Source organism: Aquabacter cavernae (assembly GCF_003993795.1).
In the GTDB taxonomy this organism is placed as follows: Bacteria; Pseudomonadota; Alphaproteobacteria; order Rhizobiales; family Xanthobacteraceae; genus Aquabacter; species Aquabacter cavernae.
On sequence record NZ_RWKV01000008.1, the window covers coordinates 908645 to 1023183 of the forward strand.

Annotated in this window: 103 protein-coding genes and 4 tRNA genes (2 of these 107 running past the window's edge); 29 read left to right on the forward strand and 78 right to left on the reverse strand. The window is 67.1% G+C overall.

The window, feature by feature from the left end:
* The 10 genes from lpxD to EJJ38_RS08965 all read right to left on the reverse strand — a co-directional run.
* Positions 1-671 carry the 5' portion of a UDP-3-O-(3-hydroxymyristoyl)glucosamine N-acyltransferase gene (lpxD, locus tag EJJ38_RS08920; RefSeq protein ID WP_127089720.1) on the reverse strand. 394 nt of this gene lie to the left of the window's left edge, so 671 of the gene's 1065 nt are visible here — the first part of the coding sequence; it begins with the start codon at positions 669-671; its stop codon lies beyond the left edge, outside the window.
* A gap of 63 nt (positions 672-734) precedes the next feature.
* Positions 735-3146, reverse strand: a complete 2412-nt coding sequence (bamA, locus tag EJJ38_RS08925; RefSeq protein ID WP_127089721.1) for an outer membrane protein assembly factor BamA — start codon at positions 3144-3146, stop codon at positions 735-737.
* A gap of 182 nt (positions 3147-3328) precedes the next feature.
* The gene (gene rseP / locus EJJ38_RS08930; RefSeq protein WP_127089722.1) at positions 3329-4474 is read right to left on the reverse strand and encodes an RIP metalloprotease RseP; all 1146 of its coding nucleotides are present in this window, start codon (positions 4472-4474) and stop codon (positions 3329-3331) included.
* Between the two features lie 111 nt (positions 4475-4585).
* A complete protein-coding gene (gene dxr, locus EJJ38_RS08935) occupies positions 4586-5770 on the reverse strand; it encodes a 1-deoxy-D-xylulose-5-phosphate reductoisomerase (protein ID WP_127089723.1) in 1185 nt (394 codons plus the stop codon).
* A gap of 10 nt (positions 5771-5780) precedes the next feature.
* Complete coding sequence (locus tag EJJ38_RS08940; RefSeq protein WP_127089724.1) at positions 5781-6590, reverse strand: phosphatidate cytidylyltransferase; 810 nt, start codon at positions 6588-6590, stop codon at positions 5781-5783.
* On the reverse strand, positions 6587-7357 hold the full coding sequence (locus tag EJJ38_RS08945) for an isoprenyl transferase (RefSeq protein ID WP_127089725.1): 771 nt from the start codon (positions 7355-7357) through the stop codon (positions 6587-6589). The genes EJJ38_RS08940 and EJJ38_RS08945 overlap by 4 nt, the downstream gene beginning before the upstream one ends.
* 37 nt (positions 7358-7394) lie before the next feature.
* Positions 7395-7958 (reverse strand): ribosome recycling factor, encoded by a 564-nt coding sequence (frr, locus tag EJJ38_RS08950; RefSeq protein WP_127089726.1) that lies wholly within the window; start codon positions 7956-7958, stop codon positions 7395-7397.
* 75 nt (positions 7959-8033) lie between these two features.
* Positions 8034-8750, reverse strand: a complete 717-nt coding sequence (gene pyrH / locus EJJ38_RS08955) for a UMP kinase (protein WP_127089727.1) — start codon at positions 8748-8750, stop codon at positions 8034-8036.
* 17 nt (positions 8751-8767) lie between these two features.
* Positions 8768-9691: a translation elongation factor Ts gene (gene tsf / locus EJJ38_RS08960; protein WP_127089728.1), complete on the reverse strand. Its 924-nt coding sequence runs from the start codon at positions 9689-9691 to the stop codon at positions 8768-8770.
* A 104-nt stretch (positions 9692-9795) separates the two neighbouring features.
* Positions 9796-10800 carry a 30S ribosomal protein S2 gene (locus EJJ38_RS08965; RefSeq protein WP_127089729.1) on the reverse strand — a complete coding sequence of 335 codons (1005 nt, stop codon included), beginning with the start codon at positions 10798-10800 and terminating at the stop codon, positions 9796-9798.
* 283 nt (positions 10801-11083) lie between these two features.
* On the opposite strand from EJJ38_RS08965, the gene EJJ38_RS08970 reads away from it, so the two are divergent.
* Positions 11084-13912 carry a DUF4114 domain-containing protein gene (locus EJJ38_RS08970; protein ID WP_127089730.1) on the forward strand — a complete coding sequence of 943 codons (2829 nt, stop codon included), beginning with the start codon at positions 11084-11086 and terminating at the stop codon, positions 13910-13912.
* 149 nt (positions 13913-14061) lie between these two features.
* The gene (locus tag EJJ38_RS08975; protein WP_127089731.1) at positions 14062-14895 is read left to right on the forward strand and encodes a crotonase/enoyl-CoA hydratase family protein; all 834 of its coding nucleotides are present in this window, start codon (positions 14062-14064) and stop codon (positions 14893-14895) included.
* Between the two features lie 69 nt (positions 14896-14964).
* On the opposite strand, the gene gcvA is transcribed toward EJJ38_RS08975, so the two are convergent.
* Positions 14965-15840: a transcriptional regulator GcvA gene (gene gcvA / locus EJJ38_RS08980; protein WP_127089732.1), complete on the reverse strand. Its 876-nt coding sequence runs from the start codon at positions 15838-15840 to the stop codon at positions 14965-14967.
* A 4-nt stretch (positions 15841-15844) separates the two neighbouring features.
* Positions 15845-19285, reverse strand: coding sequence for a DNA polymerase III subunit alpha (gene dnaE, locus EJJ38_RS08985; RefSeq protein ID WP_127089733.1), 3441 nt, complete (start codon positions 19283-19285; stop codon positions 15845-15847).
* A gap of 300 nt (positions 19286-19585) precedes the next feature.
* Here dnaE and EJJ38_RS08990 point away from each other — a divergent pair, with 300 nt between their 5' ends.
* Entirely contained in the window at positions 19586-20020 is a 435-nt protein-coding gene (locus EJJ38_RS08990) for an EamA family transporter (RefSeq protein WP_127089734.1), read from the forward strand.
* 45 nt (positions 20021-20065) lie between these two features.
* Here EJJ38_RS08990 and EJJ38_RS08995 read toward each other — a convergent pair whose 3' ends face one another.
* The 25 genes from EJJ38_RS08995 to EJJ38_RS09115 form a co-directional block, all read right to left on the reverse strand.
* Entirely contained in the window at positions 20066-21391 is a 1326-nt protein-coding gene (locus tag EJJ38_RS08995) for a peptide MFS transporter (protein ID WP_127089735.1), read from the reverse strand.
* A gap of 126 nt (positions 21392-21517) precedes the next feature.
* Entirely contained in the window at positions 21518-22222 is a 705-nt protein-coding gene (locus tag EJJ38_RS09000) for an ABC transporter ATP-binding protein (RefSeq protein WP_127089736.1), read from the reverse strand.
* A complete protein-coding gene (locus EJJ38_RS09005; protein ID WP_127089737.1) occupies positions 22222-23511 on the reverse strand; it encodes a lipoprotein-releasing ABC transporter permease subunit in 1290 nt (429 codons plus the stop codon). The genes EJJ38_RS09000 and EJJ38_RS09005 overlap by 1 nt, the downstream gene beginning before the upstream one ends.
* Before the next feature lie 14 nt (positions 23512-23525).
* Entirely contained in the window at positions 23526-24848 is a 1323-nt protein-coding gene (proS, locus tag EJJ38_RS09010; RefSeq protein WP_127089738.1) for a proline--tRNA ligase, read from the reverse strand.
* 643 nt (positions 24849-25491) lie between these two features.
* Positions 25492-25770 carry a DUF1467 family protein gene (locus EJJ38_RS09015; protein WP_245454162.1) on the reverse strand — a complete coding sequence of 93 codons (279 nt, stop codon included), beginning with the start codon at positions 25768-25770 and terminating at the stop codon, positions 25492-25494.
* A gap of 4 nt (positions 25771-25774) precedes the next feature.
* Positions 25775-26179, reverse strand: a complete 405-nt coding sequence (gene mce / locus EJJ38_RS09020; protein ID WP_127089739.1) for a methylmalonyl-CoA epimerase — start codon at positions 26177-26179, stop codon at positions 25775-25777.
* A gap of 148 nt (positions 26180-26327) precedes the next feature.
* The gene (locus EJJ38_RS09025) at positions 26328-27995 is read right to left on the reverse strand and encodes a ribonuclease J (RefSeq protein WP_127089740.1); all 1668 of its coding nucleotides are present in this window, start codon (positions 27993-27995) and stop codon (positions 26328-26330) included.
* 7 nt (positions 27996-28002) lie between these two features.
* Positions 28003-28770: a biotin--[acetyl-CoA-carboxylase] ligase gene (locus EJJ38_RS09030; protein WP_127089741.1), complete on the reverse strand. Its 768-nt coding sequence runs from the start codon at positions 28768-28770 to the stop codon at positions 28003-28005.
* A gap of 3 nt (positions 28771-28773) precedes the next feature.
* A complete protein-coding gene (gene nuoN, locus EJJ38_RS09035; protein WP_127089742.1) occupies positions 28774-30204 on the reverse strand; it encodes an NADH-quinone oxidoreductase subunit NuoN in 1431 nt (476 codons plus the stop codon).
* Between the two features lie 14 nt (positions 30205-30218).
* Positions 30219-31733, reverse strand: coding sequence for an NADH-quinone oxidoreductase subunit M (locus EJJ38_RS09040; RefSeq protein ID WP_127089743.1), 1515 nt, complete (start codon positions 31731-31733; stop codon positions 30219-30221).
* A gap of 2 nt (positions 31734-31735) precedes the next feature.
* Positions 31736-33661, reverse strand: a complete 1926-nt coding sequence (gene nuoL / locus EJJ38_RS09045) for an NADH-quinone oxidoreductase subunit L (RefSeq protein WP_127089744.1) — start codon at positions 33659-33661, stop codon at positions 31736-31738.
* 4 nt (positions 33662-33665) lie between these two features.
* Positions 33666-33974, reverse strand: coding sequence for an NADH-quinone oxidoreductase subunit NuoK (gene nuoK, locus EJJ38_RS09050; RefSeq protein WP_127089745.1), 309 nt, complete (start codon positions 33972-33974; stop codon positions 33666-33668).
* Positions 33975-33984: 10 nt separating this feature from the next.
* Positions 33985-34596 carry an NADH-quinone oxidoreductase subunit J gene (locus EJJ38_RS09055; protein WP_127089746.1) on the reverse strand — a complete coding sequence of 204 codons (612 nt, stop codon included), beginning with the start codon at positions 34594-34596 and terminating at the stop codon, positions 33985-33987.
* 244 nt (positions 34597-34840) lie between these two features.
* On the reverse strand, positions 34841-35329 hold the full coding sequence (gene nuoI, locus EJJ38_RS09060; RefSeq protein WP_127089747.1) for an NADH-quinone oxidoreductase subunit NuoI: 489 nt from the start codon (positions 35327-35329) through the stop codon (positions 34841-34843).
* A gap of 38 nt (positions 35330-35367) precedes the next feature.
* Positions 35368-36387 (reverse strand): NADH-quinone oxidoreductase subunit NuoH, encoded by a 1020-nt coding sequence (gene nuoH, locus EJJ38_RS09065; protein ID WP_127089748.1) that lies wholly within the window; start codon positions 36385-36387, stop codon positions 35368-35370.
* A gap of 15 nt (positions 36388-36402) precedes the next feature.
* Positions 36403-38490 carry an NADH-quinone oxidoreductase subunit NuoG gene (gene nuoG, locus EJJ38_RS09070; RefSeq protein WP_127089749.1) on the reverse strand — a complete coding sequence of 696 codons (2088 nt, stop codon included), beginning with the start codon at positions 38488-38490 and terminating at the stop codon, positions 36403-36405.
* A 1-nt stretch (position 38491) separates the two neighbouring features.
* Positions 38492-38875 carry a bleomycin resistance protein gene (locus EJJ38_RS09075; protein WP_127089750.1) on the reverse strand — a complete coding sequence of 128 codons (384 nt, stop codon included), beginning with the start codon at positions 38873-38875 and terminating at the stop codon, positions 38492-38494.
* A gap of 2 nt (positions 38876-38877) precedes the next feature.
* Positions 38878-40179: an NADH-quinone oxidoreductase subunit NuoF gene (gene nuoF / locus EJJ38_RS09080; protein WP_127089751.1), complete on the reverse strand. Its 1302-nt coding sequence runs from the start codon at positions 40177-40179 to the stop codon at positions 38878-38880.
* 3 nt (positions 40180-40182) lie between these two features.
* Complete coding sequence (gene nuoE / locus EJJ38_RS09085; RefSeq protein WP_127089752.1) at positions 40183-40860, reverse strand: NADH-quinone oxidoreductase subunit NuoE; 678 nt, start codon at positions 40858-40860, stop codon at positions 40183-40185.
* A complete protein-coding gene (locus EJJ38_RS09090; RefSeq protein WP_127089753.1) occupies positions 40860-41252 on the reverse strand; it encodes a hypothetical protein in 393 nt (130 codons plus the stop codon). Before EJJ38_RS09090 ends, nuoE begins: the two co-directional genes overlap by 1 nt.
* The gene (locus EJJ38_RS09095) at positions 41249-42457 is read right to left on the reverse strand and encodes an NADH-quinone oxidoreductase subunit D (protein WP_127089754.1); all 1209 of its coding nucleotides are present in this window, start codon (positions 42455-42457) and stop codon (positions 41249-41251) included. The genes EJJ38_RS09090 and EJJ38_RS09095 overlap by 4 nt, the downstream gene beginning before the upstream one ends.
* Positions 42458-42468: 11 nt before the next feature.
* A complete protein-coding gene (locus tag EJJ38_RS09100; RefSeq protein ID WP_127089755.1) occupies positions 42469-43095 on the reverse strand; it encodes an NADH-quinone oxidoreductase subunit C in 627 nt (208 codons plus the stop codon).
* A gap of 70 nt (positions 43096-43165) precedes the next feature.
* A complete protein-coding gene (locus EJJ38_RS09105) occupies positions 43166-43750 on the reverse strand; it encodes a NuoB/complex I 20 kDa subunit family protein (RefSeq protein WP_127089756.1) in 585 nt (194 codons plus the stop codon).
* Positions 43741-44106, reverse strand: a complete 366-nt coding sequence (locus tag EJJ38_RS09110; RefSeq protein ID WP_127089757.1) for an NADH-quinone oxidoreductase subunit A — start codon at positions 44104-44106, stop codon at positions 43741-43743. Before EJJ38_RS09110 ends, EJJ38_RS09105 begins: the two co-directional genes overlap by 10 nt.
* A 343-nt stretch (positions 44107-44449) precedes the next feature.
* Positions 44450-46879, reverse strand: coding sequence for a response regulator (locus EJJ38_RS09115; protein ID WP_245454163.1), 2430 nt, complete (start codon positions 46877-46879; stop codon positions 44450-44452).
* 325 nt (positions 46880-47204) lie between these two features.
* Here EJJ38_RS09115 and EJJ38_RS09120 point away from each other — a divergent pair, with 325 nt between their 5' ends.
* Complete coding sequence (locus tag EJJ38_RS09120; RefSeq protein WP_127089759.1) at positions 47205-49424, forward strand: flagellar biosynthetic protein FliO; 2220 nt, start codon at positions 47205-47207, stop codon at positions 49422-49424.
* Between the two features lie 96 nt (positions 49425-49520).
* On the opposite strand, the gene EJJ38_RS09125 is transcribed toward EJJ38_RS09120, so the two are convergent.
* On the reverse strand, positions 49521-49796 hold the full coding sequence (locus EJJ38_RS09125; RefSeq protein WP_127089760.1) for a hypothetical protein: 276 nt from the start codon (positions 49794-49796) through the stop codon (positions 49521-49523).
* 163 nt (positions 49797-49959) lie between these two features.
* Positions 49960-50316, reverse strand: a complete 357-nt coding sequence (locus EJJ38_RS09130) for a hypothetical protein (RefSeq protein WP_127089761.1) — start codon at positions 50314-50316, stop codon at positions 49960-49962.
* Between the two features lie 297 nt (positions 50317-50613).
* On the opposite strand from EJJ38_RS09130, the gene EJJ38_RS09135 reads away from it, so the two are divergent.
* From EJJ38_RS09135 to EJJ38_RS09145, 3 genes are all read left to right on the forward strand, one after another.
* Positions 50614-51531 carry a hypothetical protein gene (locus EJJ38_RS09135; protein WP_127089762.1) on the forward strand — a complete coding sequence of 306 codons (918 nt, stop codon included), beginning with the start codon at positions 50614-50616 and terminating at the stop codon, positions 51529-51531.
* Between the two features lie 136 nt (positions 51532-51667).
* Complete coding sequence (locus EJJ38_RS09140; protein WP_205666130.1) at positions 51668-52534, forward strand: VOC family protein; 867 nt, start codon at positions 51668-51670, stop codon at positions 52532-52534.
* A 71-nt stretch (positions 52535-52605) separates the two neighbouring features.
* Positions 52606-53202: a nucleoside 2-deoxyribosyltransferase gene (locus tag EJJ38_RS09145; protein ID WP_127089763.1), complete on the forward strand. Its 597-nt coding sequence runs from the start codon at positions 52606-52608 to the stop codon at positions 53200-53202.
* A gap of 27 nt (positions 53203-53229) precedes the next feature.
* On the opposite strand, the gene EJJ38_RS09150 is transcribed toward EJJ38_RS09145, so the two are convergent.
* Positions 53230-54378, reverse strand: coding sequence for an AGE family epimerase/isomerase (locus EJJ38_RS09150; protein WP_127089764.1), 1149 nt, complete (start codon positions 54376-54378; stop codon positions 53230-53232).
* Positions 54375-54926, reverse strand: a complete 552-nt coding sequence (locus EJJ38_RS09155; RefSeq protein ID WP_127089765.1) for a D-glycero-alpha-D-manno-heptose-1,7-bisphosphate 7-phosphatase — start codon at positions 54924-54926, stop codon at positions 54375-54377. The genes EJJ38_RS09150 and EJJ38_RS09155 overlap by 4 nt, the downstream gene beginning before the upstream one ends.
* 117 nt (positions 54927-55043) lie before the next feature.
* Between EJJ38_RS09155 and EJJ38_RS09160 the strand changes: the two genes are divergently transcribed.
* Both EJJ38_RS09160 and EJJ38_RS09165 read left to right on the forward strand, forming a co-directional pair.
* Positions 55044-55319 (forward strand): DNA-binding protein, encoded by a 276-nt coding sequence (locus tag EJJ38_RS09160; RefSeq protein WP_127089766.1) that lies wholly within the window; start codon positions 55044-55046, stop codon positions 55317-55319.
* 141 nt (positions 55320-55460) lie between these two features.
* Entirely contained in the window at positions 55461-55676 is a 216-nt protein-coding gene (locus EJJ38_RS09165; RefSeq protein ID WP_127089767.1) for a hypothetical protein, read from the forward strand.
* 9 nt (positions 55677-55685) lie between these two features.
* Here EJJ38_RS09165 and EJJ38_RS09170 read toward each other — a convergent pair whose 3' ends face one another.
* The 3 genes from EJJ38_RS09170 to EJJ38_RS09180 form a co-directional block, all read right to left on the reverse strand.
* Entirely contained in the window at positions 55686-56354 is a 669-nt protein-coding gene (locus tag EJJ38_RS09170) for an O-methyltransferase (protein ID WP_127089768.1), read from the reverse strand.
* Between the two features lie 99 nt (positions 56355-56453).
* Complete coding sequence (locus EJJ38_RS09175; protein ID WP_127089769.1) at positions 56454-56885, reverse strand: DUF6163 family protein; 432 nt, start codon at positions 56883-56885, stop codon at positions 56454-56456.
* 5 nt (positions 56886-56890) lie between these two features.
* On the reverse strand, positions 56891-57961 hold the full coding sequence (locus tag EJJ38_RS09180; protein WP_127089770.1) for an enoyl-CoA hydratase/isomerase family protein: 1071 nt from the start codon (positions 57959-57961) through the stop codon (positions 56891-56893).
* 159 nt (positions 57962-58120) lie between these two features.
* Here EJJ38_RS09180 and hemB point away from each other — a divergent pair, with 159 nt between their 5' ends.
* The 5 genes from hemB to EJJ38_RS09205 all read left to right on the forward strand — a co-directional run bounded on the left by hemB (position 58121) and on the right by EJJ38_RS09205 (position 62565).
* Complete coding sequence (gene hemB / locus EJJ38_RS09185) at positions 58121-59170, forward strand: porphobilinogen synthase (protein ID WP_127089771.1); 1050 nt, start codon at positions 58121-58123, stop codon at positions 59168-59170.
* A 3-nt stretch (positions 59171-59173) separates the two neighbouring features.
* A complete protein-coding gene (locus EJJ38_RS09190) occupies positions 59174-60418 on the forward strand; it encodes a threonine ammonia-lyase (RefSeq protein ID WP_205666131.1) in 1245 nt (414 codons plus the stop codon).
* Positions 60419-60497: 79 nt separating this feature from the next.
* Positions 60498-61037, forward strand: a complete 540-nt coding sequence (locus EJJ38_RS09195) for an RDD family protein (RefSeq protein WP_127089772.1) — start codon at positions 60498-60500, stop codon at positions 61035-61037.
* 92 nt (positions 61038-61129) lie between these two features.
* Positions 61130-61903: an arginyltransferase gene (locus EJJ38_RS09200; protein ID WP_127089773.1), complete on the forward strand. Its 774-nt coding sequence runs from the start codon at positions 61130-61132 to the stop codon at positions 61901-61903.
* Positions 61900-62565: a MarC family protein gene (locus tag EJJ38_RS09205; protein ID WP_245454164.1), complete on the forward strand. Its 666-nt coding sequence runs from the start codon at positions 61900-61902 to the stop codon at positions 62563-62565. The genes EJJ38_RS09200 and EJJ38_RS09205 overlap by 4 nt, the downstream gene beginning before the upstream one ends.
* Before the next feature lie 21 nt (positions 62566-62586).
* On the opposite strand, the gene EJJ38_RS09210 is transcribed toward EJJ38_RS09205, so the two are convergent.
* Together EJJ38_RS09210 and parC are read right to left on the reverse strand one after the other, a co-directional pair.
* Positions 62587-64377, reverse strand: a complete 1791-nt coding sequence (locus EJJ38_RS09210; protein ID WP_127089775.1) for a chloride channel protein — start codon at positions 64375-64377, stop codon at positions 62587-62589.
* 8 nt (positions 64378-64385) lie between these two features.
* Entirely contained in the window at positions 64386-66623 is a 2238-nt protein-coding gene (gene parC / locus EJJ38_RS09215; RefSeq protein ID WP_127090339.1) for a DNA topoisomerase IV subunit A, read from the reverse strand.
* A gap of 303 nt (positions 66624-66926) precedes the next feature.
* On the opposite strand from parC, the gene EJJ38_RS09220 reads away from it, so the two are divergent.
* Complete coding sequence (locus tag EJJ38_RS09220; RefSeq protein WP_127089776.1) at positions 66927-67265, forward strand: hypothetical protein; 339 nt, start codon at positions 66927-66929, stop codon at positions 67263-67265.
* On the opposite strand, the gene recO is transcribed toward EJJ38_RS09220, so the two are convergent.
* The 9 genes from recO to EJJ38_RS09265 all read right to left on the reverse strand — a co-directional run bounded on the left by recO (position 67259) and on the right by EJJ38_RS09265 (position 76193).
* Complete coding sequence (gene recO, locus EJJ38_RS09225; RefSeq protein ID WP_127089777.1) at positions 67259-67984, reverse strand: DNA repair protein RecO; 726 nt, start codon at positions 67982-67984, stop codon at positions 67259-67261. The genes EJJ38_RS09220 and recO overlap by 7 nt on opposite strands.
* Positions 67985-67991: 7 nt before the next feature.
* Positions 67992-69113, reverse strand: a complete 1122-nt coding sequence (era, locus tag EJJ38_RS09230) for a GTPase Era (protein ID WP_420836882.1) — start codon at positions 69111-69113, stop codon at positions 67992-67994.
* Positions 69113-69820, reverse strand: a complete 708-nt coding sequence (gene rnc, locus EJJ38_RS09235; protein WP_127089778.1) for a ribonuclease III — start codon at positions 69818-69820, stop codon at positions 69113-69115. Before rnc ends, era begins: the two co-directional genes overlap by 1 nt.
* Positions 69817-70569: a signal peptidase I gene (lepB, locus tag EJJ38_RS09240; RefSeq protein ID WP_127089779.1), complete on the reverse strand. Its 753-nt coding sequence runs from the start codon at positions 70567-70569 to the stop codon at positions 69817-69819. The genes rnc and lepB overlap by 4 nt, the downstream gene beginning before the upstream one ends.
* Positions 70570-70803: 234 nt before the next feature.
* Positions 70804-71673, reverse strand: a complete 870-nt coding sequence (locus EJJ38_RS09245; RefSeq protein WP_127089780.1) for a hypothetical protein — start codon at positions 71671-71673, stop codon at positions 70804-70806.
* Between the two features lie 5 nt (positions 71674-71678).
* The gene (acpS, locus tag EJJ38_RS09250) at positions 71679-72113 is read right to left on the reverse strand and encodes a holo-ACP synthase (protein ID WP_127089781.1); all 435 of its coding nucleotides are present in this window, start codon (positions 72111-72113) and stop codon (positions 71679-71681) included.
* Entirely contained in the window at positions 72110-72880 is a 771-nt protein-coding gene (locus tag EJJ38_RS09255; RefSeq protein ID WP_127089782.1) for a pyridoxine 5'-phosphate synthase, read from the reverse strand. The genes acpS and EJJ38_RS09255 overlap by 4 nt, the downstream gene beginning before the upstream one ends.
* Before the next feature lie 11 nt (positions 72881-72891).
* On the reverse strand, positions 72892-75102 hold the full coding sequence (locus EJJ38_RS09260) for a RelA/SpoT family protein (RefSeq protein ID WP_127089783.1): 2211 nt from the start codon (positions 75100-75102) through the stop codon (positions 72892-72894).
* Positions 75103-75218: 116 nt separating this feature from the next.
* Complete coding sequence (locus tag EJJ38_RS09265; RefSeq protein ID WP_127089784.1) at positions 75219-76193, reverse strand: quinone oxidoreductase family protein; 975 nt, start codon at positions 76191-76193, stop codon at positions 75219-75221.
* A gap of 155 nt (positions 76194-76348) precedes the next feature.
* Here EJJ38_RS09265 and EJJ38_RS09270 point away from each other — a divergent pair, with 155 nt between their 5' ends.
* Both EJJ38_RS09270 and EJJ38_RS09275 read left to right on the forward strand, forming a co-directional pair.
* Positions 76349-77995, forward strand: a complete 1647-nt coding sequence (locus tag EJJ38_RS09270; RefSeq protein ID WP_127089785.1) for a Na/Pi symporter — start codon at positions 76349-76351, stop codon at positions 77993-77995.
* 151 nt (positions 77996-78146) lie between these two features.
* Complete coding sequence (locus EJJ38_RS09275) at positions 78147-79325, forward strand: UbiH/UbiF family hydroxylase (RefSeq protein WP_127089786.1); 1179 nt, start codon at positions 78147-78149, stop codon at positions 79323-79325.
* A 42-nt stretch (positions 79326-79367) separates the two neighbouring features.
* Here EJJ38_RS09275 and EJJ38_RS09280 read toward each other — a convergent pair whose 3' ends face one another.
* Positions 79368-80327, reverse strand: coding sequence for an AEC family transporter (locus EJJ38_RS09280; protein WP_127089787.1), 960 nt, complete (start codon positions 80325-80327; stop codon positions 79368-79370).
* Positions 80328-80537: 210 nt separating this feature from the next.
* On the opposite strand from EJJ38_RS09280, the gene EJJ38_RS09285 reads away from it, so the two are divergent.
* The 5 genes from EJJ38_RS09285 to EJJ38_RS09300 all read left to right on the forward strand — a co-directional run bounded on the left by EJJ38_RS09285 (position 80538) and on the right by EJJ38_RS09300 (position 84535).
* Positions 80538-80614: transfer RNA gene (locus EJJ38_RS09285), tRNA-His, on the forward strand.
* A gap of 44 nt (positions 80615-80658) precedes the next feature.
* Positions 80659-81084 (forward strand): hypothetical protein, encoded by a 426-nt coding sequence (locus EJJ38_RS09290; protein ID WP_127089788.1) that lies wholly within the window; start codon positions 80659-80661, stop codon positions 81082-81084.
* Between the two features lie 200 nt (positions 81085-81284).
* Positions 81285-82376 carry an alpha-hydroxy acid oxidase gene (locus tag EJJ38_RS09295; protein WP_245454166.1) on the forward strand — a complete coding sequence of 364 codons (1092 nt, stop codon included), beginning with the start codon at positions 81285-81287 and terminating at the stop codon, positions 82374-82376.
* A 56-nt stretch (positions 82377-82432) separates the two neighbouring features.
* Positions 82433-82579 carry a hypothetical protein gene (locus EJJ38_RS20290; RefSeq protein WP_164738464.1) on the forward strand — a complete coding sequence of 49 codons (147 nt, stop codon included), beginning with the start codon at positions 82433-82435 and terminating at the stop codon, positions 82577-82579.
* A 183-nt stretch (positions 82580-82762) separates the two neighbouring features.
* On the forward strand, positions 82763-84535 hold the full coding sequence (locus EJJ38_RS09300) for a methyl-accepting chemotaxis protein (protein WP_127089789.1): 1773 nt from the start codon (positions 82763-82765) through the stop codon (positions 84533-84535).
* 252 nt (positions 84536-84787) lie between these two features.
* Here EJJ38_RS09300 and EJJ38_RS09305 read toward each other — a convergent pair whose 3' ends face one another.
* The 10 genes from EJJ38_RS09305 to EJJ38_RS09350 all read right to left on the reverse strand — a co-directional run bounded on the left by EJJ38_RS09305 (position 84788) and on the right by EJJ38_RS09350 (position 94639).
* The gene (locus EJJ38_RS09305; protein ID WP_205666132.1) at positions 84788-85195 is read right to left on the reverse strand and encodes a mannan-binding lectin; all 408 of its coding nucleotides are present in this window, start codon (positions 85193-85195) and stop codon (positions 84788-84790) included.
* Between the two features lie 286 nt (positions 85196-85481).
* Positions 85482-85558: transfer RNA gene (locus EJJ38_RS09310), tRNA-Asp, on the reverse strand.
* Between the two features lie 156 nt (positions 85559-85714).
* Positions 85715-85790 (reverse strand) — tRNA-Val (locus EJJ38_RS09315).
* A gap of 117 nt (positions 85791-85907) precedes the next feature.
* Positions 85908-86930 carry a transaldolase gene (gene tal, locus EJJ38_RS09320; protein ID WP_127089791.1) on the reverse strand — a complete coding sequence of 341 codons (1023 nt, stop codon included), beginning with the start codon at positions 86928-86930 and terminating at the stop codon, positions 85908-85910.
* A 564-nt stretch (positions 86931-87494) separates the two neighbouring features.
* Complete coding sequence (locus EJJ38_RS09325; protein ID WP_127089792.1) at positions 87495-87773, reverse strand: HU family DNA-binding protein; 279 nt, start codon at positions 87771-87773, stop codon at positions 87495-87497.
* A gap of 208 nt (positions 87774-87981) precedes the next feature.
* The gene (lon, locus tag EJJ38_RS09330) at positions 87982-90399 is read right to left on the reverse strand and encodes an endopeptidase La (RefSeq protein WP_127089793.1); all 2418 of its coding nucleotides are present in this window, start codon (positions 90397-90399) and stop codon (positions 87982-87984) included.
* Between the two features lie 300 nt (positions 90400-90699).
* A complete protein-coding gene (gene clpX / locus EJJ38_RS09335) occupies positions 90700-91968 on the reverse strand; it encodes an ATP-dependent Clp protease ATP-binding subunit ClpX (protein ID WP_127089794.1) in 1269 nt (422 codons plus the stop codon).
* 423 nt (positions 91969-92391) lie between these two features.
* On the reverse strand, positions 92392-93024 hold the full coding sequence (clpP, locus tag EJJ38_RS09340) for an ATP-dependent Clp endopeptidase proteolytic subunit ClpP (protein ID WP_127089795.1): 633 nt from the start codon (positions 93022-93024) through the stop codon (positions 92392-92394).
* A 77-nt stretch (positions 93025-93101) separates the two neighbouring features.
* The gene (tig, locus tag EJJ38_RS09345) at positions 93102-94454 is read right to left on the reverse strand and encodes a trigger factor (RefSeq protein ID WP_127089796.1); all 1353 of its coding nucleotides are present in this window, start codon (positions 94452-94454) and stop codon (positions 93102-93104) included.
* A gap of 100 nt (positions 94455-94554) precedes the next feature.
* A tRNA-Leu gene (locus tag EJJ38_RS09350) sits at positions 94555-94639 on the reverse strand.
* A gap of 269 nt (positions 94640-94908) precedes the next feature.
* On the opposite strand from EJJ38_RS09350, the gene EJJ38_RS09355 reads away from it, so the two are divergent.
* On the forward strand, positions 94909-96183 hold the full coding sequence (locus tag EJJ38_RS09355; protein WP_127089797.1) for a multicopper oxidase family protein: 1275 nt from the start codon (positions 94909-94911) through the stop codon (positions 96181-96183).
* A gap of 30 nt (positions 96184-96213) precedes the next feature.
* Here EJJ38_RS09355 and EJJ38_RS09360 read toward each other — a convergent pair whose 3' ends face one another.
* Entirely contained in the window at positions 96214-97710 is a 1497-nt protein-coding gene (locus tag EJJ38_RS09360; RefSeq protein ID WP_127089798.1) for an NAD(P)H-hydrate dehydratase, read from the reverse strand.
* A 214-nt stretch (positions 97711-97924) separates the two neighbouring features.
* Here EJJ38_RS09360 and EJJ38_RS09365 point away from each other — a divergent pair, with 214 nt between their 5' ends.
* The 3 genes from EJJ38_RS09365 (at position 97925) to EJJ38_RS09375 (ending at position 101825) form a co-directional block, all read left to right on the forward strand.
* Positions 97925-98263: a P-II family nitrogen regulator gene (locus EJJ38_RS09365; RefSeq protein WP_127089799.1), complete on the forward strand. Its 339-nt coding sequence runs from the start codon at positions 97925-97927 to the stop codon at positions 98261-98263.
* Between the two features lie 47 nt (positions 98264-98310).
* Positions 98311-99720, forward strand: a complete 1410-nt coding sequence (glnA, locus tag EJJ38_RS09370) for a type I glutamate--ammonia ligase (protein WP_127089800.1) — start codon at positions 98311-98313, stop codon at positions 99718-99720.
* Positions 99721-99848: 128 nt separating this feature from the next.
* A complete protein-coding gene (locus EJJ38_RS09375) occupies positions 99849-101825 on the forward strand; it encodes a PhoX family protein (protein WP_127089801.1) in 1977 nt (658 codons plus the stop codon).
* 54 nt (positions 101826-101879) lie between these two features.
* Here EJJ38_RS09375 and EJJ38_RS09380 read toward each other — a convergent pair whose 3' ends face one another.
* A complete protein-coding gene (locus EJJ38_RS09380; protein WP_127089802.1) occupies positions 101880-102227 on the reverse strand; it encodes an AzlD domain-containing protein in 348 nt (115 codons plus the stop codon).
* Entirely contained in the window at positions 102224-102958 is a 735-nt protein-coding gene (locus EJJ38_RS09385; RefSeq protein WP_127089803.1) for an AzlC family ABC transporter permease, read from the reverse strand. The genes EJJ38_RS09380 and EJJ38_RS09385 overlap by 4 nt, the downstream gene beginning before the upstream one ends.
* 214 nt (positions 102959-103172) lie before the next feature.
* On the opposite strand from EJJ38_RS09385, the gene pabB reads away from it, so the two are divergent.
* Together pabB and EJJ38_RS09395 are read left to right on the forward strand one after the other, a co-directional pair.
* Positions 103173-104537, forward strand: coding sequence for an aminodeoxychorismate synthase component I (gene pabB / locus EJJ38_RS09390; RefSeq protein WP_245454167.1), 1365 nt, complete (start codon positions 103173-103175; stop codon positions 104535-104537).
* An 84-nt stretch (positions 104538-104621) separates the two neighbouring features.
* On the forward strand, positions 104622-105404 hold the full coding sequence (locus EJJ38_RS09395) for an aminotransferase class IV (RefSeq protein WP_127089805.1): 783 nt from the start codon (positions 104622-104624) through the stop codon (positions 105402-105404).
* Between the two features lie 49 nt (positions 105405-105453).
* On the opposite strand, the gene lpdA is transcribed toward EJJ38_RS09395, so the two are convergent.
* From lpdA to EJJ38_RS09430, 7 genes are all read right to left on the reverse strand, one after another.
* Complete coding sequence (gene lpdA / locus EJJ38_RS09400) at positions 105454-106872, reverse strand: dihydrolipoyl dehydrogenase (RefSeq protein ID WP_127089806.1); 1419 nt, start codon at positions 106870-106872, stop codon at positions 105454-105456.
* A 147-nt stretch (positions 106873-107019) separates the two neighbouring features.
* On the reverse strand, positions 107020-107256 hold the full coding sequence (locus EJJ38_RS09405) for an HP1242/YdcH family protein (protein ID WP_127089807.1): 237 nt from the start codon (positions 107254-107256) through the stop codon (positions 107020-107022).
* Positions 107257-107374: 118 nt separating this feature from the next.
* Complete coding sequence (locus EJJ38_RS09410) at positions 107375-108739, reverse strand: pyruvate dehydrogenase complex dihydrolipoamide acetyltransferase (protein ID WP_127089808.1); 1365 nt, start codon at positions 108737-108739, stop codon at positions 107375-107377.
* A gap of 12 nt (positions 108740-108751) precedes the next feature.
* Positions 108752-110137, reverse strand: a complete 1386-nt coding sequence (locus EJJ38_RS09415; RefSeq protein ID WP_127089809.1) for a pyruvate dehydrogenase complex E1 component subunit beta — start codon at positions 110135-110137, stop codon at positions 108752-108754.
* A gap of 5 nt (positions 110138-110142) precedes the next feature.
* On the reverse strand, positions 110143-110472 hold the full coding sequence (locus EJJ38_RS09420) for a hypothetical protein (protein WP_127089810.1): 330 nt from the start codon (positions 110470-110472) through the stop codon (positions 110143-110145).
* A gap of 39 nt (positions 110473-110511) precedes the next feature.
* Positions 110512-111537, reverse strand: coding sequence for a pyruvate dehydrogenase (acetyl-transferring) E1 component subunit alpha (gene pdhA, locus EJJ38_RS09425; RefSeq protein WP_127089811.1), 1026 nt, complete (start codon positions 111535-111537; stop codon positions 110512-110514).
* Positions 111538-111703: 166 nt separating this feature from the next.
* The gene (locus tag EJJ38_RS09430; protein WP_127089812.1) at positions 111704-112021 is read right to left on the reverse strand and encodes an FtsB family cell division protein; all 318 of its coding nucleotides are present in this window, start codon (positions 112019-112021) and stop codon (positions 111704-111706) included.
* A gap of 191 nt (positions 112022-112212) precedes the next feature.
* On the opposite strand from EJJ38_RS09430, the gene EJJ38_RS09435 reads away from it, so the two are divergent.
* Positions 112213-112794, forward strand: a complete 582-nt coding sequence (locus EJJ38_RS09435; RefSeq protein ID WP_127089813.1) for a flavodoxin family protein — start codon at positions 112213-112215, stop codon at positions 112792-112794.
* A gap of 110 nt (positions 112795-112904) precedes the next feature.
* Here the strand turns inward: EJJ38_RS09435 and hflX are convergent, their stop codons facing one another.
* A complete protein-coding gene (gene hflX, locus EJJ38_RS09440) occupies positions 112905-114296 on the reverse strand; it encodes a GTPase HflX (protein WP_127089814.1) in 1392 nt (463 codons plus the stop codon).
* A 6-nt stretch (positions 114297-114302) separates the two neighbouring features.
* A protein-coding gene (gene hfq, locus EJJ38_RS09445) for an RNA chaperone Hfq (protein WP_127089815.1) crosses the window boundary here: on the reverse strand, positions 114303-114539 show its 3' portion. Its footprint extends 15 nt past the window's final position; 237 of the gene's 252 nt are visible here — the last part of the coding sequence; its start codon lies off the right edge, out of view — the gene reads right to left on this strand; it ends in the stop codon at positions 114303-114305.

Consider the following 114539-nt stretch of genomic DNA (forward strand, 5'->3'; position numbering starts at 1 on the left):
TCGTCCTGCAGCACCACCCGGCCGATCTGCGGCACCTTGAGGTGTCCGCGCGGGCTCGGCTGGAAGCCGAAGCCGTCCTGGCCGAGGCGCGCGCCGGGATGAATGATGACCCGGTTGCCCACCAGCGTATGCAGCAGGCTGGCGCCGGGGCCGACCGCGCTGTCCCGGCCGATGCGCACATGGGCGCCGATGACCGCGCCCGCGCAGATGACCGAGCCGGAGCCGATCTCCACATGGGGACCTACCACCGCGCCGGGATCCACGGTGACACCGTCCTCAAGCCGCGCAGTGGGGTGGATGATGGCGCCGGGGGCGACGCCCTGGTGATCAAAGATGGGCTGGGGCCGCAGCGAGGCCGGGAACAAGGTGCGGGACACCGCGACGAAGGCGTGGCCCGGCCGCGGCGAGACGAGCGCCACGACGCCCTCGGGCACGGCCCCGGCAAACTTCTCGGTGGTGATGCACACACCCGCCCGGGTCGCCTTCAGGTCCGGCAGATAGCGCGCGGAATCGAAGAAGGTGAGGTCCGCGGGTCCCGCATCGGCCAGGGTGGAGACACCCTGGATGGTGGCGGATGCACTCCCCTCACCGGCGAGACGAGCACCGCTGAGGGCGATGACCTCATCCAGGGAGAGCGGTCGGGGCAGCGGAAAGAAACGAGGATCGCTCATGAGCCTGAACGCAAAGCGGGCGCCGCGCGCATGACGCCGGCGCCCGCGTGAGAGGAAGATCGATCAGAACCGGGTTCCGCCCGAGAAGCGGAAGGCCTGGGTCTTGTCGTACTGGGCCTGGGACAGAACCCACGCATAGTCGAAGCGCAGCGGGCCGAAGGGCGACTGCCAGATCAAGCTGGCACCCACCGCGGACCGCACGCCGTTGTCGTCGGCGACGCAGACCGCGCCAGTGGTGTTGGTGGCGCCGGGGGGGCAGGCCTGCGTGTTGGGGGCGTTCGGGAACACCACCGGGCCGGTATAGTCCCACAGCGAGCCGGCATCGAAGAAGAGCGCGCCCTTCAGGCCGATATCCTTCGGCAGGAAGCTGATGGGGAACTGCACTTCGGCCGAGGTGCCCCAGTAAGCCGTACCGCCCAGCGAATCCTGGTCGATGGACGCGATGTCGCGCGGGCCGATGCCGGAGGGCGCGAAGCCGCGGACCAGGTTCGGACCCATGAAGAAGTTATCCATGATCCGCAGGTCCTGGTTGCCCCAGGCCGACACGTAGCCCGCCTGACCGCGCAGCAGCAGCACCCAGTCGTTCATCAGCGGGTAGTAGTAGCGCAGGTCGCCGGTGGTGCGGACGAAGTTCACGTCGCCGCCGAGGCCGGCGAAGTCCTGCTTCAGTTCGGCGAACAGGCCGGACGTGGGGTTCAGGTTGCTGTCCAGGCCGTTGAAGGACAGCGTGTAGCCGGCCGCCGAGGTGATGGTGGCGCCCTGCGCCACGGCCTCGATGACGGCCCACGAGGCATAGCCGGCCGGGCAGGTGTAGTAGACGTACCAGCCGTCGCCGCAATCCAGGCTCAGGTCGCGCTGATAGATGTTGTAGCGCAGAGCCAGGGTCACCTCGTCCGTGATGGGCAGGCCGAGGCGGATGCCGCCGCCGACGGTCTGGCTGTCATAGGAGGTGTAGTTGGTGGCGCTGGTTTCCTTCCAGTAGAAGTCGAAACCGGCGGCCAGGCGATAGCCGAGGAAGTAAGGCTCGGTGAAGGAGAATTCCGCGCCCTGGGCGTTCTCGCCGAAGGAGCCGGACACGCGGACATACTGGCCGCGGCCGAGGAAGTTCTTCTCGCCCAGCGCCACTTCGCCGATGAAGCCGTCCGAGGTGGAGTAACCGCCGGACACCGAGAACTCACCGGTGGGCTGATCTTCCACATCCACCACCAGGATGATGCGGTCGGGCGCCGAGCCGGGCTCGTTGGTGATCTTCACGGCCTTGAAGTAGCCGAGGTTGCGCAGGCGGCGCTCGGCGCGGTCCACCATGACCCGGTTATAGGCATCGCCCTCGCCGAGGTCGAACTCGCGGCGGATGACCCAGTCACGGGTGCGGGTGTTCCCGCGGATCTCGATGCGCTCGATATAGACGCGCGGGCCTTCCTCAACCACGAAGACCACGTTGATCTTGCGGGTGTCGAAGTCGCGATCGCCGCGCGGACGCACCTGGGCGAAGGCATAGCCCTGCTTGGAGACTTCGATGGTGATGTTCTCCACCGACTTCTCGACCAGCTCCGCATTGTAGACCTGGCCGGGGCTCATGCGCAGGGCATTGCGCAGGTTGGCGGCGGGCACGTCGCGGATGTTGGAGATCACGTCCACGGTGCCGAAGGAATATTGCGGGCCTTCGTCGAGGGTGAAGGTGACGGTGTAGTTCTTGCCGTCCGGCTCCAGCTCGGCGGTGGCCGCCGTGATGCGGAAGTCGGCATAGCCGTTCTTCAGGTAGAAGCGGCGCAGCAGCTCCTGGTCCGCGTTCACGCGGTCCGGATCATAGACGTCGGTGGACTTCAGGAAGGACAGCCAGTTGGTCGTGGTCGTCGTGATCACGTCCTTCAGCTTGTAGTCCGAGAAGGCCTTGTTGCCGATGAACTTGATGTCCTTGATGCCGACCTTGTCGCCTTCGTTGATCTCGAAGACGAGGTCCACGCGGCCATTGCCGCGATCGATGGTCACCGGGTTCACGCGCACATCCGAGCGGCCGGAGCGGCGATACACTTCAAGGATGCGCTGGGTGTCGGCCTGGACGGTGGACTTGGAGAGGGTACCGCGCGGCTTGGACTGAACCTCGCCCGCCAGAACCTCGTCCTTGACCTTCTTGTTGCCCTCGAAGGCGACCTTGTTGATCACCTCGTTCTCGGACACGCGGACGACGATGCGGCCGCCCTGCTGGGAAATGTTCACGTCGGAGAACAGGCCGGTCGCATAGAGAGCGGCCAGGGCCTCATTGATCTTGGCGGGCGAGACCGGCCCAGTCCCGAAATAGGACCGGATGGTCTGCGCGTCCACGCGGCGGTTGCCCTCGACGACGATGTTGCTCGCAGACTGCGCGGCAGCGGGTGTTGTCACAAGGATCGAGCCGACGCACGCCGTCATCGCGACCGTGGTCGCGATTCCAAGAGCGGCGGCCAGCTTCACCATTACCCGGACCGGAGCAGTCATATGGCACGCAACCCTGTTTCGTTGTTCTCAAATCCACGCCCACGGAGTGGTGCAGATTCCGACCTTCGTGGGCTTGAATACCCGCTTTTGAGGCCACTGCAAACGTCTGACGCCACAGTGGCTTCCGCTTTTCGCCTCACCGTGGCCTCAACGCCACGACAAGACGGCAATCATTGAAACACTTACATGGTCGCCAGATGGAACACGTCGTTCCAGGTGGCGAACACCATCAGCATCAGGACAATGGCCAGCCCTATGCGGAAGCCGATGTCCTGCGTGCGCGGACTCAGAGGCCGTCCCCTCACCGCCTCCACAGCGTAAAACAGGAGATGGCCGCCATCCAAGAGCGGGATGGGAAAGAGGTTAAGCAATCCGATAGACACCGACAGGACCGCCGCCAGCGACAGAAGCGCACCGATTCCATGGGTCGCCACCTGGCCGGAAACCTGGGCGATGCGGATCGGGCCACCCAGTTGGTCGGGTGATTCCCGTCCCGTGACGAGGCCGCCCAGATAATCGAAGGTGCGGGCCACCACGAACCACGTCTCCTGCGCCCCCAGCGTCACCGCCTCAACCGGCCCGTAGCGGCGTGTCGCCACGTCCGAAGGGGCAAGCGAGCGGGAAATGCCCAGAAGGCCGAGGCGATGGACGTTGCCGAAGGCGTCCTTCATCTCGCGCAGCTCGGGCGTGGCGGAGAGCGTCGTCTCCACCCCGCCCCGCTCCACGCGGAAGGTGAGCGGCGTGCCGGCATTGGAGCCGACCACGCGCTGCATGTCGGAGAAGCTTTCCACAGGGGCGCCGTCGATGCTGAGCACGAGGTCGCCCGGCTGGAAGCCGGCCCGCTCCGCGGCGCTGGCGGGGTTCACCTGATCCACGCGCGGCGCCGTCACCTGCCGGCCGAACACCATGAACACCATGGCGAAGATGACGATGGCGAGGATGAAATTGGCGATGGGCCCGGCCGCGACGATGGCGGCGCGCCACGCCAGAGGCTGGAAGAAGAAGCTCTCGCGCCGTTCCTGCGGCGACATCTGCGCGAGGCGGGCTTTGTCGGGGGTGCTGGCGGCGTCCTCGTCCCCGTAGAATCGCACATAGCCGCCGAGCGGAACCGCCGAGAGGCGCCAGCGCGTGCCGTGCTTGTCGTTGAAGCCGCACAGTTCGGGGCCGAATCCCAGCGAGAAGGTCAGAACCCGCACACCGGCCCGGCGCGCCACCCAGAAATGTCCCAGCTCATGGAAGAACACCACCAGGGTCAGGACGAACAGGAACGGGATGATGTACCCCAGAAGAGACGATCCCCACGTTCCAAGACCCGACAAAACGTCCATCGATTCGTCCTCTTTGTCCGTCCGGGAGCGCATGTGCCCGCCCGGCGTGACCACGGCTGACGCTAAGGCAGGACGCGGTCGCCCGCCAGTCCCGCCACAACCCACCCGGAATTAAGATGCCTTTGCGGCAAACTTAGGCAGCAGCGACACGGCCACGCGGCGCGCTTCGCCATCGAGAGCCAGGGCCTGCTCCAGCGAATCGGGCGCCCCAGCCGCCGGCAGGCGGCCGAGCGTCTCCTCCACGATGGCGGCGATGCCCATGAGGCCGGTGCGCCCTTCCAGGAAGGCCGCGACCGCCACCTCATTGGCGCCGTTCAGGATGGTGGGCGCGCTGCCCCCCTGCTCCATGGCCGCGATGGCGAGCCGCAAGGCGGGGAATCGGTCGAGGTCGGGCGCCTCAAAGGTGAGCCGGCCCACCTTGGCGAGGTCGAGGCGCCGGCAATTGGTCTCGATGCGCGCGGGATAGCTGAGGCAATGGGCGATGGGCACGCACATGTCGGGCATGGCGAGCCCCGCCACCACCGATCCGTCGCGGAAGGCCACGAGGCCGTGCACCACCGATTCCGGATGCACCACCGCTTCCAGCCGGTCCGGCGGAAGGGCGAACAGGTGGTGGGCCTCGATGAGTTCCAGGCCCTTGTTCATGAGGGTGGCGGAATCGATGGTGATCTTCGCGCCCATGGACCAGTTGGGATGGCGCAGCGCGTCCTTCGCCGTGGCGCGGGAAATCTCGTCCCGGCTCGCGAGGCGGAAGGGGCCGCCGGACGCGGTGATGGTCACCTTCTCCACATCCGCGCGGGGCGCGGCGGAGAGCGCCTGGAAGATGGCGTTGTGCTCGCTGTCCATGGGCAGCAGCTCGGTGCCCGTGCGCTCCGCCTCGGCCATGAAGAAGGCACCGGCCGCGACGAGGCATTCCTTGTTGGCCAGCGCCACGCGGCGCCCTGCCCCGAAGGCGGCCACCGTGGGCACGAGGCCCGCAATGCCGGATATGGCGCCCACCACGATGTCGGCGGGGCGGCGGGCGGCGTCGAGCACCGCCTCGGGGCCCGCGCCGTTCTCGATGCCGCTGCCGGCCAGAAGCTCGGCGAGGCGCGCGCCCTGGCGCGCATCGGCGATGGCGGCGAATTCAGCGCCGGTCTCCCGGGCCTGGGCGGCCAGCGCCTCCGCATCGCGTCCGCCCACCAGCGCCACCACGCGGAAGCGCTCGGGGGCCTGCGCCACCAGCTTGAGCGCGCTGCGGCCGACGGAGCCGGTGGAGCCGAGAAGAGTGAGGCTGCGAGGGGTCAGGCTGCTCATGAGCGCCCTCCTACCACAGCAGGAGCCCCGACGCAGGCGCTTCCAGGCTGCGCGCGAGGCCGACCGCCAGCGCGATGAGCGCCGCCGCGGTAAAACCGTCCAGCCGGTCCAGCACGCCGCCATGGCCGGGAATGAGCTGGCCCGCATCCTTCACGCCGAAGGCGCGCTTGAAGGCCGATTCCGCCAGATCCCCGAGCTGACCCGCAATGCTCAGCACGAGGCCCAGTCCGATCACCGCCGGGCCGATGCGCAGCCCGAACGCCAGCAGCAGGGCGCAGCCGGCAAGCGTGCCGATCATGGCGCCGCCGATGGCGCCGGACCATGTCTTGTTGGGGGACAGGCGGGGCCACAGCTTGGCGCCGCCCAGCATGCGGCCGACGAAATAGGCGCCGATATCGGTGCACCAGACGATGGCATAGAGGAACAGAATCGCCACCAGCCCGATCTGGTCCTCGCCCCGCAGGATCACCACCGGGATACTGGCGGCGGCCGCCACCAGGATGCCCATGGCGGACGCGCGGCGCGTGCCGCACACCAGCGCCCCCACGAGCGCGCCCACCAGAAGCACCAGGACGGCAATGGTCCCCTGCCCCAGGGCAAGAGCCGCCAGGGCCGCGCAGATGGCGGCAAGGCCCAAGGCGAGATAGGCCCACGGCCGGGACAGCCGCGCCACATGGCTCCATTCGTGGAGAACAGCGGTGGAGGCGACCAGCCAGAGCAGGACGAAGGCCCATCCGCCCCACACCGTGATGCCCAGCACCACGGGAATCATGATGAGGGCGGAAACGGTACGCCGCGCGAGATCCGGGCCGATGGTCACGAGCGGGCGCTGCCCACCTGGGCGGTGACGCCGCCGAACCGGCGCTCGCGCCGGGCGAACTCGTCGATCGCCCCCTGCAGGGCGGCCTGGTCGAAATCCGGCCAATGGATGGGCAGGAAGACGAACTCGGAATAGGCCGCCTGCCACAGGAGGAAATTGGAGAGGCGCTGCTCGCCGCTGGTGCGCACGATCAACTCCGGGTCGGGAATGCCGGCGGTGTCGAGATGGGCGCTGATGCGCTCGATGGTGACATCCTCGGGCTTCAGCCGCCCGGCGGCCACCTCGGCGGCGAGCTTGGCGGCGGCGGAGGCGATCTCCTGCCGCGAGCCGTAATTGAACGCCACGTTGAGGGTGAGGCCGGTATTGTCGCGGGTGAGGTTCTCCGCCTCGTCCAGCAGCAGCACGATCTCCTTCGGCAGCGAGGTCCGCTCGCCGATGATGCGCACCCGCACATTGTGGCCGTGCAGTTCCGCCAGATCGTGGCGCACGAACCGCTTCAGCAGGCCCATCAGCTCCGAGACCTCCTGGGCGGGGCGCGACCAGTTCTCGGAGGAGAAGCTGTAGATGGTGAGATAGCGGATGCCCATCTCGCGGGCGGCGCGCACGCAGCGGCGCAGCGCCTCCACGCCCCGTCGATGGCCCTCGAAGCGCGGCAGGTTGCGCGCCGTGGCCCAGCGTCCGTTCCCGTCCATGATGACGCCGATATGGACGGGAACGCAGGCGGGAGCCACCGCCTTCGTTGCTGAGGCTCCCTCGCGCGTGGCCATGTCGTTATCCCCCCGAGCTTTCTCCCGACAGACCCTCTCAGACCGAGAGGATCTCCTTTTCCTTGTGGGCCAGGGCCTGATCCACCTCGGCGATGGTCTCATCGGTGGCCTTCTGGACCTGGGTGGACATGCGCTCCACATCGTCGGAGCCCATGTCGCCGTCCTTCTCCAGCTTCTTGAGGAGGTCCATGCCGTCGCGGCGGACATGGCGGACGGACACGCGGGCCGCCTCGGCATATTTATGGGCGACCTTCACCATCTCCTGGCGCCGCTCCTGGTTCAGCTCGGGAATGCGGATGCGCATCACCTGGCCTTCCGTGGCGGGGTTGAGGCCGAGATTGCTGTCGCGGATCGCCCGCTCCACGGCGTTCACCATGCCGCGGTCCCACACCTGCACGGAGAGCATGCGGGGCTCGGGCACGGAGACGGTGGCCACCTGGTTGAGCGGCATGTGGGTGCCATAGGCGTCCACCTGGATGGGCTCCAGCAGGCTCGCCGAGGCGCGCCCGGTGCGCAGGCCGCCCAGTTCCGTCTTGAGAACGCCGACGGCGCCCTGCATGCGGCGCTTGAGATCGGCAAGATCGAATCCGTCCACGGACATGTCAGACCTCTAATCTTGTTCGCGCCGCTCCGTGTCCGGCTCGGCGGGCGCCGTCCGGCGCATGGGCAGTGAAGTTCAGGGGGCGACCACGGTGACGCGGCCCTCTCCCTTGGCGGCCGCGACGATCGCTCCCGGCTCCCGGATCGAAAACACGATTATCGGCAACGCCGCTTCACGGGCAAGCGCGAACGCCGCCGCGTCCATGACCTTTAGGTCATAGGCGAGCGCCTGGTCGTGCGTGAGCCGCTCATAGCGGGTGGCCGTGGGATCGGTCTTCGGGTCGGCGGTGTAGACGCCGTCCACATTGGTGGCCTTGAGCACCGCGTCGCAATCCAGCTCCGCCGCGCGCAGCACCGCCCCGGTATCGGTGGTGAAGTAGGGATTTCCCGTGCCGCCCGCGAGCAGGACGATACGTCCGCGCCGCAGGTGGCGCGTGGCCGGCTGGCGGGCATAGGGCTCGCAGACCGTGGGCATGGGAATGGCCGACATGGTGCGGGCCGGCTCGCCCGCCGCCTCGACCGCCTGCTCCAGGGCAAGGCAGTTCATGACGGTGGCGAGCATGCCCATATGGTCGGCCGTGGCGCGGTTGAGATCCTCGCCCGCGACGCGGGCGCCGCGCAGGATGTTGCCGCCGCCCACCACCACCGCCACCTCGCAGCCGAGCGCACGCACGGCCACGAGATCACGGGCGATGCGGGCGACCGTCGGCGGGTGAAGGCCGAACGGCTCGGGTCCCATCAAGGCCTCGCCGGAGACCTTGATCAGGATCCTGGGATAGGGAAGGTCGCTCATGCTCCTCCCCTCCCCGTTCAGGACTGGCCCGCCGCGGCGGCCACTTCCGCCGCGAAGTCCGTCTCTTCCTTCTCGATGCCCTCGCCCAGGACGAAGCGCACGAAGGCCTTGATCTTGATGGGCGCGCCCACCGAGCCTTCATTCTCCTTCAGCACCTGCGAGACGGACTTGGAGCCGTCATGCACGAAGGGCTGCTCCAGCAGGGTCACTTCCTTGAAGAAGGTCTTGATGCCGCTCTCGGCGATCTTGTCCTGCACGTTGGCCGGCTTGCCCTGGTGCTTCTCCAGGAGAATGGCCTTCTCGCGGGCGATGGTCTCGGCCGGCACCTCGGAGGCGTCCAGCGCGACCGGGCTCAGCGCCGCAACATGCATGGCGATCTGGCGGCCGAGCACGGAGAGCTTCTCCACGTCGCCGGCCGATTCCAGCGCCACGAGCACGCCGATGCGGCCCATGCCGTCAGCAACCGCACCATGGACGTAGGACGCGATCACGCCCTTCTCCACGGAGAGCTTCACCGAGCGGCGCAGGTTCATGTTCTCGCCGATGGTGGCGATGAGCGAGGCGAGGCGCTCCTTCACGGTCACGCTCGCGCCCGGGAAATGGGCGTCGGCGATGGCCTCGACGGTGCCGTCCGTGTTGAGGCCGATCTTGGCGGTCTCGCGCACGAAAGCCTGGAAGTCCACGTTGCGGGCGACGAAGTCGGTCTCGGCATTCACCTCGACGGCCACGGCGTAGTGACCGGAGGATTCCACCGCCACGAGGCCCTCGGCGGCGGTGCGGCCGGCCTTCTTGGCGGCCTTGGCGAGGCCCTTCTTGCGCAGCCAGTCGATGGCAGCCTCGATGTCGCCGTTGGTCTCGGTGAGGGCGGTCTTGCAGTCCATCATGCCGGCGCCAGTCTTGTCGCGCAGCTCCTTCACCAGTCCTGCCGTGATCGCGGCCATTGTCCTAATCCTTCTTCTTCTCGCACCACGGCCGGCTGCGGGTGTCCCGAGCCGGCCGCCGGGGCGGATGCCCCTACTTCACAAAGTCCAGGTCCGCGGGAGGATCACTCCACCTCGGCGGACGCCTCCTTGGCCTGGGCGACCCAGCCGTCCACGCGGCCGGGAAGGCCCACTTCCTCGCCGATCAGGTGCGCATCGTGGGCATCGAGCCCGGCGACCTGGTCGAGGTGGAAGATGCCGAGCTCGTTGAGCTTCTGCTCGATCTCGGGGCTCACGCCAGCGAGCTTCTTGAGATCGTCGGCCACGCCGCGCGGGCCGGACAGGGGCTCCAGCGACGTCCAGATGCTGACTTCCTCGACCGGCACGTCGGCGAGCAGCGGGGCCTCGGCCTCGCCCAGATCACCGAAATCGCCGGCGCCGCGCGAGATGCCGTCGATGGCGGCGCGGGCGACGAGGTCGCAATAGAGCTGGATGGCGCGGCCGGCATCGTCATTGCCGGGAACCGGGAAGGCGATGCCGTCCGGATCGCAATTGGTGTCGAGGATGGCCGCCACCGGGATGCCGAGGCGCTGGGCCTCCTTCACGGCGATGTCTTCCTTGTTCGTGTCGATCACGAACAGCAAATCGGGCAGGCCGCCCATGTCGCGGATGCCGCCGAGAGCGCGCTCGAGCTTGTCCTTCTCACGGGACAGGGTCAGGCGCTCCTTCTTGGTGTAGCCGGAGCCCAGCTCGGGACCCGCCAGCATCTCTTCCAGCTTCTTCAGCCGGGCGATGGAGTTGGAGATGGTCTTCCAGTTGGTGAGCATGCCGCCGAGCCAGCGGGAGTTCACGAAATACTGGGCGGAGCGGCGGGCGGCGTCGGCCACCTGGTCCTGCGCCTGGCGCTTGGTGCCGACGAACAGCACGCGGCCGCCATTGGCGACCGTGTCGGACACGGCCTGCAGCGCGCGATGCAGCGCGGGCACGGTCTGCGACAGGTCGAGAATGTGGATGTTGTTGCGGACGCCGAAGATGTACGGAGCCATCTTGGGGTTCCAGCGGTGGGACTGGTGGCCGAAGTGAACGCCAGCTTCAAGCAGCTGACGCATCGAATAATCGGGAAGCGCCATTTCAGTTATCTCCGGTTGAGCCTCCGCGGACGTACCCGCGCCCCATGGGACGACAGGCACCGGATGGCCGATTTCGGCCGAATGTCCGCGTGCGGAATGGCGCGGCTTATAGGCGAAGGGCCTTCAAGAGGCAAGGCCACACGCGCCCTCCTCTCCCAACCGTGTGCAACACGGCGCGCGGCCTCGCCGGGCGGGGCGCTAATCGCCTGTCAACATGAACAAATTGAAATGTTCATTTGTGGCGAAACGGAGTCATAGTGCCGGCACTTCCGGGGGGACGATCATGGCCGAGCTTGCCAATTCCACATATCTCGACTTCACGAGCACGGGCACGCTGCCCGCATCCGTCACCAATGTGGCGGATGCCTATCAGCTCACCGGCGTCGGGCCGGCCACCACCGGGCTCGTGGTCGGGATCATCCTGGAACGCGCCAACGATCCCGCCACGCTGCTGAGCAGCGACTGGGGCACGCGCCAGGCGACGCTGGCGCAGATGGAAGCCGACGGCACCCTGTGGAGCACGTTCGGCGCCGACGCCGCCACCTTCGCCTCCGTGCAGTCCACGCTGCAGGGCATGGGCCTCACCATCGTGGGGGATGCGAGCGGCGCCAACGGCTATGTGACCTCGGCCGAGTCCCGCACCATCTGGGTGGAGCTGGACCCCACCGATTTCGCGACGCTGTTCGGCACCACGCTCATGGTGGGCCAGTCCGCCAATCTCGGGCAGGTGCTGTACTGGGACGGGAATCTCAACCTGCCCGATTCCATCTCCGGCTCCCTGGCCGGTCTCTGGCCGGACTTCCCCATCAACGCGGCGACGGCGAACCTCACCGACGCGACCGTCACCTTGCCGCAGGGCGCGCAGGGCCAGGGCAATTCGAGCGGCGACATCACCCAGCTGTTCCCGCAGGATATCGCCGCCGCCTACAATTTCCCCCTCAGCGGCACGAGCGTCGAGACCGGCACGCTCGGCATCATCGAGCCCTATGTGGGCGACGCGGTCACCGACATCGCCACCTACGGCACGTTCGAGGAACGGGTGAATGCCTATCTCCAGACGGCCGGGGTGAACGCCACGGCGGACTTCTACGTCAGCAATCGCGAGAACCAGTATTACGAAGGCGATGCGGCCGGGGAGCGCTCCCTCGACGTGGCCGTGGTGAGCACGGTGGTGCCCAACAGCCGGTTCGGCCTCTATGTGGGCTCGTCCGGCACGGTCTATACCGCCTACCAGACCGCCATCTGGGACACGGCGAACAATCCCGGCGTCCTCTCCTCCTCCTGGAGCGACGGCCACGCCTTCTCGGCCGATTCCCCGTTCGCCGTGGCCTATCGCGAGCTGTTCGTGGATGCGGCCCTGCGTGGCGTCTCGGTGTTCAACGATGCCTATGACGGCGGCTCGGGCAACGAGACCGAAACCGGGCTCACCAATCTGTTCGCGGCCAGCATGAGCGCCTACACCATGGTGGTGGGCGGGACCTCGCTCTCCACGGTCGCCAGCGCCGACGTGGACGTGACCCTCTCGGACGTGATCGCCTCCGCCCAGGCCGGCAATCTCGGCACCATCTGGCAATTGGTGCGGGGTGGGCTGACCCAGTGGTCGTCCAGCCTCTCCGACCAGAGCGTCTTCATCGAGACGGCGTGGAACCAGTACATTCTGGACGGCACCGCCCTCTCGCCCAGCTATGTGGAGAATGCCGCCACTTCGGGAGGTGTGGACACCACACAACCCACACCGGGATACCAGTCCGACTATGGCCTCACCCCCACCACCGTCAATCCCGGCGGCGGGACGGGGCGCGGGGCGCCGGACGTAGCAGCGAATGCCGGCGGCAACATGGAATACACGGTGCCGGACGAGAACATGCGGAACACGGTCGGGTCCGGCGGCACCAGCGCGGCCACCCCGCTCTGGGCCAGCCTCGCCACCCAGATCAACGCCGTGTTCCAGGACCAGGGCCTGCCCACCCTCGGCTACAGCAACGACCTCTATTACATCGCCTCCGCCATCGCCCCGGCGTCGTTCAACGACATCACCATGGGCAACAACATCTCCAGCTACATCAGCGGCACCGATTATCAGGTGGAGAAGGACGGCACCGTCTTCAGCATCTCCGCCACCGGCTACGGCTATGAGGCCACCGAGGGCTACGACCTCGTGTCCGGCCTCGGCACGCCCAACGGCGTGCTGCTGACCCGGGCGCTGTCCACCATCGCGCACTCCCAGCTTTATTACGATCTGGCGCCGGTGCTGGAGAATGACGCGGGCATCTGGGGCGCGGACGGAACCCAGAACCTCATCTTCCAATCCAGCTTCTCCAGCGCCGAAAGCTGGATGGTGGACTTCGGCGACGCCTCCATGACCCTGTCCGGTGGCGCGAGCGGCACCTTCGCCTGGACCGCCGCGCTCGCCCAGCAGAGCCTGCAGTCAGGCTTCTCCGCGGACCTCGTCACCATGTTCGACGGCTATGCCCAGGGGCAGGTCTACCAGACCACGGTGAATGCGGGCACGGACCTGTCCATCACGGTGGGCGGCGCGGCCACGGGCGCGTACCAGTCCGCGCTCACGGCCGATTACGGCTTCATGGACTTCGTCACCGCATCCGGCGCTTCCGTGGAAGTGGCGCGCTCGGTGGCCACCGCCACCACCGCCTCGGGCCTCGACGACATGGATGTGGTGGTGCGCCTGCGCCAGAACGGCGTCAATGACGTGTCCGTCCTGTTCTATCAGGTGGACGATTATGCCGGGACCATCAACGGCCTCAATCCCGGCGATGCGGGCTATGCGGCGGCGGCCGCCGCGCGCGGCTACGAGACCTCCGAGGGAAGTTCGCTCTCGGGCGACGGCTATGGCGCCTACAAGGAAGGGCGGATCCTGGATGTGGATGCGGGCGACCTCATCGCCATGCAGCTCACCAGCAACGGCAACACCTTCTGGGCCTTCTCCCAGGCGAACGAGCAGGTGAACGGCCAGGGCGTCGCCCATCTGTGGAGCTACGGCCTCAACACCTGGGGCTGGGAAGACCTCCATGGCGGCGGCGACCGGGACTATAACGACCTGATCGTTCAGCTCGACTTCACCAGCGCATCCGGCAGCGGCTGGCTGCTCTGAGCCTAAAGCCGCGCGGCGGCTGCGTGCCCCTCGGGGCGGGCTCCGGCCCGCCTCGCATGAGTACCGCTCACCTCAAGATGCGGATTTCCCGTTTGTCCGCACAGGCCCGGCGGGGCGAGCCTGACCTTCTCATATCCGAGGAGGTCGCAATGCCCCGTCCCGCCGCCCGCTTGTCCCGCCCGCTCCCCGCCGCCGCGCCCGAGGCGCCGCCCGTTCTGTGCGCGGTCAGCGAGGGCGTAGCCACGCTCACCCTCAACCGCCCGCACAAGCTGAACGCCATCAGCTACGGCCTCGCCGACGCGCTCATGACCTGGCTCGACGCGCTGGAGACGCAGGCCGAGGTGCGCGCCGTCATCCTTACGGGCGCGGGCGAGCGTGCCTTTTCGGCGGGGGCGGACATTCCCGAATTCTCGCGCAGCGTCGCGCGGGGCGTGGATGCGGCGCTCCAGGATTTCGTGCGGCGCGGACAGGCGCTGACCGCGCGCATCGAATCCTTCCCGAAGCCCGTCATCGCGGCGGTGAACGGGCTGGCCTTCGGCGGCGGCTGCGAGATCACGGAGGCCGCGCCCCTCGCCATCGCCAGCGACACCGCCCTGTTCGCCAAGCCCGAGATTTTGCTCGCCATGCCCCCCACCTTCGGCGGCACCCAGCGCCTGCCGCGCCTTGCGGGGCGCAAGCGGGCGCTGGAGCATCTTCTGACGGGCGACAGCTTCTCCGCCCAGCGCGCGCTGGAGCTGGGCCTGATCAATGCCGTGGTGCCCGCCGCCGACCTCCTGCCCGCCGCCCATGCGCTCGCCCACCGCATCACCCGGAATTCGCCTTTGGCGGTCACTGCCATCCTCAATGCGGTGACACGGGGCATCAACGTGCCCATCGCGGAGGGGCTGCTGATGGAGGCGGACCAGTTCGCCCGGCTGGTGCCCCTGAAGGAGCTAAAAGCGGGCCTCGACGCCTGGTGCAACCGGCAGGCCAGCGCCGCCTGAAACGTCCTATCTCTCTGTTTTTCCGCGTTTCCGTCACGCGAACCGCTTCACACGTCGCTCGGAAACGCTTTAGGCGGCGAGTTCCGCTCGCAGCCAGTCGCGGAAGGCCTGGGCTTCCGGGCGCAGCGTGTCGGGATCGGTCACCAGCCAATAGCCGGTCTCGGCAGCGACCGCCGGTTCCAGAACGGAGCAGAGGCGGCCCGCCGCGAGATCCCGCTCCACCAGGGGCAAGCGCCCCAGCGCCACGCCCTGCCCCCGCGCCGCCGCCTCCCAGGCCATCTGGAGGGTGTCGAAGCGGGGGCCGCGCGTGACGTCGAGGCCGGACGCCCCGCGCGCCCGCGCCCAGGCGCCCCAATCCTCCGCCACGCCCACCACATGCAGGAGCGGCACGTCCGCAAGGTCGCCGGGCGTTTGCAGAGAGGGCACCAAGGACGGCGCGCAGACGGGGACGAGGCGCTCGCGCACCAGCAGGTCGCAATCCACGCCCGTCCACCCGCCCGTGCCCATGCGGATGGCCACGTCCACGCCGTCCCGCTGCAAATCCATGAGGCGGCGGCTGGTGTCCAGCGTCACCTCGATATCGCCATGCCGGTCGCGGAAGCGATCGAGGGCCGGAACCAGCCAGCACAGCGCGAAGGTGGGCGCGGCGCTCACCACCAGATGCCCGGCGGGCCGCCGCCCCGGCAGGTCGCGCGTCGCCCGCGCCAGATGGGCGAGCGCCGTGCGCACCTCCGGCAGGTAGCTTTCGCCCGCGCCGGTCAAGGCGAGGCTGCGGTGCCCGCGCACGAACAGGGGCACGCCCAGCCAGTCCTCCAGCCCCTGCACCGCATGGCTCACGGCGCTGGGCGTCACGTTCAGTTCCTGCGCCGCTGCCTTGAAGGACAGATGCCGCCCCGCCGCCTCGAACAGGCGCAGCGCGTTGAGCGGCGGCAGGCGATAGACCATGGCGTCAGCCGGCTTCCACCGCCACCACGCCGGGAATGGCCTTGATGGCGCCCGCGATCTGCGGCGAGACCGGGAAGCGGCCCTCCAGGCGGATCTCTACCTCCGCCTTGCTCTCCTCCATGAGCAGGATGAGGCTGACCTCGCCGTCGCCCTTGCCGTCCAGGCGCCGGGAAATGCCCTCCAGCGGCTCGGTGGAGCGCACGAAGATGCGCAGCGCCTTGTGGTGGCGGGAGGTGGCCTCGTCCAGCTTCTCGCAGGACTGGATGCGCAGGCGCACGTCTTCGCCCTGAAGCTCCGCCGCCACCATCATGAGCAGCGGCGTGCCGGGCTCCAGCAGGTCGCGATAATGGGCGAGCCCTTCCGAGAAGATCACCCCCTCGAAATGGCCGGACGGGTCCGAGAGGCCCACAATGCCCATGCGGGTGCCGGACTTGGTGCGCCGCTCCTGCCGCGAGACCACCGTCGCGGCGATGCGCCCCGCCGCCGCGCCCGCCCGCACCGCCCGTGAGAAGTCCGAATAGGTCTGGACGCGCATGCGCTTGAGGGCCGGGGCGTAATCGTCCAGCGGATGGCCGGTGAGGAAGAAGCCGATGGCGTCATATTCCCGCTGGAGCCGTTCCGCCGGATCCCAGGGCTGCGCCTGCGGCAAGGGCAAGGTGGCCTTCACGGGGCCGGAGCCGAACATGTCGTCCTGCCCCACCGCCCTGCCCTGCTCCTCGCGCGCCGCATGGGCGACGATGGGCTCCAGGGAGGCGAAGACGCGGGCGCGGTTCTTCTCCAGCAGGTCGAAGCAGCCCGCCGCCGCAAGGCTTTCCAGGGTCCGCTTGTTGACCATCTTCACCGGCAGGCGCGCGGCGAAGTCGGCGAGGTCCGCGAACGGCTTGCCGCCCCGCGCCGCCACCAGCGCGTCCACCGCGCTGCCGCCCACGCCCTTGATGGCCGCCATGGCATAGATGATCTTGCCGTCCACCACCTGGAATTCGCGGGCGGACAGGTTCACCGAAGGCGGCACCACCTCGATGCCCAGCCGCTGCGCCTCCTGGCGGAATTCCGCCAGCTTGTCGGTATTGCCCATGTCCAGCGTCATGGAGGCGGCGAGGAATTCAGTGGCGTAGTTCGCCTTCAGCCAGGCCGTCTGGTAGGCGACGATGGCATAGGCGGCGGCGTGGGACTTGTTGAAGCCGTAGTCCGCGAACTTGGCCAGCAGGTCGAAGATGGTGTCCGCCTGCGCCTTCGGCACATCCCGCTCGGCGGCGCCGGTCACGAAGCGCTCGCGCTGCTTCTCCATCTCGGCGCGGATCTTCTTGCCCATGGCGCGGCGCAGCAGGTCCGCCTCGCCCAGCGAATAGCCGGAAAGCGCCTGGGCGATCTGCATCACCTGTTCCTGGTAGATGATGACGCCGAAGGTTTCCTTCAGATAGGGCTCAAGCTTCGGGTGAATATAGTCCGGCTGGGCGCGCCCGTGCTTGCAGTCGCAATAGACCGGAATGTTGGCCATGGGGCCGGGGCGATAGAGGGCCACCAGCGCGATGAGGTCTTCCACGCGGTCGGCCTTCATGTCCACCAGCGCGCGGCGCATGCCCGCGCTTTCCACCTGGAACACGCCCACCGTCTCGCCCCGCGCCAGCATGGCGTAGGTCTTGGGGTCGTCCAGGGGGATCTTGGACATGTCGATGTCGATGCCGCGCTGGCGGATCAGCTTGGCGGCGGTCTCGATGACGGTCAGGGTTTTCAGGCCGAGGAAGTCGAACTTCACAAGGCCCGCCTGCTCCACCCATTTCATATTGTACTGGGTGACCGGCATGTCGGACTTGGGGTCTCGATAGAGCGGCACCAATTGGTGCAGCGGCCGGTCGCCGATCACGATGCCCGCCGCATGGGTGGAGGCGTGGCGGTTCAGCCCCTCCAGGCGCACGGCGATATCGAAGGCGCGCTTCACCACCTCTTCCTGGTCGCGCGCCGCCTGAAGGCGCGGCTCGTCCTCGATGGCCTGCTTCAGTGTGACGGGCGCGGCCGGATTCTGGGGCACCAGCTTGCAGAGCTTGTCCACCTGCCCATAGGGCATTTCCAGCACGCGCCCCACGTCGCGCAGCACGCCGCGCGCCTGCAAGGTGCCGAAGGTGATGATCTGCGCCACCTGCGAGCGCCCGTAGCGCTGCTGGACGTATTGGATCACCTCGTCGCGCCGGTCCTGGCAGAAGTCCACGTCGAAGTCCGGCATGGAGACGCGGTCAGGGTTCAGGAAGCGCTCGAACAGAAGCCCGAACCGCAGCGGGTCGAGGTCCGTGATCTGGAGCGAATAGGCCACCAGCGATCCCGCGCCCGAGCCGCGCCCCGGCCCCACGGGAATGTCGTGGGCCTTCGCCCATTTGATGAAGTCCGACACGATGAGGAAGTAGCCGGGGAACTTCATGCGCGCGATGATGGAAATCTCGTAGGCGAGGCGCTCCTCATAGACGCTCACCTCCAGCCCCTCGGCCGGGCCGTGCTTGGCGAGGCGCTGGGCGAGGCCCTCTTTGGCCTGCCGCTCCAGCTCGGCCGCCTCGGCGGCGATGGCGTCCTCGCCCTTGGAATCGCCGGTGGTGAAGCGCGGCAGAATGGGCTTCTGAGTGCGTACCCGGTAGGCGCAGCGCCGGGCGATCTCCACCGTGTTGGCGGTGGCCTCCGGCAGGTCCGCGAACAGGGTGAGCATTTCGGCGCGCGTCTTGAAGCGATGCTCGGCGGTGAGGCGGCGGCGGTCCCCCTCGGACACCATCCGGCCTTCCGCGATGCAGATCAGCGCGTCATGGGCCTCATAATCCGCATTGGAGCCGAAGAAGGGTTCGTTGGAGGCCACCAGCGGCAGGCCCTTGGCATAGGCAAGGTCGAGCAGCGCCGGTTCGGCCAGCCGCTCCACATCCATGCCGTGCCGCTCCACCTCCACATAGAGCCGGTCGCCGAACAGGCCCGTGAGCGCATCGAGCCTTTGGGCGGCGATGTCCGCATGGCCCGCCGCCAAGGCCCGGTCGATGGGCCCGGCGGGGCCGCCGGTGAGCGCGATCAGGCCCTCATGGGCGCCCGTGAGCCAGTCCAGGGCGATGCGCGGCTCCTCGTCGCTGGGCGTCTCCAGGAAGGCGCGGGACACCAGCGTCATGAGGTTGCGCCAGCCCGCCTCCTGGGCGGCCAGCAGCACGATGCGCGGCTTGCGCACCAGCAGCGGCGCGCGGCCGCCGACAGGCTCCGGCAGATCGAGCGCCACCGCGCAGCCGATGATGGGCTGGATGCCCACGCCCGACATCTTCTCGGAGAATTCCAGCGCCCCGAACAGGTTGCCCGTGTCCGTCAGCGCCAAGGCCGGCTGGGCATCCGCCTTGGCGAGATCCGCCAGCTTGCCGAAGGTCAGCGCCCCTTCCAGCAGCGAATAGGAGGAATGGACGTGCAGATGGATGAAGCCAGGATCGGACATGGGGTCTCAGGGGGGCGCGAGTCTGGCGGCCATCTTAGAGGGCGATGCCCCCACATCGAAGCCCGTTCGCTTCCATGTGGGCCGTGAATCGCGCCCGCTCGATAATCGAGAGCCGGATCCTCCACCGCGCATGGACCGGGGGGCACATCCACGGGCCGCACCGAGGGCAGCGATCACGCCATGATGTCTATCGCCCGTCGTCCCCGTCTCGCGGCTTCCGCGGCCCGGAGGGGCCGGGAGGACTGCACCCCCGCGCCGCGCCGTGCCACCCTGTCCGCGTCACGGCGAGGGAGGGCATCCATGAGAAGCGTCATCGGAAGCTGGCAGTTCTGGGCGGTGGGATCGGCGGCGTTCGCGGCGCTCACGGCCATCTTCGCCAAGGTGGGCGTGGGCGGGATCAACAGCGACCTCGCCACCCTGATCCGCACCGTGGTGATTGTGGCCGTCATCGGCCTGCTGGTGGCGGGCACCGGGGCCTGGCAGCCGCTGGAGACCATCTCCACCCGCACCTGGCTGTTCCTGGTGCTGTCGGGCCTCGCCACGGGGGCGTCATGGCTCTGCTATTTCCGCGCCCTTCAGATGGGGCCGGCGGGACAGGTGGCGCCCGTGGACAAATTGAGCGTCGTCCTCGTGGCGGTGTTCGGCGTGCTGTTCCTGGGCGAGCGGCTCAGCGCCGTGAACTGGGCCGGAGTGACCATGATCGCGGCGGGCGCGATCATGGTCTCGCTGCGGTGACGGCTTCGCCGGCGGCGGGCGCTTTGCCCGCCGCTCGCAGACGCTCTAGGCGGCGTGCTCGGCGGCCATTTCCCGCTTCTCGGTGCGCTCAAGCGCACGGCCCACCCTCACCATCAGGAAAGTGCAGACCAGGGCCATGACGGCCTGGATGCCGAAATAGAGGCCGGTATTGATCTGGCCGTACAGCTGGTCGAACAGGGCGCCGAAGGAATCGCCGAAGAAGCTGGTCATGAGGAAATAGCCCGTGACCTGCGACTTCATGTTGGTCGGCGCCACCACGTAGCAAAGCTGGAGCCCCACCACCGAGATGCACAATTCGCCCATGGTGATGAGGAAGGTGGCCAGCACCAGATACCAGATGGAGACCCTCCCCTCCCCCGCGAACCAGCCCACGCCCGTCATCACCACCATGGCCGCCACCGTGAGGGCGAAGCCGATGATCATTTTGTCCGTGGGCAGCAGGCCGCCATTGGTGCGCGCGTCCACCTTCTGCCAGATCAAGGCGAGGGCGGGCGTGAACAGGATGATGATGAGCGGGTTGAGGCCCTGGGTCTGGTCGGCGGTGATGGAGAAGCCCAGCGGCCAGAGCTCCAGGTCCATGTGGCTGTTGGCCATGAACACCCAGGTGGAGGCGGCTTGGTCGGCGATGAACCAATAGACCGCGACCAGGGCAAGAACCCCCGCAAGACGCCCCAGCACGGCCCGCTCGGCCCGCTTCTGCTCCGGGGTCTTCGGCTCGAAATGCCAGCGCACACTCTCCGGCGGAAAGTGAGAGCGACCCAGCACGAAGATGATCATGGACAGCGCGATGAGGACCGCCGGGATGAGCAGCGCGATGTCATAGCCGTAGTGGATCATGACGATGGGCAGCGACAGCGAGGCGATGGTCGAGCCCAGATTGATGGCCGCATAGTAATAGGCGAACGCATCGTCCAGCAGATGCCCCTTGCCGAGGCGCTCATACATCAAACCCATCAGGACCGAGGTGTTCGGCTTGATGGTGCCCGAGCCGAGCGCCAGGAGCGCGAGCGCCAGGAACAGGAAGAAGTCAGTGCGGAAATAACCGAGAATGAGGTGGCCCAGGATGTAGGGAATGCAGAACCAGACAATAGTACGGTACCGCCCGAGGAAGTGGTCGGCGATGAAGCCGCCGAGAATCGGGGTCAGGTAGCAGGCCGCCGTGAACAGCTGAACGATGGAACCCGAATCGGCCTCCGCGAAGCCGAACACGTTCACGAGGTAGAGCGCCAGCAGCACCCGCATGCCGTAGAAGCTGGCCCGCTCGGCGAACTCAGCCCAAAAAACGAACCAAAAACCAATTGGATGCCCGGACAATAGCCATTTTCCGCCGGAACGCGCGACCGTCGCCATGAAACCCCCGCAGTCTCGGCACGTCGATCTTGTGGAGACGCGCCGCTTCCCCGGCCACCCGCAGCCGGTTGATACATTTATGACTGCAAATCTTATTCCAGGCTTGTGACTTAGCCCCGCACCGCCCTAATCCAGCTCAATCACGGCCCCGTCCTGAACGGTGACCCGGCGGTCCATCTGCGCGGCAAGGGCGAGATTGTGGGTGGCGATGAGGGCGGCCACCCCGGTGGCATGCACCAGTTCCGTGAGCGCCCCGAACACATGGTCGGATGTGCGCGGATCCAGGTTTCCCGTGGGCTCGTCCGCCAGCAGCAGGCGCGGCGCATTGGCGAGCGCGCGGGCGATGGCGACGCGCTGCTGCTCGCCGCCGGACAGTTCCGAAGGCCGATGCGTCAGGCGCTTGCCAAGACCCAGATAACTCAGCAGATCCTTGGCCCGTGCCTCCGCCGCCGTCTTGGAAAGGCCGCGGATCATCTGCGGCAGCACCACGTTTTCCAGCGCGGTGAACTCGCCCAGCAGATGGTGGAACTGATAGACGAAACCCACATGCAGGCGGCGGATGCGGGTGCGCTCGGCGTCGGACAGCTTGGAGGTGGGCCGCCCGTCGATGAACACCTCGCCCTCGTCGGGATGCTCCAGAAGGCCCGCCAGATGCAGCAGCGTGGACTTGCCGCTGCCCGACGGGGCCACCAGAGCCACCGACTGCCCGTGCTCTATGACGAGGTCGGCATTGCGCAGAATCTCGATATGCCCCTCGCCCTGCTTATAGCGGCGCCCCACGCCCGCAAGGGCCATGGCAGGGGTGTATTCGGGGGGACCGCCTGCCGTCATCACTCGTATCTCAAGGCTTCGACGGGATCGAGACGCGCGGCCCGCCAGGAGGGATAGAGGGTGGCGAGGAGCGAGAGGACAAGCGCCATCACCACCACGGACGTGGTCTCGCTCGCATTCATCTGCGCGGGCAGCTTGGAGAGATAATACAGCTCCGGCGAGAACAACTCGGTGCTGGTGAGCCAGGAGATGAAGCGCCGGATTTCCTCGATATTGAGACAGACCAGCACACCCAGCCCCAGCCCCACCGCCGTGCCCACGAAGCCGATGCTCGCGCCGGTGATGAGGAAGACCCGCATGATGGCGCCCTGGGTCGCCCCCATGGTGCGCAGCACCGCGATGTCGTGCCCCTTGTCCTTCACCAGCATGATGAGGCCGGACACGATGTTCAGCGCCGCCACCAGCACGATCAGGGTGAGGATGAGGAACATCACGTTCCGCTCCACCTGGAGGGCGTTGAAAAAGGTGGCGTTCCGCTGTCGCCAGTCCACGATATAGACCGGCCGCTCCGCCGCCGCGAGGATGGCGGGGCGCAGCTCGGCCACATCGTCGGGATTGTCGATATAGACCTCGATGGCGTTCACATCGCCATTGCGGTTGAAATAGGCCTGGGCCTCCGGCAGCGGCATGAAGAGGAAGGCGCCGTCATATTCCGACATGCCGATCTCGAAGATGGCCGCCACCTTGTAGACCTTGATGCGGGGCGATGTGCCCATGGGCGTCACCGCGCCGCGCGGGGCGACGAGCGTGATGTTGTCGCCCGCATGCAGCGAGAGCTGGTCGGCGAGCCGTTTGCCGATGGCCACCCCCTGCCCCTGGTCGAAGCCTTCCAGCGTGCCGCTCTTGATGTTGTTGGCGATGGAGGGGAGCTTGCGCAGGTCTGCCTCGCTGAGGCCGCGCACCAGCACGCCGGAGGCGTTGTAGGCGGACGAGGCGAGCGCCTGTCCTTCCACCAGGGGCACGGCCATGCGCACCCCCTTCAGCTTGGCGATGCGCTCCGCCACCTCCTTATAGTCGGTGAGCGGCCGTTCCAGCGGCTGGACCAGGATATGGCCGTTGAGGCCCAGGATCTTGCCCAGCAATTCCTGGCGGAAGCCGTTCATCACCGCCATCACGATGATCAGCGTCGCCACCCCCAGCACGATGCCGAGGAAGGAGAAGCCGGCGATGACGGAGATGAAGCCTTCCTTGCGCCGGGCCCGCAGGTAGCGCAGCGACAGCATCCATTCGAACGCGGAAAAGGGCCGGGTCCCCGTGGGTTCCGGCGAAGCCTCCGCGCCCTTTGCCATACGCTGCGCTCCTGTCACGCGGTGAGCCGTTCGACCACGTCGTCGATCGACATGAGTTCACGCGCCCCGTCCACCCGCCGCTTCAGTTCCACCTTGCCCTCGGCGAGGCTCTTCGGCCCCACCAGGATCTGCCAGGGCAGGCCGATCAGGTCGGCGGTGGCGAACTTCGCGCCGGCCCGCTCGTCCGTGTCGTCATAGAGCACGTCCTTGCCGGCGGCGGTCAGGCGCGCATAGAGCGCGCCGCAAGCGGCGTCGGTGGCGGAATCGCCGGTCTTGAGATTGAGGATGCCCACCTGGAAGGGCGCCACGGCGTCCGGCCAGATGATTCCCGCCTCGTCATGGGAGGCCTCGATCATCGCCGCCACGAGGCGCGAGGGGCCGATGCCGTAGGAGCCCATGTGGATGAGGTGCTCGGCGCCGTCCGGCCCCTGCACCTTGGCGCCGAAGGGCTCGGAATATTTGGTGCCGAAATAGAAGATGTGGCCCACCTCGATGCCGCGCGCGGCCATGCGGCGGGCGTCGGGAATCGCGGCGAAGGCGGCCTCGTCATGCTTCTCGGAGGTGGCGGCATAAAGCTCGGTCCACTGGTCCACGAGATCCTGCAGGCCCGCTTTGTCGTCGAAGTCGGTGGAGACGGCGGGGGCGGCCTTGTCCAGATAGTCGGCGTGGCAGAACACCTCGCTCTCGCCCGTGGAGGCGAGAATGATGAATTCGTGCGAAAGGTTGCCGCCGATGGGACCCGTGTCCGCCACCATGGGAATCGCTTTCAGCCCCATCCGGGAGAAGGTGCGCAGATAAGCGACGAACATCTTGTTGTAGGAATGGCGGGCGCCGGCCGCATCCAGATCAAATGAATAGGCGTCCTTCATCAGGAATTCGCGCGAGCGATAGACGCCGAAGCGCGGGCGCACCTCGTCCCGGAACTTCCACTGGATGTGATAGAGGTTCAGCGGCAGCGCCTTGTAGGACTTCACATAGGCCCGGACGATCTCGGTGATCATCTCCTCATTGGTGGGCCCATAGAGCACATCGCGGTCGTGCCGGTCGCGGATGCGCAGCATCTCCTTGCCGTAGTCGTCATAGCGGCCGCTCTCGCGCCACAGGTCCGCCGACTGGATGGTGGGCATCAGCATCTCGATGGCGCCCGCCCGATTCTGCTCCTCGCGAATGATTCCGCAGATCTTGTTGAGCACCCGGTGGCCGAGCGGCAGCCACGCATAGATGCCCGCGCTCTCCTGACGCACCATGCCCGCCCGCAGCATGAGCCGGTGGGACACGATCTCCGCCTCCTTCGGAACCTCGCGAAGAATGGGCAGGAAATATCGGGACAGACGCATGATGGGACTCAAGAGGCTAGCGATTGCGTGGCCGCCAGTGAAAGCGGAACGGTCGGAAAAACACAAGCCCGCGACGGCGCCGTGACGGGCAAACCGGGGATGCCGCGATGGCACTGTTCCGAGGCGCGGGCAGAAGCTTCACCCCAGATGTTGTGCAACGCAGCAAAAGATCTATTGCGGCGCAAGGATGACAAACACGTAAATCTTGTTCTACTTTAGCCAAGTCAAAAGAAAGGGGTCCGCCATTGTGCCTTTCACGGCATCTTGGGAGAGGTCCAGGTCTCGGGAGGAAGGTCAAACAATAAGCCGCCCGACGCTGGCCTCGTGAAGGCCCGATAGAATCGGAAGCGGCAGCGCTCTGCCGGTGCGTTCGCACCCACGGACCGGCTGAACTAAGATACGCGCACGAAATAAAGGCGAGGCAACGGCCTCGCCTTTTTCTTTTTCTCACACCATCCACATGGGAAACGCCTGCGGGCGGAGCGGGCTAAGTCGGATCGCCATTCCAGCGGTCTGAGCGGCTTTTCAAAGCAGGAAGCGTCATGGCGGGGCTTCCCCCGGCCATCCACGGGGCTCCGCTGGGGCCGCGCGCGACGCGGCCCCATCATGCCCATCAATCTGAATGTCGATCCGTCCTCGCGGCCTACCAATTGTCCGTCTTGAACGGCATCGGCAGGTCCGACAGGCGCACCACCCCGCTGGTGCCGATCCAGATGAGGCCCGCCGTCACGAACGCCGCCACGATGCTGGTGGCGATGGCCTTGCGCAGGAGATTCGGATGCCGGGGCGCGCCGGGATCGGTTCCCGGCGTGATGTCGCCCTCCTCCGCCTGGCTGCGCACGCCCCAGGGCAGAACAACGAACAGCATCACCCACCAGGTGATGAAATAGATGGCCGCATAGGTGCCGATGGCCATGCCCATGCTCTCAGGCCTGCTCCAGCTCCACCAGAGTCCCGTTGAAGTCCTTCGGGTGAAGGAACAGGACCGGCTTGTTATGGGCGCCGATCTTCGGCTCCCCGTCGCCCAGCACCCGCGCGCCCTGCGCCTTCAGCTGGTCGCGGGCGGCGATGATGTCGTCCACCTCGTAGCAGATGTGGTGGATGCCGCCGTCCGGATTGCGCTCCAGGAACTTGGCGATGGGGGACGATTCGCCCAGCGGCTCCAGAAGCTCGATCTTGGTGTTGGGGAGGTTGATGAAGACGGTGGTGACGCCATGGGCGTGCTGGGCCACCTGCTCGGACACGTCCGCGCCCAACGTGTCGCGATAAAGCGCGGTGGCCGCGGCAATGTCGCGAACCGCGATGGCCACATGGTTCAGCCGTCCGATCATCGTCCCCTCCTCAATGCGCACCTTGAAGGCGCTTATCCTATCAAAGGCCCGGCCGTCTTCGCATGGGTCTTTGAGTCCGCACACGCGGCACTTCGCTTCACCTCACGCCGGCCCGGGCGCAACCCGCCCGATGCCAGCCGAGGCCGCCTCAGACCTCGATCACGTGGACGTGGCAAACCGGCTTCTTGCCCCAGATGGCGTTGACCGCCCCCCGGATGGCCTTCTCCAGCGAATCGGACACGGCTTCAGCATCCCGCCGCCGCGCGCGGGGCAGGTTGTCCAGGGTGGTCACCAGCGTGTCGAGGATATGGTCGAGCGTATCGACGCCCCCCTCCCCCCGCTCGGGAAGGCCGGAGCATTCCACGCTGGGATCACCCACCAGATTGCCCTTGGAATCCATGGCGAACGCCACGGAGACCACGCCCACGAAGCTGAGCTTGCGCCGCTCGGGAATGGTGCGCTCGGCCTCGGGGATGAGCAGGCGCCCATCCTTGTAGAGGCGGCCGAAGGGGATGTCGTCCACCCGCTCGGCGGGCCCCGGCGCGAGGCGCACCACATGCCCGTCCGAGCACAGCACGATCTCCGGCACGCCGAGGCGGCGGGCAAGGTCGGCATGGGCGGCCAGATGCATGGGCTCGCCATGCACGGGCACGCTCACCTGCGGGCGCACCCAGCCGTACATCTGCTCCAGCTCGCCCCGCCGGGGATGGCCGGAGACGTGCACGAGCCCGTCGCGATCGGTCATCACGTTGATGCCGCGCTTCACGAGGCCGTTGATGACCTTGTTCACCACCTTCTCGTTGCCGGGAATGGTGCGTGAGGAGAAGACCACCAGATCGCCCTTGGAGAGGGCAATCTCGGGATGGTCGTCCTCCGAGATGCGGCGCAGGGCGGCGCGCGGCTCACCCTGGGAGCCGGTGAGCAGCGCCACCACCTTGTCGCGCGGCAGGTAGCCGTAGGATTCGGAGGTGCGGAAGGGCGGGATCCCGTCCAGATATCCCTGCTCGCGCGCGACGCCGATGACCCGGTCCATGGCGCGGCCCACCACCACCACTTCACGGTCATTGGCCATGGCGGCTTCCGCGATGGAGCGGATGCGGGCCACGTTGGACGAGAAGGTGGTGAAGCAGATGCGGTGCTTCGCCTTCGCGACGATCTCCTTCAGCGTCACCGCCACATCCGCCTCGGAGGGCGAAATGCCGTCGCGGACCGCATTGGTGGAATCGCAGATGATGGCGCGCACGCCCTCATCGCCGAGCGCCTTCAGGCGCGCGGAATCGGTGACGTGGCCCACCACCGGGCTGGGATCCAGCTTCCAGTCGCCGGTATGCAGCACCAGGCCCGCCGCCGTGCGGATGGCGATGGCGTGGCTGTCCGGGATGGAATGGGCGACGGGGATGAATTCCAGTTGGAACGGCCCGAGGTCGAACGGCTCACCGGCCCGCACGATGGTCATGGGCAGCTTCGGCGCGCCGGGCTCGGCAAAGCGCTTGGCCTCCAGCAGGCCCGCCGTGAAGCGGGTGGTGTAGATGGGGCATTTGAGGCGCGGCCACAGGTCCAGGATCGCGCCCACATGGTCCTCATGGCCATGGGTGAGGACGAGCCCTTCGATGGACTTGGCCTCGCGCTCCAGGAAGCGGATGTCGGGCAGGACGAGATCGACGCCGGGCGCCTCGTCGCCGGCGAAGCTCATGCCGAGATCGACCATGAGCCACCGGCGCGCGCGCTTGGGACCGAAGCCGTAAAGGCCGAGATTCATCCCGATCTCGCCCACCCCACCAAGGGGCGCGAAGACCAGTTCGGATGCGTCGGACATGCGGACCTTATTCTCCCTTCGGCAGGGAGACATCCCCGGCCGTGATGATTTCCGCGATGCCGTCCTTGCGCCGAAGCATCATGGCGCCCCGCACGTCAATGCTCTCGAAGCGGCCCGTCACCTCGCGCTCGCCCACCTTCACGGTGACCGTGTCGCCGATGGCGAAGGCGTGGCGCATCCAGTCGCTGCGGATGGACGCAAAGCCGTTGCCGCCATTCCACTGGTTCAGGCGCACGGCCATGGCCGTGTCCAGCGCCTCCAGCACCCGGTCGGGCGCGGCGGGCGCGCCTGCCGCTTCAAGGCTGGTGGCGGGATAAGGAAGGTCCTCGGGATGGTGCAGGCAATTGACGCCGAAACCCACCACGGCCGCCGGGCGTCCCGCCGGGTCCGTGCCGCCCTCAACCAGGATGCCGGCCAGCTTGCCGCCATTGAGGATGAGGTCGTTGGGCCATTTCAGCTTGAGCGCATCGGTGACCAGCAGCGGTGCGGCGGCGATGACCGCATCACGCAGAGCGAGGCCCGCGACGAAGCAGAGCTGCGCCACATTGGTGGGCGGCGCGGGATTGGGCAGAACAAGGGTCGCGAACAGGTTGCCCAGTTCGCTGGTCCATGGCCGCCCCCGCCGCCCGTGGCCCGCGGTCTGGATATCGGCCACCAGCCAAACCGGCATGGCCTCGCCGCGGGAGAGCCGGGCGAGGCCTTCGGTGTTGGTCGAGCCAATTTCCGTGAACCGGACGATCGGAACGGTGGAGCTTTGAAACCTGTGCAGCGCCATCGGTCAGAAAAGTGCGCGCGCAGCCGCTCCGGCCGCGTCGATGAGAGGGGCCGGCCAGAGGAAGTAGAACACTGTGAACAAGCCGGACACGCTCAGCACCGCCTTCAGCTCGCCGGGCATCGGATCGAACGCATCCGCCGGCTCGTCGAAATACATGATCTTCACGACCCGCAGATAATAGTACGCACCGACCACGGACGCGAGCACGCCGATGACAGCCAGACCATACAGGCCCGCCTGGATGGCGGCGAGGAAGACATAGTACTTTGCCAGGAAGCCGGCCAGCGGGGGAATGCCCGCCAGCGAGAACATCAGGCCGGAAAAGGCGAGCGCCATGAGCGGCCGGGTCCGGGACAGGCCGGCGAGGTCGTCGATGGTCTCCACGGCCTGGCCGTTGCGCCGCATGGACAGCACGCAGGCGAAGGAGCCCAGCGTCATGGCCACATAGATGGTCATGTACACCATCACGCCCCGGACACCCTGGGGGGTTGCGGCCGCGAGGCCCACCAGCGCGAAGCCCATATGGCCGATGGAGGAATAGGCCAGCAGGCGCTTGATGTTGCGCTGGCCGATGGCGGCGAAGGCACCCAGCACCATGGAGGCGATGGCCACGAAGGTGATGATCTGCTGCCAGGAATGGGTGACGTTGGGCAGCGCCTCCACGGCGACCCGCATGAACACCGCCATGGCGGCCACCTTGGGCGCGGTGGCGAAGAAGGCGGTCACCGGGGTGGGGGCGCCCTCATAGACGTCCGGCGTCCACATGTGGAACGGCACGGCCGACACCTTGAAGCAGAGGCCCGCCATGACGAACACGATGCCGAAGACGAGGCCCAGCGTGGGCGAGGTGGCGGCCTTGGCGATGCCGTCGAAATTCACCGTTCCGGTGAAGCCGTAGAGCAGCGAGGCGCCGTAGAGCAGCATGCCGGAGGAGAGCGAGCCCAGGACGAAATACTTCAGGCCCGCTTCCGTGGAACGCACGGATTCCCGGTTGATGGCCGCGATCACATAGAGCGACAGGCTCATGAGTTCGAGGCCGAGATAGAGGGCGATGAGGTCGCCCGCCGAGACCAGCATCATCATGCCGAGGGTGGAGATGAGCACCAGCACGGCATATTCGAACTTGTTCTGCCCCTCGCGGTTCAGCCAGTCCACCGACATGATGAGGGACACGGTCGCGCCCAGGAGCGCGAGGGCCTTCATGAAGCGGGAGAAGGGATCGATCACCAGCGCGCCGTTGAAGGCCGAAAGCGTCACCACCGGCTTCAGCAGGACCAGCAGCAGCACCGCCGCCAGCACCGCGATGGCGAGGCCGGTGACGAGGTTCGCCGACCGCTCGCCCTTGATGGCGCCGACGAGCAGCAGGATGATCGCCGCGAGCGCGAGCACCAGTTCCGGAAGGACGGCGCCAAGCGGGGGCAGGAAGGAGGACATCGGGCGACCTCGGGTCAGAAGCTGAACAGCAGCGAGGCGGTCTTGACCGCCTGGGCCACGGAATCGGTGCGGGCCACCACCGCGTTCACGGCGGTGGAGGTCATGTCGAGAATGGGCGCCGGCCAGAAGCCGAAGACCACCGTGAGCAGGATCAGCGGCACCATGATCGCCGTCTCGCGCCCATTGAGGTCGAGAATGCCCTTGAGGCTGTCCTTATCGAGCGTGCCGAACACCACGCGGCGATACAGGTACAGGGCATAGGCGGCCGAGAGGATCACGCCCGTGGCCGCGAAGAAGGCGACCCAGGTGTTGCGCTCGAACACCGCCATCATGGTGAGGAACTCGCCCACGAAGCCCGACGTGCCCGGCAGGCCCACATTGGCCATGGTGAAGATCATCAGGGCCACGGCGTATTTCGGCATGCGGTTCACGAGGCCGCCATAGGCGGAGATCTCGCGGGTGTGCATGCGGTCGTAAATGACGCCCACGCACAGGAACAGCGCGCCCGAGACGAAGCCGTGGGAGATCATCAGGAACATGGCGCCCTGGAGGCCCGCCTCGTTCATGGCGAAGATGCCCATGGTCACGAAGCCCATATGGGCGACCGACGAATAGGCGATCAGCTTCTTGATGTCCTCCTGCACCAGCGCCACCAGCGAGGTGTAGATGATGGCCACCACCGACAGGGTGTAGACCATGGGCGCGAACAGGTGCGACGCATCCGGGAACATGGGCAGCGAGAAGCGGATGAAGCCGTAGCCGCCCATCTTCAGCAGCACGCCCGCCAGGATCACCGAGCCCGCCGTGGGCGCCTCGACGTGCGCGTCGGGCAACCAGGTGTGCACCGGCCACATGGGCATCTTCACCGCGAAGGAGGCGAAGAAGGCCAGCCATAGCCACGTCTGCATGCCGGACGGGAAGCCGAACTGCATGAGGGTCGGGATGTCGGTGGTGCCGGCCGTCCAGTACATGGCCATGATGGCAAGCATCATGAGCACGGAGCCGAGCAGCGTGTAGAGGAAGAACTTGAAGCTCGCATAGATGCGGCGCGGACCGCCCCAGATGCCGATGATGAGGAACATCGGGATGAGGCCGGCTTCGAAGAAGAAGTAGAAGAGGACCAGGTCCAGCGCGCAGAAGGTGCCGACCATGAAGGTCTCCAGCACCAGGAACGCGATCATGTATTCCTTCACCCGCTTATGCACGCTCTCCCAGGAGGCGAGGATGCAGAAGGGCATGAGGAAGGTGGTGAGCAGCACCAGGGGCAGCGAGATGCCGTCCACGCCCATGTGATAGGCGGCGACGTCCCCGAGCCAGGGATGCTTCTCGACGAACTGGAAGCCGGGTGCCGAGGCATCGAAGCCCGGCAGCAGCAGCAGGGACACCACGAAGGTGACGAGGGTGGTCCACAGCGCAACCCAGCGGGCATTGCGCGCGGTCACTTCCTCGTCGCCCCGCACCACCATGATGAACAGGGCGCCGACGAGCGGCAGGAAGGTGATGACGGAGAGGATCGGCCAGGTGGTCATCGTCACACTCCGGCAAACATGAACCAGGTGATGAGAGCGGCCACGCCGATCAGCATCACGAAGGCATAGTGATAAAGGTAGCCGCTCTGCAGCCGGACCACGCGGCCCGTGACGTCGAGCACCCGGGCGGAGACCCCGTTGGGCCCCCAGCCGTCGATGATGCGCCCGTCACCCTGCTTCCAGAGCACCCGTCCGATCCACATGGAGGGGCGGATGAAGAGGAAGTCGTAGAGCTCGTCGAAGTACCACTTGTTCAGCAGGAACTGGTACAGCGCGTCCTGGCTCTTGGCGAGCCGCACGGGCAGCGAGCGGTCCACAACATAGAACCAGTAGGCCACCGCGAAGCCGAGCGCCATCATCAGCGTGGGCATGTACTTCGCCCAGAGCGGGATGTTGTGCATCTCGTGCAGGATGTGGTTCTCGGCGCCCATGAAGATGGCGTGGCCGAAGAAGTGGTGCACGTTCTCGCCGACGAAGTCGTTGAAGAAGACCGCGCCCGCGAACACCGAACCGATGGCGAGCACGCCCAGCGGAATGGTCATCACCAGCGGCGATTCATGCGCCGCGTCATAATGGTGATGGTCGTGTGGCTTGCCGTGGAAGGTGAGGAAGACGAGGCGCCAGGAATAGAAGGAGGTCAGCGCCGCGGCGCCCACCGTCATCACCCAGCCATAGAGGGCGAACGTGCCATGGGAGGCCCAGGCCGCCTCGATGATGGCGTCCTTCGAGTAATAGCCGGCGAGGAACGGGAAGCCGGTGATGGCCAGCGTGCCGATCATCATGGCGCCGTAGGTGAAGGGGATCTTCTTCCAGAGCCCGCCCATGTTCCGCATGTCCTGCTCATGGTGCATCGCCGTGATGACCGAGCCGGCGCTGAGGAACAGCAGCGCCTTGAAGCAGGCATGGGTGAAGAGGTGGAACACGCCGATGGAATAGGCGCCCGTTCCCATGGCCACGAACATGTAGCCGAGCTGGGAGCAGGTGGAATAGGCGATCACCTTCTTGATGTCGTTCTGCACCAGCGCGATGGTCGCGGCGAACACCGAGGTGGTGGCGCCCACCAGCATGATGAGGTCCAGCGCGGTCGGCGACAGCTCGAAGATGGGCGACATGCGCGCCACCATGAACACGCCGGCGGTCACCATGGTGGCCGCGTGGATGAGGGCCGAGACCGGGGTCGGGCCCTCCATGGCGTCGGGCAGCCAGGTGTGCAGCAGGAACTGCGCGGACTTACCCATGGCGCCGATGAACAGCAGGATACAGATGACCGTCGGCGCATCCCAATTGTGGCCGAGGAAGGAGATGGTCTTGCCCGCAAGGCTGGGCGCCTGGGCGAACACCGTCTCGAAGCTCACCGCCCCGGTCATCACGAAGATGGCGAAGATGCCAAGCAGGAACCCGAAGTCACCCACGCGGTTCACCACGAACGCCTTCATGGCGGCGGCGTTGGCGGAGGGCTTCTGGAAATAGAAGCCGATGAGCAGATAGGAGGCGAGGCCCACGCCCTCCCAGCCGAAGAACAGCTGCAGCAGGTTGTCCGCCGTCACCAGCATGAGCATGGCGAACGTGAACAGGGACAGATAGCCGAAGAAGCGCGGACGGAACGGATCGTCGTGCATGTAGCCGATCGAATACAGATGCACGAGCGAAGACACCGTGGTGACGACGATCAGCATGATCGCGGTCATGGTGTCGATGCGGAGCGCCCAATCGACCTTGAAGTCGCCCACATAGATCCACTGCATCAGCTGGACGCGCACATCGTGGCCGCCGATGGCCACGTTGAAGAAGGCGATCCAGGAGAGGATGCAGGCAATGAACAGGAACGACGTGGTCACCACCTCGGACGCGCGGGCGCCGATGGCGCGCCCGAACATGCCTGTGATGAGGAAGCCGATGAGGGGGAGGAAGACGATAGCCTGATACATGGCCTCAGCCCTTCATGGCGTTGATGTCCTCGACGGCGATCGAACCGCGGTTGCGGTAGAACACCACGAGGATGGCGAGACCAATGGCCGCTTCGGCAGCGGCCACCGTCAGCACGAGCAGCGCGAACACCTGCCCGACGATGTTCCCGAGGAACATCGAGAAGGAGACGAGGTTGATGTTCACCGCCAGCAGGATGAGCTCCACCGACATCAGGATGACGATGACGTTCTTCCGATTGAGGAAGATGCCCAGCGTTCCCAGCGTGAACAGGATCGCCGCGACGGTGAGGTAGTGGGACAGTCCGATTTCCATCATCCCCTCCTCAGATACCCTGGCCCGGCCGGACCTTGACCACTTCCATGGCCTGCTCCGGCGTGCGTGCGACCTGATCGGAAATGTTCTGACGCTTCACGTTGGGCTTGTGGCGGAGCGTCAGCACGATGGCACCGATCATTGCGACGAGGAGAACCATGCCGGCCGCCTCGAAGAAGTAGACATATTCCGTGTAGAGCACGCGGCCGAGCTGCTGCGTGTTGGTGAGGTGCGAGGTCGCCTCGGCGATGGCCGGAACAGTGGCGATGGTGGAGCTGGTGGCCCAGCTGCCCACGACCAGAACAAGCTCCGCGAGGAAGATGACCCCGATCAGCACCCCAATGGGCAGATATTGCAGGAAGCCCTGCCTCAGCTCGACGAAGTCCACGTCCAGCATCATCACCACGAAGAGGAAGAGCACCGCGACGGCGCCCACATAGACCACGATGAGGATGAGGCCGAGGAATTCGGCACCGATCAGGATGAACAGACCCGCCGCATTAACGAAGCAGAGGATCAGGAACAGCACCGAGTGAACCGGGTTGCGCGAGGCGATGACCATGAAGGCCGAGGCCACCAGCACGCCGGCGAACAGATAGAAAAACGCTGCCGCGACACTCATGCGCCGAGCCCCCCCTTGCGCGGCGCGCGAGCGCCGGTTCTCAACGCACCGTTCGGCGCACCGGCACGACCAAGTGCCTGCGGCCGGATGGCGGCGGTGTCCATGGCGGCGGCCCCTTGAAGCCGCAAGCGGCTACAGGCCCGTCGATAGCCCCTACCCATGACAAAAGTCCACTCGTCTGAGGCAGCCGCAGGAAGCGGCCGCCGCCCAACCCCGAATTGGCCGCCCATCGGGCGGCCCCGTCTCACCGGTACGGCGCATCCAGCGCGATCGCCTGCGCGATCTCGCGCTCCCAGCGGTCGCCATTGGAGAGCAGCCGTTCCTTGTCGTAATAGAGTTCTTCGCGCGTCTCGGTGGCGAACTCGAAGTTCGGCCCTTCCACGATGGCATCCACCGGGCACGCTTCCTGGCAGAAGCCGCAATAGATGCACTTCACCATGTCGATGTCGTAGCGCGTGGTGCGGCGCGTGCCGTCATTGCGGCGCGGGCCGGCCTCGATGGTGATGGCCTGCGCCGGGCAGATGGCCTCGCACAGCTTGCACGCGATGCAGCGCTCTTCGCCGTTGGGATAGCGGCGCAGCGCATGCTCGCCGCGGAAGCGCGGCGAGATGGGGTTCTTCTCGAACGGATAGTTGATGGTCGCCTTGGGCTTGAAGAAATAGCGCATGGCGAGGAAGAAGCCGGAGATCAGCTCCGTCAAGAAGATGGCGCGTGCCGCCTGGTCGAGCTTCATGGCTCAGCTCCGGTCGATTGCGTTCGGGCGGGAAGCGGTCATCGCGGCGCCGTCCCCGTGAAGTGAAGCACGCCGGCCACCACCACCACGGCCACGAGGGAGATGGGAAGGAACACCTTCCACCCCAGGCGCATGAGCTGGTCGTAGCGATAGCGCGGCACCATGGCCTTCGCCATGGCGAACAGGAAGAACATGAAGCAGAGCTTCAGCACGAACCAGACGAGGCCCGGCACCCAGGTGAAGGGCGCGAAGGGCAGCGGCGACAGCCACCCGCCGAGGAACAGGATCGTGCCCATGGCGCACATGGTCATGATGGCCACGTACTCGCCCAGCATGAACAGCAGGTAAGGCGTGGAGCCGTACTCGGTCATGAAGCCCGCCACCAGTTCCGACTCCGCTTCCACGAGGTCGAAGGGCGGACGGTTCGTCTCTGCCAGGGCGGAGACGAAGAAGATGACGAACATGGGCAGGAGCGGCAGGAAGTACCAGTTCAGCAGGCCCAGCGGGCCGTCCTGCGCTTCCACGATCCTGGAGAGGTTTTGCGAGCCCGCGCACATGAGCACGGTGATGATCACGAAGCCGATGGAGACTTCGTAGGACACCATCTGCGCCGCCGAGCGAAGCGCCGCCAGGAACGGATACTTCGAGTTGGACGCCCAGCCGGCCATGATGATGCCGTACACGCCCAGCGAAGAGATGGCGAAGATGTAGAGGATGCCGACATTCAGGTCGGCGATCACCCAGCCGTCCGCGATCGGCACCGCCACCCATGCGGCGAGTGCCAGCACGCAGGTGACCAGCGGCGCCAGAAGGAACAGCGCCTTGTTGGCGCCCGAGGGAACCACCGGCTCCTTCAGCACGAACTTCAGAAGGTCCGCGAAGGACTGGAAGAGGCCGAGCGGGCCCACCACGTTGGGGCCGCGCCGGAGCTGGACCGCGGCCCAGATCTTGCGGTCAGCCAGAAGGATGTAGGCGATGAAGACGAGCAGCGCGACGAGCAGAGCAAGGCTCTGCCCGACAATGATCGCCACCTTCAGAAGAGTGTCCTGCCAGGTCATGCGTCCGCCCCGCCCTTACTCAGCCGCCACGGCGGCCACACCGCCCAGCCGCAGCGCCGAGCATTCCGCCATGACGGCGGAAGCGCGGGCGATGGGGTTGGTCAGGTAGAAATCCGTGATCACGGGGGCAAAGCCCCCCTTGTCCGTGTTCCCGCCGCGCTGCGCGAGCGCGGTGAGGCCCGCCGGGTCCGCCGCCTCGATGGCACCGATCCGGCCGATATGAGGATGTGCCGCCACCAGCGCCGCGCGCAGCGCGGAGAGCTGGTCGTAGGGCAGCTTCTGGCCCAGAACCTCAGAGAGCGCCCGCAGGATCGCCCAGTCCTCGCGCGCATCCCCCGGGGGGAAGGCGGCGCGGTTGGCGAACTGAACCCGCCCTTCGGTGTTCACATAGAGGCCGGACTTTTCCGAATAGGCCGCGCCCGGCAGGATCACGTCCGCCCGGTGGGCACCGCGATCGCCATGGGTGCCCAGATAGACCACGAAGGCGCCCGGAGCGACGTCGATCTCGTCCGCGCCCAGCAGGAACACCACGTCCGCGCCACCCGGCGCCGCGAGGGCGGCGGCATCGAGCCCGCCTTCCCCCGGCACGCAGCCCACATCCAGGGCACCGACGCGGGAGGCGGCGGTGTGGAGCACGCCGAAGCCGTTCCAGCCGTCCTTCACCGCGCCCACGGACAGAGCGAGACGCGCGGCGAGGGAGAGCACGGCGGCGCCGTCGGCACGGGCCAGAGCCCCCTGCCCCACGATCACCAGCGGCTTCTCCGCGCCCTTCAGCACGTCGGCGAAGGTGCCGGAGCCGGCGAGATCCGCCAGGGTCTCGGGGCCGGCGCCGAGATATTCATAAGGATAGGTCAGGTCCGCCTGCGCGCCCACGAGCGCGATCTTCAGCTTGCCGCCCGTGGCGCGCCAGCGCTTGCGGATGCGTGCATTCAGGACCGACGCCTCGTGGCGGGGATCGGTGCCCACCAGCAGGATGGCGTCCGCCTCCTCGATGCCGGCAATGCCGGCATTGAACAGGTAGGAGGCGCGCCCGAGCGACGGGTCGAGCGCCGCGCCGTCCTGGCGGCAGTCGATGCTGGCGGAGCCGAGCTTGGTCAGCAGCTGCTTGAGCGCGAATGCTTCCTCGACGCTCGCCAGATCGCCGACGATGGCGCCGATGCGCTTGGCGGGGGTGGCCTTCACCTTGGCGGCGACGGCGTCGAACGCCTCCGGCCAGGTGGCGGGCACGAGGCGGCCGCCCTTGCGCACATAGGGGCGATCGAGGCGCTGGGTCTTCAGGCCGTCCCACACATAGCGGGTCTTGTCGGAGATCCACTCCTCGTTCACGGCGTCATTGGTGCGCGGGAGGATGCGCATCACTTCGCGGCCACGGGTGTCGATGCGGATGTTGGAGCCGACCGCGTCCATGACGTCGATGGACTCGGTCTTGTTCAATTCCCAGGGACGGGCATGGAAGGCGTAGGGCTTGTGGGTGAGCGCGCCCACCGGGCACAGGTCCGCCACGTTGCCCTGCATCTCGGAGCGCATGGCGTGCTCGAGATAGGTGGTGATCTCCATGTCCTCGCCGCGCCCGATGGCGCCGAGGTCCGATGCGCCCGCCACCTCGGTGGTGAAGCGCACGCAGCGGGTGCAGTGGATGCACCGGTTCATGGAGGTGCGCACCAGCGGGCCGATATACTTGTCCTCGACCGCGCGCTTGTTCTCCGCGAAGCGCGACGTGTCCACGCCATAGGCCATGGCCTGGTCCTGGAGGTCGCACTCGCCGCCCTGGTCGCAGATGGGGCAGTCCAGCGGGTGGTTGATGAGGAGGAACTCCATCACCCCCTCGCGGGCCTTCTTCACCATGGGGCTCTTGGTGAGGACGACCGGCGGCTCGCCGTTCGGGCCGGGGCGCAGGTCCTTCACCGCCATGGCGCACGACGCGGTGGGCTTGGGCGGTCCGCCCTTCACCTCGACCAGGCACATGCGGCAATTGCCGGCGATGGACAGCCGTTCATGGAAGCAGAAGCGCGGAATCTCGACGCCCGCCGCCTCGCACGCCTGAAGCAGCGTGTATTCGGCGGGAACGTCCACCTCGGTTCCATCGACGACGATCTTCGCCATCTCAACTTTCCTCGTCTCGCGCCGGGCACTCGCCGGAAACCGGAGCGCCGAAGCGCAGCAGGTTCCCATCCGGGTCCCAGACATAGAATTCGCGCATGCCCCATGCGCGATCTGCCACTTCCGAGATGTGCCCGCCTTCGCGTGCCGCCCCCAGAGTGGCGTGCAAACCATCCACGTCGTCCGCCCGAAGATAGGCGGACGTGTTCTCGGCGATCCTGCGGTCCTGGCAATGCCAGAACTGAAGCTCGATGCCGTCCCGCATGACGATGCCGTAATGCGGGTATTCGCTCTTCACCTCGAAGCCCAGCTTGTCCCGGTACCAGGCGAGCGTGGCGGGAAGATCCGCCGCCGCCAGGATGGGACAGGCCCGCAGGAGGCGCGCCATTCTTATTCCGCCGCCATCGGCACCGGATCGGGATGCGGATTGGCCGCATACTGGTCGATCCGCTTCTCGATCTCGTGACGGAAATTCCGGATGAGGCCCTGGACCGGCCACGCCGCCGCGTCGCCCAGCGCGCAGATGGTGTGGCCCTCGATCTGGGTGGTGACCTCCAGCAGCACGTCGATCTCGCGCTTCTGGGCCCGGCCTTCCGACATGCGGTTGAGGACGCGCCACATCCAGCCCGTGCCCTCGCGGCACGGCGTGCACTGGCCGCAGCTCTCATGCTTGAAGAAGTAGGAGATGCGGGTGATGGCACGGACCACGTCCGTGGACTTGTCCATGACCAGGCAGCCCGCCGTCCCGAAGGACGACTTCACGCTGCGCAGGCCGTCGAAATCCATGATCAGGTCTTCGCAGGCTGCCGCCGGAACCATCGGGCAGGAGGCGCCGCCGGGAATGATGGCCAGCAAATTGTCCCAGCCGCCCCGGATCCCGCCGCCGTGCTTCTCGACCAGTTCCCGGAAGGTGATGCCCATGGCGTCCTCGACGACGCAGGGCGTGTTCACATGGCCCATGATGCCGAAGAGCTTGGTGCCCACATTGTTCGGCCGGCCGATGCCCGCGAACCACGCCGCGCCGCGGCGCAGGATTTCCGGCGCCACCGCGATGGATTCCACGTTGTTCACCGTGGTGGGACAGCCATAGAGGCCCATATTGGCAGGGAAAGGCGGCTTCAGCCGCGGCATGCCCTTCTTGCCTTCCAGGCTCTCGATGAGGGCCGTCTCTTCGCCACAGATATAGGCGCCCGCGCCGTGATGGACGTAGAGGTCGAAGGGATAGCCGTGAATATTGTCCTTGCCGATGAGCTTGGCTTCATAGGCTTGGTCAACGGCTGCCTGGAGGCGCTCGCGCTCACGGATGAATTCGCCGCGCACATAGATGTAGGCCGCGTGGGCGCCCATGGCGAAGGAGGCGATGAGGCAGCCTTCGATCAGGGTGTGGGGATCATTGCGCATGATCTCCCGGTCCTTGCAGGTGCCCGGCTCGGATTCGTCGGCATTCACCACCAGATAGTGGGGACGCCCGTCCGACTGCTTGGGCATGAACGACCATTTGAGGCCGGTGGAGAAGCCCGCCCCGCCGCGCCCGCGCAGGCCGGAGGACTTCATCTCGTTGATGATCCAGTCGCGGCCCTTCTCCAGGATACCCTTGGTTCCGTCCCAGTTGCCGCGCATCAGCGCGCCCTTCAGGCCGAAATCGTGGATTCCGTAGAGATTGGTGAAGATACGGTCCTTATCCTGGAGCATCGCTCACTCCTCCGGGTCGCGCACGCCGGCGGCGGCGGGCGCCTCGGCCGTCGCGCCGCCCGCGGAGGGGCCGCGCGTATAAAGGCTCGGATCAGTCAGGCTGGTCAGCCCCAGTTCCGGCGACGATCCCTGACGACCGACCTGGGAGCCCGTCTTCACCGGACGATCCGCCCGCAGATCATCGAGGAGCTTGGCGAAATTATCGGGGGTCAGGTCTTCGTAATAATCGTAGTTGATCTGGGCCATGGGCGCATTGGCGCAGGCACCCAGGCATTCCACTTCCAGCCAGGACAGCGCACCGTCCGCGCTCACATGGCGCTCCGGGCCGATCTTGCTGCGGCACACGTCCTTCAGTTCCTCGGAACCGCGCATCATGCAATGCGTGGTCCCGCAGAGCTGGACGAAATGGCGCCCCACCGGCTCCAGGTTGAACATGGTGTAGAAGGTGGCGATTTCGAGCACGCGAATGCTCTCCATGCTCAGACGATCCGCCACTGCGCGGATGGCAGGCTCCGGCAGCCAGCCACCCGCCTGCTCCTGTGCCTTCCACAGCAGCGGAACCACCGCGCTCGCCTGCCGGCCTTCGGGGTATTTGGCGATCTGCTGAACGATCCAAGCCTCGTTCTCCGCCGTGAAGGCGAAGCTCTCGGGTTGGACGGCAGCGAGGCGGCGGACGGACATCAGCGGCTTCCCGGAGTCAGGATTCGACAGTCATTGTAGGCGCCGCCCACCCGGGCGAGGCCGCAGTCGGCGTAAACGCCGCCCTTGTAGAGGCGCAGCGCGGTGCCATCCACATGGGCGAAGGCACCGCCGGTGCCCGGCACGCCGCTCTCGGGAATGAGAGCCGCGCTCACCGGCGTCCAGCCCGTCTCCAGCAGCTGGTAGGCGGTGATGCGCTCCACCACCACGGCCACGGGCGGCGGGGCGGGAACGACCGGCACCACCACCTGCGCGGGGGTCTGAACCACCATGGGATAGGGCATGATCATGACGGGATCAGCCGCCAGGGCGGGAACGGCGGCGCACGCGAGCACGCCGGCGGAAAACAGAGTCTTGAGAGAAACGCTCATCATCGGTCCACCTCCCCGAACACTATGTCGAGGGAGCCCAGCACCGCCGACACGTCGGCGAGCATGTGCCCGCGACACAGGAAGTCCATGGCTTGCAGGTGGGCGAATCCGGGAGCCCGGATCTTGCAGCGGTAAGGCTTGTTGGTGCCGTCCGCCACCAGATAGACGCCGAACTCACCCTTCGGCGCCTCCACGGCGGCATAGACGTCGCCTTCCGGCACGTGGAAGCCTTCCGTGTATAGTTTGAAATGGTGAATGAGTGCTTCCATGGAGCGCTTCATCTCGCCCCGCTTGGGGGGAGTCACCTTGTGATCCAAGGAATGGGCCGGGCCCTCTTCCTTCAGCAGGCGCTCCACGCACTGGATCATGATCTTGTTCGACTGGCGCATCTCTTCCATGCGCACGACATAGCGGTCGTAGCAGTCGCCGTGCTTGCCGATCGGGATGTCGAAATCCAGCTCGGAATAGCACTCATAGGGCTGCGAGCGCCGCAGGTCCCAGGCCGCGCCCGAGCCGCGCACCATCACGCCCGAGAAGCCCCAGGCCATGGCGTCCTGCAGGGAGACGACGCCGATATCCACGGTGCGCTGCTTGAAGATGCGGTTGCCGGTGACCAGGTTGTCGAGGTCGTCCAGCAGGTTCGGGAACGTGGCGCAGAAGGTGCCGATATCCTCGACCAGCTTCTTCGGCAGGTCCTGGTGCACGCCGCCCGGCCGGAAATAGGCCGCATGCATGCGGCTGCCGGAGGCGCGCTCATAGAACATCATGAGCTTTTCGCGCGCTTCGAAGCCCCACAGCGGCGGGGTGAGCGCGCCCACGTCCATGGCGAAGGTGGTGACGTTCAGAAGGTGCGAGAGCAGGCGCCCGATCTCGGAATAGAGCACGCGGATGAGCTGGGCGCGCTTGGGCACCTCGATGCCCAGCAGACGCTCCACCGCCAGGCAGTAAGCGTGCTCCTGGTTCATGGGCGCGCAATAGTCCAGGCGGTCGAAATAAGGCACGGCCTGGAGATAGGTCTTGGCCTCGATCAGCTTCTCGGTGCCGCGATGAAGCAGGCCGATATGCGGATCCACCCGTTCCACAACCTCGCCGTTCAGCTCCAGCACGAGGCGGAGCACGCCGTGGGCGGCGGGATGCTGGGGGCCGAAATTGATCTGGAAATTGCGAACCGGAGCGGCGGGCCGGGGGCTTTCGAGGGTCTGGGCCATGGGTCGCTCCTTCAGCCGGCCTTGGGCGCGGCGGGCTGGCCGGACGCCTTTTCGTCGCCGGGCAGCACATATTCGACGCCCTCCCAGGGGGAGAGGAAGTCGAAGTTGCGGAACTCCTGGGCGAGACGCACGGGCTCGTAGATCACGCGCTTCGCCTCTTCGTCATACCGCACCTCGACGAAGCCGGTGAGCGGGAAGTCCTTGCGCAGCGGGTGGCCGTCGAAGCCGTAATCGGTGAGCAGGCGGCGCAGCTCGGGATGCCCGGTGAACAGGATGCCGTACATGTCGTACGCCTCCCGCTCGAACCAGTTGGCGCCGACGAAGACCGAGCAGATGGACGGCACGGTGGACACCTCGTCCACCTCCACCTTCAGGCGGATGCGCAGGTTCTGCTTCATGGACAGCAGGTGGTAGACCACCTCGAACCGCGCCTCGCGGGCCGGATAATCGGCGCCGCACACATCGATGATGGTGGTGAACAGACAGCTCGGGTCGTCGCGCAGGAAGGTGGCCACCTTGACGATGTCCGCGCGCTCCACGTCCAGCGTCAGCTCGCCGTACGCGATCTTGCTGCCGCGCACAGCCGTGCCCAGCACGCCGGAGATGTGGACCGCGAGGTCCTTCAGGGTCTCGTCCATCAGCTTGTCCCTCACACCCTCCGAGGCGAACCCCGGCGGCGAACCCTTGATCCGATCGGCTTGGGCCCGATCAGCGTTCGATGGTCCCGACGCGGCGAATCTTCTTCTGCAGCAGCAGGACGCCGTAGAGCAGCGCCTCGGCGGTCGGCGGGCAGCCGGGGACATAGATGTCCACCGGGACCACGCGATCGCATCCGCGCACCACGGCATAGGAATAGTGGTAGTAGCCGCCGCCATTGGCGCAGCTGCCCATGGAGATGACGTAGCGCGGCTCCGGCATCTGGTCGTAGACCTTGCGCAGGGCCGGGGCCATCTTGTTGGTCAGCGTGCCGGCCACGATCATCACGTCCGACTGGCGCGGCGAGGCGCGCGGCGCGAAGCCGAAGCGCTCCACGTCATAGCGGGGCATGGAGACCTGCATCATCTCCACCGCGCAGCAGGCGAGACCGAACGTCATCCACATGAGCGAGCCGGTGCGCGCCCAGGTGATGAGATCGTCCGTGGTGGTGACAAGGAAGCCCTTGTCCGCCAACTCGGCATTGATCTCCTGATAGAACGGGTCATCGGCGCCGATGGGGCGGCCGGTGGACGGATCGATGATTCCCTTGGGGGCAGGCGCCACCAGAGGCTTCGTCGCGGAAGGGGTCAATCCCATTCGAGTGCTCCCTTGCGCCACTCATAGATGAACCCGACGGTCAGCACGCCGAGAAAGATCATCATGGACCAGAAGCCGAGGTCGCCGAGCCCTCCGAACGAGATCGCCCAGGGGAACAGGAAGGCCACTTCCAGGTCGAAGATGATGAAGAGGATAGAGACCAGGTAAAAGCGCACGTCGAAGGTCATGCGCGCGTCGTCGAAGGCGTTGAAGCCGCATTCGTAGGCGGAGAGCTTCTCCGGATCCGGATTGCTGTAGGCCACCAGGAAGGGAGAGATCAGGAGCGCCAGCCCGATCACCAGGGACACTCCGATGAAGATCACCACCGGGAGGTAGTCTTGCAGCAAGAGGTTCATGTCCGCACCTCGGGGCGCTTGGGCGATCCGCTTCAAGCGTTACCGCGCCGGCCTCGGTTGGAGGAATTCGAAACACGCGAGGCTTATCGCAGCGCCAGATGGGTGGCAAGAGCGACCTGACCCGGCTCCACGATTCCGGACCTATCGCATCGCAAAATAACCGCTTTTGGGTGTGTTCTCCGTAGCAGGGGATGCTCGGCATTATGTATGCCAGAACATTTCCCTCGGCCATTTGCTGCATTGCGGTGAAGGGCGGGCCGCCCTTCCTTGAAGGAAGGTGCGACAGTATGGCCCGCCCTTTTCCACGCCCCTGCGGGGCACCGGATCTGCGCTCCAAGCGGCGTCAGCCGGCGGTGGCTTCCTTCACGGCGGCCACCAGTTGCTTCAGCGAGAAGGGCTTCGGAAGGAAGGCGAAAGTCTCCCCCTCAGCCAGATTCTTGCCGAACGCCTCCTGGGCATAACCGGAGATGAAGATGACCTTCAGCCCCGGATCGCGCGCCCGCAGCGCCTTGAGCAATGTGGGCCCGTCCATTTCGGGCATCACCACGTCGGAGATGACGAGATCCACACGGGCGCCCGCATGGTCCATGGCCTCCAGGGCCTCGGCACCGCTTGCGGCAGAGATCACATTGTAGCCGCGCGCAGTGAGCGCGCGGGTGGCGAAGGCCCGCACCGCGTCCTCGTCCTCCACCAGCAGGATGGTCCCCTGCCCCGTGAGGTCCGGCGCGGGGCGCGGCTCGGCTTCCAGAGCGGGCACCGGCACGTCCTCGGCCCCCGCCACATGGCGCGGCAGGAACACGCGGAAGACGGTTCCCCGGCCCAGCTCGCTCTCGGGAAGGATGTTGCCGCCGGTCTGCTTGACGATGCCATAGACGGTGGAAAGGCCGAGGCCCGTCCCCTTCCCCACTTCCTTCGTGGAGAAGAAGGGCTCGAAAATCTTGTCCATAATGTCAGGCGGTATGCCGGTGCCCGAATCACTCACTTCGATCAGGACGTAGTCGGCAGCAGCGAGGGTCGCCGCATCGCCGTAGCGCTCGCATTCCTGGGCGGGCACGTTGAGCGTGCGGATGGTGAGCTGCCCCCCGCCCGGCATGGCATCACGCGCATTCACGGCGAGATTGACCACGACCTGCTCGAACTGGTTCACATCCACCCGCACCGGCCACAGATCCCGGCCATGCTCCACCTTCAAGTCGATGCTCTCGCCGATCAGCCGGCGCAGCAGCATGGAGAGGTCGGACAGCACGTCGGGAAGATGGATGACCTGCGGACGCAGGGTCTGGCGACGCGAGAAGGCGAGCAACTGGCGCACCAGCCCGGCGGCCCGGTTCGCGTTCTGCTTGATCTGCATGATGTCCGGGAAGGACGGATCGCTCGGCCGGTGATTGGCCAGCAGCAGGTCGCAATAGCCGAGGATGGCTGTCAGCACATTGTTGAAGTCGTGCGCGACCCCGCCCGCGAGCTGGCCAATGGCCTGCATCTTCTGCGACTGGGCGAACTGCGCCTCCAGGGTGCGCTGCGCCGTCATGTCCACCGCATAGACGGCGATCCCGGACCCGGCGGGGCCCAGCAGCGCCGCATAAAGGCGGGCGGAGCGCCCCCCTTCCCCGGCGATCGACGCCTCCACGGGCGAGACCGGCGCCTGCCCGGAAACCGTATCCTTCAACAGCCGGTCCACGGCGGCCGCGTCCCGCTCCAGCACGAGACGCTCCAGCTTGGCGCCGAGCACCGCGATGCCCGCCCCCGCGAACAGGCGCGTGAAGCTGCCATTGGCCTCCACCACCCGGCCGGTCCGATCGACGCTCGCCATGGCAAGAGGCGAGCGGGAGAAAAAGTCCGTCTCGGTACCCGCGGGGAGAGCGGGAGGGGCGCCCTGCACAGCAACCGGGGCCTGTGCCGTGCGCGCGACGGCGGCCAGGATGCTCACGCCGCCGGGGCGGCCGGAAATCCACACATGGGCGGGCCACGCGCTTCCGTCCTTGCGGATCAGGTCCACGTCGAGGCTCGCCGGGCCGCCCTGGTCCGCCGAAAAAGCCCTCACCACGGCGGACTGACTGGCCGCGTCGAACAATTCGGAAAAAGCGATGCCGGAGCCCCATTCGGCAAGATCGTAGCCGAGCCAGCGCGCGAGGGTGCCGTTGGCAAGCCGCCCCTCTTCCGGGCTGATGAGCATGAGACCCACGGGCGCGGCCTCCCAAAGGGCCATGAGCTGGGCCGCAACGTCCGAATCGATACCGATGGCCGGGGTCGCGGTAGCCACCGCAGCCACCCTGGGGCGGCTCTCGGCCGGTACGCCGCCCAGTTTCGCGCCCCCGGCATCCGCCAGGCTCAGCACCCAGAGTACGCGCTTCAGGCTGTCGAGCGGATGCACGCTCACCATGAGCCTGCGCCCGGAGGGGTCGGAATCGAACGGGAAGGACTGAAGCCCCGAGCTTCCGTCCGCGATAGAGCGCAGCAGCGTCGCCACATTGGCCTGGGCGCCGGGAATCCGGCTCAGGAATCGCTCGGGCGTGGGGGATTGTCCCTCGCGACTACGGCTGAGGCGCAGATAGGCGGCATTGGCCTGGACCAGTTCGTCGCCATTCTCGACCAGCGCCACGGCGTCGGAGGTGGCGGCGAACAAGGTGCGGGTGAGATCGTCGGTGCGCCGCTCCTCGCCGCGCATGAAACGGACGGCAGTGGTGATGACCGTGAACACACCTATCGCGGCGAGCCCGGCCAGCAGCGCCGTCAGCCCGGAACCACCATCGCCATCAAACAGGGTGGCAATCACCCCTCCGGCAAATGCAGCCCCACCAACAAGCCAACGCTGCGAACCAACCAGACGTACCTTTCGGGAACCGCCGACCTTCTCCGCGCGATCCTCGCGCGCCTTACTCGCCATAGCGTTTCCTCATTTTCGCGCCGCAAGACGCCCCAAGCCTCGCAGCCGATTCCCGAAAATTAACGCAAAGTTACGGCATTGATTGATTTATGGACCAAATGGTCAAGAATTTCTTCGCGCACGGGCCTGTGCCCTACGCGCCCATGCTGTCTGATGACCCCGGCTGGATTTTGACGCCCGCGACAGGTACCTCAGGCCGCAAAGAGGAGACGTAATGTTGCAGGATCTGCTCGGAACGCAGCTCGATCTGCCCATCAGGGTGGCTATCGCCACCGTCGTGATCGCGGCCTTGCTCGGGTTGACCGTTCTCATCGTGCGGCGGCTGAGCGGCGGGGGAACCGGGGGCGTCCTGCGCTCGCGGCAGGCCCGGCTCGCGGTCGTGGACAGTGTGGCCGTGGACCCGCGGCGACGCCTTGTCCTTGTGCGGCGTGACGAGGTCGAACATCTCCTGCTCGTGGGCGGCACCACGGACATCGTGGTGGAGCCGGCCATCAGCCGGACCGGCCGCGAAGCTCCGGCAGCGCCCCGCGAAGTGCCCGCTCCCCGTGACATGCCCGCACTGCGCGATGGGGCTGCGGGCCGCGAGACGACGGCCCTGCGCGAGCCTCCGGCGCGCGAAGCCCTGTCCCGACGCCCGACGCCCGCGGTGCTCACCGCGCCGCCCGCCGAAATCCCGCTGGACATCCCGGCCGCCGAAGACACGCCGGAAGCCGAAGAGCCGGCCCCGATCACGCCTGAAGCCGCCGAGGCCCATCCGCCCCGCGCTGCGGCTTTCACCTCCGCCCGTCCGGAAACCCCGCTCACCGAGACCCGGCGCCCCCTGCCGTCGCGGCGGCCCCTGCGCACGGAAGAGGACACCCCGCCTCGCCCTGCCCGCCCGCTGCCGGGCGCCGCGGAGCGATTTGCCCGCCCCGCGGGCCTGGGCTTGAGCCGCCCGTCGCTCACCGAGGGCAAGCCGCCCCGCTCACCGCTGTTCGGAGCGGAAGCCCGTCAGCGGCCCGGAGCCCCGGCGACGCCGTCGCACGACGCCTCTCCGTCTGTCGGTGATATCGCCACGGCGGCGGCTCCGGCTCTCGTGGCGGCCAATGCCGACGAGGTAAAGCCTGCCACCGACGCCATTCCGGTGTTCGACATCCCCGCCTCTTCGCCGGACGCTCTCGTCAGCGAGCCCGCTCATGAAGCTGCGGATAGTGCAGCCCCGGTGGCGGCCGAGGCGAATCTCTCCACCGACGAGGTGAAGGCGGACGAATCCCTTTCCGCGCCGGAGCCGCTGTCGTTTGAGACTGCGGCCCCCCAGGCCCAGGAGCCGCTGGCTCAAGACCCCCTGGTGGAGAATACGCCCATCCAAGATACCGTCGCCCACGACGCTGTCGCTCAGGACACTGTTGTCCAGCAGACGGTGATTGAGGAGACGGTCGTTCAGGAAACGGTGGTGCAGACCACGAGCTTCCAGGACCAGACCTTCCAAGAACCCAATTTCCAAGAACCCAAGTTCCAGGAACCCTCATTCCAAGAGCCCGCATTCCAGGCTCCGGCCTTCCAGGAACCCACGTTCCAAGAGTCGACCTTTCAAGAACCGACATTCCAGCAGCCCGTGTTCCAGGAGCCGACCTTCCCGGCCCCCGCGCCGCAAGCGGACATGGTCGAATTCGGCACGCCCCAGAGCACGGCGCCCGACGTTTCGGCCCCCTTCGCAGAGCAGGAGCCGCTCGCGGAGGCTCCTCCCGTCGTGCTGGAGCCCGAACCGGAGACCTCGTCCTCGGCGGCCATGGAAGCCCCTGCGGTGGTTGTCACCCCCGCCGCGCCCATGCTTCCGGAGATGCCCCTGACTCCGGCTCCTGAAGTGGAGCCCCCTGCGGCTGAAGCGGCCGAGCCGGAAGCGCCTGCCGCTCCGCCTCCCTTCCGCCGCGTGCCCATGTTCAGCCTCAGCCGGCCGCCCCGGCCGGCTGCCGAGACGCGCACCGAACCGCAGATCGGGGATCTGGCGAAGCGGCTGGAATCCTCGCTGGGCGAGGCCCTCGGCACGCCCGCCGCGCCGGACGAGCCCGCCCCTGCCGCGCGTCAGGCGCCCCGCATCAGCCCGGCCCGCTTCTCGCCCATCATGCGGGCGGGCATCAACACGGCACCGCCGTCCCACCCCCTGCCGCGCGACGTGAAGCCGGCTCCCGTGCCTCCGGCACCGAGCGCGCCTGTCATGGCGTCCCCAGACCTCGGGCTGGAAGCCGATCTGGTGCGCCAGCTCGAACTCACCCTCGCCCGGGAAGCGGAGGCGGAGGAAGCCGCCCGCTTTGCAGCGAAGGAAGCCGAGGAAAAGAAGGCGGCGGAAGCGGCTGCAACGGCCAATGCGGCTCCCGCGAAGGAGCCCGATCCGTTCGACGATCTCGAAGCGGAGATGGCGACACTCCTTGGCAGGACGCCCATCTCGCGAGGCTGAGGCTCACCCCTCCCCCTCAGCGCGGACACAGAAAAAGCCCCGGACCGAGATCCGGGGCTTTTTGCTGCGTGGAACCCGGCAGGCGCCGGGCCGATATCAGGAATTGATGAGCACGAGGCACTTGCCGGCCGCTTCGGCGGCCGGACGGGCATTGCCCATGCTGACCGAGCCGGAGCGCACGAGGGTCTCGGTGGCGGACTTCACCACCGCGCGGACATCGGCGCCGGGAGTGACCTGTGCGGCAGAGGCCGCATAAATGGACTGGCCATCGGCGTTGAGGCCCGCCGCGCACTTGTCGGCGGCCGGCCGGTCGGCCAGGGCCACGGTCGCGGTCAGGCAGAGGGCCGCCGCAGTGGTCAGACGAACGAACATTGCTTTCTCTCCGTGATGGGAGCGCCCCAAGGCAGGGCACGCCCGTTTCGACATGGCGCCACAGGCGCTGCGCGGAACGCCGCGCGATCTTTCCGGCACGCGGCCATGGCCGCATGCCGCTTCACGCCACACCAACCATAAAGGATGCGGCCGTTCGGGTGGCCTATCGGACACCGACCCGGTTCACGGGACCGCCGGCATTGACGCCGCCATAGCCGGGCGCCCCAACGCCCGGGGCTCCGACACCCGCGCCGGGCGCCAGGCCGGCGCCTGCAGCACCCGCCCCCGCTCCCGGATAGACGCCGACACCGTTCGCGCCCACGCCGGGGCCACGGGTCAGGCCCGGTCCAGCGGCGCCTGCACCCGGCCCCGGCAGCACGCCGACGCCACCGGGGTTCCAGACACAGCCGGCGGGAATGCCGGGCGCGGTGCAATAGACCGTCGCGCTGCTCTCGCCGGCGCCGAGCGCAAGGCCGGCTCCCATGGCGAGGCCGAAGATCGCGATTTTGAGGGACGCCATGCTGAATTCCTCCTGGGCAAAGGACCAATGTCGCGCCATGTGCCGCCGGCTGTATTGCCAAGCTGTAGCTAAACGCGATCGCAAGCAGAACGTTCCCCCGCTCTAGGTTCGCCCTTCCCTCACGGCAATGGCAATTCTTGACCCGTTTTGGCGGCGGGCGCTCTCCCGTGTGGGCGCCGGGGTGCTTATAGTGGAGTGCCGGAAAGGCTGAAGAATCGTCGAGGCGCCAAGCCAAGAATGCCGCATTCAGGACCCCCCTCCACGAGCGCCGAACTCTTCAGACGGATAAAATCTCGGATGAGCACCTTCCGCGCCCACCCCAATTTTCTCCCGGCGAGCGAGCAGATGGCGCGTGGGCTGGTGGAACTTTACCGGGGGAACCGCCTGCTCAACCGCATCCTCAATGATCGGGGCCGGGCGATTTTCGGCATGTTCGCCCTCTATCTCGACGCGACGCCCGACGAGCGGGGCGTTGGGCTCACGGTCACGCGCATCGCGAATCTCTGCCACGATTCCGGCATCTGCAGCCGCGGCCGGGCGAAGGCCATCGTCACCCTCATGCGGTGGGGCGGCTATCTGGAGGTGGGGCCGGACAGCGGGCCCAACCGGCGCCAGCGTCCCCTGGTGCCCACCGACCGCATGATACAGGAGCAGTTGAAGCGCTGGCAGACCATCTTCAGCGCCATCGCCCAGGTCCACCCGCCCGCCGAGGAGGTGCTGGCCCGTCTGCATGAGGTGGGGTTCCGCAAGGCGCTGATCCGCGAGATCGGCGGCCGCTTCCATGCGGGGTTCCGGCTGCGGGACTATGCGCCCCACGCCCTCCTGTTCGGCGAGCGGGATGCCGGCCTCCTGATCGCCTGGAGCCTGCTCATCTCCGGCACGGACGGCGACACCTTCCCGCCCACCCAGCCGGTGCCGGTTCCGGTGGCGGCATTGTCGCGGCAGTTCTTCGTCTCCCGTGCCCATGTTCTGAAGCTGCTGCGCGAGGCCGAGCAACTGGAGCTGATCGAGCGCACGCCGTCTCCCACCGGAAGCGTCCGCCTGCTCCCCCCCATGCACGAGACCATGCTGAACCTCTTCGGGGCCATGTTCGCGGGCTTTGCCGAAGCCGGCGATTCGGCTGTTGCGGCCTTTGAGACGAAGACCGAGATCGTGGTGCCGGTGCGTGAGGCGGATGTGCGCCCCGCCCCCTATGCAGGCAATTTCCCGGTCTGATTCCCAACGGGAACGCAGCGCTTCATGTCCAGGCGCAGTTCTTGCCTTGCACCGGCGCAATGGCAGATAGGCGCACTTCGTCTTATCTTTCCGTCCATGCACTTCATGCCCGCACCGACGCGGGAAGGACGACAAGATGACCGCGCTTCAAGACATCACCTCCACCGCCCCCACCCTGCCCGCGGCCCTGACCATGGGCGCCGTGGTGCTGCGCAGCCGTGACCCCGACCGGCTTGCGCCCTTCTATGAGCAGGCCGTGGGCCTCAGGGTGATGGCGCGCGATGCGGACCGGCTGGTGCTGGGCGCGGGGCTGCTGCCCTTGGTGGAGATTCGGCGGGATGCGGCGGCGGCACCTGCCGACCGGCGTGCGCCGGGCCTGTTCCATCTCGCCGTCCGCGTCCCGAACCGCCGCGCCTTGGCGGAGCGGGTCATGGCCCTCCATCAGGCGGGCATTCGCTTTGGCGCCTCGGACCATCTGGTGAGCGAGGCCCTCTATATCGACGACCCCGACGGCAACGGCGTCGAGATCTATTGCGACCGGCCCAAGGCCGACTGGCCGTGGCAGGACGGGCGCATCTCCATGGCCACCATGCCCCTGGACCTCGCCTCCCTCGCGCCCCTTGCACCGCCCGTTCCCGGCCCGGCGCCCGCCGGAACGGATATGGGCCATGTGCACCTGAAGGTGCGCGATCTGGCCGAAGCGGAAGCCTTCTGGGTGGGGCTGCTCGGCTTCGAGCTGATGACCACCTATCCCGGCGCCCTGTTCGTGGCGGCCGGTGGCTATCACCACCATGTGGGCCTGAATGTCTGGTCCTCGCGCGGCGCGCCAGCCCTGAAGCCCGGCCATGTGGGCCTCGACCACGTCACTGTGCGGGTGCCCGGCACGGCGGTGGAAGCGCTGGCCGAGCGGCTGAAGGCGGCCCGCTATCCGTTCGAGACCGTGGACGGCGCCTTGTCCCTGCGCGATCCCAGCGGAAATGGCGTGCAGTTTCACGCCGCGTAACCGGCAGGGAGTGGCCGAAGGGCCTGCAACTCACGTAGAAGCATGGCGTTTCGCCCTTTCAAGGCTCCGCCATGCGCACGCTTTATCTTGCCGGGCCCGACATCTTCCGACCGGACGCCGAGACCCATGGTGCCCGGCTCAAGCAGGTGTGCGCGGCGCACGGCCTGAAGGGCCTCTATCCCCTGGACGGCGCGCCGCCGGAGGCGGGCGCGGATGCCATCCGGCGCAAATGCATGGCCGAGATCGACTCGGCCGATGCGGTGGTGGCCAATATCAGCCCGTTCCGCGGGCCGCATATGGACCCCGGAACGGCCTTCGAGCTTGGCTATGCGGAGGCGCGGAGAAAGCCGGTCTTCCTCTGGAGCGACAATCCCCACACCCTCATCGCCCGCGTGGGCAGCGCCACCGAGACCGGCTGGCGGGATGGGGACGGGCATCTGGTGGAGGATTTCGGCGGCCGCGAGAATTTGATGATCGCGCTGCCCGAATCCACGGTCTTCGATACGCCGGACGCAGCCATCGCGGCGGCGGCCGATCATCTGGCGGACCATGCGCCGTCCCCTCGCCCCGTCCCCCGTCCCACGCTCGGCCTGCTGCAGATGATCGGCATCGCCGCTCTGGTGGCGCTCGCGGCGGGCTATCTGGGCGACCGTTTCCTCTTCAAGTGAAGCGGCCCAAGCCCCAAATCCCCGGCCTCAGTCCGCCACCGCCTCCAGCGCACCCATGATGTGATAGAGGCTGCTGGCCCGCGCGGGCTCGCGCAGGGGCTGGCCGTCCGGGCCGATATGCTCCCACCAGGACCCGGCGACGGGATGGACCAGGAAGCGCCGCAGGCCCGCCACGGCCACCGCCGCGCAGTGATCGGCCATGATGCGTTCGGCCTGTGAAGCGGCCTCGCTGCGCAGCAGGGCATGGGCCTTCACCCGCTCCGTCTGGGGCCACAGCCGGGCCCGATTGTCACGTACCGCAAGCGCGGGATCGAGTTCGTTCAGCGCGAGGCCGAGGAACGCATCGACCCCTTGGGCCTCCGCGAGATTGATGAGGCGCAAAGCGGCGGCGATCGCGTCCGGTCGCCCGCGACGTGCGCCCCAACGCAGCAGCAGCCATGCCCACTCGAACTGGTGGCCCGGCTCCACGATGGCCTCCGGGCCCTCGGGAATGCGCCGCCATTGCCGGTCATAATATTCATGCACCGCCCCGGTGGCGGGATCGATGAAGCGGTCGAGGCAGAGCTGCGCGATCTTGTCCGCGCGCTCCTCCCATCCCTGCCCGGGCGCGAGATCCTCCCAGGCTAGGAACGCCTCCAGCAGATGCATGTGCGGATTGGCCTTCAGGGGCGCCGTGGGTGGCGCGCCCTCTTCAAATCCGGCCTCAGGATGGGCGTAGCCCGCGCGCATCGCGTCGCGCAGCGCAGCCGCCCGCGCGGCGAGCCGCCCGCCGCCCTCTCCGATCCCGGCGGCGGCGGCGAGGCCGAACAGGACAAAGGCATGGTCATAAAGGTCGAAGTCCCTCCGCACCGGCGCGCCACCGGGGGCGACGGAAGGAATGACCAGCCCTTCCGCCTTCAGATGATCCCGCTCCAGCGCCGCCAGCCCATGGCGGACCAGTTCCCGCGCCGGGCCGTCCCAGCCCAGCCGGGCGGCAGTGGCGAACACATAGATCTGCCGGGAGACGAGCCGCGCCCGGCGGGGATCGTCCATGACGACGCCGTCCGGGCTCAGGCGCTCGAAGAAGCCGCCCGCCGCACGATCCACGCCGATGTCCGCCCAGAAGGGCAACGCCGTCCCGAACATCCAGTCCTTCAGCGCCTCTGCCTCGGCGGCGAAATCCGGCTTGGGGCTCATTGTGCCCCCGCATCGCGCAGGAGGGCGGCGATGAAGGCGTCGAGGTCGTCCCCGGTGAACAGGTGTCCGGCGATTCCGGCGGCGGCGGCGGCCATCATGTCCGTGTCCTTGTCCCCCACCATGAAGCTGCGGGCGCGGTCCACCGGCCAGTGGCGCATCAGGTCCAGCAGCATGCCCGCTTCCGGCTTGCGCCAGTCCGATGCCCGGCGATAGGGCTCCACGGTCCCCTCCGGATGGTAGGGGCAGAAGCGCTCGTCATCGATACGCGCGCCCGCCTCCGCAAGGCCCCGCTCCATATGCGCCCGCACGGCCCGGTAGGCGGCTTCCGTATAGAGGCCGCGCGCGATACCCGACTGGTTGGTGACGATGAAGGCGAAGAACCCGGCCTCGTTGATCCGCCGCACCGCCGCTCGGGCGCCGGGCATCCAGTGGAAGCGGGCCACGTCGCCCACATAGCCGAGATCGCGGTTGATGACCCCGTCGCGATCCAGGAACACGGCGGGTCGCAGGGCCGTCTTGTGGGAGGCGGGATCTGGGGTATCAGGCATCACGCCGCCGCTATAGCAAATCCCGCAGCCGCGGGAGAGGTAAGTTCTCTCTTTCCCGCGCGCCGCCCGTGTGACAGCTTGGCCCGAAACATAGTCCTCCGGGACGGAGAAACGCCCATGCCCCAATCCCTTCCCTCCGGTCGGCAGATCGCCGCCGCCCTCGCCCTTCTCGGTGAAAGCCGGGCCGATATGGCGGCCGCGAGCGGTCTTTCGGAAGTGGAGTTCGCCGCCGCCGAGGCGGGGGCCGCCGGTTCGGGGGCGCTGGACGAGGTACGCCGCGCCCTGGAGGGAGCGGGCATCGAGTTTCTCCACGATGGCGCTCCGGGCGTGCGCCTGCGCCCCCCGGCCGACGGCATCATGCCGAGTGATCTCAATGCCTCGAACGACGGCTGACATGGAAGGCGGACGCCTCATGCGCTGTCCGCTTGTGGTCGGCTTGGCTTGCGCTATCTTCGCTATCCCGCTGCGGTCCGGATCATTCGGGCGGCGGCCAAGAGCGGCGCACGAAAACCATCGCGCGCCTGGAGGACAAGAATGCTGAAGCACCCGTTGGAAGGGCAGATCATCGAAGGCCTCGGCGTGATCGAGACCGTCGAGAGCGACAATATCCTGCGGTGGGACGGCAAGATGGTCTATGTGGAGCAGGACATCTTCCACAACGGCCAGCTCGTCCATGCCAAGTACAAGCGGCGCGTGACGAAGGAAGTGGCCCGCGTCCTGCTCGCGAGCATCACCGCCTCCAGCAACTGAGCGGCGGCCTCAGTTGCCCACCCGCGCCAGCGCGAAACCGTCATAGCCCTTGCAGCCCACGGTCTGGACGGCAGTGACGGTGAGGCGCGGGTTCGCCGCCATGAGATCGAACAAATGCCGCGTCGCCTGGATGCGCGGATCGGTGCTGTCGCCGTCCGCCACCGCGCCGTCGCGGATCACATTGTCCCACACCATCAGCGTGCCGGGCCGCGACAGCTTGAGCGCCCATTCCAGATAGTTGGGATTGTTGGGCTTGTCCGCGTCCACGAAGATGAGGTCGAACGGCCCCTCGCCCCCCGCCACCAGCTTCGGCAGCGTGTCGAGGGCCGCGCCCTCCTTCAGCGAGATGCGCCCGGCAACCTCCGCCAACTCGAAATTGGACCGGGCCACCGCCGCATGGGCGGGGTCGAACTCCAGGGTCACGAGCTGCCCGTCCGCAGGCAGCGCGCGGGCCATGCAGATGCCGCTATAGCCGCCCAGCGTGCCGATCTCCAGGATGCGCCGCGCGCCGGTCATCTGCACGAAGAGCGCCAGCAGCCGGCCCTGGGCGGGCGACACCGCGATGGCCGGAAGGCCGGCCGCCTCGCTCGACGCCAGCACTTGATCGAGGATCGGATCGGGACCGAGAATGGCTTCGCCGATATAATCGTCAACGCGCGTCCAGACATCCCGAGCCATGGTAGGCCTCCCGTGAAACGCGGCCACGCCATGATGGCGAGCCACCGGCATTCAAGACATGACCGTCCCAAACTCCCGCTGCGCCGGACGGGAGGATCGCTATTCCTCGTCGCTCTCGCGGGCGGCACGCACGGAGAGCACCGCATAGGCCACCACCAGGGCCACCTCCAGCACGGACAGGACCATGAGGCGCGACATGCCCTCCGGCGCCCACACGCCCAGTGCCACCTGGGTGGCGGTGGCGATGAGCCAGAGCACCACGCCCCAGCCGGCCCCGAGCCAAAGCCCCACGCCCGCGATGGGATCGATGATGGCGGCCCAGACGATCCCCGCCTGAACCAGGGTGGGCAATTCCGGGAAGCCGCCGAACTGCCCCTCGCCGATGCCGCAGATGATGGCCCAGTGGAACACCGACTCGGCCAGCAGGAACAGCGCCACCGCGCGCAGATAGAAGACCAGCCGCCGACGCCAGGGGGTCATGCGCTCCATATGCGCCTTGGCGCTGGCGTCGATGGGGTCGTAATGGCTCATTCAGATCAGGCCAGTTCCGCCGCGAGGGAGAGTTCGTCGTCAATGGGCGCGAAATGCGCCTGGATAACGTCGGGATCCACATCCGCGAGGCGTGCCGGCTCCCAGCGGGGCGCATTGTCCTTGTCCACGATGATGGCGCGCACGCCCTCGTAGAAATCGTGCCCCCGCGCCACGCGGTTCACCACCCGGAACTCGGTGGCGAGCGCGCCCCCGAGCGTCAGGGTCGGCCCGCGGCGCATCTGCTCCATGGTGATGGCGAGGCTGGTGGGGCAAGCGGCCCGCATGGCGTCGGCCGACTTGCGGGCGAATGCCGCCGCCTCGCCGTCCGTGCCCGCGATCTCGTCCAGCCGGGCGAGGATGGCTCCGATGTCGGTGCGCCCGAAGGCATCGGCAATCAGGTCGCCATGGGCATCGAGGGGTGCGGGCGCGGGCGCGGCGGAATACGCCGCCAGGGCTGCGTCCACCGGCTCACCGCCTGCGAGCGCGGCTTCCAGCTCGGCCATGCGGGCGGACGGCACCACATGGGTGGCGAGCCCCACCGCCTTGGCGTCCGCCGCCTTGATGCGCGCGCCGGTGAGCGCCAGATAGACGCCCCGCGCGCCGGGCAGGCGCGGCAGCACATAGGTGCCGCCCACGTCCGGGAACAAGCCGATATTCACCTCGGGCATGGCGAACAGATAGCGGTCGCCCGCCACGCGATAGGCCCCGTGGGCCGACAGCCCGAAGCCGCCGCCCATGCAGATGCCGTCGATGAGCGACACATAGGGCTTGGGATAGGTGCCGATATAATGATTGAGGAGATATTCCTCGCGCCAGAAGGTGATGGCCTCGTCGGCCTGGCCCGAGCGGCCCAAATCATAGATGGCGCGAATGTCGCCGCCCGCGCAGAAGGCCTTCTCCCCGGCGGCCTTCAAGACCACCCGCGTCACCTGCGGGTCATCCGCCCATTCCAGCAACTGGGGATGGATCATCCGCACCATCTGGTGGCTCAGGGCGTTGAGCGCCTTGGGCCGGTTGAGGGTGATGATGCCGGCCTCACCCCGGCGCTCGAACAGGACCTCAGCCTCGCTGCTCACTGGTGTTCCTCGGCGCTTGTTCTTGATCAATGGGGGGCAGGGTTAGACGGGTGGCCCCCCAGCGTCAACGGTTCCGCCCGGCGGGGAATGGCCTCGCCTCCCGGTTAGCGAGGGTCTATAACCTCCGGACTTTCCTGCCACCGGATCATGAGTTCGACCATGCCCGTCAGCACTGCCCGCCCGCGCGCGAAGACCGAGACCGACACCGTGCCGGCGGAGCACAGCCTTGGCCTTGCCACCCGCCTGCGGCGCAACCGCAAGAGCGACTGGTCCCGGCGGCTGGTGCGCGAGAACACGCTGACCGTGGACGACCTGATCTGGCCGATCTTCGTGATGGACGGCGCGGGACGGCGCGAGCCCATTCCCTCCATGCCCGGCGTGGAGCGGTTGAGCGTGGACGAGGCCGTGCGCGCTTCCGCCGAGGCCGCCCGCCTTGGCATCCCCGCCCTCGCCTTGTTTCCCTATACGGACCCCGACCTGCGCGACCCGGAGGGCAGCGAGGCCCTGAACGACGGCAATCTCGTCTGCCAGGCGCTGCGGGCCATCAAGACGGAAGTGCCGGACATCGGCCTCATCACCGATGTCGCGCTCGATCCCTATACCAGCCACGGCCATGACGGCCTGCTGGAGAACGGGCGCATCCTCAATGACGAGACCGTCGCGGTGCTGGTGCGCCAGGCGGTGGTGCAGGCGGAAGCGGGCGCCGACGTGATCGCCCCCTCGGACATGATGGACGGGCGCATCGGCGCCATCCGCGAGGGGCTGGACGCGGCGGGCTTCGAGGACGTGCAGATCATGTCCTATGCCGCCAAATACGCCTCGGCCTTCTACGGTCCGTTCCGCGACGCCATCGGCACCGCCAAGACCCTCTCGGGCGACAAGCGCACCTACCAGATGGACCCCGCCAACGGCCTGGAAGCCCTGCGCGAGGCCGCCCTCGACATCGAGGAAGGGGCGGACATGCTGATGGTGAAGCCCGGCCTGCCCTATCTCGACATCGTATTCCGCCTGAAGGACACGTTCGGCCTGCCCACCTACGCCTATCAGGTGTCCGGCGAGTACGCGATGATCGAGGGCGCCATCCGCAACGGCTGGGTGGACGGGGAGCGCATCGTCGTGGAGAGCCTCATGGCCTTCAAGCGAGCGGGTGCGGACGGTATCCTCACCTATTTCGCGCCGCGCGTCGCCAAGCGCCTCGCGGGTCTTTGAGCCATGAACCGGCCGGACCTGCCCTTGCCCGTCACCCTGGCCGATGTGGAGGCCGTGCGCCCCGTGGTGGAGGCGGCGGTCCTGCGCACCCCCACCCTGAAGGCCCCGCGCCTCTCCGCCCTCACCGGCGCGGACGTGTGGGTGAAGTTCGAGAATTTCCAGCTCACCTCTTCCTTCAAGGAGCGCGGTGCGGTGGCGAAGCTGGCGCATCTCTCCGCCGATGAGGCGGCGCGCGGCGTCATCGCCATGTCGGCGGGTAACCATGCCCAGGCGGTGGCCTATCACGGGACGCGGCTCGGCATCTCCACCACCATCGTGATGCCCGAGACCACCCCCCAGGTGAAGGTGCTCGCCACCGAGGCCTTCGGGGCGCGGGTCGTTCTGTATGGGGAGACCGTCTCGGACGCCGAGCTGGAAGCACGCCGCCTCGCCGAGGCCGAGCAGCGCGTGTTCGTGCATCCTTATGACGACCCCTACGTCATTGCGGGCCAGGGCACCATCGCCCTGGAAATGCTGGAAGACGGGCCGGTCTTCGATTCCATCCTGGTGCCCGTGGGCGGCGGAGGCATGATCTCCGGCATCGCCGTCGCCGTGAAGGGGCGCGCGCCGCAGACCGAGGTGGTGGGCATCGAGGCCGGTCTCTATCCGGCGATGAAGTGCATGCTGGACGGCACCGAGCGCCCCTCCGGCGGGCCGACGCTGGCCGAGGGCATCGCCGTGCGCAATGTGGGCCGCTTGACCTCGGAGATCGTGGCCCGCCTCGTGTCGGACATCGTGCTCGTGGAAGAGAGCACGCTGGAGCGGGCGGTGAACGCCTTCCTCACGCTCCAGAAGACCGTCGCCGAAGGCGCAGGCGCCGCCGGGCTCGCCGCCCTGCTCACGGAGCCCGAGCGCTTCCGGGGCCGCACCGTGGGCCTCGTGCTGTGCGGCGGCAATATCGACCCGCGCGTGCTGGCGGGAATCATGATGCGCGAGCTGGAGCGCGACCACCGCATCGTCTCCTTCCGCCTCACCATCCTGGACCGGCCGGGGATGCTGGGGCGCATCTCCACGCTGCTCGGCAAGCTCGGGGCCAATATCCTGGAAGTGCACCATCGCCGCACCTTCCTGGATGTGCCGGCCAAGGGCACCCGCCTGGACCTGACCGTGGAGACCCGCGACCAGGCCCATGCCGAGGTCATAGAAGCCGCCCTCGCGGCGGAGGGCCTGCCGGTGCAGCGCCTGGGCGCCGGCGGCGCCGATTGGTAGCAGAGAACCGCCCCTTCAACGCTGCCTTGCCCTCGCCTCACTCCCCCTCCACATAGGAGGTGGAGGAGTCGAGAAGGACATGAGCTACACGTCCCCCGAGGACCGCGGTTTCGGAAGCATTGCCCCGGACCGTCCCCACGCCTACGATCCGGCAATTCAGCCCGAATATTTTGAAGGTGTTCTTGCGCGGCGCGTCATGGCCTTCGCCATCGATGCCGTTATCATCATCGCCCCCATCGTTTTGCTGGCCATCTTCATCTTCGTGTTCGGCATCGTCACGCTGAGCCTTGGCTGGATGCTGTTTCCGGTCCTGGGTCCGGCCTTCGCCATCTGGGCCATCTGGTACAATGCCGTGACGCTGGGCTCCCCTGCCTCGGCGACGCTGGGCATGCGCGCCATGAATATCGAGATGCGCACCTGGTACGGCGCCCCGGCCTATGGGCTGCTGGGCGCGGTCCATGCCCTCGCCTACTGGATCTCGGTCAGCGTCTGCACGCCGCTGATTCTCCTGGTGGCGCTGTTCAACGGCCGCCGGCGCCAGCTTCACGACTTTCTCGTGGGCACGGTGATCGTGAATACGCAATCACGGGCCGCCGGGCTGCGCCGCCGCACCTTTTGATGTGGCAGACCGACGGAAACCTTTGACCGCCTCGCCCTGGGGAGCCATGCTGTCGCATTGTTCCTCAGGAGAGGCGCCGGGGCTCCAGTGCCGTGACCGAGCATTCGCGCGACACGCCGCAATTCTATCTGACGGCCCCTTCGCCGTGCCCCTATCTGCCGGGCCGCGAGGAGCGCAAGGTGTTCACCCATCTTGTGGGCGAGCGGGCAGCCTCCCTCAATGACGTGCTCACCCAGGGCGGCTTCCGGCGCAGCCAGTCCATCGCCTATCGGCCGGCTTGCGAAGGGTGCCGGGCCTGCGTGTCCGTGCGCATCTGCGTCGATGAGTTCGACCTGACGCGCAGCTTCCGGCGGGTGCTGGCCGAGAATGAGGACCTGGCGGGCACCCTGCGCCCCGCTGCTCCCACCTCAGAGCAATATTCCCTGTTCCGCGCCTATGTGAATGCGCGCCACGGCTCCGGCGGCATGGCCGACATGAGCGTGCTCGATTACGCGATGATGGTGGAGGACACCCATGTGGAGACCCGCATCGTCGAATATCGGCGGCGCGGGCCGGACACGCGCATCACCGGCCGGACGGTGGGCGACCTGTTCGCGGTGGCCCTCACGGACATCCTCGCGGACGGGCTGTCCATGGTCTATTCCTTCTACAACCCGAACCTGCCCGACCGCTCGCTGGGCACCTTCCTGATCCTCGACCACATCGCCCGCGCCAAGGAGATGCACCTGCCCTATGTCTATCTGGGATATTGGGTGCAGGGGTCACGGAAGATGGATTATAAGCGTCGCTTCCTGCCCCAGGAGCGGCTCACGCCCGTGGGATGGGAGCGATCCGACGAACCCGTGAAAGCGAAGCCGCAGGAATGAGTCAGGCGTTCAACGTATTCCTCGCCGTCTTCGCCGCGCTGTTTCCGGTGGTCAATCCGCTGGGCGGCGCGCCGATCTTCTACCAGCTCACCCGCGACGTTCCGCCGGAGACCCGCGCGCGCATGGCGCGCAAGGTGGCGGTCTACGGCTTCGTGCTGCTGCTGGGCTCCATGATCATCGGCTCCCACGTCCTGACCTTCTTCGGCATCAGCCTGCCGGTGTTGCGGGTGGCGGGTGGCCTCGTGGTGACGTTCGTCGGCTGGCAGCTTCTCCACCAGGGCAACCCCACGCCCGAGCGCTCCGCCGCGCGCACCATCGACGTGGCGCAGATCGAGGGGCAGGCCTTCTATCCCATCACCATGCCCCTCACCACGGGGCCGGGCTCCATCGCCACCAGCGTGGCCCTGGGCGCGCAGGCGGGCCTGCATACGAGCGATCCGGGCATGATGGCGGCGGCCACGGCGGCGGCCGTGCTGGGCCTCGCCGCCGTCTCCGCCACCATCTATCTCGCCTATCGCTATGCGGGCGACATCGAGCGCGTGCTCGGCCCCAACGGAACCAATATTCTGGTGCGCCTGTTCGCCTTCATCCTGCTGTGCATCGGCATGCAGATCATGTGGATCGGCATCAGCTCGCTCATCACCAGCCTGCCCCACGGCTGAGGACGGCGGGGGGACTCCCGCTCAGGCGCCGGGATCCTCGCCGGAGAGCGTGCGCCGCTGCATTTCCAGCGCCTGCGCATAGGCATGGAGCGCCTCCGCCTCGTCCAGCAGGCCGACCGGCACCCGGGTCTTCCCGTCCACCACCGCCAGGATCGGCGTTCCCGCCCCGTCGAAGCGGCGCAGGGCGTCCTGGACATTCATGGTCCCCTCAAGGCCCCGGTCGGCGCAGATGGCAAGCTGCGCGGCCGGCATGGCGGGGTCCGCGCCATAGGTCATCAGCAGCCGGACGAGGCCCGCATAGGCCCCGGCCGCGTCCACCAGCAGCACGGCACGGGCGCCGCCATCGGCGAAGCGCGCGCGCAGGTCGCCCACCGATCCGTCTGCCGGAAAGACCGGCGGGCCCGCCTGCATCAGGCGCTGCACGGTCAGCTCCCGCAGGACGCCCACGTCATGGGCGCCCCTTATGCTCTCCCCGCGCAGATGCATGCGCCAGGTGGAGAAGGAGTAGCCGAAGCCCAGGCGCACCGTGAGCGAACAGGCGATGGCCGCCACGAGCACGAGCCCGGCGATGGCGAGGTTGCCGGTGGCCTCCAGCACCAGGAAAGTCATGGTGGCCGGGCCCCCCACGATGCCCACCGCCAGCGCCGCCATCCCCACCACCGCCGCCACGACCGGATCGATATGGACGAAGGGCACCAGGATCAGCATCACGCCCGCAAACAGCTTGCCCATCATGGAGCCGAGGAACAAGGCGGCGGAGAACAGGCCGCCGCGGAACCCCGACCCCAGCGAGCAGGCGGCGGCAAGGATCTTCAAGGCGAGGATGCCCGCCACAGACAGGGTGATGGCGGAGCCCACCTGGATATGGATGGCGGCCTCGCCGCTGGCGAGCACCTGGGGCGAGACCAGCGCCAGCCCACCCACCGCGAGGCCCCCGACCACCGGACGCAAGGGCGCGGGCAGGCCACTGCGGGAAAAACCCTGCTCGATCAGCGTCATCAGGCGCATGACGCCGATGGCGAAGGCGGCCCCCACGAGGCCCAGCAGCAGATAGAGCAGATAGTCCGACGGCACCACGTCGGGCACCTGGGGGATGATGATGGGCGTGCCGACGACGCCCAGCATCTGGGCCGAGAGATAGCCCAGAAGTGCCGCCGCCATGACCGGCGCCACATGGGGGATGGCATAGACGCCGATGATCAGCTCGAAGGCATAGAAGGCGCCCGCCAGCGGCGCATGGAAGGCGGCGGCGATGCCGCCCGCGGCCCCGCAGCCCACCAGCACCCGCAGGTCGCTGCGCTTGAGGCCGAGCTTCTGGCCGATGGCCGAGGCGATGCCCGAGCCCCATTGGGTATAGCCGGCCTCCATGCCCACCGAGGCGCCGAAGCCGTTGCCGATCACCGTCTGGCTGGAGAGGATGACGCTGTCCAGCAGCGACATCTTCCCCCCTTCAAGGGCGTTCGCCTCGATGGGATCCACCACCGGGGGGCGCCGCAGCCGCTTCACCAGAAGCGTGTAGAGGCCGATGATCAGCCCGCCGATGGCGGGCACGAAATACATGTAGGTGGCGGTCAGGTCCGGCGTGGCGCTGAGAAAGCCGCCCGGCCCGGTGTCGAACAGGCGCTCATGCAGCCAGTGGGCGGTGATGCTCATGAGCGTGGCGCCGGAGCCCGCCAGCACGCCCACCACGCAGGCGAGCAGCACCACCACCACTTCGCCACGGGCCGACACGGCCAGGAGCCGGGTCGCGGCCGGCCCCTCGGTCTCGCGTGCCGTAACCTCGAAGACCTTGTCCCGCGCCCCCGCGTCCATTCACGCCCCTATCGGAAACGATTGTTGCGCGGGAAGCCCTTGGGAGGAAGCCGGCCGGATGCGGCCCGCTCGCCCTGCCATTCCAGCAGGTCGGTCACGGTCCAGGTGCGTCCGGACGTATCTTCCCAGGTCAGGCCATCCGCGCGGGTGAACACCTTGATGTCCGAGAGACCGCCCTCGCGATAGCGCTGCAGCCGCACGCCGCGTCCGCGCGCCATCTCCGGCACCTGATTGAGCGGGAAGAGCAGGAGCTTTCGGTTGTCGCCGATCACCGCGACGGTGTCGCCTGCCGCCGTCACCGCCGCATGGGCCTTGTCGGTGCCGTCCACGGTGAGCACCTGCTTGCCCTTGCGGGTATTGGCGAGACAGTCCTCCTCCGACACGACAAAGCCGCGCCCCTCAAGGGAGGCCACCAGCAGCTTGCCGCCGGGCGTATGGGTGAAGACGCGGGCGATCTCCGCATCCTGCTCCATCTCGATCATCAGCCGCAGCGGCTCGCCATGGCCGCGCCCGCCCGGCAGCTTGGAGGCTTCCACCGTGTAGAAACGGCCGTTGGACGCAAACACCATGATGCGCGAGGTGGTCTCGGCGAAGAAGGCGTGGGCGAGGCTGTCATCGGCCTTGAACTGCAGGCCCGACAAATCCTGCACATGGCCCTTCAGCGCGCGGATCCAGCCCTTGGCGGACAGGACCACCGTGACGGGCTCGCGCTCCACCAATGCCTCGGTGAAGGCGTCCTCATGGATTTCCGGCGCGCTGGCGAAGGTGGTGCGCCGACGGCCCAGCTCGGTCTCCGGCCCATACTCCTTGCGGGTCTCCCGGATTTCCTTGGAGATGGTCCGCCACTGCGCCGCCTCGGAGGCCACCAGCTTGTTGAGCTGGTCCTGCTCCTTGGAGAGCGCATCATGCTCCTTGCGGATCTCCATCTCCTCCAGCCGGCGCAGGGAGCGCAGGCGCATGTTGAGAATGGCTTCCGCCTGGGTGTCGGTGAGCGAGAAGGTGGCGATGAGGCTGGCCTTCGGCTCATCCTCCTCGCGGATGATCCGGATCACCTCGTCGAGGTTGAGATAGGCGATGAGATAGCCCGCCAGAATCTCCAGGCGGCGGGCGATCTCGGCAAGGCGATGGCGCGAGCGGCGCAGCAGCACGTCGCGCCGGTGGGCCAGCCATTCGCGCAGGGCATCGGCCAGGGACAGCACCTTCGGCACCTGCCCGCGCACCAGCACATTCATGTTCAGCGGCACGCGCGCCTCAAGCTCGGTGAGCTTGAACAGGCTGGCCATGAGCACTTCGGGATCCACGGTGCGGGCCCGCGGCTCCAGGACAAGGCGGATATCCTCCGCGCTCTCGTCGCGCACATCGGCCAGCAGCGGCAGCTTCTTCTCCGTCAGAAGCTCGGCGATCTTCTCCACAAGGCGCGACTTCGGCACGCCGTAGGGGATTTCCGTGATGACCACCAGATAGGTGCCGCGACCACCCTCCTCCTTGTGCCAGCGCGCCCGCACGCGGAACGAGCCGCGCCCGGTGGCATAGGCTTCCGCGATGCCCACCGGATCGTCCACGAGAATGCCGCCGGTGGGGAAATCGGGACCGGGCACGAACTGGAGCAGGTCGGAGGCGGGCGCGGCGGGGTGCTCCACCAGATGGAGCGCCGCATCCAGCAACTCGGCGGCATTGTGCGGCGGAATGGACGTGGCCATGCCCACCGCGATGCCTTGCGAGCCGTTGGCCAGAAGATTGGGGAAGGCCGCCGGCAGCACGCTCGGCTCCTCCTCGGAGCCGTCATAGGTGGGCCGGAAGTCCACCGCATCCTCGTCGATCCCGTCCAGCAGCAGCATGGCGGTGTCGGTGAGGCGCGCCTCGGTGTAACGCATGGCGGCGGCGTTATCGCCGTCCACATTGCCGAAATTGCCCTGCCCGTCCACCAGCGGATAGCGCTGGGCGAAACCCTGGGCGAGGCGCACCAGCGCGTCATAGACAGCCTGGTCGCCATGGGGGTGGAACTTGCCGATGACGTCGCCCACCACGCGCGCGCACTTCTTGAACCCCTGGCCGGGATCAAGGCGCAGCTGGCGCATGGCGTGGAGGATGCGCCGATGCACGGGCTTGAGGCCATCGCGCGCGTCGGGCAATGCCCGGTGCATGATGGTGGACAGGGCATAAGCGAGGTAGCGCTCTTCAAGCGCGGCCTTCAGATCGACCGGCTCGATGACGCCATCCCCGGGCGGACTGGTGCGGGTGGCCATGGGTTCCGGAGTAGCGCGGCAGGTCTTCCGGCACAAGGCGCCGTCATGGCCCGCCAAGGTCCGCCACGGCCCCGGCATCGCTTCGTCCTCATCCTGCCTCGGCTCTGCCATGAAGCTGAATGAAACGTCGATTTGCGTTTACCGAGGTGAACGCGCGTTCAAGAAGCGCGTATTTCAGCACCTGTTTCAACAGAAGATATTTTTCTGGAATGTTTTTATGGAACACAACCATGACATTCGGTCGTTTCACCTTTCGATAGGACGCGGATACGCGGCCACTCAGGATCTCCAGGAGGAGACGAAATGAATCGACTTGTCCTTGCTTTTTGCGGTGCGGCAGCGCTCGGCGTCACTGCCATGGCCACCGGGGCCAATGCGACCCCGCTGAATCCGGTCAATCCGGCGGGCGGGTCCGTGGGTAACATCACCGAAGAGGTGCGGTGGCGGCGCGTGTGCCGGCCCATGTGGCGCGGCCCGGTGCAGGTCATGAACTGCCGGAATGTCTGGGTGGGTCCGCCCCGTGGCAATAATTACGGCTACGGCCCCGGCCCCCGTTCCGGCCCGCGTTACGGGTGGGGCCCCGGGCCCGGCTACGGCCCCGGCTATGGCGGCCCCGGCTATGGTGGCCGCGGCTATTACTGAGCCTGACGCGCCACAGACGCGATGAACGCCGCGCGGGCGTCCGAAAGGGCGAACCCGCGCGGTTCCATGATGTGGCGGGACAGGAAATGCCCCGTCAGCCGGAACGCCTCGGCGATCTCGTCCGCCGTCGGGCGTATCTGCGTCGCCAGCAGGAAGGTGGGCAGAGGCAGCAGCCGGTCCGCATAAGGCGCGCCCGCCTGGGCCGAAACCGCCCGTCCGCTGCGGGGCGACACATAGATGAGATCCTCGCGCCCCCCCGTCGCCGCGCAAGTTTCGAGATCGAGCCCGAAGCCCAGTTCCGACAGCAGCGCCAGTTCGAGCCGCGCCATCAGGATGGCCGCATCGCGCGGATCCTCGAACGTATCGAGGATGGTCTGGCAGACGCGGTAGAGCGCGGGATGAGGATCGCGCTCCGGCAGCAGGCGGATGAGGCTTGCCATGTGGCTCACCCCGAAGGCCGCATGGGCGAGGCGCATCAGCGCTTCCGCCCGAAGGGCAAGCGGCTCCACGGAGAACGTGCCGAGTTGGTCTTCCAGGCGCGCACGCCAGGTGACGTGGAGGGTGTTTCCCGGTTGGAGCCAGGGCGCGAGGCGCCGGGAGAAGGCACCTCGCACAAGGCCCATATGGCGCCCCCGCGTGAAGGTCAGAAGCTCGACGATGGCGCTCGCCTCCCCGTGCCGCCGCACGCCGGTGACCAGGGCTTCGTCGCTCCATTCCACGGCGGCGTCAGTCTCCCTTCGGGAAGTCCAGGCCCATCTCCCGATAGCGCTCGGGATCATCAGCCCAATTCTCGCGAACTTTCACGAACAGGAACAGATGCACCTTCTGCTCGGTGATCTCCGCGATCTCGGCCCGCGCCTCCGAAGAGATGGCCTTGATGGTGGAGCCCCCCTTGCCGAGCACGATCTTCCGCTGGCTTTCCCGCTCCACGAAGATGGTCTGCTCGATGCGCACCGAACCGTCGCGCAATTCCTTCCAGGACTCGGTCTCGACGGTGGAGCGGTACGGCAGCTCGTCGTGCAGGCGCACGAACAGCTTCTCCCGCGTCACCTCGGCCGCCAGCATGCGCATGGGGGCGTCGGTGATCTGGTCCTCCGGATAGAGCCAGGGGCCTTCGGGCACATGGTGCGCCATCCAGCCCTTCAGGTCCTCCACGCCGTCGCCCGTGAGCGCGGAAATCATGAAGACGCGATCGAAGGACAGGCGCTGGGTGATCTCGGCGGTGAGCGCCAGAAGCGTGTCGCGCCGAATGAGGTCGATCTTGTTGAGCACCAGCGCGCGAGGGCGGCGCACTTCAGAGAGCGGTCCCAGCAGGGCTTCCACGTCCGGGTCCAGGCCGCGCTTGGCGTCCACCAGAAGCGCCACAAGATCGGCGTCCGAGGCACTGGTCCAGGCGGTGGAGACCATGGCCCGCTCCAGCCGCCGCCGGGGCGAGAAGATGCCGGGCGTGTCCACCAGAACCACCTGGGCGGAGCCGTCGAGGAGAATGCCGCGCACCACCGCGCGGGTGGTCTGCACCTTGTGGGAGACGATGGAAACCTTCGTGCCCACCAGCGCATTGGTCAGCGTGGACTTGCCCGCATTGGGCGCGCCCAGCAGGGCGACGAAGCCGCAGCGGGTCGGCCCCTCCGGCGGGGCGGGACGCTCACGGAGAGCGATCTCGTCGTCTTCGTCGTCGAAATCCTCGTCGTCGAAGTCGTCCGCGTCCAGATCGTCCGATTCCCCCTCGTCGGCGTCGAGATCCTCGTCCGCCTGCGTCTCTTCGGTCGTATCGTGCGTCTCGGCTTCGAGCGCGTCGTCCTCACGCTCGTCCGGGTCCTGGCCCGGCTTGCGTCCTTCGTCCGCGATCATGCCTCGCTCCCTTCGCTCACGCCCTCACGGGCCAGAAAGGCGGCGGCTGCCGCCTTCTGCGCATCCTGCTTGGAGGCGCCCAGCGCCTCCGCCCGCTCCAACCCCGGAAGCTCCACCGCCATCACAAAGCGCGGCGCGTGGTCCGGTCCGGTGCGGGACACCTCACGATAGGCGGGCGGCGGGAGACCCCGCGCCTGCGCCCATTCCTGCAACACGGTCTTCGGGTCGCGCAGCGGCCTGCGGGGCGCTTCCAGGCGCGCACGCCAGAAGCGGTCCACCAGAGCGCGCGCGGCCTCGTAGCCAGCATCCAGATAGACCGCCGCCACCACCGCTTCGGCGATATCCGCCAGAATGGTGCGGCGCTTGCGGGCGCCGGACTGGGCTTCCCCGACGCCAAGGCGGATGAAGGGGCCGACCATCATGTCCTCGGCCACCTCGGCGCAGGCTTCCTCGCGCACGAGATCCGCGAGGCGGCGGGACAATTCCCCCTCCTCCGCCTGCGGGAAGGCGGTGAACAACATGTCCGAGACGACGCTGCCGAGAACGTGGTCGCCCAGGAATTCCAGCCGCTGGTAGGAGCGCACGCGCAGCGCTTCCCCCTTCAACGCGCTGATATGGGTCAGGGCCAGCTCGATCAGCGCCCGGTCGGCGAAGACGTGGCCGATCCGAGCCTCCAGGGAGGCGAGGTCGTCGATGGCGCTCATCGCACCCACGTCATGAGGCGCGTCCAGCGCACCGTCCAGGGCCAGGTCCAGACCTGCCAGGCGGGGGTGTGATCGTCGATGGAGAAGAAGATGATCTGCGCCTTGCCAATGAAGTTCTCGAACGGAACGTAGCCCACCTGGCTCAGCACGCGGCTGTCGGCCGAATTGTCCCGGTTGTCGCCCATCATGAAATAATGGCCGGCCGGAACGTTGTAGACCTGCGTATTGTCGTAGAAACCATTGTCCACGAGATCGAGCGTCTCATAGGACACGCCATTGGGCAGCGTCTCCTTGTAGCGCTTCACCGGCACCATGCGGCCGGTCCCGTCATCCTGCATCACATCCGAAAGGCGCTCGCGCTTCACCGGCACGCCGTTGATCTGCAGCACGCCCTCGATCATCTGGATGCGGTCGCCGGGCATGCCGACCACGCGCTTGATGTAGTCGGTCTCATTGTCCTTGGGCAGCTTGAACACCGCCACGTCGCCGCGCGTGGGCTCCGAGCCGAAGATGCGGCCGGAGAACAAAGGCGGCGAGAAGGGAATGGAGAAGCGTGAATAGCCGTAGCTGAACTTGGAGACGAAGAGATAGTCGCCGATCAGCAGCGTGTCCTTCATGGACCCGGAGGGGATGTTGAAGGGCTGGAAGAAGAGGGTACGGATGACGAGCGCAATCAGCAGGGCATGCACGATGACCCGCACGGTTTCCATGAAACCGCCGTCCTTCTTCGAATCGCTGGTCGTGCTCATTGAATGTCCGGTCGGTTCCGAGAATTCTGCTTATCCCCCCCGCCGCATGGAGGGAATTGGGACGGCTCCGTCACCCCCAGGGTTCCGGTTTGCCCGGCGCCAAGCGCGGGCGGAAACCCGCCAAGCGGCGCGGCGCCGTTACCGCATGCCCCTCCGGAAACCGAAATCCGATCAGGCCCGTGCGGTTGGTTTCTATAGACGCTTCGCACTGGAGGGGCAACGCGATGGCGGGCCTTATGGCCGCGTCGCCGCCTTCAGCCCATCGGGATCGGCGTCGAAGGCCGCGCGCATGACGCCGAGGGCGTTGAGGTTGCCGTCGCGATAGCTCACCTGCCCCACATGGAACCAGTCATCGAAGATGTGGTGGACACGCACATCCGCATAGCCCGGAACGATGCCGGAGCGGATTTCCGCATGCTTGAAGTGCGTCTCGTCCATGTGGCGATAAAGGGTGGTCCACATGCGCCCGCCGGTATCCAGGCGGAGCATGCGATCGGTGCCGAAATTCACCTTCCGGGCGGGGATGCGGTCGAGGTCGAACAGCGCATAGCCCGGCCATAGATACCAGGCGCGGGAGCGCCCATCATGCTGCTGCACATAGCCATAGCAGGGCTGGTCCGCGAGCCGCGCCATCAGGTCGTCCGGCCCGAGCGGGACGAGGTCGTGGTCCAAGGTCGCGAAGCGGCGCACCCCGCTGGGCAGAATGAGATTGTGCAGGGTCCAGTTCAGCGCCGTGGCGTGGGAGCGGGAGGAGAATTTCTTCACCAGCGGCGCCCGGGGCAGGCGGCAATAGATGCGGCCCGCCGCCTCGCAATAGGCGCGGATCTGCGCCGGGGCGTCCGGGTCATCGGAATTGTCGCACACCACCAGGGGCACGCCGGGATGGAAGCGCGCCATGGCGTCCGACAGGAGCGAGATGGCCTGCGGCACGTTGAAGGCCACCGTGAAGGCCACGATCGGTGCCTTCGAGGCCCGGATGGCGGCCACCGCCTTGTCCTGGTCCGGGCTGCGCTGGCGGTGATGCAGCATATCCAGCGCCTGATAGCGGGCGTGGAACAGGCTCTGCTGGATCGGGCCCTGCAGCAGAAGGTCCCTGAATGTCACGCGGCTCACACGCCCTCACTGGATTGGGCGGGGAAAGCTGGGCCCCGCGGTTCGGCGCTGATGATGACGTGGGCGGCACACAATGGCCCCTCATCGGTCAGGCTCAGCTCGATATAGGCTTCATATCCGGGCGGAACCATGGCCCGCAACCGTGCGGCGGCACCTCCGGTCAACACCAGCGTCGGCTTCCCCGAGGGCAGGTTCACCACGCCCATGTCGCGCCAGAACACGCCCTGGCTCAAGCCCGTGCCCAGCGCCTTGGAGCAGGCCTCCTTGGCGGCGAAGCGCTTGGCATAGGTCTCCACCCGCCGTGCCCGGCGATCCGCCTTGGCGCGCTCGGCCGGGGTGAAGATGCGGTCGAGGAAACGGTCGCCGAAGCGCTCGATGGAGCGCGCGATGCGACGGGCGTCGCAGAAGTCGGTTCCAAGCCCCAGGATCACGCCACATGCCCCAGAGTGCGGGCATGGCCCTTGGCGATGTGCGAGCGCATGCGCCGAACCACCGTGTCCAGCCCGTCGAAGATGGCTTCGCCCACCAGGAAATGGCCGATATTCAGCTCCGCCACCTGCGGCAGGCCGGCGATCAACTCGGCGGTCTCATAGTCGAGGCCGTGGCCGGCATGGACTTCGAGGCCCAGCTCGCGTGCCCGCGCGGCGCCGGACCTCAGGCGACGGAACTCGCTGTCGCTCTCGATGCGCGCATCCGCGAGACGGTGATCGCACCAGGCACCCGTATGCAGCTCGATCACATCAGCGCCGAGGGCGTGGGCTGCCTCGATCTGGCGGGGATCGGCCGCGATGAAGAGCGAAACGCGAATGCCCGCCTCCTTCAGCGCAGCGATGCGCGGAGCGAGATCGGCCGCCTGCCCGGCGCAATTGAGGCCCCCCTCCGTGGTCCGTTCCTCGCGCCGCTCGGGCACGAGGCAGCAGGCATGGGGGCGCAGGCGCAGCGCGATGCCCACCATCTCGTCGGTGGCCGCCATCTCGAAATTCAGCGGCAGGGCCACTTCGCTTTTCAGGCGCACCATGTCGGTGTCGCGGATATGGCGCCGGTCCTCGCGCAGATGGGCGGTGATGCCGTCCGCCCCGGCCGCCTTGGCGAGCTGGGCCGCGCGCACCGGATCGGGATGGACCCCGCCCCGCGCGTTGCGCACCGTCGCAACGTGATCGATGTTCACACCGAGACGTACACTCGCACGCGCGCCCATGTGTGCCTCCCTCATCCGTTCGAGCGCTCGACCCCGGAAACCACCGCACGGCTTCTCAGATCCGAGACGATGCCGTTCAGGTGGCGCAGGTCGAACACGCCGACGTCGATGACCATTTCCGTGAAATCCGGCGACCGCGAGCGCATGGAGATGCCCTCGATATTGCCGTTGCGCTCGGCGATGGTGGTGGCCACCTGCGCGAGCGAGCCCGGCTCGTTCACCGCCGTCACCACGATCTGTGCCGGGAAGCGCCCGTCCGTCAGCTCGTCCACGTCCCAGCGCACGTCGAGCCACCGCTCCGGCGTGTCCTCGAACTGCTGCAGTTCGCGCGAATGGATGGGATAGATGGTGATCCCCTCCCCCGGCGTCAGGATGCCGACGATCCGGTCTCCCGGAACCGCGCCGCCCTTGGCGGCGAAGCGCACGGGCAGTTCGCCGTTGATGCCGCGGATGGGAATGGCCGCCGCGTCGTCCGAGGCATCGGGGATCTTGAACTTGAGGTTCTGCCCCTTCTTCAGCTCGAACCAGCCCTCGCCATTGGGCGCCCGCCCGCCCGTGCCGCGCTCGTCGGCGCGCGGGGCGCTCCAGTCGGGATAGACGGCGCGGATCAGGTCGTCGGTCTTGATCTCGCCCCGGCCCACCGCCGCGAACACGTCGTCCAGCGAGGTGCGGGCAAGGCGCGGCATGGCCTTGACGAGGGCGTCCTCGGAGAAAGCCTTGCCGGCCCGGGCGAAGGCGCGTTCCGCGATCTTGCGGCCGAGCCCCGCATATTGCGCGCGCACCGCCGTGCGGGTCGCCCGACGCACCGCCGCGCGGGCCTTGCCGGTCACGGCGATGGTCTCCCAGGCGCCGGGCGGGGTCTGCGCCTTGGAGGTGATGATCTCAACCTCGTCGCCATTCTTCAGCTCGGACACGAGCGGCGCGATGGTGCCGTTGATCTTGCAGCCCACCGCCGTGTTGCCCACGTCCGTATGGACCGCATAGGCGAAATCGATGGGGGTCGCCCGGCGCGGCAGGGCGATGAGGCGCCCCTTGGGCGTGAAGCAGAAGACCTGGTCGTGGAACAGTTCGAGCTTGGTGTGCTCCAGGAACTCCTCCGGGCTCAGGCCCTGGGAGAGGTTCTCGATGGTCTTGCGCAGCCAGGCATAAGCGCGGCTCTCATTGGAGAGGATGAGGGCCTGGGCACCCGACCCGTCCTTGTAGAGCGCATGGGCGGCGATGCCGTATTCGGCGATGTCGTCCATGTCCTGGGTGCGGATCTGAAGCTCGACACGCTGGCGCCGCGGCCCGATGACCGTGGTGTGGACCGAGCGGTAGTCGTTGGGCTTCGGGGTGGAGATGTAATCCTTGAAGCGCCCGGGAACGATGGGCCACTTCATGTGCACCACGCCAAGCGCCCGGTAACAATCCTCCATGGACTTCACGATGACCCGGAAGCCGTAGAGGTCCGACAGTTGCTCGAAGCCGATGGCCTTGCGTTCCATCTTGCGCCAGATGGAATAGGGACGCTTCTCCCGGCCCATCACCTGGGCGGTGATGCCGCGTGCGTTCAGCTGGTCCTGAAGCTCGCGCTCGATCTCCTCCACCAGCGGCCCGTTGCGCTCGCGCAATTCCTCCACCCGCTGGGTGATGGAGGCATAGGCCTCCGACGAGAGCTGCCGGAAGGACAGGTCCTCCAGCTCCTCGCGCATGTCCTGCATGCCCATGCGCGCGGCGAGCGGGGCGTAGATGTCCAGGGTTTCCTGCGCCACCCGGTCCCGCTTCTCCTGCGGGACATATTTCAGGGTGCGCATGTTGTGCAGGCGGTCGGCCAGCTTCACCAGCAGCACGCGCACGTCGTCGGCGATGGCGAGCAGCAGCTTGCGCAGGTTTTCCGCCTGCTTGGCCTGCTTGGACACGAGGTCCAGCTTCTTGATCTTGGTGAGCCCTTCCACCAGATCGGCGATCTGGGTGCCGAACAGCTTCTCGATCTCGGCCCGGGTGGCGCCGGTATCCTCGATGGTGTCGTGCAGCAGCGCGGCGACGATGGTGGCGTCGTCCAGCTCCAGATCCGTGAGGATCGCGGCCACTTCCAGGGGATGGGAGAAATAGGGATCGCCGGACGCGCGCAACTGGGTGCCATGCGCGCGCATGGCATAGACATAAGCGCGGTCGAGCAACGCCTCGTCGGTGTCTGGATTGTACCGGCGGACGCGATCGACAAGCTCGTATTGGCGCATCATGGCCGAACGGACCGCCGCAAATTGGACGCAAACTAAACTTTGCGGCTCAGGATATCACTTGGCGGCGGCACTGGCGCAAGGCCGAATTCGGTCCTCGCGCCAAATGCATAGCTGCGTCACGGCAGAAGCAGGCTCGCGCCCGTCGTGACCCGGTTCTCCAGATCGCGATGAGCCTTCTGCACATCCTTCAGCGCATAGGTCTGGTGGATGGGGATCTTCACCGTGCCCTTCAGCACGACCTCGAACAGGTCGTTGGCGGTGGCCAGCAGGTCCTCGCGCGTGGAGATATGGGTGTTGAGCGTCGGGCGTGTCGCGTAGAGCGAGCCCTTCTGCGAGAGCAGCAGGAGGTTGAAATCCTTGATGGCGCCGGACGCATTGCCGAACGACACCCACAGGCCGCGCGGCTTGAGGCAGTCGAGGGAGGCGGGATAGGTGTCCTGCCCCACCCCGTCATAGACCACGTCGCACCCCTTGCCGCCGGTGATCTCCTTCACCCGCTGCACGAAATCCTCGGTGCGGTAGAGAATCACCTCGTCGCAGCCATGGCTGTAGGCAAGCTCGGCCTTCTGCTTGGAGCCTACCGTGCCGATCACCTTGGCACCCAGCGCGTGGCACCATTGGGAGAGGATGAGCCCGATGCCGCCGGCCGCCGCCTGGATGAGCACGGTATCGCCCGGCTTCACCTCGAATGTGCGCCGCACCAGATACTGCACCGTCATGCCCTTCAGCATCATGGCCGCTGCAGTGCGGTCGTCGATGGCGGCGGGCAGGTGGACCAGCCCGGAGGCGGGAATGTTCCGCGCCTCGCTGTAGGAGCCGATATAGGTGGCGTAGGCGACCCGGTCGCCCGCATGGAAGTCGTTCACATGTTCGCCAACGGCGGTGACGACACCCGCCCCCTCGTTTCCCGGCACGAACGGCAACACCGCGCTCTTGTAGAGCCCTGAACGGAAATAGGTTTCCACGAAATTCAGGCCGATGGCGGTGTGCCGGATCTGAACCTCGCCGGGACCGGGCGGCGGCAGCGGCACGTCCTCATAGGTGAGAACCTCGGGGCCGCCATATTTGTGAACGCGGACCATTCCGACCATTGCCGTCTCCATCCCGATGCCGTCGTCCGGCGTGGCGGCATGATAGGCGCACATCGGGGAGCGACAAGCGAAAGAGAAGCGGCAGAGGCCTCTGGTGCACTGCAGCATTCTCGATTACGAGTCTTTCACTCGATCTCGCACGAGGGGACCGCAATATGTCCATTGCGATCGGCCTTCTGGCTGGCCTGGGTTTCATCTTCATCGGCACGCAGTTCCTGACGGCCAACATGAAGCAGGTGGCTGGTCCCCGCTTCCACCGGATCGTCAGCAGCGCCACGGGACATCCCCTGAAGGCGATTCTCGCCGGCATCGGAGCCGGCGCCATCATCCAGAGCACCAATGCCGTCACGTTCATCGTGATCAGTCTGGTGAGCGCGGGCGCGGCCACGGTGCGCAGCGCCATGCCCATCGTCACCTGGTCCTATGCCGGATCCACGCTGCGCCTGCTGCTGGCGTCCATCGACATGGATTCGGTGATTCTCGCTGGCGTCGGCGGGCTCGGCATCGCCTATCTGCTCGGCTATGACCGGGAGGCGAAGTATCGCAACCTCGTCGCCGCCGTGCTGGGGCTGGTCCTGCTGCTTTACGGCGTGCAGATGATGGTGCGGGTGTGCGAGCCGCTGCGCGAATCCGAGTCTTTGCGCGCCATCCTCGCCTTTGCCGACAAATTCTACCTCTGGGGCTTCATCGCGGGGACGGCCCTGGCCGCGATCATCCAGGGCCAGACCGTCTCCGTCATCGCCGTCGCCCTCGTGACAGGCGGCGTGCTGGCGCTGGATCAGGCCATCCTCATCGTGGTGGGCGCCAATCTCGGCTCGGGCCTCATGACGGTGGCGCAGGGCGCGGGCCTCGGCGGCACGGCGCGCCAGCTCAACCTCTACCAATTGGTGCTGAAGCTGATCGGCGTCGCCGTGATGCTGCCGCTGCTGATGATCGAGCATTTCCTCCATGTGCCGCTGATCCAGGCGGGCGTGGTGGCGCTCACCGGCGATCCGGGCTTCCAGGTGACGGCCGTGCACTGGATGTTCCAGATCGTATCGGCGGTGGTGGCGTCTCTGCTGAGCGCGCCACTGTTCGCGCTGATCGAGCGCATCAGCCCGGCCAGCCTTCAGGAATCCCTGGCCAAGCCGGAATTCATCACCAGCGGCAAGAATGTGGACATGCAGGCGGCTGCGCTCCTCGTGGAGCAGGAGCAGCTGCGCGTGCTGCGGCGCCTGCCCTTGTTCCTGAGGCGCTTCCGGGAGGATCCGGACGGCATCGAACTCACCGAGGAACCGGCGGCGACAAAGGCGTCCCGCATGGTGTTGCGCGACAGCAGCTTGGAACTCCTCGTCACCATCCAGACCTTCCTCAAGCAGCAGATGGAGACACCCGCAGGCCCCCGCGAGATGGACAGCATGCTTCATCTGTGGACCTGCAATCAGTTGCTCACCTCGCTCATCACCACCCTGCCATCCCTGGCGGAGCGGATGGACGACCTGGGCGGCCAGGAGGAAGTGGCGGCGTTCCTGAAGCGGCTCGCCGAATCCACCTGCGCCCTCATGGAGACCGTCTCGGACGAACTGAACGATTGGGGCGAGGAAAGCCCCGATATGCTCGCCGTTCTCACCGCCGACCGCTCCTCCCTCATGCGCAAGACGCGCGACGATTTCATCGTGCGCATGCCCGGCCTGTCGGTGGCGGACCTTCGGATCCTATGGGGCGTGACGCACCAGTTCGAGCAAAGCGTGTGGCTGCTGAACCGCTTCGCCACCACCTTTGTCGGCGTCATCCTGTCGCCTCGGCATTCTTCCCTCTCGTGAGCCGGCATCGCGCGCCGTATGGTGGCGCGAGAGACGAGAGCACTTCAGCTTTTCATGGAAACGCTGAAACGCTCACTCTCTTTGTCTTTATGCGTTTCCTTCACGCGAACCGCTTCACACTTCGCTCGGAAACGCTCCAAGGGAGGCTCGCATGAGCACAGCCGACGCCATCGATGTGGTCGTGGTGGGCGCAGGCCCGGCCGGGCTCGCGGCCGCGATCGCCTTTGCGCGAAAGGGCATCGCGACGGCGCTGGTCACGGGGCCGACCCGCGCGGCCGACCATCGCACCACCGCCCTCATGGAAGGCTCCGTGCGGGTGTTGGACGAGATCGGCGTGTGGGAACGCCTCGCCCCCCACACCACCCCGCTCCGGGACCTGCGCATCGTGGACGCCACCCGCCGCCTCGTGCGCGCGCCGGAAGTGCTGTTCCGGGCGCGCGAGATCGGCCTCGAAGCCTTCGGCTACAATATCGAGAACGACGCCCTGCGCCGGGAATTGCAGGCGGTGGCCGACGCGACCGAGGGGCTGGAGATCGTGCGCGCTTCCGCCATCGGGCATGAGGCGGACGCGGAGCGCATCCATGTGGCGCTTGATGACGGGCGCACGCTCTCAGCCCGCCTCTGCGTGGCGGCGGACGGGCGCCAGTCCCGCATGCGGCAGGCCGCCGGCATCCGGGTGCGCACCCGCGCCTATCCCCAGGTGGCCCTCACCTTCACCGTACGGCACACGCGCCCGCACGAGGAAATCTCCACCGAATTCCACACCGAATCCGGCCCCTTCACCCTCGTGCCCCTGCCCGGCGAGCGTTCCTCCATCGTGTGCGTTGTGAATGAGCGCGACGCGGTGCGGCTGATCGGCCTTGAAGGCGAGGCCCTGGCCCGCGAACTGGAGCGACGCGCCTTCTCCCTGCTGGGTGCCTTCCAGGTGGACGAAGGGCGCGGCGCCTTCCCCCTCGCCTCCGAAGTGGCCGAGCAGCTTGTGGCGCCCCGCCTGGCACTCATGGCGGAAGCCGCCCATGTGATGCCGCCCATCGGCGCCCAGGGGCTCAATCTGGGCCTGCGCGATGTGTCGGCCCTGCTGGAGAGCGTGGAAACGGCCACAGCGCGGGGCGGCGATCCGGGTGAGGAAAGCGTGCTGGAGGGGTACGAGTCGCACCGCCGCCGGGACATCGATTCCCGCATGGCAGCCGTGGACCTGCTGAACCGCTCGCTCCTGTCGGACCTCGTGCCCATGCAGGGCCTGCGCGGGCTCGGCCTGTACATGATGCAGAAGGTCGGCCCGTTCCGGCGCGGCCTCATGCGGCTCGGCGCGGGCCTCAACGCGGCCTGAGTCGGATCCGCGTTGGGATAAAGTCTGTAACGCTCTCGACGCTCACCAGAGCCCGCCCAGCGGCAGAAGATGCTGCTGGAGCAGATAGAGCACGCCGGTGACGGTCGCCACGGAGGCGAGCGTGCCCAGGAGCACGGCGGCGGACGCCTGCTCCAGATAGACATTGTACTGCCGCGCCAGCACGAAGCAGTTCAGCGCGGGCGGCAGGGACGCCATCAGAACCCCGGTTTCCACCCAGCTGCGCGACACGCTCGCGAACGTGGTCAGGGAGATGAGCGCGATCACCGGGTGCGCCACCAGCTTGATGGCGAGCAGCGGGAACAGCTCCGTGGGCACCTTGCCCAGCGGGCGCAGCGCCACCGTCACCCCCAGCGTGAACAGGGCGCAGGGCGCTGCCGCGTTCTTCAGGAAATCCAGCATGCGCTCCACCGCCCCCGGCGCGCGGAATTCCGCCCATGCGGCCAGCACGCCCAGCAGCGTGGCGATGTTGAACGGGTGGGTCAGCACGCGCTTCACCACCAGCAGCAGCGTGGTGCCCAGCGATCCCTGCCCGCCGCGCACCGCCACCAGCAGCGGCACCAGCGTGAAGAAGAACATGCTGTCGCAGGCGAAGATCAGCGCGGCGGGCGTCGCCGCCTCCTGGCCCAGCGCGGCCAGCGTCAGGCCCGGGCCCATATAGCCCACATTGGCATAGGCCCCGACCGTGGTGGCGATGGCCGATTCGGCCAGATTCCCCCGCCGCAGCCTCAGGCTGACCCCGAAGGCCAGCGCGGCGGTGAATGAGGTGGAGATGACGACCGCCAGGATGAAGCCGGGATTGACCAGTTCCTGGAACGGGGTCTCCGCCACGATCCGGTAGAACAAAGCCGGCAGCGCCAGATAGATGATGAAGAAGGACAGCCAGGCGAGCCCTTCCTCCGGCAGGCGCACGAAGCGCCCGCAGCCATAGCCGAGGAAGATCAGGCCGAAGAAGGGAAAGGCGAGGCCAATAAGATCGGACATGAGGCGGGGCGCGTGGCTTTCGTCGTTGCGGAACCTTTAGGGCCTGCCGATACGGTGAGGAAGTGGCCCCCGCGAAGGCGCCTGGCCCACGTCATGCACAGAGCGGGACGCTTCCGCGCAGCGACCCCCTTGAATCCCATTCCTCATCAGCGTAGGTTCCGCGCCTCGCCAAGGCCTATCGGTCCTGGCGTCCCCGCATTGCGGGCCTTTGCAGCTGTAGCTCAGTTGGTTAGAGCGCCGGTCTGTGGAACCGGAGGTCGGTGGTTCGAGCCCACCCAGCTGTACCACCACTTTTTCATTAGAATTCAACGCGCCAAATGCGATACGCACTATGGTCGCACGCCTCGCCGGCCGTGCCTGGGCTTGCGGCGGATCGGTGCGTTTTCAGCGCGTCTTCACCACCTGCCGGCAATTTCATGCGACACGGATCCTTCACGAAAGCGGTGGATCGTTCATGCTGGGCGCGGGCAAGCCTCGAATCTGCTGGCATCCAGCTTTCGGCCGGCGTCGGGTGGATCTGGAGTGGCGCCCAAGGAGAAATACGATGATCGACCATAAGGCGCGCGCGGAAGCCGCCTTCTCTGGCCAGAAACCCACCGCAACGCCCTCGTCCGTCGAGCAGGCCGCCGATGCCGCGCAAGCCAAGATCGCCCGCCTCAAGGCCCTGCGAGAGGCGCGTGAAAAGGCTGAGGCGGACAGGATGGAAATCGCCCGCCAAAAGGCGCGGCGTGCGCGGGAGGAACGCAACAGGGGATAGGCTGGACGCAGCCGTCCCATGGAGGTGAATACCGAAATGCCCCCCAGGTCGGCTGGAGGTCGGTGGTTCGCGCGCCCGGGCTGTCCCTTCCCCGTCCGCGCCCCGCTTTCCAACTGCGTCGGTGCGCGTCTGTCCGGTCCGGTCGCTTCACCCTCGCCGGATCAGGTTCTAATGTCCTCCCGCATCCTCGGGAGACCCGCTTGTCCCAAGCCATCGGCACCCACGCCCCCGCGCCCCCCGTCTCGCTCGGTGATTACGAGCGCCACGCCGCCACCCTCATGAGCCCCATGGCTCTGGCCTATGTGAATGGCGGCGCGGGTGACGAGATCACGCTCAGTGAGAATCGTGCGGCGTTCGATCGGCTGCGCCTGACGAGCCGCGTGCTGCGGGACATGGGCGGTGCCAGCACGGCCCTGCGGCTGCTGGGCGTCGAGCTGGACCATCCCATCCTCCTGGCGCCCGTCGCCTATCACAAGCTGGTCCACCCGGAGGGCGAGATCGCCACCGCCCAGGGGGCCGGGGCGGCGCGCGCGGGGCTGGTGGTGAGCACCCAGGCGAGCACCCGCCTGGAGGACATCGCGGCAGCCGCCACCGCTCCCCTCTTCTTCCAACTCTATGTGCAGCCGGACCGGGACTTCACCCGCGACCTCATCGCCCGTGCACGCGCCGCCGGATACAAGGCGCTGATGGTGACGGTGGATGCGCCCGCCAGCCTGCGCAATCGCGAGCAGCGCGTGGGCTTCCGGCTGCCGGCCGGCGTGTCGCCCGTCAATCTCGCAGGGATGGCCCCGCGGCCGGCGGCCACGGGCGCGGTGGGGCAGAGCCCGCTCTTCTCCGGCTTCCTGTCGGGCAGCGCCACCTGGGCCGACATTGCCTGGCTGCGGGAACTCACCGACATGCCCCTTGTGCTGAAGGGCATCCTCTCCCCCGCCGATGCGCGCGAGGCGCTCGCCCATGGGGTGGACGGCATGGTGGTGTCCAACCATGGGGGCCGGGTGCTGGACACGCTCCCCTCCACCATCGAGGCCCTGCCCCGCGTGGCGGAGGCCGTGGGTGGCGCGGTGCCCCTTCTGCTGGACGGCGGCGTGCGGCGCGGCACGGATATCGTGAAGGCCATAGCCCTCGGCGCCAGCGCGGTCATGATCGGCCGCCCCTACATCCATGCTTTGTGCGCGGCCGGCGCGGCCGGGGTGGCCCATGCGGTCCACCTGTTGCGGGCGGAGCTGGAAGTGGCCATGGCCCTGACCGGCAGCGCCCGCATTGAGGACATCGACGCCACCGTGCTGTGGTGAGACGCGGGAACCGTTCCGCCTACGCTTGCGTTATCTCGGCAAACGGAGACTTCACCATGCCGAAAGCCGTGCTTTACGCCGTCATCGCCGTCCTTCTCGTGGGCGGAGGCGTCTATGCCTACCAGCAGCACGAGAAGGAAAAGGACACGCTCCAGATTGAAATCGGCCCGAAGGGCTTGAAGGTGGACCCGCCCGCCCGCTGACACGGCCGGAGCGGAAGCCTCTGATTTCGTTCGCTGTATGGAAAACCTAAACGCCTCTACCTTCGGTGGAGGCGTTTTTTCTTGCGCTCATTCCATCGGAAATGGACCTATTAGCCCGCAAACATTCATATGAGTGTCAACAATCGGGAACAGGTGTGCGCCTTTATTTGACCGGATCTCATCATGACCCTGATTGCCGATCTCCCGCCCGTATCGCGGGCCGCACCTGCCGTGCATTCATCCAGGAAGCGCGCACCCCGGATCAGGCTTGCCTGGCCCCATCTCACCATCGGGCGCAAGCTTGCGGGCGTGATCGGACTTCTGTCCCTGCTCACCCTCGGCGTGGCACTCCTGAGCGTGGTGCAGATCGCCTCCGAGCAGCGCCGGGCCGCGGAGGTGGAGGAGATCTGGACGGTGGCCTTCCAGGCCCAGAACCTCGCCCGCTCCATCGAGCATGCGGTGGTCGCCGCCAATGCCGTCTACACCGCCAAGGACAAGGCCGCAGCGAAGCAGAAGCTGGAAGGCCTGGAGGGCGCCCTCGCCGAGGTGGAGGCCGCCCGCGAGCCCTTCTTCGCGGCCCTCGGAGAGCGGCTGGAACCCATGCGCCGCCTGCGCCTGCAGAACCAGGTGAATGAATTCATCGCCTACCAGAAGGACACCGCCGAGCTGGGCCTCACCATCTCGCCCCAGGCGGCGCTGCTCCAGGCCCAGGAAGAGCCCACCGTGAGAAGCCGCGAGCAGATGGTGAAGGCCATCGAGGCGCTCGGCGCGGAAACGCTCACCGGCCTCAACGAGGCCAAGGCCCGCGTCGCCTCTGAACGGCAGGAGGCGCAGGTGGCGCTGGTGGTCATTCCCATCGTCGGCCTGCTGCTGGCGCTCGCCGCCGCCGTGAGCGTGACGGTGGGGCAGATCCAGCGGCCACTCGCCCGCCTGAAAACCTATATGACGGCGCTGGCCGCAAACAATCTGACGGTGGATGTCCCCTTCACCGGCCGTCGCGACGAGATCGGCGAGATGGCGAACGCCATCGCCGTGTTCCGCACGGCTCTCACCGACAAGGCGGCGGCGGATGCCCGCCTCCAGGCCCAGGCCGCCGCCGAGCATGCGCGGCTGGAGCAATTGTCCGAGGCGGCACGCCGCTTCGAGGCGGATGCGCTGGGCATGATGCAGGCCGTGCGCGGAGCAACGGAACGCATGGGCGAGGCCGCCAGCGCCATGTCCGTCGCCTCCGACGAGACCGAGAAGGACGCGGTGGTGGTGGCGGATGCCGCTGCCGCCTCCGCCCGCGCGGTGGATTCCATCGCCGAGCACGCCACCCAGCTCTCGCAGGCGGCCAATGGCATCGGCGAGCGCATCCGCAGCACCAGCGAGATGGCGGCCACGGCCCTGGACGAAACCCGCCAGACCGGCGACGCGGCGGACGGACTGGTGCGTGCGGTCTCGCAGATCGGCGCGGTCATCGACATGATCGGCGCCATTGCGGGCCAGACCAACCTGCTCGCCCTCAATGCCAGTATCGAGGCCGCCCGCGCCGGGGACATGGGCCGGGGCTTCGCGGTGGTGGCGCAGGAAGTGAAGGCCCTCGCCCAGCAGACCGCCAACGCCACCGCCGAGGTGACGCAGCAGATCGAGGCCATCCAGCAGGCAAGCCGCGCCACCGCCCAGGCGGTGAACGGCATCGGCGCCACCATCGAGCGCATGACCGGCCTTGCGGCGGAAGTGGCCGCCGCCGCCCACCAGCAGGAAATGTCGGTGCGGGACATCGCCCACGGCATGAGCGAGGCGGCGGGCGGCTCGCAGACCGTGTCGCGGCGCATCGAAAGCGTGCGCTCCTCCGTGGTCTCGCAGGGCACGCATTTCGATCAGGTGCAGTCCTTGGCCGGGCAGCTCGACCAGCAGGCACGGACCCTGGGTGATTCCGTGGACCGCTTCCTGGTCTGCGTCCGCGCGGCCTAGGTCGGCGCGAGTGGCGGGGCGCATCGCCCACCTCGGGCTTGGCCGAATGCCTTGAAGCCGTCGCAATTGGAGGCTTTTAAGCCACCATCGAGATCGTGCGCCGGGCCAGGAAGATCCCCTTGGGCCCGTAATTCCCGGCGACGACGTCGCGACGAGCGGTCCCCATCCGGGGATCCGTCATGACCGGTCAGAAAGGTCATGCGCCCCGTCCGGTTTAACCGGGCGGGGCGTTTCGCGTTTCAGGGGGCCGTGTCAGCGGGGCACGTAGCAGTCGCAGCTCGACTGGCCGGGCGCGAAGGTGCGCCAGTTGCCGTCCCAGAGATTGCGCCCGCCGCAGGCATGAGAGCACTTCCCGGGCGCATCCCAATTGCCCCAGATCGGCCCGGCCACCACCTGCTCGATACGGTAAGACCAATTGCCGCCATTGCCGCTCGGCCACCGGCGGAAGTCGCAGCTGCAGACCGATTCCATGCCGGGGACGACGGTCTTCCAACGGCCGGTCCAGACGCCGCGTTCGCAGACGCGCGGGCATTTGGCCTGGGCATCCCAGTCGTTCCAGATGGGGCCGGCGGGGACATCCCCGGCGAACGCGCTCTGGGTCATCATGCCCGTGAGAAGAAAAGCAGCGGCAAGAATGCCGGCCAGGAACCGCACCATCATCCGTCCCCCTCGTTCGAGGCCTTGGGGCAGCCGCGCCCGGCTGCAAGGCGACATCTCCGGCTCTAGAGTGCGATCGCCTCACCTCGATGCACGTCGGTGCATCGAGGTGAGGCGTGAATCGCTCTCTATCAATGATTTAGAGACTGTTTCACCAATCCGGTTGATTCAACCGGATTGGATCAGGCTCTAACAGGAACCGGCGGTTCGCGTTACGACCCGAGGGGGGAACAGGCGCAGCGATCCACAGGGATCCGCGCACATTCGACATGATATGTCTGGAAGGGAATGGCGCGAGTGACGGGGCTCGAACCCGCGACCTCCGGCGTGACAGGCCGGCGCTCTGACCAACTGAGCTACACCCGCAATCGGCGTCGCCGTAGGGCGCCGCGTCGAGAAGCCGGTTGATAAGACCCCGGACTGATCAAGTCAAGCGACCCGAACGCGGATTGCAGGCCCCTGTGCAAAACTCGCCGGGACGCGGCGAACCAGGCATGTCCGATCATAAGGGGGGAGAAGGAATGGTGGGCGGTGACGGGCTCGAACCGCCGACCCTCTCGGTGTAAACGAGATGCTCTACCAACTGAGCTAACCGCCCGGCCCCGGTGACGCCATGCGCCTTGCTGTGCGGCATGCGCCGCGAACCGGGTGTGCCCGCATATAGGCCAGGGCGCGCTGCGCGTAAACAACGCGCCCGCGCCCCGGCATGGACCGCTCAGCCCTCCAGGCGGCGCAGCACGGTCTCATGCAGGGCTGAAAGATCGCGCGCAAACAGGCGGATGCCTTCCGCGAGCTTCTCCGTGGCCATGGGATCCTCGTTCATCACCCAGCGGAACAGAGGCTCATCCAGCGGGCGCGTGACGTCGAATCTCTCCGCGGTCTCGCCCACGAGGCCATGGGCCACCAGATCGGCCGGGCCGATCAGGGCGGTGGAGGGCGCGGTTTCCGGCGACAGCACACGCTCCAGGGCCCCCTCGTCCTTGGACAGGGCATCCAGCAGCGCAGGGGCGATGGTGAGCCGGTCGCAGCCCGCCAGGGCCTCGATCTCTCCCGTGTTGCGGAACGAGGCGGCCATGACGATGGTGGCGATGCCACGGCTCTTGTAATAGCCGTAGATCTCCCGCACCGAGCGCACTCCGGGATCCTCCTCGGCCGTGAAGTCCCGGCCCGCCGCCTTCTTGTGCCAGTCCAGGATGCGGCCGACGAAGGGCGAGATGAGGAAGGCCTTCGCATCCGCGCAGGCGACTGCCTGGGCGCGATTGAAGAGCAGCGTCATGTTGCAGTCGATTCCCTCCGCCTGGAGGATCTCGGCCGCCCGGATGCCCTCCCAGGTGGAGGCGAGCTTGATGAGGATGCGCTCGCGCCCGACGCCGCGCGCCGCATAGGCCGCGATGATCTCGCGGGCCTTGGCGACGGACGCCGCCGTATTGAAGGACAGGGAGGCATCCACCTCCGTGGAGACGCGGCCCGGCACGAGGCGCGACAGCTCATAGCCCACAGAAATGGCGAGCCGGTCCGCAACGGCGCCGGCCACCGCCGCGCGGTCACCGGCCTGCGCCCGGCCCCAGGCCACCGCCTCCTCCATGGCCGGTGCGAAGGCGGGCGTATCCAGCGCCTTCAGCACGATGGTGGGATTGGTGGTGCAATCGATGGGGCGGAAGCGGGCCACCGCCTCCATGTCGCCGGTATCGGCCACCACCACCGTCATCTGCCGCAATTGATCGAGTTTCGAGGCCACCTGCCCGCTTCCTCTCCCGTTGGACGCGCCTCGCGGGGAAACAACCCCATCGGCCGCGCACCATTGCCTGGAGTGCGATGGATCCGGATGGAAACGCAGATGCGGTTCGCTCCGATCGCTGCTCGCGCTCTCTCAAGGGGGCCGAGACTGATTCACCGGGAGGCTCAATGCAACCCGGCCGGATCAGCTCTCAGAGCGGCCGGGCGGAATCTCGCCTGAGGCCGCCTCCGCCACCCTGGCGCATGGCATAGCATGTTCGCGGTGACGAAAGCGCGGCACAGGGCGCGGAGGACTACGGGAGTGGTTTGGGCGGGACGCTTGCGAAGCCGGCTGTCCCACCGACCCCGATGGAAGCGGTTCCCGGGCGGATCACAGCACGCCGGCGGGGAGCGCCATCATGGGCGCCGGGTCTATGGCTAAGAGGTCTTCAGGCATCCGGCGGCCGTACGGGGCACTGCGGAGCCTCTGAAGAAGGCGGGCGTGGGCCGGTTTCGACCCCGCCGCGCCGGAACCCCGGGGGCGCTTCCGGCCGAATGGGCCGGGCGCCGCTCCGGGGATTGAGGGTCAGTCGTTGACGGCTTCCTTCAGGCCCTTACCGGGCGTGAACTTCGGCGCCTTGGACGCGCTGATCTTCACCGGCTTGCCGGTGCGCGGGTTGCGGCCTTCACGGGCAGCGCGGGTCACCACGGAGAAGGAGCCGAAGCCGATCAGCTTCACTTCTTCGCCCTTCTTGAGGGCCTGGGTGATGATCTCGAACGTCGCGTCCACCGCGGCCTGTGCAGCCGCCTTGGTGAGCTTCGCCTCGTCGGCCACCGCGGCGATCAGTTCGTTCTTGGTGGTCATGTGACCGTTCCTTCCTTCGTTGTCTGAGAATCGTGAAAGGCATTGCCTCAAACGATCGGCGGGAAAATTTACGGAAAATGCGGCTTTTGCAAGCGCGATCCGCTTCAAACCCGCATAAATGCACGATTTCCAGACCTGTTGGTCCACACATGAAAAAGGCGGCGCAAAAACTGCGCCGCCTCAGATTGCCGTAAGTTATTGAAATAACTCAGTGAGCGACGACGCCGGAGGCATCCTCGTCCGGTACCACCGCATCTACCGGCCGTTCGGTCCATTCGATGGGCTCGGGCTTGCGGATGAGGGCATGGGCGAGCACTTCGTCCATGCGAGACACCGGGATGATCTCCAGAGCATTCTTCACGTTCGACGGAATTTCGGCGAGATCCTTCGCGTTCTCCTCAGGGATCAGCACCTTCTTGATGCCACCCCGAAGCGCCGCGAGGAGCTTCTCCTTGAGCCCGCCGATGGGCAGGACGCGCCCACGCAGCGTGATCTCGCCGGTCATCGCCACGTCGCGGCGCACCGGGATTCCGGTGAGCACGGAGACGATGGTGGTGGCCATGGCAGTGCCGGCCGACGGCCCGTCCTTGGGGGTCGCCCCCTCGGGAACGTGAACGTGGATGTCGCGGCGCTCGAACAAAGGCGGCTCGATGCCGAAGTCCACGGCCCGCGAGCGGACATAGGACGCGGCGGCCGAGATGCTTTCCTTCATCACGTCGCGCAAATTGCCGGTCACCGTCATCTTGCCCTTGCCGGGCATCATGACGCCTTCGATAGTCAGCAGCTCGCCGCCCACCTCGGTCCAGGCGAGGCCGGTGACGACGCCCACCTGATCCTCCGCGTCGATCTCGCCGTAGCGATAGCGCGGGGCACCCAGGAAGGTCTCCAGATTCTTCTCGGTGACCTTCACCGACTTCTTCTTGGAGATGACCAGTTCCTTCACCGCCTTGCGGGCGAGGTTGGAGATCTCACGCTCCAGGCTGCGCACGCCCGCCTCGCGGGTGTAGCGGCGCACGAGCGTCAGGAGGGCCGCATCGTCGATGCCCCATTCCTTCGGCTGAAGACCATGCTTCTGCACCGCATTGGGAATGAGGTGCTTGCGCGCGATCTCCACCTTCTCGTCCTCGGTGTATCCGGCGATGCGGATCACCTCCATGCGGTCGAGCAGGGCCGGCGGAATGTTCAACGTATTGGCCGTGGTCACGAACATCACGTTCGAGAGGTCGTAATCCACCTCCAGATAGTGATCGTTGAACGTGCCGTTCTGCTCGGGGTCGAGAACCTCCAGCAGGGCCGCCGAGGGATCGCCGCGGAAGTCCGCGCCCATCTTGTCGATCTCGTCCAGCAGGAAGAGGGGGTTGGCCTTCTTCGCCTTGCGCATGGACTGGATGATCTTGCCGGGCATGGAGCCGATATAGGTCCGCCGGTGACCGCGAATCTCCGCCTCATCCCGCACGCCGCCGAGAGCGACGCGCACGAACTCACGGCCCGTCGCCTTGGCGATGGACTTGCCGAGCGAGGTCTTGCCCACGCCGGGAGGGCCGACGAGGCACAGGATGGGGCCCGTGAGCTTGTTGGCGCGGCTCTGCACGGCGAGATACTCGACGATGCGCTCCTTGACCTTGTCCAGGCCGAAATGATCGCCGTCGAGGATGGACTGGGCAAAGCCCAGATCCTTCTTCACCTTGCTCTTCACGCCCCACGGAATGGACAGCAGCCAGTCCAGATAATTGCGCACCACGGTGGCTTCCGCCGACATGGGCGACATCTGGCGCAGCTTCTTCAGCTCGTGGGTGGCCTTTTCACGGGCCTCCTTGGTGAGCTTGGTGCGCTTGATGCGGTCTTCCAGTTCCTGAAGGTCGTCCCGGCCCTCTTCGTCGCCGAGCTCCTTCTGGATCGCCTTCATCTGCTCGTTCAGATAGTATTCGCGCTGGGTCTTCTCCATCTGGCGCTTCACCCGCGTGCGGATGCGCTTCTCCACCTGGAGGACCGAGATCTCGCTTTCCATCAGCCCGAGCACCTTCTCAAGGCGGTCGGCCACCTTGATGGTCTCGAGCACGCCCTGCTTCTCGGGGATCTTCACCGCAAGGTGCGAGGCGATGGTGTCGGCGAGCTTGGAATGATCGTCGATCTGGCCGACGACACCCACCACTTCGGGCGACACCTTCTTGTTGAGCTTCACATAGTTCTCGAACTCGTTGACCACCGAGCGGGCAAGCGCCTCCGCCTCGACGCGGTCGCCCGCTTCGTCGTCCAGCGTGATGGCCTCGGCCTCATAGAGGTCGGTGCGCTCCGTGTACTGCACCACCTGCGCGCGGGTGACGCCCTCCACCAGCACCTTCACCGTGCCGTCGGGCAGCTTCAGGAGCTGGAGGACGGTGGCGAGGGTACCGACGCGGTAGATGGCATCGGCGGCAGGATCGTCGTCAGAGGCATTCTCCTGCGTGGCCAGCAGGATGTAGGTGTCGCCGCGCATCACCTCTTCAAGGGCGCGGATGGACTTCTCGCGGCCCACGAACAGGGGAACGATCATGTGCGGGAACACGACGATGTCCCGCAAAGGCAGCACCGGGAACGTCTGGGCGACGCCCGGGACAAGCGGAGGGCGCGGCTTCTGGCTTGTCATGACCCAATCCTTTCATAGGGCACCGGCGCGCGGGCGCATTGGCCCGCCGGGACGGCGCAGCCGGAACGGGAACGGCTTTTCAATGCTGATGCGGCTGTGAGACCGCGAGAGGCACGAGGTCCGAGCCCGGAGACCGGATTCTTCAAATCATAGATGGAAAGCCTGAAGCTGGCTTTCAAGGTGCGCCGCAGCGCGTGGGTGGGGACGATCTCCCTCCCCTGCCCGCGGCCCATTGTCCGCGGCGCGCGCCCGCATCCCGCCCGGGCCCGGAGGCCGCGGCGGGAGCGGGGGCGCATGCCGTCACGCACTGGCGCCGGCATCGCCGACACGGTCGGCATAGATGTAGAGGGGGCGGGCATTCTGCTCGACCACTTCCTTGCTGATGACCACCTCCTCGACCCCTTCGAGGCCGGGAAGATCGAACATGGTGTCCAGCAGGATGCCTTCCATGATGGAGCGCAGGCCGCGCGCGCCGGTCTTGCGCTCGATCGCCTTGCGGGCGATGGCGCCGAGCGCTTCCTCGTGGATGGTGAGATCCACGTTCTCCATCTCGAACAGGCGCTGATACTGCTTCACCAGCGCGTTCTTGGGCTCGGCCAGGATCTGCTTCAGGGCAGCCTCATCCAGATCCCCCAGCGTCGCCAGAACCGGCAGACGGCCGATGAACTCGGGAATGAGGCCGTACTTCAGCAGGTCCTCGGGCTCCACCTCACGGAACACCTCGCCGGGACGGCGATCCTCGACGGACGCCACCTTGGCGGCGAAGCCGATGGAGGTGCCGCCCTTGCCGCGCGCCGCGATGATCTTGTCGAGGCCCGCGAAGGCGCCGCCACAGATGAACAGGATGTTGGTGGTGTCCACCTGCAGGAATTCCTGCTGGGGATGCTTCCGGCCGCCCTGAGGCGGAACGGAGGCCACCGTGCCTTCCATGATCTTCAGCAGGGCCTGCTGCACGCCCTCGCCCGACACGTCGCGGGTGATCGAGGGGTTGTCGGACTTGCGGCTGATCTTGTCGATTTCGTCGATATAGACGATGCCGCGCTGGGCCCGCTCCACGTTGTAGTCAGCCGCCTGCAGGAGCTTGAGGATGATGTTTTCCACATCCTCGCCCACATAGCCCGCCTCGGTGAGCGTGGTGGCGTCCGCCATGGTGAAGGGCACGTCCAGGATGCGCGCCAGCGTCTGGGCCAGCAACGTCTTGCCGGAGCCGGTGGGGCCGATCAGCATGATGTTGGACTTGGCCAGCTCGACGTCGCCGTGCTTCGTGGCGTGGTTCAGCCGCTTATAGTGGTTGTGCACCGCCACTGAGAGGACCTTCTTCGCGTGGTCCTGGCCGATGACATAGTCATCGAGAACCTTGCGAATCTCCTTCGGGGTGGGAATGCCGTCCCGCGACTTCACCAGCGAGGACTTGGATTCCTCGCGGATGATATCCATGCAGAGTTCGACGCACTCGTCGCAAATAAAGACCGTAGGTCCTGCGATGAGCTTGCGGACCTCATGCTGGCTTTTGCCGCAGAACGAGCAGTAAAGCGTATTCTTGCTATCGCTGCCGCCGGTCTTGCTCATCTTCATCTTCCTCCGGCTCCTGCCGCGGCCGCTATGGCCAGGACAAGGAGCCCAATGCAGGCGCCCTTGCGGAGGGACCGCTTCGGGAACCCAGCCCGACCTTTCAGCCGGACTTAAACCAATCACCCTCCAGCACGCCGATCAAGGCATATGCACAGATTATGCCCATTCCAGCTTACCCGAGTCTCACATCTTTGCCGCAGGCCATAGCCGCCAACGGCGCACGCGCCCGAGCCTCAAAGGGCCCATGGGACGAATACGCGGGCAGACGCCGCGCGGATTGAAACCTCCGCGCGGACGCTTCTCGAAGCAGGAGCTTCCGATGGACGGGATAAGGCGCTAGCCGGCTCATAGGCCCATGCAAGCGCGATCTCGCACTGCACGCAAGTGGCTGGCGCAAATCCCGTCGTGCAAAACCGCCGATCAGACCTTGGCGGCCTCTTCCGACGGGCGCTTGTCGATCACGGAATCGATCAGCCCGAATTCCTGCGCAGCCCCGGCGGTCATGAAATTGTCGCGCTCCAGGGCGTCCTCGATCTTCTCGATCGGCTGGCCCGTGTGCTTCACGTAAATTTCATTCAGACGCTTCTTCAGGCTCATGATTTCCTGAGCGTGAAGCATGATGTCGGTGACCTGGCCCTGGAATCCGCCGGACGGCTGATGGACCATGATTCGCGCGTTGGGAAGCGAGAAACGCAGGCCCTTCTCGCCGGCGGTCAGCAGCAGCGAGCCCATGGAGGCAGCCTGGCCGATGCACAGCGTGGAGACCGGCGGGCGGATGAACTGCATGGTGTCATAGATGGCGAGGCCCGACGTCACCACTCCACCGGGGGAGTTGATGTACATCGAAATCTCTTTCTTGGGGTTTTCAGCCTCAAGGAAGAGAAGCTGGGCCACGGCCAGCGTGGACATGCCGTCCTCGACCGGCCCGGTCAGGAAGATGATGCGCTCCTTCAGGAGGCGCGAATAGATGTCGTACGCGCGCTCGCCCCGGTTGGTCTGTTCGACCACCATGGGAACGAGGTAATTCATGTAGGTATCGATCGGGTCGCGCATCTCTTGTCCTCGGCGCGTGGGCGCGCCGAGGCACGCCGCACGCGATCATCGTAGTGAAGATGACGAGCGGCCTGGGATCAGGCCGCCTTCTCCTCTTCCTCCTTGTAGAGCTCTTCGCGCGTCACCGACTGGTCGGTCACGTTCGCGAGCTCAAGGAGGAAATCGACGACCTTCTCTTCAAAGATCGGAGCACGAAGGGAGGCCATCGCCTGGGGGGTCCGGCGATAATAGTCCCAAACCTGCTGTTCTTGGCCAGGGAATTGACGCGCCCGCTCCACCACCGCGCGCGTCACTTCGTCGTCGCTGACCTGTATATTGTTGCGCTCCCCGATCTCCGCAAGGACCAGCCCGAGGCGCACGCGGCGCTCGGCGATCTTCTGGTAGTCGGCGCGGGCGGCCTCTTCCGTGGTGCCCTCGTCCTCGAAGGTGCGGCTCTGGGCGGAGAGGTCCTGCTGCACCTGCTGCCACACGCCGTCGAACTCCTGGGACACCAGGGTCGGGGGCACGTCGAACTTGTGCATCTCGTCCAGGCCGTCCAGCAGCGCGCGCTTCACCTTCTGGCGGGCGGCGCCGTTATGCTCCTGGGCAATGCGGGCGCGTACCTGCTCCTTGAGCTTCTCCAGGCTCTCCTGGCCCAGAGTCTTGGCGAACTCGTCGTCCAGATTGAAGATGCCGGGGAATTCCACCAGCTTGGCCGTCACCTCGAAGGTGGCTTCCTTGCCGGCCAGTTCACGCGCCGCATAGGCCTCCGGGAAGGTCACCTTCACGGTGCGCTGGTCACCGGCATACATGCCGGCGATCTGCTCCTCGAAGCCGGGGATGAAGCTGTTGGAGCCCACCACCACCTGGATGTCGTCGCCCTTGCCGCCGTCGAAGGCGACACCGTCGATATAGCCGACGAAATCGATGGTGATGCGGTCGCCATTCTCAGCATAGCCGCCCTCGCGGGTCAGGAACGGGCGGTTCGCGTCAGCGAGACGGTTGAGGGTCTCGTCCACCTCGGCATCGGTGACTTCGAGCACCGGGCGGGTGATGGAGATGTCCTTGAAATTGCCGAGCGCGATCTGCGGCAGCACTTCAAGCTCAACCGTATAGGTGAGGTCGGAGCCGCCCTCGATCACGCCGCGCACTTCCGCCTCGTCCTGGGGCAGCTCAACGCGGGGCTGGAGCGCAAGGCGAAGGCCGCGCTCCTCGACGATCTTGCCGTTGGCCTCGGTCACGGCCTGCTCGATCACCTCGGCCATCACGGACTTGCCGTACATGCGCTTGAGATGGCCCATGGGGACCTTGCCGGGGCGGAAACCCTTGAGCTGCACGCGGTCCTTCAGCTCGTTCAGCCGGGTATTGGCCTTCGCGTCGAGATCGGCGGCCGGGAGGACCACGCGGTAAGCGTGCTTGAGGCCCTCGGTCTGGGTTTCAGTCACCTGCATCGTCTTGCCTTCGTTCCGTTCCGCCCAACGGGCGTCTGCTGTTCAATAGAGAGGCACGCCTCGGGCTTGAGACGCGGGCGCCGCCTCGAATCGGGCTGTCTGGTGCGGGCGGAGGGTTTCGAACCCCCACGACTTTCGTCACGGGAACCTAAATCCCGCGCGTCTACCAGTTCCGCCACGCCCGCGCCGTCCGGCTCCAGGCACGGCTCTCCGGGTGCACGTTTCGTTTGAATCGGCACCGATCGGGTGGGCGCTTATATCATGCCATAACTGGCGTGCAGCAAGAAAAAGCGCCCTCGCGCGGGCTGTCCCGCCTGTCCCCAGCAATCGAACACAGCCTCCTCCGAGACGTGGCCGGAGGCATGGTCCGCAGGTGGGAGGTAAATGCGTCTTGCCCTTTGCGCGCGGGCGGGACAAGGTCGCCTCGCTCCAGTCTCTGCTCAGGAGAGCACCCTTGCGTGTCCGTGGCCCCTCCCGCCGCTCGGTCTTGACCGGCACCGCCGCCCTCGCGCTCGGCACCCTGCTGCCGCGCCTCGCCGCCGCCCAGGGAATGCCGCAGGGGGCCCCGCCGGCCGCCTCGCCCCTCACCCGCCTCAAGGTCACCTCCGTGGAGCGGATCGAGCTGGGCGGGCAGAAGCCTCTGGCGTTGTTCCAGAATTCCCTGCCCGGCCCGGTGCTGCGCGTGAAGCGCGGCGACAAGCTGGCGGTGAGCGTGGAGAACACCCTCGACACGCCGCTCTCCATCAATTGGCAGGGCGTGCGCCTGCCCAATCCGCTGGACGGGGTACCGGGTCTTACCGGCAACGCCATCGGCAAGGATACGTCCGCCGACATCGCCTTCCCCCCGCCGGATGCGGGCACGTTCCTCTATCGCGCGTTTCAGCCGGAACTGGCGCACCGCGCCCTCGCCGGGGCGCTCATCGTGGAAGAGCCCACGGCGCCGGATTTCGGCGCGGATCACGTCCTGCTGATCCAGTCTTTCGCGCCGGATCCCACCATGACGGTGCCCCTGCTCACCGTGAACGGCGCGGTTTCGCCCACCTTGGAGGCCCCGGCGGGCGGACGGGTGCGACTGCGGCTCATCAATGCCGGAACCCAGTTCCTGCGCCTGCAGGTGCCCGGCACCTCCTATGTGATCGCCATTGACGGTCAGCCGGTGCAGCCCTTCGTGCTGAAGGACGGGCGCGCCCAGCTCACCCCCGGCGGACGCATCGACCTCGCGCTCGACGTGGGCACCGCCGATCCCATCCCGGTGAATGTGGAAACCAGCCAGCTTCCCATCCAGCTCGCTCTGGTGACCCCCGTCGGTCCCGGCACTGCGGCGGGCACCGCCGCTCTGCCCCCGCCCGCGGCCCTGCCCTCCAACGGCCTGCCCGAGAAGATCCCGCTGGAGAAGGCGGCCCGCTTCGAGGTGACGCTGGGCGCATCGCCCGTGCCGCTCTCGGGCTTTGCCAGCGTGGGCAGCGTGGCGCGCGGCACCTCCGTGGTGCTGACGCTGGATAACAAGTCCGACGCCCCCGTGGCGGTGCAGCTTCACGGCGTGCCCGGCCGCCTGCTGGATGGCCTGGACGACGGCTGGAAGCCCTGGTGGCACGATGCCGTGCCGGTGGCGCCCCGCAGCACGGCGCGGGTCGCGCTGCTGCCCGACGCGCCCGGCAAGTGGGCCATTGTCGGCCTGCGCGGCGGCGACGGCGCAGTGGTGGCCGCGCGCTCCTACGACGTCACCTGACTCGCCCCACCGAACATCCCGGTGACGCCGTCACCGGGATGACGCCAGTTCCGCGAACAGGCGCCCATAGACGGCCGGCAGCGCCTCGGGCAGGTCGTCGGCGATGAGGCCGGGGCCGGCCTCCCGCGCCGCCTCGCCATGGACCCAGACCGCCGCGCTCGCCGCCTCGAAGGCGGGCATGCCCTGCGCCAGCAGCCCGCACGCGATTCCCGCCAGCACATCCCCCGCTCCCGCCGTGGCGAGATAAGGCGGGGCATTCTCCGCGATGGTCGCGCGCCCGTCCGGTGCTGCCACCACCGTGTCCGCCCCCTTCAGCACCACCACCGCCCCCACCCTGCGGGCCGCCGCACGGGCCCGCTCCAGCTTGGAGGGCGCCGCCGCCACAGCAGGATCCTCGCCGAACAGGCGGGCGAACTCGCCGTCATGGGGTGTGATCACGGCAGACTGAGCACGGGCAAGGATAGCCGCCAGAGCATCGGGGGCATCCCGATAGGCGGTCAGCGCGTCGGCATCCGCCACCACGGCCCGGCCAGGGCCACAGGCAGCCTCCATCAGGGCACCGGTCTCGGGACCTATGCCAAGGCCCGGCCCCACCGCCACGGCCGTGAAACGCGGATCCTCCAGCAGCCGGGCGAGGTCGGACGGCGCCTCCATGGGGCGTGCCATCAGGGCCGAATAGGAGGAGGCATGAATCGCATGGGCGCTCTGCGGGCAGGCCACGGTCACGAGCCCCGCCCCCGCCCGTAGCGCACCGCGCGCGGCGAGGCGGGCCGCGCCCGCCGTCCAGGGGCCGCCGCTCACCACCACCGCATGGCCGCGCCGATATTTGTGCCCCTCCGCCGCTGGAACGGGAAAGACCGCGCCCCATTCCTGCGCATCGTTCACGGCAGCCTTGGGGGCGATGGCGTCGAGCACCGTGTCGGGAATCCCGATGTCGGCGACGCGCACGCGGCCGCACAGGAGGCGCCCGGGGAGAAGGAGATGACCGGGCTTGCGGCGGAAGAAGGTCACCGTTTCCACGGCCCGCGCCGCCGCGCCGCGCACCTGCCCCGTGCGCCCGTCGAGGCCCGAGGGCAGATCGACGGCAATGACCGGGCGCCCGCTCGCCGCCATACGCTCCACAAGCGCCCGCGCCTCCCCGTCGAGGTCGCGGGTCAACCCCGCGCCGTACAGCGCATCGATGATCAGATCGAAACCGGCGAAATCTATATCCCGCGCGCTTTCCACCGGCCCGCGCCAGCGGCCGGCAGCGGTCGCCGCGTCGCCGCGCAGAGCCGAGAGCGAGCCCAGCAAAGCAAGACGGACCTTGAAGCCGCGCTGCGCCAGGATGCGCGCGGCGACGAAACCGTCCCCACCATTATTGCCCGGCCCGCACAGGATTCCGATGCGGGTGGGATAGGGCCAGCGGGCCGCCGCGTCGGCCACCGCCGTGCCCGCCCGCTCCATGAGCACGCTCCCCGCCGTGCCTCCCGCAATGGTGCGGGCATCCGCCTCCGTCATTTCCGCCGGTTCCAGCAGCGCGGTCATGCTCAAACGGCCCCCTGCCTAATTCAGGTTCAGAGCCGCACAAAGCGCGGCGGAATTGATGCCTATTTTGTAATCTTGATGCCTATTAAGTCGGCGCAACAAAAAACCTCTGCGCCACCCGCTCCAACATTTGCGCTCATGGCACGCATCCTGCTTAATTGGGGCGCGGCGGGGATGGCCGTTTGGCGGTTCCTGCCCCGGGGAGACGGAGCGCATGAAGAAGATTGAGGCCATCATCAAACCCTTCAAGCTCGACGAAGTGAAAGAGGCGCTGCAGGACGTTGGCCTGCAGGGCATCACCGTCACGGAAGCGAAGGGCTTCGGGCGGCAGAAGGGCCATACGGAGCTGTATCGCGGCGCCGAGTATGTGGTGGACTTTCTTCCCAAGGTGAAGATCGAAGTGGTCCTGGCGGATGACATGGTCGAAAAGGCCGTGGATGCCATCCGCCGCGCGGCCCAGACGGGCCGCATTGGCGACGGGAAAATCTTCGTCTCCAGCATCGAGGAAGCCATCCGCATCCGCACGGGTGAGTCGGGTCTCGACGCCATCTGACGCTTCGACTACCTACCAACCTGTCTCTGCAAGAAAGGCAGTTGCAAATGACAACGGTCAAGGACGTCCTGGATTCCATCCAGCAGGACGACGTGAAATACGTCGACCTGCGCTTCACCGACCCCCGCGGCAAGTGGCAGCACGTCACTTTCGACATCTCCATGGTGGACGAGGAACTGTTTAGCGAGGGCACCGCGTTCGACGGTTCCTCCATCGCCGGCTGGAAGGCCATCAACGAATCCGACATGCAGCTCATGCCGGATCCCGCCACCGCCTGCATCGATCCCTTCTTCTCCGAAACCACCATGTCGATCGTGTGCGACGTGGTGGAGCCCACCACCGGCGAGCCCTATTCCCGCGATCCGCGCGGCATCGCCAAGAAGGCGCAGGCCTATCTCGCCTCCACGGGCGTGGGTGACACGGTGTTCTTCGGCCCCGAGGCCGAGTTCTTCATCTTCGACGACGTGCGCTTCCGCGCCGACCCGTACAACACGGGCTTCAAGCTGGATTCCAGCGAGCTGCCCACCAACAGCGACACGGAATACGAGGGCGGCAATCTCGGCCACCGCGTGCGCACCAAGGGCGGCTACTTCCCCGTGCCCCCGATCGACAGCGCCCAGGACATGCGTTCCGAGATGCTCGGCGCCATGGCCAAGATGGGTGCCAGGGTCGAGAAGCACCACCACGAAGTGGCTTCCGCCCAGCACGAACTCGGCCTCAAGTTCGGCCCGCTCGTGACCATGGCCGACCACCTGCAGATCTATAAGTACTGCATCCATCAGGTCGCCAACATCTATGGCAAGACCGCGACCTTCATGCCCAAGCCCGTCTTTGGTGACAACGGCTCGGGCATGCACGTCCACCAGTCCATCTGGAAGGGCGGCAAGCCGCTGTTCGCGGGCGACAAGTATGCCGACCTCAGCCAGGAATGCCTGTGGTACATCGGCGGCGTCATCAAGCACGCCAAGTCGCTGAATGCCTTCACCAACCCGCTGACCAATTCCTACAAGCGGCTGGTTCCCGGCTATGAGGCCCCCGTGCTGCTCGCCTATTCGGCGCGCAACCGTTCGGCCTCCTGCCGCATCCCCTACACCAACAACCCGAAGGCCAAGCGCGTCGAGGTTCGCTTCCCCGATCCCGGCGCGAACCCCTACCTCGCCTTCGCGGCCCTGTTCATGGCCGGCATGGACGGCATCCTGAACCGGATCGATCCCGGCCAGGCCATGGACAAGGACCTGTACGACCTGCCCCCCGCCGAGCTGAAGCAGATCCCCACGGTCTGCGGCTCGCTGCGCGAGGCCCTGAAGTCGCTTGAGGAAGACAACGCCTATCTCACCAAGGGCGGCGTCTTCGCTGAGGACTTCATCGAGTCCTATATCGACCTGAAGATGGCCGAAGTGATGCGGTTCGAAATGACCCCGCACCCGGTCGAATTCGAGATGTACTACTCGGTCTGATGCGGGAATCGGGTCCGGCACGCCGGACCCCTCCTTCTCTCCCAACTGGGGCGCCCTTGCGGGCGCCCCTTTTGTTTGGGCAGGCCGGTCTTCTCCGCGCCGTCATGGAACCGGTATAAACTGGCCCCATGATCGACATCCCAGGCCGCCCCCTCGACCCCGTCGCCCTCGCTCGCGAGGCCAACGAGGATGTGCCGGCCAACCCATCAGCCAATCCCACCATCGGCGACATGATCGCCCAGCGCTTCGGCCGTCGCGACCTGTTGAAGGGCCTCCTGGGTGTCGCCGCCATGGGCGCGACGCTCGGCCCGCAGGCGCTCACCAGCGCACGGGCGGCGAGCGGGGAATCCCCGATCGAAGACCGATTCCGCTTCCCGGAACTGACCGCCGCGCCGGACGAGACCATCCATGTGGCGGAGGGCCACGAGGCGCGCGTCCTGGTGCGCTGGGGCGATCCCGTCCTGCCCGGCGCCCCGCCCTTCGATCCCTACCACCAGACGCCCGCCGCCCAGACCCTGCAGTTCGGCTACAATAACGACTTCGTTGGCTTCCTCCCCGACCCCGGCGGCCGGGCGGACCACGGCCTGCTGGTGGTGAACCACGAATATACCAATGCGGAACTCATGTTCCCCGGCATCGGACCACAGCGGGCGCGGGACGGCTTTCCGGGCATGACGCGCGAGCGCGTGGATATTGAGATGGCGGCCCATGGCGGCTCGATCATCGGCGTCGCCCGCGAGAATGGCCGCTGGCGCATGGTGGAAGCACCGGAAGCCCGGCGCATCACCGCCGAGACGCCCATGCTGCTCACCGGCCCGGCGGCGGGCGACGACCTGCTGAAGACGCAGGACGATCCCGAAGGCCGGAACGTGCTGGGCATGATCAATAATTGCGCGGGTGGCGTCACGCCCTGGGGGACGTGGCTGACCTGCGAGGAGAATTTCAATCTCTATTTCATGGGCAAGACGGAGAGCCATCCCCGTGCCCGTGCCTTCAAGCGCTATGGCATTCCCGCCGGCTTCTTCGCCTGGGGGCGCTATCACGACCGCTTCGATGTGGAGAAGGTGCCCAACGAGGCCAACCGCTTCGGCTGGGTGGTGGAGATCGACCCGCGCGATCCCGACTGGGTGCCCCGCAAGCGCACCGCCCTCGGCCGGTTCAAGCATGAGGGCGCGGGCAATGTGGTGAACGGCGACGGGCGCTTCGTCGTCTATCAGGGCGACGACCAGCGGATGGACTATGTCTACCGTTTCGTGACCGCCCGCCCCTACGACACCGCCAACCGCGAGGCCAATCGCGACCTGCTGGACGAGGGCACGCTCTCTGTGGCCGTGTTCCACGCCGACGGCACGGGCGAATGGCGCCCGCTGACCTTCGGCGAAGGGCCGCTCACCCCCGCCAATGGCTTTGCCAGCCAGGCCCAGATCCTCATCGAGGCCCGCCTCGCCGCCGATGCGCTGGGCGCCACCAAGATGGACCGGCCCGAGGATGTGGAAGTGAATCCGCGCACCGGCAAGGTCTATGTGATGCTCACCTCCAACGACGCCCGCAAGGAGGACGAGACCAACGCCGCCAATCCCCGGCCCGCCAATGTCTTCGGCCATATCGTGGAGATCACGCCGGACGGCGGCGACCATGGCGCGGCGCGCTTCACCTGGGACATCCTCGTGAAGTGCGGAGACCCGAGCGTGGCGCAGGTGGGAGCCACCTTCTCCGCCACCACCACGGGCTATGGCTGGTTCGCCAATCCCGACAATTGCGCGGTGGACAACCAAGGGCGGCTTTGGATCGCCACGGACGGCAATTCCGCCAAGAGCACCGGGCGCACGGACGGCATCTGGGGCGTGGAAACGGAAGGCGCGGGGCGAGCCACGGCCAAGCGATTCTTCTCCGTGCCCATCGGCGCGGAAATGTGTGGGCCCTATTTCACGCCGGACGACACCACCTTCTTCGTGGCGGTCCAGCATCCCGGCGAGAGCGAGGACGGGCGCCTCTCCACGTTCGACGACCCCTCCACCCGCTGGCCGGACTTCAAACCGAACCTGCCGCCCCGGCCTTCGGTGGTCACCATCACCCGCATCGGTGGCGGGCCGGTGGGCGGCTAGAGTGTGATCACCGGCCGCCTTGCGCGAGCCAGAACCCGTTGGGCGGATGAGGCGTCAGGGCACCAGCATCCAGGCGCCGCCGATCAGCACCACCTCGCCCACGAGCACGCCCGCGAACACCGAGCGCCGCACGGCGAAGAAGGCGGCAAGGCCCGAAGCCACGCAGGCAAGCCGCAGCCAAAGCGGTGCTTCCACCAGCATGCCCGTGGGCACGAAGATGAGGCGCGCCACCACGGCGGCCAGCAGCGCGGTCGCCACCGCCCGCACCCATTGCAGCACCTCGCTGCCTTCCTGCAGGCGACGTCCCGCGACGATGGCCAGGGAGCGCCACACTTCCGTGGGCAGGAAGCCCGCCAGGATCACCACGAGGATGGCGGACCATTCGCTGTCGAAACTGGTCATCGGCGCCGCCGGGCCATGCGGCCGACAATGTAGGCGAGCGTGCCGCCGCCGAGCCCGCTCAGCATGAGATCCATGCCGCCGCTAAGGCCCGCCACGAAGGGCGTGGTGAAGAAACCCAGCGCCAGCGCCACCCAGTCCGTGATTCCCGATGCTCCCCTCACCATGAGGATGGAGAAGGACAAGGGCGTGAGCAGCAGGAGACCGATGGCGAGGTGCTTGGGCAATTCCCCCGCCATGATGAAGCCGCCGCCCGTACCGATGAGGCTGATGCCGATGAGCGCGGTGCCGAGCCCCAGCACGAACGGCACGCGGCCTTCCACGGGCGTCTTTGGCAGCAGGCGCTGGCCTTCCACCCATACGGTCATGGCGACGAAATGGGCGCAGAGCAGCTCGACAGCCGTGTTGCGGCGGGTTCCGCGCAGATAGGGCGCGATGGACACCACCATGGGCAGCAGGCGCAGCGAGGAGAGGGTAACGGCAAGCGCCGTCGCCACCAGCCCACTGCCGGTGGCGAGGCCGCCGATGAGGATGAGTTGCGCCGGCAGGGCCCAGATCAGCAAGGTGGAGACGAGGCCCGCGAAGAAGGGAAACCCCACCGCCTGGAGCAGGCCGCCATAGCCCACATAGCCCGCCAGAAGGACGAGGCCGGGAACCGATAGCGACGTGCGGGCACCATGGAGGAACCAACCAGCAGTCGAGCGATCCGAATGGGGGGCGGCGAGGGAGGACAAAAGGAGTTTCCAACGGGCGGCTGAGCCGCTTCTTAAGGCAACCTATCTATCTGCCGCCGCCCGGTGAAGCCGTTTGCGGTGCAGAGCTTCCGGCCTCGCCATGCTTCCCGCGCGCCGCTTCCATGCCCGGCCCCTCGACAGGGGAAGCCGATGCTATAAGCACGGGCCCGAACCATCGGCGCCAGGTCGGCGCCAAGACCGCACAGACACCGCCGTGCCCATCATTCCGCTCCCCTATGGCGATCCCGCCGCCGCCTTCGCGCCCTTCGCGCAGGATCCGGTGGCTGCGCTCCTGCAAAGCTGCGCGCCCGATGGCGAGCGGGGCCGCTATTCCTATGTGGCCGTGGAGCCGCTCCATGTGGTGAGCGCCGATGCGAGCGGCACGCTGCTGGACGGGCAGCCGGTGCCGGGCGATCCCTTCAGCGTTCTGGATACGCAGATCGCGTCCCTGCCGCGCCCGCAGGACGAGGGCTGGCCGGTGCCCTTCCGAACCGGCGCGGTGGGCTATCTCGGTTATGAGCTGGGCGGGCATCTGGAACGCCTGCCCACGCCGAAGACGGACCCGCACGGCGTGCCCCACATGGTCATGGGCCTCTATGACACGGTGCTCGCCTTCGACCACCGGCAGAAGAGCGCCTTTCTTCTTTCCACCGGCTCGCCGGAGCGGGTGACCCGCATCCTTGCGCGGCTCGCGGCCGCCCCCCAATCGCCGCCCGAGCCCGACGGGTCGATTCGCGGGACATGGCAGGCCGGGCAGGAGCGAGCGGCGGTGGAGGCCGCGGTGGCACGCGCCATCGCCTATATCCATGCGGGCGACATCTTCCAGGCCAACATCACCCATCGCCTCACGGCGGCACGTCCGGCGGGTCTCAACGATCTCGACCTGTTCCTGCGCCTGCGCGCGCTCTCCCCTGCCCCGTTCGCGGCCCTGCTCGCCTGCGGGGCCGGCACGGCGCTCATCAGCGCCTCGCCGGAACGCTTCCTGCGCCTGTCCGCAGACGGCATGGTGGAGAGCCGCCCCATCAAGGGCACGCGCCCGCGCCATGCCGACCCGGAGCGCGACGCGGCGCTGGGCCGGGAGCTTCTCGCCAGCGCCAAGGACCGGGCCGAGAATCTGATGATCGTGGACCTCATGCGCAACGATCTCGGCCGCGTCTCCGCGCTGGGCAGCGTGCGGGTACCGGTGCTGAACGGGCTGGAGACCTTCGCCTCGGTGCATCATCTGGTGTCCGCCGTGGAAAGCCGCCTCAGGCCGGGCTTCGGCCCCGTGGACCTGCTGCGCGCCTGCTTCCCCGGCGGATCGGTGACGGGTGCGCCGAAGATCCGCGCCATGGAGATCATCCACGAACTGGAGCCGATGCCGCGCGGTCCCTATTGCGGGGCGATCGCCTGGATCGGCGTGGATGGGGCCATGGACAGTTCCATCGTCATCCGCACCATCGTGCGGGCAGGCGAAACGCTGCTGGCCCAAGGCGGCGGCGGCATCGTGGCGGATTCGGATCCAACAGCCGAATATGAGGAAAGCCTCGTGAAGCTGGCGCCGTTGCGGCGGGCCCTCGAAGGGGAGCCGGATGCGTGAAAGCGCTTGTCGGCATCATGAGGACAGGAAGAAGCTGCGGGTAGATTGAGCGTTCAACCGCCGAAGGTGCGCTGGGGAGGGGACATGAGGGTCTGGCTGAACGGTACGCTCCTCGGCGCGGAGGCGGCGCGCATCGCTCCCGAGGATCGGGGCTTCACACTGGGTGACGGGCTGTTCGAGACCATCCGGGCCGTGGACGGCGCGCCGGTGCGGCTGGACGCTCATCTCTCGCGGCTGTGGCGCGGGGCCTCCATTCTCGGCCTGCCGGTGCCGCACCTCGACTTCGATGGCGTGATGCGCGCGACGCTGGCGGCCAACCGCCTTTCGGAAGGCGCCCTGCGCCTCACCCTGACGCGCGGCCCCGCCCCGCGCGGCGTGCTGCCGCCGTCGGATCCGGCGCCGACCCTCCTCATCACCGCAGGCCCGCTCCCCCCCATGACAGCGCTGCGCCTCGTCATCGCCCAGGTGACGCGGCGCAACGAATTCTCGCCACTGAGCGGGATCAAGTCTCTGAACTATCTGGACAATATCCTTGCCCGGCAGGAGGCGGCGGAGCGCGGAGCGGATGACGCTCTGCTGCTGAACACGCAAGGGCGCATCGCAGAAACCAGCACGGCCAACGTCTTCGTGGTGAGGGAGGGCCGGCTGATGACTCCGCCCCTCATGGACGGCGCGCTTCCCGGCGTGCTGCGGGCGGAGATTCTCCGGCTCGGCGCAGTGGAACAGCCGCTCACGCCGGACGACCTTGCACAGGCACAGGAGATGTTCGTCACCACCAGCCTCGGCATCCGCTCCGTGGTGGAGGTAGAGAACCGCCCGCTCAATGAAGGCATTGTGGTGCAGGAGATGCGGGCGAAGCTGGGCTGAACAGGCCCAGCCTTCTCCCACGCTGTGGGAGAAGGCTGGGCAGCTCGTCTCAGGTGTGGATCACCCGACCATACGCATCGAGCACGCTTTCGTGCATCATCTCGGACAGGGTCGGGTGCGGGAACACGGCGTGGATCAACTCCTCCTCCGTGGTCTCCAGGTTCATGGCAATGACAAAGCCCTGGATCAGCTCGGTCACTTCCGCGCCCACCATGTGAGCGCCCAGCAGCTGGCCGGTCTTCTTGTCGAAGATGGTCTTCACGAGGCCGTCCGGCTCGCCGAGCGCGATGGCCTTGCCGTTGCCCACGAAGGGGAAGCGGCCGACGCGCAGTTCGTAGCCCTGCTCCTTCGCCTTCTTCTCCGTGAGGCCCACGGAGGCGATCTGCGGCGTGCAATAGGTGCAGCCGGGGATCTTGTTCTTGTCCATGGCGTGGGTGTGAAGGCCCTTGATGGTCTCCACGCAGATCACGCCCTCATGCTCGGCCTTGTGCGCCAGCATGGGCGGGCCGGCCACATCGCCGATGGCCCACACGCCCGGCACAGTGGTGCGCCCGAGCCCGTCGGTGACGATGATGCCGCGCTCGATCTTGACGCCCAGCGCTTCGAGGCCGAGGCCGTCCACATTGCCCACCACGCCCACGGCGGAGATCATCCGGTCGGCGGTGATGTCGTGCTTCACGCCCTTGGAATCCTCCACATGGGCCGTGATGCTGTCCGCATGCTTGGTGACGCCCGTGACCTTGGCGCCGGAGAGGATCTTCATACCCTGCTTCTCGAAGCGCTTGCGCGCGACGGCAGCGATCTCCTCGTCCTCCACGGGCAGGATCTGCGGCAGCACCTCCACCACGGTCACTTCGGCGCCCATGGTGCGGTAGAAGGAGGCGAACTCGATGCCGATGGCGCCGGACCCCATCACCACCAGGGACTTGGGCATGGTTTCGGGCACCATGGCCTCGAAATAGGTCCAGATGAGCTTCTTGTCCGGCTCCAGCCCCGGCAGCGCGCGCGGGCGGGCGCCAGTGGCGACGATGATGTTCTTGGAGGTGTAATCCCCCCCGCCCAGCGCGCCCTTGGGCGGGTTTTCGGCGGCGGTGACGCTGACCTTGCCGGGCGCGGCGAGCTTGGCCGTGCCCCAGATCACGTCCACCTTGTTCTTCTTCAGCAGGAAGCCGACGCCCGTATTGAGCTGGGCCGATACGCCGCGCGAGCGCTTCACCACCGCCGCGGCGTCGAAGCCGACGCCCGTGGCCGAGAGGCCGTAATCCTTGGCGTGCTGCATATAGTGGTAGATCTCGGCCGAGCGCAGCAGGGCCTTGGTGGGGATGCAGCCCCAGTTGAGGCAGATGCCGCCCAGATGGGAGCGCTCCACCACGGCGGTCTTCAGGCCGAGCTGCGCGGCACGGATGGCGGCCACATAGCCGCCCGGCCCGCCGCCGATCACGATCACATCATAAGAGGCATCAGCCATGGGTCGTCTCCTCCCCGCGCGTCCCGAGCGGCGGGGTGTGGGGGTCGATGGCGGCCCCGCTGACGGCCCAAGGCGCACCGGGCGGTTCGGCCCGGTGCCTCAGGGAGAACCCGCCCGGCGGCCTGGGACGGCCGCCGGCGCGCACCCTCAGCGGGACAGAAGCGCGAAAAGCTCGTCCTTCAGCCGGACGCGCTCCTTGCGCTTGGCTTCCAGTTCCAGGTCATCCAGGGGGGCGAGATTGGTTTCCGCCTTGTGGACCACCTCGTTGACGGCGTCATATTCGGCGGCGAGGCGCGCGAAATGCGCATCGCTCTGCCGCAAATCGTGGATCTTCCCGGCGAGTTCAGGGAAGTCGGCGGCGAGCTGATGGGGCGTATGGCTCATGGGCTTTTCTCGCTCATTCTGGTTCGCGACGGGGCGGCATTCGCCGTCCCGCCTTTCCCCTACACCCCGGCTGTGACGGCAAGTTTGATCTGCCGCAGCCCCTCTTGCCGTCCCCGTCTCACACCAGCATGGAGAAGGGATTTTCCACGTAGCTCTTGAAGGCGGTGAGCAGCTCGGCGCCCAGCGCGCCGTCCATCACCCGGTGGTCGCAGGTGATGGTGGCGGTCATCTGGGTGACGACCTTGATCTCGCCGCCGCGCACCACCGCCCGCTGCTCCGACGCGCCGATGGCGATGATGGAGGACTGGGGCGCGTTGATGATGGCGACGAAGTCGCGGATGCCCATCATGCCGAGATTGGAGATGGACGTGCTGCCGCCGGAATATTCGTCCGGCTTCAGCTTCTTGGTGCGGGCGCGGGCGGCAAGGTCGCGCATCTCGGCCGAGATGGCGGAGATGGTCTTCTGCTCGGCCTTCTTCACGATGGGCGCATAGAGCCCGCCATCGATGGCCACCGCCACGCCGATGTCGGAATGCTTCATGCGCAGGATGCGGTCCTCGGCCCACACCGCATTGGCGGAGGGCACCTTCTGGAGCGCCAGCGCCATGGCCTTGATGATGAAGTCGTTCACGGAGACGCGGAAGGCGGGCTTGCCGTCCTTGTCCTTGTGCGCGGAGGCGTTCACCGTCTCGCGCAGCGCCATGAGCGCGTCCAGGTCGCAATCCACCGAGAGATAGAAGGTGGGCGTGACCTGCTCGCTCTCCACGAGGCGGCGCGCGATGGTCTTGCGCATGCCGTCGAGCTGCACTTCCTCGTAGCTGCCGGGCTCGTAGAGCGCCTTGACCTGATCGGCACCGGGCGCCGTGGCCACCGTCGCCTTGGGCGCGGGGGCCGCAGTTGCAGGCGCGGGCGCGGCGGCCGGAGCCGCGGCAGAGGCCGCCGGCTTCGCGCCGGGCTGGGCGCCGTCCACGTCGCGGGCGACGATGCGGCCATGGGGGCCGGAGCCGGACAGAGCGGCGAGATCGACGCCCTTCTCCTTGGCGATGCGGCGGGCGAGCGGCGAGGCGAACACCCGGCCACCCTCCCCGTTCGCCACGGGCGCGGGAGCGGCGGCAGGCGCCGGGGCCGCAGCGGGAACGGGCGCGGCCGGAGCAGAGACAGGCGCGGGCGCCGGGGCTGCGGCAGCGGGAGCAGCGGCGGGCTTGCCGCCTGCTCCGGCGGCAGCCGCCTTCACGTCTTCGCCCTCACCGGCCAGAATCGCGATGATCTGGTTCACCGGCACGTCGGACGTGCCTTCCGGCACAACGATCTTGGCGAGCACGCCTTCGTCCACGGCCTCCACTTCCATGGTGGCCTTATCGGTCTCGATCTCGGCGAGCACATCGCCGGACTTCACCGTGTCGCCTTCCTTCTTGAGCCATTTGGCGAGGTTGCCCTTCTCCATGGTGGGAGACAGGGCAGGCATCAGGATCTCGATGGGCATTGGTCTCGTCCCTCAGCGATAGGTCACGGCCTTGACCGCCTCGATCACATCGGCGACCGAAGGCAGGGCGAGCTTCTCCAGATTGGCGGCATACGGCATGGGCACGTCCTTGCCGGTGACGCGCAGCACGGGGGCGTCGAGATAGTCGAACGCCTTCTCCATGAGCTGGGCGACGATCTCGGCGCCGACGCCCGACTGGGGCCAGCCCTCCTCCACCGTCACGCAACGGCCGGTCTTCTTCACGCTCTCGATGATGGCGGGAACGTCCATGGGGCGGATGGTGCGCAGGTCGATGACCTCCGCCTCAATGCCCTGCTTGGCCAGTTCGTCGGCCGCCTTCAGCGCGTAGGTCATGCCGATGGACCAGGAGACCAGTGTCACGTCCTTGCCCGAGCGGGCGATGCGCGCCTTGCCGATGGGCAGCACGTAATCGTCCAGCTTCGGCACCTCGAAGGAGTGGCCGTAGAGGATTTCGTTCTCAAGGAAGATAATGGGGTTGGGATCGCGGATCGCCGCCTTCAGCAGGCCCTTGGCATCCGCCGCGCTGTAGGGCGCGATGACCTTAAGGCCGGGAATGTGGCTGTACCAGGAGGCATAGTCCTGGCTGTGCTGGGCCCCCACGCGCGCCGCAGCGCCGTTGGGACCGCGGAACACGATGGAGCAATGCACCTGGCCGCCGGACATGTAGAGGGTCTTGGCGGCGGAATTGATGATCTGGTCGATCGCCTGCATGGCGAAGTTGAAGGTCATGAATTCCACGATGGGCTTCAGGCCCGCCATGGCGGCGCCGACGCCCAGGCCCGCGAAGCCGTGCTCGGTGATGGGCGTATCCACCACGCGCTTAGGGCCGAACTCCTGCAGCAGCCCCTGGGTGATCTTGTAGGCGCCCTGATATTCGGCCACTTCCTCGCCCATGACGAAGACGTCGCCGTCGCGGCGCATTTCCTCGGCCATGGCGTCGCGCAGGGCCTCGCGGACGGTCATGGTGACGAATTCGGTCCCGGCCGGCACGTCCGGATCGGGCTGGACCGCGACCACCGGCGGGGCGGCGACGGCGGACGGGGCGGGCGTCTGCGGCGCGGCGGGAGCTGCGACGGCGGGCGGCGCGCTCTCGGCGGCCTTCTGCTGGGGCGCAGGCGCGGCGTTGGCGTCCTCGCCCTCGGCCAGGATAACGGCGATGGGCGTGTTCACGGCCACGTCCTGCGTGCCCTCGGGCACCAGGATCTTGCCGAGGATGCCCTCGTCCACGGCCTCCACTTCCATGGTGGCCTTGTCGGTCTCGATCTCGGCGATGATGTCGCCGGACTTCACCGTGTCGCCTACCTTCTTCACCCACTTGGCAAGGTTGCCCTTCTCCATGGTGGGCGAGAGGGCCGGCATGAGAATGTCGATGGGCATGGCTGTCAGCTCTGGCTCGGCGCGGTGAGGTCCGCAGACGCGGCCTTTCCCGGGCGCTCATGTGTGAGATTGGTGTAGGCGGAGGCCGCGGCGACCGCGACCATCAGGGAAGCGATGACGGCGATCTGGGCCTTGCCCGCGCGCCGCCCGTGGGCATTGGCCGGATCCTGCCGTCCGCGCGCGGCGAACGGCCAGAAGAGAAGGAAACCGCGACGCACGGGGCCGAGCGCGCCGAGACCTTCCTCGGCGCGCGTGCCCTCATAGACGGCTACCCCCCAGCTCCCCACGAAGATCGCGAGGGCGAGGAAGACGACGAGGAGACTGATGCTGGCCATTGGGTTCCCCCGCTCGGGATGCCCGGGAAACCGCCGCGCCTAGCGCAGCACGTCCGTGTAAAGCTCGGACACGTCCGGCTCGGGATCGTGGCTCGCGAAATCCGCCGCCTCGTTGACGATGTCGCGGATTTCCGCGTCGATCTTCTTGAGGTCCTCTTCGGTCGCAAGCTTGCCCTCCAGCAGGCGCGCACGCACCTGCTCGATGGGGTCGTGCTCCGTCCGCATCTTCTGGACCTCCTCCTTCGACCGGTACTTGGCCGGATCGGACATGGAGTGGCCGCGATAGCGGTAGGTCTGCATTTCGAGGATGTAAGGGCCCTTGCCGGAACGGGCGAATTCCAGCGCCCGCTCGCCGGCCGCCCGCACCGCGCGCACATCCATGCCATCCACCTGCTCGCCGGGGATGTTGAAGGAGGTGCCACGCTTGGAGAAGTCCGTCTGCGCCGAGGCGCGGGTGACGGCGGTGCCCATGGCGTACTTGTTGTTCTCGATCACATACACGACGGGCAGCTTCCACAGCTCCGCCATGTTGAAGCTCTCATAGACCTGGCCCTGATTGGCCGCGCCGTCGCCGAAATAGGTGACGGAGACCGCGCCATTGTCGCGATAATGGTTCGCGAAGCCGAGGCCGGTGCCGAGCGACACCTGGGCGCCCACGATGCCGTGGCCGCCGAAGAACTGCTTCTCGATGCTGAACATGTGCATCGAGCCGCCCTTGCCCTTGGAATAGCCGCCGCGCCGGCCGGTCAGCTCGGCCATGACGCCCTTCGACTCCATGCCCGTGGAGAGCATATGGCCGTGGTCGCGATAGCCGGTGATCACCTGGTCGCCGGGCTTCATGGCCATCTGCATGCCCACCACCACGGCCTCCTGGCCGATATAGAGGTGGCAGAAGCCGCCGATGAGGCCCATGCCATACATCTGGCCGGCCTTCTCCTCGAAACGGCGGATCAGCAGCATCTCGCGATAGGCGGCGAGTTCCTGGTCCTTGGAGAAGGCAGGTACCTCTCCGGGTACCGCTTCCTTGGGGGCTGCGGTTTTGGCGGGGGATCGTCTGGTGGCCATCGTCGTCCTCAGGATAACGCTCGTACCTCGCCCAAAGCTCTAGCGCACCTGAAACGCGCCTCAAAGCGCGAAATGCGCTCTGCTGCACCGCAACATGCTGTAAATGCTTGATTTTACTTCAATGAACCCAATATCAGTTCATAAAACACATGAACTCAATGTCGGTTCATTTATTCTGTTTCAGCAGCACGATGTCCTTCGTGTGGACGAAATCGAGCTGCCGACGGCCCTGCTCGTCGAGCAGATCCGGGTCCAGGCGCTGGGCATTGAGCAGGGACACTTTGTGCTCCAGCGCGTGCCGCGTCGCCTTCAGCTTCCCCAACTCCGCTTCCAGCTGCGCGGCGTCCTGAGCATAGCTGCGCTTGGCGACAAGGCCGTGATTGCCGCTGTATCCGTGATAGGCGAAATAGCCGATGGCGCCCCCGGCGACGGCATAGAGCGCAACGGCGGTGAGGATGGAGCGAAGGCGCGAACGGGTCTGCATGCGCTTCTTCTTACACCGCCCGCGGTTGCCAGCGGGTTAAGCGCGGCAGGCAATCACATTGCACTGATGCAAAACATCTTTGCGAAGCACCGGCTCGCCATTTGCGGCGACGCATGAGAAACAGGGGCATCATTTTTGATGCCCGCCGTGTCGCGGGCGTCCCAATGGCAAGGCCACGAAGGAGCCGCACCATGAGCACCCCTGTTATCGCCATCGTCTATCATTCCGGCTACGGCCACACGAAGGTGGTGGCGGAAGCCGTCCTCTCCGGCATTCAGGACGTCGCGGGCGTCGAGGGCAAGCTGGTTTCCGTGGACGAGGTCGATGCCCATTGGGAGGCGCTGGACGGCACCGAGGCCATCATCTTCGGTGCGCCCATCTATATGGGCAACCTCTCCGCCGGCTTCGCGACCTTCGCGGAGAAAAGCTCCAAGCGCTGGATGGAGATGAAGTGGAAGGACAAGCTGGCCGCCGGCTTCGTGAATTCCGGCTCCCAGAACGGCGACAAGCTCCAGGGCCTGCACGCCATGTTCAACCTTTCCCAGCAGCACGGCATGGTCTGGGTCGGCCTCGGCCTGCACCCGGGCAACAACAATTCCAACGGCTCCGTCGAGGATCTCAACCGCCTCGGCAGCTTCGGCGGCGCGTTCGCGCAGTCGAACGTTGACCAGGGCCCGGACGCGACGCCGCCGGCCTCCGACAAGCGCACCGCCGCCCATCTGGGTCGCCGCGTGGCCGAGACCACCCTGCGTTGGGTGCGCGGCAAGGCCTGATCCGAGACGAATTCCGCCGGGTTTCCCCGGCCCCGGCGCGCGGCACGCCGCGCGCTCACATGATCTGAAGTGACGGATACGGGCCCGGCGCTCGGCCTTGCCCGGCGGCGTCACACCTTGCGCACGCGCCCCGCGCCGAAACGGCGCTTCACCAGGGCGACACGCTCGGGAAGGATGCGCAGCACCACATGGAGCGCGCCGTCGCTGTCGGCCCGCCGCTCCAGCACTTCCCCGTGCCGGTAGAGCCAGCCGATCCCCTCGCCGTCCTCGGTGGGCACGTTCACATGGAGCGTGATGCGCCCCACCGTGATGCGCCGCTCCACCACGGAGAGCAGGTCGTCCGTCCCATCCCCCGTGAGGGCCGAGACCAGCACCGGCCGCTCGCCGAGCGGCACACGCTCGGCGGAATTGGCGAGCGCGAGGCGCGCCTCGTCGGATAGGCGGTCGATCTTGTTCCAGACCTCCACCATGCGCCCGCCCTCTTCCACATCGATGCCCAGGTCCGTCAGCACGTCGCGCACGTCCTGCGCCTGAGCTTCCGTGTCTGGATGGGACATGTCCCGCACATGCAGGATCACGTCCGCCTCGATCACCTCTTCCAGTGTCGCGCGGAAGGCGGCGACAAGCTGGGTCGGCAGTTCCGAGATGAAGCCCACCGTATCGGACAGGATGACCCGCGTGCCGTGGGGCAGGTCCACGCTGCGCAAGGTAGGATCGAGCGTGGCGAACAGCAGGTCCTGCGCCGTGACATCCGCCCGCGTGAGGCGGTTGAACAAGGTGGACTTGCCGGCATTGGTGTAGCCCACCAGTGCCACCACGGGATAAGGCACGCGCTTGCGGCTGGTGCGATGCAAAGCGCGGGTGCGCTTCACCTGTTCCAGATCCCGCTCGATGCGCAAGATGCGCTCGCCGATGATCCGGCGGTCGGCCTCGATCTGCGTTTCGCCAGGGCCGCCAAGGAAGCCGAAGCCGCCGCGCTGGCGCTCCAGATGGGTCCAGGAGCGCACCAGGCGCGAGCGCTGGTAGGTGAGGTGCGCCAACTCCACTTGGAGGGCGCCTTCCTTCGTGCGGGCGCGCTGGCCGAAAATCTCCAGGATCAGCGCCGTACGGTCCACCACCTTAGTGGCCCACGCCTTTTCCAGGTTCCGCTGCTGCACAGGAGAGAGAGCGGCATCCACGAAGACGAGGCCGATCTCCAACTCCGTCACGATATGCGCGATCTCCTCCACCTTGCCCGCGCCGATATAAGTGGCGGGCTTGATGTCCGGCAGGCCGATGAGGGCGCGATGCACGACCTCAAGATCGATGGCGAGCGCAAGCCCCGCCGCCTCGTCGAGGCGTGCCTCGGGAGAGCGGCGCTCCTCGGCCCCACGGGCCGAGCGCTTGGTGAAATGGGGGGTGACGACGGCGCAGCGTGTGGGCGGGGCATGGCGTTCAACGCCACCTTTCCCCCCCGCGCCCGGTTCGCTGCGCGACGCGCGATCGACGCTCTTGCGCTCCACGCGGCGTTACGCCTTCTCCGCCTCGTCGGTCGGGTCGAACAGCTGCACGGGATGGCCCGGCATGATGGTCGAGATGGCGTGCTTGTAGACGAGTTGCGAATGCCCGTCCCGACGCAGGAGCACGCAAAAATTGTCGAACCAAGTCACGACGCCCTGGAGCTTGACCCCGTTCACAAGAAAGATGGTGAGGGGAGTTTTCGACTTGCGTACGTGGTTCAGGAATGTGTCCTGAAGATTTTGTGT

Bases quoted from the DNA above. Each gene is read 5' to 3' on its own strand.
- bamA (WP_127089721.1), bottom strand. From the start codon at position 3,146: ATGACTGCTCCGGTCCGGGTAATGGTGAAGCTGGCCGCCGCTCTTGGA.
- rseP (WP_127089722.1), bottom strand. From the start codon at position 4,474: ATGGACGTTTTGTCGGGTCTTGGAACGTGGGGATCGTCTCTTCTGGGG.
- dxr (WP_127089723.1), bottom strand. From the start codon at position 5,770: ATGAGCAGCCTGACCCCTCGCAGCCTCACTCTTCTCGGCTCCACCGGC.
- EJJ38_RS08945 (WP_127089725.1), bottom strand. From the start codon at position 7,357: ATGGCCACGCGCGAGGGAGCCTCAGCAACGAAGGCGGTGGCTCCCGCC.
- frr (WP_127089726.1), bottom strand. From the start codon at position 7,958: ATGTCCGTGGACGGATTCGATCTTGCCGATCTCAAGCGCCGCATGCAG.
- pyrH (WP_127089727.1), bottom strand. From the start codon at position 8,750: ATGAGCGACCTTCCCTATCCCAGGATCCTGATCAAGGTCTCCGGCGAG.
- tsf (WP_127089728.1), bottom strand. From the start codon at position 9,691: ATGGCCGCGATCACGGCAGGACTGGTGAAGGAGCTGCGCGACAAGACT.
- EJJ38_RS08965 (WP_127089729.1), bottom strand. From the start codon at position 10,800: ATGGCGCTTCCCGATTATTCGATGCGTCAGCTGCTTGAAGCTGGCGTT.
- EJJ38_RS08970 (WP_127089730.1), top strand. From the start codon at position 11,084: ATGGCCGAGCTTGCCAATTCCACATATCTCGACTTCACGAGCACGGGC.
- EJJ38_RS08975 (WP_127089731.1), top strand. From the start codon at position 14,062: ATGCCCCGTCCCGCCGCCCGCTTGTCCCGCCCGCTCCCCGCCGCCGCG.
- gcvA (WP_127089732.1), bottom strand. From the start codon at position 15,840: ATGGTCTATCGCCTGCCGCCGCTCAACGCGCTGCGCCTGTTCGAGGCG.
- dnaE (WP_127089733.1), bottom strand. From the start codon at position 19,285: ATGTCCGATCCTGGCTTCATCCATCTGCACGTCCATTCCTCCTATTCG.
- EJJ38_RS08990 (WP_127089734.1), top strand. From the start codon at position 19,586: ATGAGAAGCGTCATCGGAAGCTGGCAGTTCTGGGCGGTGGGATCGGCG.
- EJJ38_RS08995 (WP_127089735.1), bottom strand. From the start codon at position 21,391: ATGGCGACGGTCGCGCGTTCCGGCGGAAAATGGCTATTGTCCGGGCAT.
- EJJ38_RS09000 (WP_127089736.1), bottom strand. From the start codon at position 22,222: ATGACGGCAGGCGGTCCCCCCGAATACACCCCTGCCATGGCCCTTGCG.
- EJJ38_RS09005 (WP_127089737.1), bottom strand. From the start codon at position 23,511: ATGGCAAAGGGCGCGGAGGCTTCGCCGGAACCCACGGGGACCCGGCCC.
- proS (WP_127089738.1), bottom strand. From the start codon at position 24,848: ATGCGTCTGTCCCGATATTTCCTGCCCATTCTTCGCGAGGTTCCGAAG.
- EJJ38_RS09015 (WP_245454162.1), bottom strand. From the start codon at position 25,770: ATGGGCATGGCCATCGGCACCTATGCGGCCATCTATTTCATCACCTGG.
- mce (WP_127089739.1), bottom strand. From the start codon at position 26,179: ATGATCGGACGGCTGAACCATGTGGCCATCGCGGTTCGCGACATTGCC.
- EJJ38_RS09025 (WP_127089740.1), bottom strand. From the start codon at position 27,995: ATGTCCGACGCATCCGAACTGGTCTTCGCGCCCCTTGGTGGGGTGGGC.
- EJJ38_RS09030 (WP_127089741.1), bottom strand. From the start codon at position 28,770: ATGGCGCTGCACAGGTTTCAAAGCTCCACCGTTCCGATCGTCCGGTTC.
- nuoN (WP_127089742.1), bottom strand. From the start codon at position 30,204: ATGTCCTCCTTCCTGCCCCCGCTTGGCGCCGTCCTTCCGGAACTGGTG.
- EJJ38_RS09040 (WP_127089743.1), bottom strand. From the start codon at position 31,733: ATGACCACCTGGCCGATCCTCTCCGTCATCACCTTCCTGCCGCTCGTC.
- nuoL (WP_127089744.1), bottom strand. From the start codon at position 33,661: ATGTATCAGGCTATCGTCTTCCTCCCCCTCATCGGCTTCCTCATCACA.
- nuoK (WP_127089745.1), bottom strand. From the start codon at position 33,974: ATGGAAATCGGACTGTCCCACTACCTCACCGTCGCGGCGATCCTGTTC.
- EJJ38_RS09055 (WP_127089746.1), bottom strand. From the start codon at position 34,596: ATGAGTGTCGCGGCAGCGTTTTTCTATCTGTTCGCCGGCGTGCTGGTG.
- nuoI (WP_127089747.1), bottom strand. From the start codon at position 35,329: ATGAAGCTCGACCAGGCGGCACGCGCCATCTTCTTGACGGAGCTGATC.
- nuoH (WP_127089748.1), bottom strand. From the start codon at position 36,387: ATGACCTGGCAGGACACTCTTCTGAAGGTGGCGATCATTGTCGGGCAG.
- nuoG (WP_127089749.1), bottom strand. From the start codon at position 38,490: ATGGCGAAGATCGTCGTCGATGGAACCGAGGTGGACGTTCCCGCCGAA.
- EJJ38_RS09075 (WP_127089750.1), bottom strand. From the start codon at position 38,875: ATGGCGCGCCTCCTGCGGGCCTGTCCCATCCTGGCGGCGGCGGATCTT.
- nuoF (WP_127089751.1), bottom strand. From the start codon at position 40,179: ATGCTCCAGGATAAGGACCGTATCTTCACCAATCTCTACGGAATCCAC.
- nuoE (WP_127089752.1), bottom strand. From the start codon at position 40,860: ATGTCCGTCCGCCGCCTCGCTGCCGTCCAACCCGAGAGCTTCGCCTTC.
- EJJ38_RS09090 (WP_127089753.1), bottom strand. From the start codon at position 41,252: ATGATGAGCGTTTCTCTCAAGACTCTGTTTTCCGCCGGCGTGCTCGCG.
- EJJ38_RS09095 (WP_127089754.1), bottom strand. From the start codon at position 42,457: ATGGCCCAGACCCTCGAAAGCCCCCGGCCCGCCGCTCCGGTTCGCAAT.
- EJJ38_RS09100 (WP_127089755.1), bottom strand. From the start codon at position 43,095: ATGGACGAGACCCTGAAGGACCTCGCGGTCCACATCTCCGGCGTGCTG.
- EJJ38_RS09105 (WP_127089756.1), bottom strand. From the start codon at position 43,750: ATGGGATTGACCCCTTCCGCGACGAAGCCTCTGGTGGCGCCTGCCCCC.
- EJJ38_RS09110 (WP_127089757.1), bottom strand. From the start codon at position 44,106: ATGAACCTCTTGCTGCAAGACTACCTCCCGGTGGTGATCTTCATCGGA.
- EJJ38_RS09120 (WP_127089759.1), top strand. From the start codon at position 47,205: ATGTTGCAGGATCTGCTCGGAACGCAGCTCGATCTGCCCATCAGGGTG.
- EJJ38_RS09125 (WP_127089760.1), bottom strand. From the start codon at position 49,796: ATGTTCGTTCGTCTGACCACTGCGGCGGCCCTCTGCCTGACCGCGACC.
- EJJ38_RS09130 (WP_127089761.1), bottom strand. From the start codon at position 50,316: ATGGCGTCCCTCAAAATCGCGATCTTCGGCCTCGCCATGGGAGCCGGC.
- EJJ38_RS09135 (WP_127089762.1), top strand. From the start codon at position 50,614: ATGAGCACCTTCCGCGCCCACCCCAATTTTCTCCCGGCGAGCGAGCAG.
- EJJ38_RS09140 (WP_205666130.1), top strand. From the start codon at position 51,668: ATGACCGCGCTTCAAGACATCACCTCCACCGCCCCCACCCTGCCCGCG.
- EJJ38_RS09145 (WP_127089763.1), top strand. From the start codon at position 52,606: ATGCGCACGCTTTATCTTGCCGGGCCCGACATCTTCCGACCGGACGCC.
- EJJ38_RS09150 (WP_127089764.1), bottom strand. From the start codon at position 54,378: ATGAGCCCCAAGCCGGATTTCGCCGCCGAGGCAGAGGCGCTGAAGGAC.
- EJJ38_RS09155 (WP_127089765.1), bottom strand. From the start codon at position 54,926: ATGCCTGATACCCCAGATCCCGCCTCCCACAAGACGGCCCTGCGACCC.
- EJJ38_RS09160 (WP_127089766.1), top strand. From the start codon at position 55,044: ATGCCCCAATCCCTTCCCTCCGGTCGGCAGATCGCCGCCGCCCTCGCC.
- EJJ38_RS09165 (WP_127089767.1), top strand. From the start codon at position 55,461: ATGCTGAAGCACCCGTTGGAAGGGCAGATCATCGAAGGCCTCGGCGTG.
- EJJ38_RS09170 (WP_127089768.1), bottom strand. From the start codon at position 56,354: ATGGCTCGGGATGTCTGGACGCGCGTTGACGATTATATCGGCGAAGCC.
- EJJ38_RS09175 (WP_127089769.1), bottom strand. From the start codon at position 56,885: ATGAGCCATTACGACCCCATCGACGCCAGCGCCAAGGCGCATATGGAG.
- hemB (WP_127089771.1), top strand. From the start codon at position 58,121: ATGCCCGTCAGCACTGCCCGCCCGCGCGCGAAGACCGAGACCGACACC.
- EJJ38_RS09190 (WP_205666131.1), top strand. From the start codon at position 59,174: ATGAACCGGCCGGACCTGCCCTTGCCCGTCACCCTGGCCGATGTGGAG.
- EJJ38_RS09195 (WP_127089772.1), top strand. From the start codon at position 60,498: ATGAGCTACACGTCCCCCGAGGACCGCGGTTTCGGAAGCATTGCCCCG.
- EJJ38_RS09205 (WP_245454164.1), top strand. From the start codon at position 61,900: ATGAGTCAGGCGTTCAACGTATTCCTCGCCGTCTTCGCCGCGCTGTTT.
- EJJ38_RS09210 (WP_127089775.1), bottom strand. From the start codon at position 64,377: ATGGACGCGGGGGCGCGGGACAAGGTCTTCGAGGTTACGGCACGCGAG.
- parC (WP_127090339.1), bottom strand. From the start codon at position 66,623: ATGGCCACCCGCACCAGTCCGCCCGGGGATGGCGTCATCGAGCCGGTC.
- EJJ38_RS09220 (WP_127089776.1), top strand. From the start codon at position 66,927: ATGAATCGACTTGTCCTTGCTTTTTGCGGTGCGGCAGCGCTCGGCGTC.
- rnc (WP_127089778.1), bottom strand. From the start codon at position 69,820: ATGAGCGCCATCGACGACCTCGCCTCCCTGGAGGCTCGGATCGGCCAC.
- lepB (WP_127089779.1), bottom strand. From the start codon at position 70,569: ATGAGCACGACCAGCGATTCGAAGAAGGACGGCGGTTTCATGGAAACC.
- EJJ38_RS09255 (WP_127089782.1), bottom strand. From the start codon at position 72,880: ATGGGCGCGCGTGCGAGTGTACGTCTCGGTGTGAACATCGATCACGTT.
- EJJ38_RS09260 (WP_127089783.1), bottom strand. From the start codon at position 75,102: ATGATGCGCCAATACGAGCTTGTCGATCGCGTCCGCCGGTACAATCCA.
- EJJ38_RS09265 (WP_127089784.1), bottom strand. From the start codon at position 76,193: ATGGTCGGAATGGTCCGCGTTCACAAATATGGCGGCCCCGAGGTTCTC.
- EJJ38_RS09270 (WP_127089785.1), top strand. From the start codon at position 76,349: ATGTCCATTGCGATCGGCCTTCTGGCTGGCCTGGGTTTCATCTTCATC.
- EJJ38_RS09275 (WP_127089786.1), top strand. From the start codon at position 78,147: ATGAGCACAGCCGACGCCATCGATGTGGTCGTGGTGGGCGCAGGCCCG.
- EJJ38_RS09280 (WP_127089787.1), bottom strand. From the start codon at position 80,327: ATGTCCGATCTTATTGGCCTCGCCTTTCCCTTCTTCGGCCTGATCTTC.
- EJJ38_RS09290 (WP_127089788.1), top strand. From the start codon at position 80,659: ATGGTCGCACGCCTCGCCGGCCGTGCCTGGGCTTGCGGCGGATCGGTG.
- EJJ38_RS20290 (WP_164738464.1), top strand. From the start codon at position 82,433: ATGCCGAAAGCCGTGCTTTACGCCGTCATCGCCGTCCTTCTCGTGGGC.
- EJJ38_RS09300 (WP_127089789.1), top strand. From the start codon at position 82,763: ATGACCCTGATTGCCGATCTCCCGCCCGTATCGCGGGCCGCACCTGCC.
- EJJ38_RS09305 (WP_205666132.1), bottom strand. From the start codon at position 85,195: ATGATGGTGCGGTTCCTGGCCGGCATTCTTGCCGCTGCTTTTCTTCTC.
- EJJ38_RS09325 (WP_127089792.1), bottom strand. From the start codon at position 87,773: ATGACCACCAAGAACGAACTGATCGCCGCGGTGGCCGACGAGGCGAAG.
- lon (WP_127089793.1), bottom strand. From the start codon at position 90,399: ATGACAAGCCAGAAGCCGCGCCCTCCGCTTGTCCCGGGCGTCGCCCAG.
- clpX (WP_127089794.1), bottom strand. From the start codon at position 91,968: ATGAGCAAGACCGGCGGCAGCGATAGCAAGAATACGCTTTACTGCTCG.
- clpP (WP_127089795.1), bottom strand. From the start codon at position 93,024: ATGCGCGACCCGATCGATACCTACATGAATTACCTCGTTCCCATGGTG.
- tig (WP_127089796.1), bottom strand. From the start codon at position 94,454: ATGCAGGTGACTGAAACCCAGACCGAGGGCCTCAAGCACGCTTACCGC.
- EJJ38_RS09360 (WP_127089798.1), bottom strand. From the start codon at position 97,710: ATGACCGCGCTGCTGGAACCGGCGGAAATGACGGAGGCGGATGCCCGC.
- EJJ38_RS09365 (WP_127089799.1), top strand. From the start codon at position 97,925: ATGAAGAAGATTGAGGCCATCATCAAACCCTTCAAGCTCGACGAAGTG.
- glnA (WP_127089800.1), top strand. From the start codon at position 98,311: ATGACAACGGTCAAGGACGTCCTGGATTCCATCCAGCAGGACGACGTG.
- EJJ38_RS09375 (WP_127089801.1), top strand. From the start codon at position 99,849: ATGATCGACATCCCAGGCCGCCCCCTCGACCCCGTCGCCCTCGCTCGC.
- EJJ38_RS09380 (WP_127089802.1), bottom strand. From the start codon at position 102,227: ATGACCAGTTTCGACAGCGAATGGTCCGCCATCCTCGTGGTGATCCTG.
- EJJ38_RS09395 (WP_127089805.1), top strand. From the start codon at position 104,622: ATGAGGGTCTGGCTGAACGGTACGCTCCTCGGCGCGGAGGCGGCGCGC.
- lpdA (WP_127089806.1), bottom strand. From the start codon at position 106,872: ATGGCTGATGCCTCTTATGATGTGATCGTGATCGGCGGCGGGCCGGGC.
- EJJ38_RS09405 (WP_127089807.1), bottom strand. From the start codon at position 107,256: ATGAGCCATACGCCCCATCAGCTCGCCGCCGACTTCCCTGAACTCGCC.
- EJJ38_RS09410 (WP_127089808.1), bottom strand. From the start codon at position 108,739: ATGCCCATCGAGATCCTGATGCCTGCCCTGTCTCCCACCATGGAGAAG.
- EJJ38_RS09415 (WP_127089809.1), bottom strand. From the start codon at position 110,137: ATGCCCATCGACATTCTCATGCCGGCCCTCTCGCCCACCATGGAGAAG.
- EJJ38_RS09420 (WP_127089810.1), bottom strand. From the start codon at position 110,472: ATGGCCAGCATCAGTCTCCTCGTCGTCTTCCTCGCCCTCGCGATCTTC.
- pdhA (WP_127089811.1), bottom strand. From the start codon at position 111,537: ATGGCCACCAGACGATCCCCCGCCAAAACCGCAGCCCCCAAGGAAGCG.
- EJJ38_RS09430 (WP_127089812.1), bottom strand. From the start codon at position 112,021: ATGCAGACCCGTTCGCGCCTTCGCTCCATCCTCACCGCCGTTGCGCTC.
- EJJ38_RS09435 (WP_127089813.1), top strand. From the start codon at position 112,213: ATGAGCACCCCTGTTATCGCCATCGTCTATCATTCCGGCTACGGCCAC.